The sequence below is a fragment of the Acinetobacter sp. YH12039 genome (assembly GCF_013420015.1).
In the GTDB taxonomy this organism is placed as follows: Bacteria; Pseudomonadota; Gammaproteobacteria; order Pseudomonadales; family Moraxellaceae; genus Acinetobacter; species Acinetobacter amyesii.
Genome location: NZ_VOZA01000006.1, coordinates 1 through 115,343, shown reverse-complemented (window position 1 = coordinate 115,343; position 115,343 = coordinate 1). Strand labels below are relative to the sequence as shown.

General features: G+C 40.9%; 108 protein-coding genes and 4 pseudogenes (1 of these 112 running past the window's edge). 59 read left to right on the top strand and 53 right to left on the bottom strand.

Annotated features, from left to right (window positions below):
- The 7 genes and pseudogenes from FTT98_RS04880 to FTT98_RS04850 all read right to left on the bottom strand — a co-directional run.
- A protein-coding gene (locus FTT98_RS04880) for a PP2C family serine/threonine-protein phosphatase (protein WP_180177073.1) crosses the window boundary here: on the bottom strand, positions 1 to 90 show its start. The gene continues 672 nt to the left of window position 1, outside the view; the window shows 90 of its 762 coding nt (coding positions 1-90); the start codon lies at positions 88 to 90; the stop codon falls past the left edge of the window.
- Between the two features lie 187 nt (positions 91 to 277).
- A complete protein-coding gene (locus FTT98_RS04875; protein WP_180177072.1) occupies positions 278 to 1,282 on the bottom strand; it encodes a Fic family protein in 1,005 nt (334 codons plus the stop codon).
- A 53-nt stretch (positions 1,283 to 1,335) separates the two neighbouring features.
- Entirely contained in the window at positions 1,336 to 2,028 is a 693-nt protein-coding gene (locus FTT98_RS04870; protein WP_180177071.1) for a hypothetical protein, read from the bottom strand.
- 11 nt (positions 2,029 to 2,039) lie between these two features.
- Positions 2,040 to 2,510 (bottom strand): hypothetical protein, encoded by a 471-nt coding sequence (locus FTT98_RS04865; RefSeq protein ID WP_180177070.1) that lies wholly within the window; start codon positions 2,508 to 2,510, stop codon positions 2,040 to 2,042.
- A gap of 3 nt (positions 2,511 to 2,513) precedes the next feature.
- Positions 2,514 to 3,587 (bottom strand): hypothetical protein, encoded by a 1,074-nt coding sequence (locus tag FTT98_RS04860; RefSeq protein ID WP_180177069.1) that lies wholly within the window; start codon positions 3,585 to 3,587, stop codon positions 2,514 to 2,516.
- A gap of 85 nt (positions 3,588 to 3,672) precedes the next feature.
- On the bottom strand, positions 3,673 to 6,474 hold the full coding sequence (locus tag FTT98_RS04855) for a DEAD/DEAH box helicase (protein ID WP_180177068.1): 2,802 nt from the start codon (positions 6,472 to 6,474) through the stop codon (positions 3,673 to 3,675).
- Positions 6,471 to 7,910 (bottom strand): annotated as a pseudogene (locus FTT98_RS04850) (site-specific DNA-methyltransferase); the annotation flags it as partial. The pseudogene FTT98_RS04850 and the gene FTT98_RS04855, both read right to left, overlap by 4 nt.
- Before the next feature lie 670 nt (positions 7,911 to 8,580).
- On the opposite strand from FTT98_RS04850, the pseudogene FTT98_RS04845 reads away from it, so the two are divergent.
- Positions 8,581 to 8,976 (top strand): annotated as a pseudogene (locus FTT98_RS04845) (hypothetical protein); the annotation flags it as partial.
- A gap of 57 nt (positions 8,977 to 9,033) precedes the next feature.
- Here FTT98_RS04845 and FTT98_RS04840 read toward each other — a convergent pair.
- Positions 9,034 to 9,924 carry a hypothetical protein gene (locus FTT98_RS04840; protein ID WP_180177067.1) on the bottom strand — a complete coding sequence of 297 codons (891 nt, stop codon included), beginning with the start codon at positions 9,922 to 9,924 and terminating at the stop codon, positions 9,034 to 9,036.
- Positions 9,925 to 10,138: 214 nt separating this feature from the next.
- On the opposite strand from FTT98_RS04840, the gene FTT98_RS04835 reads away from it, so the two are divergent.
- Positions 10,139 to 10,360 carry a hypothetical protein gene (locus tag FTT98_RS04835; protein ID WP_000541018.1) on the top strand — a complete coding sequence of 74 codons (222 nt, stop codon included), beginning with the start codon at positions 10,139 to 10,141 and terminating at the stop codon, positions 10,358 to 10,360.
- Here FTT98_RS04835 and FTT98_RS04830 read toward each other — a convergent pair.
- The 4 genes and pseudogenes from FTT98_RS04830 to FTT98_RS04820 form a co-directional block, all read right to left on the bottom strand.
- The gene (locus FTT98_RS04830; protein WP_180177066.1) at positions 10,353 to 11,552 is read right to left on the bottom strand and encodes an integrase arm-type DNA-binding domain-containing protein; all 1,200 of its coding nucleotides are present in this window, start codon (positions 11,550 to 11,552) and stop codon (positions 10,353 to 10,355) included. The two genes, FTT98_RS04835 and FTT98_RS04830, sit on opposite strands and share 8 nt — an antisense overlap.
- 219 nt (positions 11,553 to 11,771) lie before the next feature.
- Positions 11,772 to 11,843: pseudogene (locus FTT98_RS18335) on the bottom strand (hypothetical protein); the annotation flags it as partial.
- Positions 11,844 to 12,085: 242 nt separating this feature from the next.
- Positions 12,086 to 14,152: an EAL domain-containing protein gene (locus FTT98_RS04825; RefSeq protein WP_180177065.1), complete on the bottom strand. Its 2,067-nt coding sequence runs from the start codon at positions 14,150 to 14,152 to the stop codon at positions 12,086 to 12,088.
- Positions 14,153 to 14,589: 437 nt separating this feature from the next.
- Entirely contained in the window at positions 14,590 to 16,800 is a 2,211-nt protein-coding gene (locus FTT98_RS04820) for a carboxy terminal-processing peptidase (protein ID WP_180177064.1), read from the bottom strand.
- 199 nt (positions 16,801 to 16,999) lie between these two features.
- On the opposite strand from FTT98_RS04820, the gene nagZ reads away from it, so the two are divergent.
- Both nagZ and FTT98_RS04810 read left to right on the top strand, forming a co-directional pair.
- Positions 17,000 to 18,022, top strand: a complete 1,023-nt coding sequence (gene nagZ / locus FTT98_RS04815; protein WP_180177063.1) for a beta-N-acetylhexosaminidase — start codon at positions 17,000 to 17,002, stop codon at positions 18,020 to 18,022.
- 130 nt (positions 18,023 to 18,152) lie between these two features.
- Positions 18,153 to 19,022: a class I SAM-dependent methyltransferase gene (locus FTT98_RS04810; protein WP_180177062.1), complete on the top strand. Its 870-nt coding sequence runs from the start codon at positions 18,153 to 18,155 to the stop codon at positions 19,020 to 19,022.
- Between the two features lie 28 nt (positions 19,023 to 19,050).
- Here FTT98_RS04810 and FTT98_RS04805 read toward each other — a convergent pair whose 3' ends face one another.
- Entirely contained in the window at positions 19,051 to 20,379 is a 1,329-nt protein-coding gene (locus FTT98_RS04805; protein ID WP_180177061.1) for an alpha/beta fold hydrolase, read from the bottom strand.
- 303 nt (positions 20,380 to 20,682) lie between these two features.
- On the opposite strand from FTT98_RS04805, the gene FTT98_RS04800 reads away from it, so the two are divergent.
- From FTT98_RS04800 to FTT98_RS04775, 6 genes and pseudogenes are all read left to right on the top strand, one after another.
- Positions 20,683 to 21,948: a glutamate-5-semialdehyde dehydrogenase gene (locus tag FTT98_RS04800; RefSeq protein ID WP_180177060.1), complete on the top strand. Its 1,266-nt coding sequence runs from the start codon at positions 20,683 to 20,685 to the stop codon at positions 21,946 to 21,948.
- A gap of 494 nt (positions 21,949 to 22,442) precedes the next feature.
- A complete protein-coding gene (locus FTT98_RS04795) occupies positions 22,443 to 23,660 on the top strand; it encodes an acetate/propionate family kinase (protein WP_180010213.1) in 1,218 nt (405 codons plus the stop codon).
- 59 nt (positions 23,661 to 23,719) lie between these two features.
- Complete coding sequence (gene pta / locus FTT98_RS04790; protein ID WP_180004548.1) at positions 23,720 to 25,861, top strand: phosphate acetyltransferase; 2,142 nt, start codon at positions 23,720 to 23,722, stop codon at positions 25,859 to 25,861.
- A gap of 269 nt (positions 25,862 to 26,130) precedes the next feature.
- Positions 26,131 to 26,852: pseudogene (locus FTT98_RS04785) on the top strand (DUF2515 family protein).
- Positions 26,836 to 27,738 carry a hypothetical protein gene (locus tag FTT98_RS04780; RefSeq protein WP_180026010.1) on the top strand — a complete coding sequence of 301 codons (903 nt, stop codon included), beginning with the start codon at positions 26,836 to 26,838 and terminating at the stop codon, positions 27,736 to 27,738. The pseudogene FTT98_RS04785 and the gene FTT98_RS04780 overlap by 17 nt, the downstream one beginning before the upstream one ends.
- A 581-nt stretch (positions 27,739 to 28,319) precedes the next feature.
- Entirely contained in the window at positions 28,320 to 29,846 is a 1,527-nt protein-coding gene (locus FTT98_RS04775) for a fumarate hydratase (protein ID WP_078189659.1), read from the top strand.
- A 129-nt stretch (positions 29,847 to 29,975) separates the two neighbouring features.
- Here FTT98_RS04775 and FTT98_RS04770 read toward each other — a convergent pair whose 3' ends face one another.
- The 4 genes from FTT98_RS04770 to tig all read right to left on the bottom strand — a co-directional run bounded on the left by FTT98_RS04770 (position 29,976) and on the right by tig (position 34,324).
- Positions 29,976 to 30,689 carry a DUF2846 domain-containing protein gene (locus FTT98_RS04770; protein WP_180040532.1) on the bottom strand — a complete coding sequence of 238 codons (714 nt, stop codon included), beginning with the start codon at positions 30,687 to 30,689 and terminating at the stop codon, positions 29,976 to 29,978.
- A gap of 163 nt (positions 30,690 to 30,852) precedes the next feature.
- The gene (gene clpX / locus FTT98_RS04765; RefSeq protein WP_078189661.1) at positions 30,853 to 32,163 is read right to left on the bottom strand and encodes an ATP-dependent protease ATP-binding subunit ClpX; all 1,311 of its coding nucleotides are present in this window, start codon (positions 32,161 to 32,163) and stop codon (positions 30,853 to 30,855) included.
- Between the two features lie 29 nt (positions 32,164 to 32,192).
- Positions 32,193 to 32,798: an ATP-dependent Clp endopeptidase proteolytic subunit ClpP gene (gene clpP / locus FTT98_RS04760; RefSeq protein ID WP_078189662.1), complete on the bottom strand. Its 606-nt coding sequence runs from the start codon at positions 32,796 to 32,798 to the stop codon at positions 32,193 to 32,195.
- 194 nt (positions 32,799 to 32,992) lie between these two features.
- Positions 32,993 to 34,324, bottom strand: a complete 1,332-nt coding sequence (gene tig, locus FTT98_RS04755; RefSeq protein ID WP_180040534.1) for a trigger factor — start codon at positions 34,322 to 34,324, stop codon at positions 32,993 to 32,995.
- 274 nt (positions 34,325 to 34,598) lie between these two features.
- Here tig and FTT98_RS04750 point away from each other — a divergent pair, with 274 nt between their 5' ends.
- The 10 genes from FTT98_RS04750 (at position 34,599) to FTT98_RS04705 (ending at position 46,769) form a co-directional block, all read left to right on the top strand.
- Positions 34,599 to 36,809 (top strand): TonB-dependent receptor domain-containing protein, encoded by a 2,211-nt coding sequence (locus FTT98_RS04750; protein ID WP_180040536.1) that lies wholly within the window; start codon positions 34,599 to 34,601, stop codon positions 36,807 to 36,809.
- A 301-nt stretch (positions 36,810 to 37,110) separates the two neighbouring features.
- Positions 37,111 to 39,399, top strand: a complete 2,289-nt coding sequence (locus FTT98_RS04745; protein WP_180177059.1) for a catecholate siderophore receptor Fiu — start codon at positions 37,111 to 37,113, stop codon at positions 39,397 to 39,399.
- A gap of 97 nt (positions 39,400 to 39,496) precedes the next feature.
- Positions 39,497 to 40,180, top strand: a complete 684-nt coding sequence (locus tag FTT98_RS04740; RefSeq protein WP_180040541.1) for a Fe2+-dependent dioxygenase — start codon at positions 39,497 to 39,499, stop codon at positions 40,178 to 40,180.
- The gene (locus FTT98_RS04735) at positions 40,177 to 41,277 is read left to right on the top strand and encodes an alpha-hydroxy acid oxidase (RefSeq protein ID WP_180040543.1); all 1,101 of its coding nucleotides are present in this window, start codon (positions 40,177 to 40,179) and stop codon (positions 41,275 to 41,277) included. The genes FTT98_RS04740 and FTT98_RS04735 overlap by 4 nt, the downstream gene beginning before the upstream one ends.
- A gap of 263 nt (positions 41,278 to 41,540) precedes the next feature.
- Positions 41,541 to 43,238: a 2-isopropylmalate synthase gene (gene leuA / locus FTT98_RS04730; protein WP_111884051.1), complete on the top strand. Its 1,698-nt coding sequence runs from the start codon at positions 41,541 to 41,543 to the stop codon at positions 43,236 to 43,238.
- 104 nt (positions 43,239 to 43,342) lie between these two features.
- Positions 43,343 to 44,503: a homoserine O-acetyltransferase gene (locus FTT98_RS04725; protein ID WP_168377871.1), complete on the top strand. Its 1,161-nt coding sequence runs from the start codon at positions 43,343 to 43,345 to the stop codon at positions 44,501 to 44,503.
- Positions 44,503 to 45,096 carry a methionine biosynthesis protein MetW gene (metW, locus tag FTT98_RS04720; RefSeq protein ID WP_067763682.1) on the top strand — a complete coding sequence of 198 codons (594 nt, stop codon included), beginning with the start codon at positions 44,503 to 44,505 and terminating at the stop codon, positions 45,094 to 45,096. Before FTT98_RS04725 ends, metW begins: the two co-directional genes overlap by 1 nt.
- Complete coding sequence (locus tag FTT98_RS04715) at positions 45,093 to 45,683, top strand: tetratricopeptide repeat protein (protein WP_078189669.1); 591 nt, start codon at positions 45,093 to 45,095, stop codon at positions 45,681 to 45,683. Before metW ends, FTT98_RS04715 begins: the two co-directional genes overlap by 4 nt.
- A 103-nt stretch (positions 45,684 to 45,786) precedes the next feature.
- Entirely contained in the window at positions 45,787 to 46,410 is a 624-nt protein-coding gene (gene rdgB / locus FTT98_RS04710) for an RdgB/HAM1 family non-canonical purine NTP pyrophosphatase (RefSeq protein WP_078192870.1), read from the top strand.
- Positions 46,411 to 46,475: 65 nt separating this feature from the next.
- The gene (locus FTT98_RS04705; RefSeq protein ID WP_180040545.1) at positions 46,476 to 46,769 is read left to right on the top strand and encodes a hypothetical protein; all 294 of its coding nucleotides are present in this window, start codon (positions 46,476 to 46,478) and stop codon (positions 46,767 to 46,769) included.
- 36 nt (positions 46,770 to 46,805) lie between these two features.
- Here the strand turns inward: FTT98_RS04705 and FTT98_RS04700 are convergent, their stop codons facing one another.
- Positions 46,806 to 47,687: a permease gene (locus tag FTT98_RS04700; protein ID WP_180040587.1), complete on the bottom strand. Its 882-nt coding sequence runs from the start codon at positions 47,685 to 47,687 to the stop codon at positions 46,806 to 46,808.
- A gap of 141 nt (positions 47,688 to 47,828) precedes the next feature.
- Here FTT98_RS04700 and tatA point away from each other — a divergent pair, with 141 nt between their 5' ends.
- The 4 genes from tatA (at position 47,829) to FTT98_RS04680 (ending at position 51,744) form a co-directional block, all read left to right on the top strand.
- Positions 47,829 to 48,050, top strand: a complete 222-nt coding sequence (tatA, locus tag FTT98_RS04695; RefSeq protein WP_078189673.1) for a Sec-independent protein translocase subunit TatA — start codon at positions 47,829 to 47,831, stop codon at positions 48,048 to 48,050.
- A 12-nt stretch (positions 48,051 to 48,062) separates the two neighbouring features.
- On the top strand, positions 48,063 to 48,539 hold the full coding sequence (tatB, locus tag FTT98_RS04690) for a Sec-independent protein translocase protein TatB (RefSeq protein WP_180040547.1): 477 nt from the start codon (positions 48,063 to 48,065) through the stop codon (positions 48,537 to 48,539).
- Positions 48,536 to 49,306, top strand: a complete 771-nt coding sequence (gene tatC / locus FTT98_RS04685) for a twin-arginine translocase subunit TatC (RefSeq protein ID WP_180040549.1) — start codon at positions 48,536 to 48,538, stop codon at positions 49,304 to 49,306. The genes tatB and tatC overlap by 4 nt, the downstream gene beginning before the upstream one ends.
- 221 nt (positions 49,307 to 49,527) lie before the next feature.
- On the top strand, positions 49,528 to 51,744 hold the full coding sequence (locus FTT98_RS04680) for a PhoX family phosphatase (RefSeq protein WP_180040551.1): 2,217 nt from the start codon (positions 49,528 to 49,530) through the stop codon (positions 51,742 to 51,744).
- A 42-nt stretch (positions 51,745 to 51,786) separates the two neighbouring features.
- Here the strand turns inward: FTT98_RS04680 and FTT98_RS04675 are convergent, their stop codons facing one another.
- Positions 51,787 to 52,566, bottom strand: coding sequence for an NRDE family protein (locus tag FTT98_RS04675; protein WP_180040552.1), 780 nt, complete (start codon positions 52,564 to 52,566; stop codon positions 51,787 to 51,789).
- Positions 52,567 to 52,659: 93 nt separating this feature from the next.
- On the opposite strand from FTT98_RS04675, the gene lgt reads away from it, so the two are divergent.
- The 3 genes from lgt (at position 52,660) to FTT98_RS04660 (ending at position 54,390) form a co-directional block, all read left to right on the top strand.
- Positions 52,660 to 53,472 carry a prolipoprotein diacylglyceryl transferase gene (gene lgt, locus FTT98_RS04670; protein WP_078189677.1) on the top strand — a complete coding sequence of 271 codons (813 nt, stop codon included), beginning with the start codon at positions 52,660 to 52,662 and terminating at the stop codon, positions 53,470 to 53,472.
- A gap of 156 nt (positions 53,473 to 53,628) precedes the next feature.
- On the top strand, positions 53,629 to 54,021 hold the full coding sequence (locus tag FTT98_RS04665) for a hypothetical protein (RefSeq protein WP_180040554.1): 393 nt from the start codon (positions 53,629 to 53,631) through the stop codon (positions 54,019 to 54,021).
- The gene (locus FTT98_RS04660) at positions 54,022 to 54,390 is read left to right on the top strand and encodes a hypothetical protein (RefSeq protein ID WP_180040556.1); all 369 of its coding nucleotides are present in this window, start codon (positions 54,022 to 54,024) and stop codon (positions 54,388 to 54,390) included.
- Between the two features lie 21 nt (positions 54,391 to 54,411).
- Here the strand turns inward: FTT98_RS04660 and FTT98_RS04655 are convergent, their stop codons facing one another.
- Positions 54,412 to 54,924 (bottom strand): peptidoglycan amidohydrolase family protein, encoded by a 513-nt coding sequence (locus tag FTT98_RS04655; protein ID WP_180040557.1) that lies wholly within the window; start codon positions 54,922 to 54,924, stop codon positions 54,412 to 54,414.
- Between the two features lie 560 nt (positions 54,925 to 55,484).
- Here FTT98_RS04655 and thyA point away from each other — a divergent pair.
- The 5 genes from thyA to msrA all read left to right on the top strand — a co-directional run bounded on the left by thyA (position 55,485) and on the right by msrA (position 59,264).
- Positions 55,485 to 56,327, top strand: coding sequence for a thymidylate synthase (gene thyA, locus FTT98_RS04650; RefSeq protein WP_180040559.1), 843 nt, complete (start codon positions 55,485 to 55,487; stop codon positions 56,325 to 56,327).
- Positions 56,328 to 56,426: 99 nt separating this feature from the next.
- A complete protein-coding gene (locus tag FTT98_RS04645) occupies positions 56,427 to 56,939 on the top strand; it encodes a dihydrofolate reductase (RefSeq protein ID WP_180040560.1) in 513 nt (170 codons plus the stop codon).
- Positions 56,940 to 56,966: 27 nt separating this feature from the next.
- A complete protein-coding gene (locus FTT98_RS04640) occupies positions 56,967 to 58,037 on the top strand; it encodes a DUF4105 domain-containing protein (RefSeq protein ID WP_180040562.1) in 1,071 nt (356 codons plus the stop codon).
- An 84-nt stretch (positions 58,038 to 58,121) separates the two neighbouring features.
- Positions 58,122 to 58,580: an META domain-containing protein gene (locus FTT98_RS04635; RefSeq protein WP_180004564.1), complete on the top strand. Its 459-nt coding sequence runs from the start codon at positions 58,122 to 58,124 to the stop codon at positions 58,578 to 58,580.
- A 159-nt stretch (positions 58,581 to 58,739) separates the two neighbouring features.
- Complete coding sequence (msrA, locus tag FTT98_RS04630) at positions 58,740 to 59,264, top strand: peptide-methionine (S)-S-oxide reductase MsrA (RefSeq protein WP_180004565.1); 525 nt, start codon at positions 58,740 to 58,742, stop codon at positions 59,262 to 59,264.
- Between the two features lie 84 nt (positions 59,265 to 59,348).
- Here the strand turns inward: msrA and FTT98_RS04625 are convergent, their stop codons facing one another.
- From FTT98_RS04625 to FTT98_RS04605, 5 genes are all read right to left on the bottom strand, one after another.
- Positions 59,349 to 59,753, bottom strand: a complete 405-nt coding sequence (locus FTT98_RS04625) for a biopolymer transporter ExbD (protein ID WP_078192724.1) — start codon at positions 59,751 to 59,753, stop codon at positions 59,349 to 59,351.
- Positions 59,753 to 60,376: a MotA/TolQ/ExbB proton channel family protein gene (locus FTT98_RS04620; protein WP_078192725.1), complete on the bottom strand. Its 624-nt coding sequence runs from the start codon at positions 60,374 to 60,376 to the stop codon at positions 59,753 to 59,755. Before FTT98_RS04620 ends, FTT98_RS04625 begins: the two co-directional genes overlap by 1 nt.
- 30 nt (positions 60,377 to 60,406) lie before the next feature.
- A complete protein-coding gene (locus FTT98_RS04615) occupies positions 60,407 to 61,171 on the bottom strand; it encodes a TonB family protein (protein WP_180040564.1) in 765 nt (254 codons plus the stop codon).
- A gap of 210 nt (positions 61,172 to 61,381) precedes the next feature.
- A complete protein-coding gene (gene purU / locus FTT98_RS04610; RefSeq protein WP_078192727.1) occupies positions 61,382 to 62,248 on the bottom strand; it encodes a formyltetrahydrofolate deformylase in 867 nt (288 codons plus the stop codon).
- A 79-nt stretch (positions 62,249 to 62,327) separates the two neighbouring features.
- Entirely contained in the window at positions 62,328 to 63,029 is a 702-nt protein-coding gene (locus tag FTT98_RS04605; RefSeq protein ID WP_168377888.1) for a TetR/AcrR family transcriptional regulator, read from the bottom strand.
- A gap of 116 nt (positions 63,030 to 63,145) precedes the next feature.
- On the opposite strand from FTT98_RS04605, the gene FTT98_RS04600 reads away from it, so the two are divergent.
- The 5 genes from FTT98_RS04600 (at position 63,146) to FTT98_RS04580 (ending at position 67,452) form a co-directional block, all read left to right on the top strand.
- Positions 63,146 to 64,594: a coniferyl aldehyde dehydrogenase gene (locus FTT98_RS04600; RefSeq protein ID WP_180040566.1), complete on the top strand. Its 1,449-nt coding sequence runs from the start codon at positions 63,146 to 63,148 to the stop codon at positions 64,592 to 64,594.
- 162 nt (positions 64,595 to 64,756) lie between these two features.
- Entirely contained in the window at positions 64,757 to 64,993 is a 237-nt protein-coding gene (rpmB, locus tag FTT98_RS04595; RefSeq protein ID WP_000048256.1) for a 50S ribosomal protein L28, read from the top strand.
- Positions 64,994 to 65,005: 12 nt separating this feature from the next.
- Positions 65,006 to 65,161 carry a 50S ribosomal protein L33 gene (gene rpmG, locus FTT98_RS04590; protein WP_001205031.1) on the top strand — a complete coding sequence of 52 codons (156 nt, stop codon included), beginning with the start codon at positions 65,006 to 65,008 and terminating at the stop codon, positions 65,159 to 65,161.
- 142 nt (positions 65,162 to 65,303) lie between these two features.
- Positions 65,304 to 67,022, top strand: coding sequence for a cation:proton antiporter (locus tag FTT98_RS04585; RefSeq protein ID WP_180040568.1), 1,719 nt, complete (start codon positions 65,304 to 65,306; stop codon positions 67,020 to 67,022).
- Between the two features lie 187 nt (positions 67,023 to 67,209).
- The gene (locus FTT98_RS04580; RefSeq protein ID WP_180010191.1) at positions 67,210 to 67,452 is read left to right on the top strand and encodes a hypothetical protein; all 243 of its coding nucleotides are present in this window, start codon (positions 67,210 to 67,212) and stop codon (positions 67,450 to 67,452) included.
- A gap of 78 nt (positions 67,453 to 67,530) precedes the next feature.
- Here FTT98_RS04580 and FTT98_RS04575 read toward each other — a convergent pair whose 3' ends face one another.
- From FTT98_RS04575 to FTT98_RS04555, 5 genes are all read right to left on the bottom strand, one after another.
- Positions 67,531 to 67,809: a hypothetical protein gene (locus FTT98_RS04575; protein ID WP_078192732.1), complete on the bottom strand. Its 279-nt coding sequence runs from the start codon at positions 67,807 to 67,809 to the stop codon at positions 67,531 to 67,533.
- Positions 67,810 to 67,914: 105 nt separating this feature from the next.
- Positions 67,915 to 68,418 carry a DUF6586 family protein gene (locus FTT98_RS04570; protein WP_111884067.1) on the bottom strand — a complete coding sequence of 168 codons (504 nt, stop codon included), beginning with the start codon at positions 68,416 to 68,418 and terminating at the stop codon, positions 67,915 to 67,917.
- A gap of 75 nt (positions 68,419 to 68,493) precedes the next feature.
- Entirely contained in the window at positions 68,494 to 68,856 is a 363-nt protein-coding gene (locus FTT98_RS04565; RefSeq protein ID WP_180040570.1) for an ASCH domain-containing protein, read from the bottom strand.
- Positions 68,857 to 68,897: 41 nt separating this feature from the next.
- Positions 68,898 to 69,149, bottom strand: coding sequence for an RNA-binding protein (locus tag FTT98_RS04560; RefSeq protein WP_078189697.1), 252 nt, complete (start codon positions 69,147 to 69,149; stop codon positions 68,898 to 68,900).
- A gap of 86 nt (positions 69,150 to 69,235) precedes the next feature.
- The gene (locus FTT98_RS04555; protein WP_168377891.1) at positions 69,236 to 71,224 is read right to left on the bottom strand and encodes an ATP-dependent helicase; all 1,989 of its coding nucleotides are present in this window, start codon (positions 71,222 to 71,224) and stop codon (positions 69,236 to 69,238) included.
- Between the two features lie 251 nt (positions 71,225 to 71,475).
- On the opposite strand from FTT98_RS04555, the gene FTT98_RS04550 reads away from it, so the two are divergent.
- Complete coding sequence (locus tag FTT98_RS04550) at positions 71,476 to 72,588, top strand: S41 family peptidase (RefSeq protein WP_180040572.1); 1,113 nt, start codon at positions 71,476 to 71,478, stop codon at positions 72,586 to 72,588.
- A gap of 12 nt (positions 72,589 to 72,600) precedes the next feature.
- Here the strand turns inward: FTT98_RS04550 and FTT98_RS04545 are convergent, their stop codons facing one another.
- Positions 72,601 to 73,770, bottom strand: coding sequence for a glycerate kinase (locus FTT98_RS04545; protein ID WP_180040574.1), 1,170 nt, complete (start codon positions 73,768 to 73,770; stop codon positions 72,601 to 72,603).
- 83 nt (positions 73,771 to 73,853) lie between these two features.
- Between FTT98_RS04545 and FTT98_RS04540 the strand changes: the two genes are divergently transcribed.
- On the top strand, positions 73,854 to 74,303 hold the full coding sequence (locus FTT98_RS04540) for a carboxymuconolactone decarboxylase family protein (RefSeq protein ID WP_168377894.1): 450 nt from the start codon (positions 73,854 to 73,856) through the stop codon (positions 74,301 to 74,303).
- Between the two features lie 78 nt (positions 74,304 to 74,381).
- Here FTT98_RS04540 and FTT98_RS04535 read toward each other — a convergent pair whose 3' ends face one another.
- The 7 genes from FTT98_RS04535 to FTT98_RS04505 all read right to left on the bottom strand — a co-directional run bounded on the left by FTT98_RS04535 (position 74,382) and on the right by FTT98_RS04505 (position 81,315).
- On the bottom strand, positions 74,382 to 74,954 hold the full coding sequence (locus FTT98_RS04535; protein WP_180010185.1) for an HdeD family acid-resistance protein: 573 nt from the start codon (positions 74,952 to 74,954) through the stop codon (positions 74,382 to 74,384).
- 126 nt (positions 74,955 to 75,080) lie between these two features.
- Positions 75,081 to 75,839, bottom strand: a complete 759-nt coding sequence (locus FTT98_RS04530; RefSeq protein ID WP_180010184.1) for a hypothetical protein — start codon at positions 75,837 to 75,839, stop codon at positions 75,081 to 75,083.
- A 1-nt stretch (position 75,840) separates the two neighbouring features.
- Complete coding sequence (locus tag FTT98_RS04525) at positions 75,841 to 76,644, bottom strand: NYN domain-containing protein (protein WP_180010183.1); 804 nt, start codon at positions 76,642 to 76,644, stop codon at positions 75,841 to 75,843.
- Positions 76,645 to 76,734: 90 nt separating this feature from the next.
- Positions 76,735 to 79,377, bottom strand: a complete 2,643-nt coding sequence (gene topA, locus FTT98_RS04520) for a type I DNA topoisomerase (protein WP_078192741.1) — start codon at positions 79,375 to 79,377, stop codon at positions 76,735 to 76,737.
- 38 nt (positions 79,378 to 79,415) lie between these two features.
- Positions 79,416 to 79,865, bottom strand: coding sequence for an ammonium transporter (locus tag FTT98_RS04515; protein ID WP_180005286.1), 450 nt, complete (start codon positions 79,863 to 79,865; stop codon positions 79,416 to 79,418).
- 70 nt (positions 79,866 to 79,935) lie between these two features.
- Positions 79,936 to 80,937: a hypothetical protein gene (locus FTT98_RS04510; RefSeq protein WP_180040575.1), complete on the bottom strand. Its 1,002-nt coding sequence runs from the start codon at positions 80,935 to 80,937 to the stop codon at positions 79,936 to 79,938.
- A 132-nt stretch (positions 80,938 to 81,069) separates the two neighbouring features.
- On the bottom strand, positions 81,070 to 81,315 hold the full coding sequence (locus FTT98_RS04505) for a SlyX family protein (protein WP_078189840.1): 246 nt from the start codon (positions 81,313 to 81,315) through the stop codon (positions 81,070 to 81,072).
- 34 nt (positions 81,316 to 81,349) lie between these two features.
- Here FTT98_RS04505 and FTT98_RS04500 point away from each other — a divergent pair, with 34 nt between their 5' ends.
- From FTT98_RS04500 to FTT98_RS04485, 4 genes are all read left to right on the top strand, one after another.
- Entirely contained in the window at positions 81,350 to 83,254 is a 1,905-nt protein-coding gene (locus tag FTT98_RS04500) for an ATP-binding cassette domain-containing protein (protein ID WP_180040577.1), read from the top strand.
- Positions 83,255 to 83,440: 186 nt separating this feature from the next.
- The gene (locus tag FTT98_RS04495) at positions 83,441 to 84,202 is read left to right on the top strand and encodes a 3-oxoacyl-ACP reductase (RefSeq protein WP_180177058.1); all 762 of its coding nucleotides are present in this window, start codon (positions 83,441 to 83,443) and stop codon (positions 84,200 to 84,202) included.
- Positions 84,203 to 84,289: 87 nt separating this feature from the next.
- On the top strand, positions 84,290 to 85,225 hold the full coding sequence (gene lpxL, locus FTT98_RS04490; RefSeq protein ID WP_180040581.1) for an LpxL/LpxP family Kdo(2)-lipid IV(A) lauroyl/palmitoleoyl acyltransferase: 936 nt from the start codon (positions 84,290 to 84,292) through the stop codon (positions 85,223 to 85,225).
- Between the two features lie 32 nt (positions 85,226 to 85,257).
- Positions 85,258 to 86,370, top strand: coding sequence for a glycosyltransferase family 4 protein (locus tag FTT98_RS04485; protein WP_180040583.1), 1,113 nt, complete (start codon positions 85,258 to 85,260; stop codon positions 86,368 to 86,370).
- On the opposite strand, the gene FTT98_RS04480 is transcribed toward FTT98_RS04485, so the two are convergent.
- The 3 genes from FTT98_RS04480 to FTT98_RS04470 form a co-directional block, all read right to left on the bottom strand.
- Positions 86,362 to 86,523 (bottom strand): hypothetical protein, encoded by a 162-nt coding sequence (locus FTT98_RS04480; protein ID WP_180040585.1) that lies wholly within the window; start codon positions 86,521 to 86,523, stop codon positions 86,362 to 86,364. The genes FTT98_RS04485 and FTT98_RS04480 overlap by 9 nt on opposite strands.
- A gap of 26 nt (positions 86,524 to 86,549) precedes the next feature.
- Positions 86,550 to 86,855, bottom strand: coding sequence for a hypothetical protein (locus FTT98_RS04475; RefSeq protein ID WP_228144755.1), 306 nt, complete (start codon positions 86,853 to 86,855; stop codon positions 86,550 to 86,552).
- A gap of 371 nt (positions 86,856 to 87,226) precedes the next feature.
- A complete protein-coding gene (locus tag FTT98_RS04470; protein ID WP_180042097.1) occupies positions 87,227 to 88,354 on the bottom strand; it encodes an endonuclease/exonuclease/phosphatase family protein in 1,128 nt (375 codons plus the stop codon).
- Positions 88,355 to 88,538: 184 nt separating this feature from the next.
- Between FTT98_RS04470 and asd the strand changes: the two genes are divergently transcribed.
- From asd to truA, 5 genes are all read left to right on the top strand, one after another.
- Complete coding sequence (asd, locus tag FTT98_RS04465; RefSeq protein WP_180005293.1) at positions 88,539 to 89,657, top strand: aspartate-semialdehyde dehydrogenase; 1,119 nt, start codon at positions 88,539 to 88,541, stop codon at positions 89,655 to 89,657.
- A gap of 143 nt (positions 89,658 to 89,800) precedes the next feature.
- The gene (locus FTT98_RS04460; RefSeq protein ID WP_180042096.1) at positions 89,801 to 91,234 is read left to right on the top strand and encodes a hypothetical protein; all 1,434 of its coding nucleotides are present in this window, start codon (positions 89,801 to 89,803) and stop codon (positions 91,232 to 91,234) included.
- 75 nt (positions 91,235 to 91,309) lie between these two features.
- Positions 91,310 to 92,608, top strand: coding sequence for a fimbrial protein FimV (locus FTT98_RS04455; RefSeq protein ID WP_180042094.1), 1,299 nt, complete (start codon positions 91,310 to 91,312; stop codon positions 92,606 to 92,608).
- Positions 92,609 to 92,657: 49 nt separating this feature from the next.
- Positions 92,658 to 93,620 carry an asparaginase domain-containing protein gene (locus FTT98_RS04450; protein WP_180042099.1) on the top strand — a complete coding sequence of 321 codons (963 nt, stop codon included), beginning with the start codon at positions 92,658 to 92,660 and terminating at the stop codon, positions 93,618 to 93,620.
- A 16-nt stretch (positions 93,621 to 93,636) separates the two neighbouring features.
- A complete protein-coding gene (truA, locus tag FTT98_RS04445) occupies positions 93,637 to 94,434 on the top strand; it encodes a tRNA pseudouridine(38-40) synthase TruA (RefSeq protein ID WP_078189716.1) in 798 nt (265 codons plus the stop codon).
- Positions 94,435 to 94,563: 129 nt separating this feature from the next.
- On the opposite strand, the gene FTT98_RS04440 is transcribed toward truA, so the two are convergent.
- Positions 94,564 to 95,571 (bottom strand): AraC family transcriptional regulator, encoded by a 1,008-nt coding sequence (locus FTT98_RS04440; protein WP_078189717.1) that lies wholly within the window; start codon positions 95,569 to 95,571, stop codon positions 94,564 to 94,566.
- A gap of 231 nt (positions 95,572 to 95,802) precedes the next feature.
- On the opposite strand from FTT98_RS04440, the gene infA reads away from it, so the two are divergent.
- The 3 genes from infA to FTT98_RS04425 all read left to right on the top strand — a co-directional run bounded on the left by infA (position 95,803) and on the right by FTT98_RS04425 (position 97,115).
- Positions 95,803 to 96,024, top strand: coding sequence for a translation initiation factor IF-1 (infA, locus tag FTT98_RS04435; protein ID WP_001284370.1), 222 nt, complete (start codon positions 95,803 to 95,805; stop codon positions 96,022 to 96,024).
- A gap of 308 nt (positions 96,025 to 96,332) precedes the next feature.
- The gene (locus FTT98_RS18080; protein WP_257220825.1) at positions 96,333 to 96,554 is read left to right on the top strand and encodes a hypothetical protein; all 222 of its coding nucleotides are present in this window, start codon (positions 96,333 to 96,335) and stop codon (positions 96,552 to 96,554) included.
- 114 nt (positions 96,555 to 96,668) lie between these two features.
- On the top strand, positions 96,669 to 97,115 hold the full coding sequence (locus FTT98_RS04425; RefSeq protein WP_373683076.1) for a hypothetical protein: 447 nt from the start codon (positions 96,669 to 96,671) through the stop codon (positions 97,113 to 97,115).
- 75 nt (positions 97,116 to 97,190) lie between these two features.
- On the opposite strand, the gene leuB is transcribed toward FTT98_RS04425, so the two are convergent.
- From leuB to leuC, 4 genes are all read right to left on the bottom strand, one after another.
- Positions 97,191 to 98,270 carry a 3-isopropylmalate dehydrogenase gene (gene leuB, locus FTT98_RS04420; RefSeq protein ID WP_078192754.1) on the bottom strand — a complete coding sequence of 360 codons (1,080 nt, stop codon included), beginning with the start codon at positions 98,268 to 98,270 and terminating at the stop codon, positions 97,191 to 97,193.
- A 41-nt stretch (positions 98,271 to 98,311) separates the two neighbouring features.
- Positions 98,312 to 98,875, bottom strand: a complete 564-nt coding sequence (locus tag FTT98_RS04415; protein WP_168377913.1) for a hypothetical protein — start codon at positions 98,873 to 98,875, stop codon at positions 98,312 to 98,314.
- Positions 98,876 to 98,984: 109 nt separating this feature from the next.
- Positions 98,985 to 99,635 (bottom strand): 3-isopropylmalate dehydratase small subunit, encoded by a 651-nt coding sequence (gene leuD / locus FTT98_RS04410; RefSeq protein WP_180042065.1) that lies wholly within the window; start codon positions 99,633 to 99,635, stop codon positions 98,985 to 98,987.
- Positions 99,636 to 99,734: 99 nt separating this feature from the next.
- On the bottom strand, positions 99,735 to 101,183 hold the full coding sequence (gene leuC / locus FTT98_RS04405; RefSeq protein WP_180042066.1) for a 3-isopropylmalate dehydratase large subunit: 1,449 nt from the start codon (positions 101,181 to 101,183) through the stop codon (positions 99,735 to 99,737).
- Positions 101,184 to 101,539: 356 nt separating this feature from the next.
- Between leuC and FTT98_RS04400 the strand changes: the two genes are divergently transcribed.
- Positions 101,540 to 101,776: a DUF2061 domain-containing protein gene (locus FTT98_RS04400; protein WP_078189723.1), complete on the top strand. Its 237-nt coding sequence runs from the start codon at positions 101,540 to 101,542 to the stop codon at positions 101,774 to 101,776.
- A gap of 129 nt (positions 101,777 to 101,905) precedes the next feature.
- Here FTT98_RS04400 and FTT98_RS04395 read toward each other — a convergent pair whose 3' ends face one another.
- Positions 101,906 to 102,115, bottom strand: a complete 210-nt coding sequence (locus FTT98_RS04395; protein ID WP_168377916.1) for a hypothetical protein — start codon at positions 102,113 to 102,115, stop codon at positions 101,906 to 101,908.
- A gap of 469 nt (positions 102,116 to 102,584) precedes the next feature.
- Between FTT98_RS04395 and FTT98_RS04390 the strand changes: the two genes are divergently transcribed.
- On the top strand, positions 102,585 to 103,448 hold the full coding sequence (locus FTT98_RS04390; RefSeq protein ID WP_078189725.1) for a LysR family transcriptional regulator: 864 nt from the start codon (positions 102,585 to 102,587) through the stop codon (positions 103,446 to 103,448).
- Between the two features lie 196 nt (positions 103,449 to 103,644).
- Here FTT98_RS04390 and FTT98_RS04385 read toward each other — a convergent pair whose 3' ends face one another.
- The 3 genes from FTT98_RS04385 to FTT98_RS04375 form a co-directional block, all read right to left on the bottom strand.
- Complete coding sequence (locus tag FTT98_RS04385) at positions 103,645 to 103,887, bottom strand: DUF2789 family protein (protein ID WP_078189726.1); 243 nt, start codon at positions 103,885 to 103,887, stop codon at positions 103,645 to 103,647.
- A gap of 94 nt (positions 103,888 to 103,981) precedes the next feature.
- Complete coding sequence (locus FTT98_RS04380) at positions 103,982 to 104,455, bottom strand: DUF2628 domain-containing protein (RefSeq protein ID WP_168377917.1); 474 nt, start codon at positions 104,453 to 104,455, stop codon at positions 103,982 to 103,984.
- Positions 104,456 to 104,546: 91 nt separating this feature from the next.
- Positions 104,547 to 105,203 (bottom strand): HAD family phosphatase, encoded by a 657-nt coding sequence (locus FTT98_RS04375; protein WP_180106249.1) that lies wholly within the window; start codon positions 105,201 to 105,203, stop codon positions 104,547 to 104,549.
- Positions 105,204 to 105,375: 172 nt separating this feature from the next.
- Here FTT98_RS04375 and FTT98_RS04370 point away from each other — a divergent pair, with 172 nt between their 5' ends.
- From FTT98_RS04370 to FTT98_RS04355, 4 genes are all read left to right on the top strand, one after another.
- Complete coding sequence (locus tag FTT98_RS04370; protein ID WP_078189729.1) at positions 105,376 to 105,855, top strand: RNA pyrophosphohydrolase; 480 nt, start codon at positions 105,376 to 105,378, stop codon at positions 105,853 to 105,855.
- A 77-nt stretch (positions 105,856 to 105,932) separates the two neighbouring features.
- Positions 105,933 to 108,230, top strand: coding sequence for a phosphoenolpyruvate--protein phosphotransferase (gene ptsP, locus FTT98_RS04365; RefSeq protein WP_180005299.1), 2,298 nt, complete (start codon positions 105,933 to 105,935; stop codon positions 108,228 to 108,230).
- Between the two features lie 34 nt (positions 108,231 to 108,264).
- On the top strand, positions 108,265 to 108,738 hold the full coding sequence (locus FTT98_RS04360; protein WP_180006997.1) for a hypothetical protein: 474 nt from the start codon (positions 108,265 to 108,267) through the stop codon (positions 108,736 to 108,738).
- Between the two features lie 67 nt (positions 108,739 to 108,805).
- Positions 108,806 to 108,967, top strand: a complete 162-nt coding sequence (locus FTT98_RS04355) for a hypothetical protein (protein ID WP_180010167.1) — start codon at positions 108,806 to 108,808, stop codon at positions 108,965 to 108,967.
- 22 nt (positions 108,968 to 108,989) lie between these two features.
- Here FTT98_RS04355 and FTT98_RS04350 read toward each other — a convergent pair whose 3' ends face one another.
- Positions 108,990 to 109,190, bottom strand: coding sequence for a hypothetical protein (locus tag FTT98_RS04350; RefSeq protein WP_067764150.1), 201 nt, complete (start codon positions 109,188 to 109,190; stop codon positions 108,990 to 108,992).
- Between the two features lie 195 nt (positions 109,191 to 109,385).
- Positions 109,386 to 111,047, bottom strand: a complete 1,662-nt coding sequence (locus FTT98_RS04345; protein WP_180177057.1) for an acyl-CoA dehydrogenase family protein — start codon at positions 111,045 to 111,047, stop codon at positions 109,386 to 109,388.
- Between the two features lie 91 nt (positions 111,048 to 111,138).
- Between FTT98_RS04345 and FTT98_RS04340 the strand changes: the two genes are divergently transcribed.
- A complete protein-coding gene (locus FTT98_RS04340; RefSeq protein ID WP_180002945.1) occupies positions 111,139 to 111,747 on the top strand; it encodes a TetR/AcrR family transcriptional regulator in 609 nt (202 codons plus the stop codon).
- Positions 111,748 to 112,342: 595 nt separating this feature from the next.
- Here FTT98_RS04340 and FTT98_RS18330 read toward each other — a convergent pair.
- Positions 112,343 to 112,633 (bottom strand): hypothetical protein, encoded by a 291-nt coding sequence (locus tag FTT98_RS18330; RefSeq protein ID WP_180177056.1) that lies wholly within the window; start codon positions 112,631 to 112,633, stop codon positions 112,343 to 112,345.
- A 1,027-nt stretch (positions 112,634 to 113,660) separates the two neighbouring features.
- Here FTT98_RS18330 and FTT98_RS04330 point away from each other — a divergent pair.
- Positions 113,661 to 115,181 carry a catalase gene (locus tag FTT98_RS04330; RefSeq protein WP_111884100.1) on the top strand — a complete coding sequence of 507 codons (1,521 nt, stop codon included), beginning with the start codon at positions 113,661 to 113,663 and terminating at the stop codon, positions 115,179 to 115,181.
- The last annotated feature ends 162 nt before the right edge of the window (positions 115,182 to 115,343 follow it).

Genomic DNA, 115,343 nt, shown 5'->3' with positions numbered 1-115,343 from the left:
TTGAATAACCTTATTTTCAATCAATATGGCATCTTGTTGATACTTCGATCTTGCCTTCCATGTCAGACCTTGCATTTCAAAAGTACTCATCACACCGATCTCACACTTGGTAATGATTTTATTTTTACCAAACCCCAATAGCACAATCAAGGAAAACATTAAATAAATTATTGATTAATAATAAATTATTCATTTAAAAACTTACTTTACGCTTTTTGATTATCATTCATGTCTAACTACTTAAGCAAAGATGTAATAAAATATTTTTCAAGCTAAATCATGGTTTAAGACGATACTTTTGTTTCGGACTTTTCGGTTTATCTGGAATAGTACGCTCAATCAAGCCAGCTTCTATAGCAGGATTCAAGTAATTCTTTTGGAACGTTGCTCGATGAGTTAATCCAACCAATTGCATCAATTCAGCTAAAGTATAATCTTCTTGCTTCATTGCCGAAAGTAAACGTTGAACTTGGTCGCTCACTTGTACGTTAACTTGAGCGGTAACATGATCGCTATCTTGAGCGGTAGTAGTTGAACTAAGGATTGCATCTAAAATCATCTGTAAGATAAATTCTATAAATGGAGCTGAATCTGTTTGATCTGTACTTGCTTGCAAAGCCTCATAATAGGCTTTTTGGTTTTGGTAAATCAGGCTTTCAACTGGAATATTGGCAAAGATTGGATTCCATCGGCTAAGAATCAATGTTTGCCATAGTCTACCCATTCGACCGTTACCATCAGCAAATGGATGTATAAACTCAAATTCATAGTGGAATACTGAACTCTGGATCAATGGATGCTCTTCACTATCATTCAACCACTCCAGCAAATCAATCATTAAGCGTGGTACTTGATTAGCTGGAGGAGCCATATGCACTACTTGATCACCTGACATTACGCCCACACCACCATGACGATATTGACCGACTTCATCAATCAAGCCTGTCATTAAAATTTGATGTGCTTGTAATAAGTCTGATTCTTGGCTTGGTTGCCACTGCTGAAAGGCTTCATAAGCTTTAATCGCATTACGCACTTCCTGAACTTCTTTTGGAGGTGCAATTACGGTCTTACCATTAAGGATCGCCGTGATTTGCTCAGTACTTAATGTGTTTCCTTCAATCGCAAGTGAGCCTTGAATAGTACGGATACGATTGGCTTTACGGAGTTTTAGACTGTCTTGGATTTCCTCTAAAACAGTCAAGCGCCCTATATTCTCACTAATCTGTGCAATCAAATGAATGATTTTTGAAGTGATGCTATAAGGTGGCTGATACTTCATGTATTGTGTTACTCTAGAGAAATATTTACAATTTTTTGAGAAAAAATCATTATCTAAAAATCATCGTAAAAACCATCTGAATTAGAATCAAAGTTTTCAATTAATGGTTTGTACTTTTCTGCATCTCCATCCCGAGGAAGATGTAAAAAAGTGATTGGGATGTGTCTAACCCTATAATTGTATCCTGTACTTGAATGTGGTTGAACACTATAGGTACAACTTGACTTCATATTACATGGAGAAAGCTCAACTAATAAATTACCTAATTTACCAACCAAATAATTTTGCCATTTTTCCATAACATTCAGCTCTGAATGGTTTTTATTATTTGGTTTAATAAAAATTAACATTGCACCAGCTGTAGCCCCTATTTGAGCTTTACTATATCGTTCAGTTAATTGAGTATATCCCCCATACAAATATGTATTACCATATTTATTAGGACCACCCCAAATTTTAGCTTCCGCAATCCATGTAAAACTACCTAACGTAATTGATATATCGGCATTTCCATTATTATCACTATCTTTTTGGGCTGTTGGCCAATTTCTTTTTAACCCTAGCCAAATATTATGGGAAATCTGAACCTCGGTCATTCCCCAATAATATTCAACTGCTGTAAGCATATCATTCGTAATTTCATCAATTTCATTATATATGAGCTCAACAAAATCTTCGTATGTACCATCTGTAGCAACTAAATCCTGGTACATTCTTTTCTGCATTTGCTGAGAAGCTTTAGCCATTAAAGCGAAATTCAAAATATTGACCCCCAAATTTTGACAAAACAATCGGTTGGTACAAAATAAGGAAATACTATTTGATAATATTGTTCAGAAGTTAGTCGACGCCCTTCTTGTGGATGATAAAATTCATTTTCTTTCATTGCTAAAAAAACTTCACGTCTAGGTAACTCAACCCAATGATTTGTTACTTCATCTCTATAATGGAAGTATTGGATTAATATTTTAACTTCCTGACTACTTAATAAGTAAACAGCATCAATAAATTGTGCATGTTCCGAATCTTTAGCTTTTGAAGCATTAAATAAATAACTGAAATGCATATCAGTTTCAGTGTTTAAGTCATCATTACTTGCAATTTCTACAATCAAGTTTTTACAAAAAGCAAATAATAGTTGGTGATTTGGCATACCCTCAACCAACGTTATAATTAAAGGTTCAAAATATTCAAAAACCTTATTTGCTCTTTGTATACTAGTAATCATTTTTCATTCACTTTGTAAGTGCATTATAATTTTATCAACACAATATTGAAGCCCGTTATATGATTCTAAATAATCAAAAATTGCATAATGAACAGGGTTATTTGTAGAGTCTCTAAATTCAGCTTCAGTTAGTCCCAAACTAATGATAGGACTTTCATTTTCAGATACATTATACTCACGATCTATTCCAAAAAAATCTAGAACCTGATTTTTTGCTCCTTCTTGGAAGAATTTATCATCCCGCATGTTATTTGACTTTTTTCCACTTCTACCTAGATAAGTATACCCTCCTTTTCCTGTAGAAAAATCATGATTAACGACACGACCTGTCGCAGAACTTTCAACCTCCATCTTAGGTATGATTTTTCTCAAATTTAAACTATTTAATTGATCTAATAATGCAAAGCGCTTGATAAGTGTTTTATATTCCTCTATTTTTATATTAGATAATGCTCTATCAAAAACATTAATTAAATCAATACCTAAAACAACTACATTATGTTTATAATCAATCTTTATAAAATCAAAAGCATTCAAGTCGAATCGTAACTTTTTTGAAATACCAACAACAACTGCATCGGGGTATTCTAAAGAAAAATCATCGCCTTCACGAAGATTCTCTGGAACTGTCTTATAATAATTACGTTCACTTTTAAAGTAATAGATTGACCCACTATCCAACTCTTCAGCTTTCGCCAATACAGCTTTAGAATCCAAAGCTTGTGTATGATCGAACTGTCTTTCAAATACTTTCAGTTTAATAGATTCCTGTTTTAGCTGTTCATCAAGATTTTCGATGTTTGTGAAATCCAACTTAAACAAAAAAATCTTTTTATTTGCAAAGGAGACATGTTTATCTAGTACCTTTGTTAAGTTTACATTAATTTCCGTTAAATCTTTTACAAGATCCCCTTTATTTAAACCTTTTACAGCATTAATCAGCCCCGTACGCCCCCTACCTGTAATTTGAAAAGGTCTAAATATATCTGCAATGACATTTGCAGGAAATTTTCTCTTATTAAGTTGTTCTAATTTATTTACGATATTATTCTTTATATTTTCAATATCTTGGCTCATGAATCCCTTCTCTTACTAAAATTACTAATTCATCTGAAAAACAAAAAAATTTGCTTAAGAGTTAAATACTCTTAAGCATTTCAATTTATACATTCAATTTAAATCGCAAATAATCATCTAACCTTTTACTTTCGACTACTTCGTTATGTGGTATCAATAAATAATACCAAGGTTTAGTCGACACTGTTGAGGCGTTTTTGCACCACTCACTTCCAGCCTGAGCTTTTATAATCACCTCTTCTGAAGTCATTTCATTCTCTGCTTTTGTTTCTGCAAGCAAATAATACTTTTCCGTCTCGACTACGAAGTCTGGAATATATTCAGGCTGTGCCCCTTGAAAATTATAATAAATTTGGAATTGGCCTTTCGCAGGCTTAAACCATTTATTACTATCTCGCTCTAAAATAATTGCAAAGCGTCTTTCTGTATCTGAATCAAATTTTTGAAAGACCATAAGACATTTTGAGAAACCCGTAAAAAGTAGTTTTTTAATCGACATTCCTTTAGAAGGTGTCACGCGAATAGACTGAGGTGGAATTTCCTTTACTGCCGTAAAACTTGGCTGTTTTAGCTCAACAAAACTGCGGTTAATTACAACATTATAGTTTGATGCATTTTCCCAATGATGCTCTTGCATTTGACCATGAATATTATTGGCTATCGTTTGATAATTTTGTTCAACAACCTGTATTACCTCATCATCAGTTAAGTAGGTTTTGAAATAATCTACCATTTGATTCGACAAGTTATATAACAAATCAGCCTGAGTAAAATAATCAATATCATCAAAATCGATCAATGCATAAACAATACGGTCTTGAGGACTCTTTTCATTTAAGGCTTCATCCGCCTTAATACTGAAAATTTGGTTGTTACTTAAGTTTTGACCAATTAATTCGCGCTCTTGTGGCTGTAAATGCAATCCTTGAACATCAAGATCAAATGAATGATATCCAGTTGTTACATCATCAGAAGGTGTTACTGAAATACGTGGAATATCAATCGTATTTTGAATATGTACTTCTGTAACCTGCTGAACAATTTTTAGCACTTCTTCTTCGGATGGAAGTTTTTTGTTACTTTGCTCATCGCCAAAATCTAACTCTTGAACCATACTTGAGGCATTTTCCTGAATTGTCTTCAGTACATTTGCTGTCATTTGTGCTTGAACTTCATGACGAGTTAAATCTTCACTATGTTTTACAGTTTCAGTATTTTTAGCCTGTGCTTGAATCTCTTTCTTTACTTGCTGAATTGTCTGAATCACTGTTGAGTTTGTTAAATCCAAATCTACTTGTAGCTTTGTCTCATTGGCCTTTTCATCTTTCGACTCAACCTGATCTTCGATAGTAACAGTTTCTTGAGTATCAGTTAGCTGACTATGTCCCGTACCTAACAGCACATCTAAACGAGATGTACTTGTTACACTGATCACTTCTTGCTCTTCATTTTCAGGTTCAAGAATATAAGTCTTTAATTTAAGAATAGAATCTTCTCGATTCGCCTCATCTACAATATCTTGGAATCGATCATGAGCAACAATACTCAGGCGATCCACTTCCTCTACCCCTGTACGTTTCCCATAAGGCAAACGCAAACCACGCCCAATAGACTGCTCCACCAAAGTACGAGCATTTGCAGCACGTAAAGGGATGATCGTATAAAGGTTTGTTACGTCCCAACCCTCTTTTAGCATGTTGACATGAATGACGATTTCTGTTGGTTCATTTGGATCTTCGACTGACAGTAGCCGTTGTGTGATCTCTTCCTCTTTTGTACTACTATCAACCTGAATTACTTTATCTTTGTATTGACCTTTGAAAAATTCATCAGATTCAATACGCTCTTTTAATTGAGCTGCATGTGTCGTGTCACGTGCAATAATGAGGACAAAAGGTTTAACTTTTGACTGACCTGTATTTTGCGCATAGTTAATTAAATGCACCTTAGTCATTTCATGTAAGCGAATACCGTCTTTAAGCTTGATCTCTTCTATCTGTTCTGTGCTTAAACCTTTAGGATCAAAATTACGCTGAGTCACTACGGCAGGTTCTTTCACAAAGCCATCTTCCATTGCTCGCGCTAATGGATAATCCATCACTACATTTTTAAATGCAACTGGACCTCTATTGGTTTCAACAAACGGGGTAGCTGTTACTTCCAAGCCCATCAATGGATTAAGCTCATTAATCGCTTTAATCCCTGCACTTGCACGATAACGATGTGACTCATCCATTAAAAGTACTAAGTCATCTAAACCAGCTAAATGATTAAAATAGCTTTCCCCTAATACTTCACGCATACGCTTAATTCGGGGCTCTTTACCGCCACGAACTTCGCTATTAATTTTTGAGATGTTAAATACATTAATACGTATTTGCCCTAATAAACTTGCAGTTGCAGTATCGCGACTATCGTAGTTATCACCTGTGATAATCATAGGTGATTGGAAGTTAAACTGAGCTAAATTTGCAAAAACATACTTAGGTGTATTCGGGGTAAAATCTGTAATTAACTTTTCATAAATCGTTAAGTTTGGTGCTAAAACAAAGAAGTTATTGATACCATAGGCCAAATGCAAATAAGCAATAAAAGCACCCATCAGGCGTGTTTTACCCACACCTGTCGCCAAACTAAAACAAATACTTGGAAAGTCTCTGTCAAAGTCAGCTAATGTTGGAAATACTGTTTGTAACTTTATCAATGTTTGCGCATTAACATCAGTATCTCGTCCCTGCTTCGTTAATAACTCTTTGGCATTTTGAATTGCTAAATCGAGTTTTTCTAAGCTTTCAGCTTGTGGCGCACGCAAAGACAAGCGTGCTTTTAAGTCTTTAACAACTTGGGCAACAGGGTTACGCTGTGAATGTTGAATTGATGCTGTCATGTTTGATCCCCAAATAAGTCACCCGTTACCTGACTTTGTTCTTGCGTATTTTTAACTTTTTTTGCTTTTGGCTTTTCTTCAATATCTGGTTCTGACATTGGCAAATTTTGAACATTCAAACTGTAATCATCGTGCCCCCACTCACATGCTTTAATGATACTGTTTGGAATTTTCTTTAACGTTAGATTGATAAAACGATCAATATTTTTAGAACGCCAAGCACTCGCAATAATCAGCAAAGTACGTCCTTCACCTACTTCTTCAGAAATCGCTTGTAACTGTTGATCTGTCAATGTCTGTGTCGTGACATAAATAAAATCAGTTTCACTGCCTTTACCATGATTCCAGTATTCAGTTTCTGATGGCGTATAGGTGTAACCTTCTAGCTTACACATTGCTTCAACTAGCATTTCCTGATTATATTCAGGATTGATGACCCAATTATCCCATTGATCTTTTTTCATCAAGCTTGGAGCGAGTTTGTAATAACGGAAACCTCCACCACTTTGCCAACCAGTAGACTCCGTTACACCACCTTTGTCTTCGCCATCAATGACTTTTTGCAGACGTGGGATAATGTGGGTATGACAATGCTCACCTAGCTCCACCATGATCCACCGACGACCCATTTTATGGGCAACTGCGCCAGTAGTACCCGAACCAGCAAAAGAATCTAAAACTAAGTCTCCCTCATTTGTTGCAATTTGAAGGACTTGCTTTATAAGTCTTTCAGGTTTTGGTGTATCAAATGGAATTATTTCAGGAAATAGAGCCTGCACTTCTCTTTTAGCTTCTTGAGAGTGTCCAACATCTCCATGAGGCCACCAAGTTCTAGGGACGACCCCTGTCTGGACATCAGAAAGAAATAATTTTACTGCAGGATTGTTATCTCCATTTTCCCCAAATAAGATTCGACCGTCATTTACCATTTGCCAAAAGTTTTCTTCGGTCATACGCCAATGGCTACCTTTGGGTGGCGCAACTTTACGACCAGAAGGGATAGTAATTGTATACATCAATCCCTCGTGTCTTTCTCCGCTAGCAAAAATAGGGCCAGATCTCCATGGACCTCTTGGATCTTTATCAGGGTTTTTGTATTTGCTCAGGCTTTCTTCATTACGTGGTAAGAGATTTCGTACTTTTTTCCAATCTTGTCCCATTGGGGAATAGACTAAAATGTAGTTGTGCGCTGGAGAAACGGCAGCCGCATTACTTCTACCATAGAAATTTTCCCAAACCATCGAACAAATAAATGCATTTCTGCCAAATATTTCATCACACATTACTTTTAAGTAATGAACTTCATTATCATCAATTGCTATCCATAAGCTTCCATCAGACGCAAGTAACGTTTTTATTAGTTCTAAACGATCCCGCATTAGGCCTAGCCAGATAGAATGCTCTAAACCATCTTCATAATGAGTAAATGCACTACCAGTATTGTATGGTTATATACACTTGAAATCAATTAAACTCCACGTAACTAATTGTTTAATTTAAAAAATAAATGATATAAATTTACAATACATTAAGGTTTTGTAAATTTTAATCCAAATACTTTAAATAAAACACTATAAATTTACACTTTAAGCAACTGAGTCAATGGCATTCTAAAACTGCGGCCAACAACTGAAGATAAGTTTTACTGGAGCAGTTTAGAATTAGCCAAAAATTTAAATTTATAACACTTCAATGTATGGATACGCTGAATACAACTATGCGTATTCTTATTTAAATGAACAGGCTTTCTTATTTTAAGTTGGATGCCTGTTCTTATTTTACTTGGACAACAAGTATCTAAATCTGCTGCCAATCATCTGCTATCTCTTTCCAATCTACTTCACGAGTAACAGACTTTCCTTCATGATCTTGACCCGTCCATACATGCCAATAATCCGGATCGTCTGATCTTGGTCTCTGTTCCGCTGAGAGATAATTCATATGTACTAATACTGGTAATTCTGAAGCCCAACCAAGTAATATTGCATTTCGTGATGGTAATGATGGTAAATCTCGTAATAACCCACGGAGATTATCAGGCACCAACTTGTGTATCAGCTCTTGATCTCGTTCATTACTAATTCGATGAAGCAAAAAGCTATTACAGGGCTTACACAACAAATTTCAGTAATGATTGATAAATTTCATGATAAGTATCAATCTGAAATTTTAGATTTGTTTTTTCGCGTTCAACGTGATTTATCAAATAATTATGTACTAACTGTATATAGTGCTACAGAACGTGAATGTAAACCGCTTTCGATGAAAGATTTCATCCCTCTTAGAAATGAAAAGTATCTTATCATTGCACCAAATACAAATATCATATTAACCCCTCATGAAGTTGATTATCCAATGGATATTCAAGGTGTTGAGGGCACAAATGAAAAGACATGGAAAGCAATCTTCGGAGAAATACTTTTTAAATACAACTATTTTTATTACGAAACTGAATATGTATCACCCAAATTTATTTACAGAAAATGTGCCTCCAACCACTGAATTATATAAAGCTTAATTGACCATTATTTGAATCTGCATATTATATAAAAAATATATTTAATCTTTATTAAATAAAATTTCCTTTAATATTTCAGGCTGATTTCTTAACTCATGGATGATTGTTTCAGCAATGTATCCACCACTGTAAGGCATCTTATACCCAAACTTTTTCATCTCTTTAGAAGGATATTTTGCTTTCAGTATCTGATTAAGATTGTTAAGTTCGAGCTGTAATTTTTCTATTTTCTTCGCAATTGATGCTGGCTTTCTTCGCACGCCATCTGACTGAGCTTTAGCATACAACTGCTTACTCTCCTGCTCTAATTCACTGAGCATTTTTTGCTTAAGCACAAATTCAGACTGAAGCCACTCAATATCGTTAACCTCAAAAGCTTTGACCAGATCATCAAGCACAAAATGAACAGCTTGATTTAGATTCTTCCATTTACCATGACATGCCACTTGTTCCCTTAAAATACGATATATAATTTCACGTCTTGGGTATAACTGCTTGTCGTAACGAGCTTTGACTGCAATGATTGCCTTTGCACTTTTGGCAAGTGTACTATTCTGAATAAACTCCGCCCCACCAAGCATTTGCACATAAGCAATTAAAATATCTGAATATTGCCTTTGGAAAATTTTGGCAGGCAAGTTATTCACATCAGGTCTTAATGTATTTATCTGCATTAAAAGCTGTGCAATCTGGAATGGCTTGAAAGGGATTGAAACCACATCTCCCATCATTTCTAAATGAAAAGCTGACTGCTCACTCAATGGAAAATCATTCTGCTGCATTCTTTTTATGATTTTTTCTTTTTGATCAATATATGATTGATTCTCCGTTTCTATTAATTCATTATCCAATTCACACTGATAGTAGTAACCAAAGTTTAACCATATATCCTGCTCAAGCTGCTCTAACCTTGATAATTTTTTATCAATCATAATTTATTAAAATACAGATAATTGCATAGCATAATACTACTATATTTCTAGATATGCGTACTGCTCTATTTTAAACATTTTCTAAATTTTATAGTTACCCCATCAATGAACTGATCTAATAGTTTTAACATTATAGGTTGATTTCCAGCCAATATTTAAGGTTAAAAAATTAGTTCTTTTATCTAATTGCGATAATCACAAAAGGATCAAAGATATGGGCTACTTAACATCTAAAGAAATTCGCCACAAACTCAAAAATTGCTCTGCATCTACTTTATGGCGTTACCAACAACCTAATCAAAAAATGTTCGAGCAACCAATGCCTCAACCTATTAAGAAATGCGCTGGCTCTACTAGCCTTTGGGATGAAGAAACGTTTAACGAATGGTTAATCAAATATTTCAATAACAACCAAATGAGTAATCTGTCTAGCTAGACAGATTACTTAACTTTTTCCACCATTTTTTATAAGCCTTCGACATCTCTTTTTGATAATCATAATAGTCATATGTCCCCTGTTCCCCAGGCATCACATGACCAACCATCAATTCCGCAACATCCCTACTTGTAAACGCACTGAAATTTGTCCTTGCTGTACGCCGTAAATCATGCATAGACCAATGATCCATTTCAATTTTATAATTCTTCCTTGCAAATTGCATGAAGTTATAAGGGGTATCTGTTGGCCCACTACGCCCCATTGGCTCTTTGCCATTTTCATGTGGGAAAATGTATTCAGAATTACTCAAATCCATTGCAGATTGAAGCCACGGTTTGATCTCATCAATAATAGGTCGAACAATGTCCCCTTTACTTTCTCCTGTCTTATGATTTTCATACGGTACTGTCCATGTATTTTTACTAAAATCAAAATCTGATTTCCGTGCAAGCCTCAACTCACTATATCGATTACCATAAAACAAACATAACTTAAGAAATAAAACATTCCTTAATGATGTTCTAGACTCATCACAAATTTTAAAAATTAAAGACAACTCATCATATTGTAATACTCGAACAGTTTTATTTTTCTTAATATTCAGGTCACGCTTTCCAGTGATATGTCTTATGGGATTTTGCTCAATTAATTTTCGATTAATCCCCCAATCCAAACACTGCTTTGTATTCGTAAGAATGCGATCAGTTATCGATGGCGACTGTTTAAATTGCTCTTCTAGTAAATCTAACCACATATGTAATGTGATTTGCTCAGCAGGTATGCTACCTAACTTTGGGAAAACATAAAGTTCAAATGATCTCAAATATTGATCTGCATTCTTTTTATTAGGAATACTATATTTTGCATGCCACTCACGGAATAACGCTTCAAAAGTTATAGCCTCTGTGATCTTGTGAAGCTCTATTTTTTTATGAATACGCGGGTCATGTCCCTTTTCTAAAATTGCTTTCATTTTCTGCAATTCAATACGAGCCTCTTTAAGGCTCATATTTGGATAGGTTCCCAAGTCTAAACGAGCTTGCTTATCGTTATATCGAAAACGCATCTGAAAAGTGAGTTTTCCTTTTTGCGATACACGAACGCTCAATCCATCTTGATCAGACTCTGTATGTATAGCTGAACGTTCACGATCTAGATTCTTCTTAAGCCACGTATCTGTTAAAGGCACTTTACTCCACCTGTGTACATATTTTTTTCAAATAGAAAATTCTAGAAAATGTGTACACATATATGTACACAAACATACTGACTAGACTTGAAATCTATTGAATGGGGTTGAATGATATACCAGATAGAGAATATCAATATTTTTATATTTTTACAGCACTTACAATGCTTTTATTATTATATTTGAAATAGGTTGAATGGGCTTGAATAGATATCAAATATTTGGGTGGGAAATAATAGCGAAAGTACGTCGCTGAGCGACCTGTGTCGCTAATTCTTCTTTAAAACTCATGAAAGACACCTACTGCAAAACTCGCAGTGCAAAAGATCAGATCTGATCAATATGGAAAATTGGCGATATTGTATCAGATTGACCATTAAAAATAATCAACCACATCGGGTTGAGTCAAAATCTTAGCGTGGCGTGTCTTGATGTTTTACATTGGATGACGACCTGTTTTTATCGACGATATAACGTATTCCACTGTCTTTTCTTCTATACTCATTGGCAATGCGATAAGACCACAAATGACCTTATTCAACTTTCGCTTTCATGCTTTCTTCAAGCTGTGCCACTGGCATCGGCATTCCTAACAAATATCCTTGTAACTGTTGGCAACCTAAACGTTTTAAAATTTCTGCTTGTTGTTCTGTCTCTACACCTTCTGCAGTGACTGTTAGCCCCAGTCGAATTGCCAAGTGAATAATACTTTCTAAAATAATTTCTTCTTTAGAGCCAACGCTCAAATTGCGGATAAACTCACGGTCAATTTTCAGTTCATCTACAGGCAGTTCTTTTAAATATAAGAAACTTGAATGTCCCGTTCCAAAGTCATCAATCGCAACTTTAATCCCCATCTGTCTCAAATGTTCAAAAGTCACAATACTGGCATCGATATGATGCATCGCTGTTGACTCGGTAATTTCAATAATTAAATTTGACGGGTTAATTTCAAACCGTGCAAAAAGCGACTCTAAGGTACTAAATAAATGTTTATGTTCAAACTGAATGGCTGATAAGTTGACCGCAATCGGATACAGCGGCATGTTCAGCTTTTCCCAGTGCTGAATTTGCTTACAGGCTTCTTCAAGCGCCCAATAACCCATGGCAATAATTAGTCCTGTTTTTTCCGCGCCATTAATGAACTTATTTGGCGTCAGCATACCTAAGGTTGGATGATTCCAACGAATTAAGGCCTCAACCCCACAAATTTCACGATCAGTGGCATTAAATTTTGGCTGATAAAACAAGCTAAACTGCTGTTCTTCTACCGCTTTATATAAATCATTGATCAGTTTCGTCTGACTTTTTTCTTCAAATTGGTCGGCAGTATAATTAAAAAACGAATAGGTATTACGCCCCTGATACTTCGAACTCAGCATTGCAGTGTCTGCATTGATCAGCAGATCTTGCAAGTTCGCACCATGTTCAGGGTACATCGCAATACCAATACTGCCTGAAATATTGATTTCCTTGCCTGCAATCAAGAAGCTTTCTTGCATCAATTCCAATATTTTTTCAGACATTGCTGTGGCAGAGTCATTGCTTGCCGACTCGAGCACAATCAGAAATTCATCGCCACCGATTCGTAGCAATTTGGCTTGATCATCGATTAAACGGTGAATACGCGTAGCAATTTGAATCAGCAGTTGATCACCGACATGGTGTCCAAACACATCATTGACCGCTTTAAAACGGTCAATATCAATATAAATAAAAGCAATTTTATCTTGTCTTAAACGATGCTCTGTAAATAGGAAATGTGCATATTCAGCCAAAAACAGTCGATTAGGTAAACGAGTCAAATTGTCCTGTACCGCTTGATTGGCCAGTTCTCGATTTGCGCGCATCAACTGCAAACTGCGATGCTCTAAACGTTGCTCTAGTACTGCAACGCTAAAGGCTGCCATCAACAATAAACTGGTGACAAATAAGACAATAAACAGCAATAAATTGTGATTAATTTGAGCCGCGACCAATACATCCATCGAGTTTAGCGGTACAAAATCTACAGCCGCCATTCCTATATAATGCATAGCGACAATGCTAAAAGTCAGCATCACGGCAACAAAGGCATTCATGATGTTACGTTTAGACGAATACTTATTTTTAAATGTCAGCCAAAATGCTAAACCTGAACCACAAATCGCGACCAAAATTGAACAGATAACAATTAAAGGTTCGTATCGTTGCTCATAACCCTGAACGTCTAAACTCAGCATCCCCGTGTAATGCATTCCGGAAATGCCTAGCCCCATTAAAACTGAGCCTAAAATTAAACGAGGAAATGGTAGCGTCAGTCGTGTGGTTAACCACACGGCAAAAGTGGACGCAACAAAGGCGATAAAATAAGATGTTAGGGTCAGACTAGTATCAAAACTATGATTTGAAGGCAAATGGCTGGCCATCATACCTACAAAATGCATGCACCAAATCGCAGCACCTAAAATTGCACCGCTGAATAATAAAATGACATTTTCATATCTTGGTCGTGTTCCACGGAACAACATTTGTTCGAGTGAAACAGCTAAGTAACAACTTAATAATGCAACTACGATTGAACCAACGACTAGATTGTAATCATAATGAATATGGGTCATATCAAGCGTTCCGCTTAGGTTATCGTGGCACTTTCTTTAACCGAATTACCCAATCTATCTCTTCCCTTTAACTTGTTACATTTTCAATTACTTACTTATTTTCTCTTAGAATCTATTAGTCTACGGTAATGGTCAAGTCTTTCTTTCAAGATTTTAAGCAACTGATTAATTTAAAAAAATAAAGCTTGATGAAGTTCACTAAAACTTAAACTTTTGATAAAAATTGCATCAGGTGTTTATTATTTTAGAACAGTTTCTAATCATAATAAAATGAATAAGTTAGAATCATTTATAGATTGCTTTCTAGATTTAAATCGAACACCGCCCTACTCACAAAAAAAATAGCGAGCCGTAGCTCGCTATTTCTCAATGGATAAATTCATCTTTTCTGTCAAAAACTCAAGCAATCATCTCAATGTTATTTATGGATGAATTACTTACTTTTTGGCTGTTGTTGTATGCGTTTTGCCTTGTAATTTGGCATAGTCCATTAGCACGTTTGCTGCTTCCGTCACAAAGACTTCTTCTTCAGGCAGTGCTGGACGTTGGTTCGCCTTCATTTTTGCACGTGCCTCCACCAATGCATCCATAGACGCTTGGTAGCTTTCCCAGTTGGCATAAGGCTTTTGACCCACCACTTTACGACGCTGATTTTCAGCATCCAAAGACTTTTGCTCTAGTGCCAACAGCTCGGCTTTACGCTTCGCTAAGTCAAGCACCACACGCTTTTGCTCTTCTGTCTTTTTCGCAATCGCAGTACGTTGCTCTAAATATTTAAATTGCGGATCAATGCTGACACGTTGCTGAGATGACTTAATCAAATCGGGAACATAGGCTTGGATCGAGCCTTCACGTTTAAACGGTGCTGTAGGAATGGTATCCCACTGTAAAGCATTTTTCGCTTTACGTTCACCAAACTCTTCATTGTAAATATCAACCAACTTAATATCAGGCACGACTCCTTTATTCTGGGTACTGCCGCCAGTCACGCGGTAAAATTTACGTTGCGTTAAGGTTGCTTGACCATAGGCTAAAGAGTCAAGTTGTACCTGCGCTGTTCCTTTACCCGTTGTGGTGCTACCAATCACCACACCACGTTCATAGTCTTGAATCGCAGCAGAATAAATTTCACTCGCAGACGCCGAAGCCAAGTTAATCAATACTGCCAATGGACCTGCATAAGTTTGCGCGCCCCCATCATCATCTTCAAACACGCTGACATTGCCATTGCCATCACGGATTTGCACCACTGGACCTGATTTAATCACTTGACCAAGCATACGTGCCACTTCTTCAAGTGAGCCACCAGGGTTGTTACGCAAGTCAACGATGATACCTTCAACATTTTGAGCATCTAAAGTTTTTAAGGCTTTATTGGTATCTTCTGATACAGAGCGATAGTCTGTACCTGCACGACGTGCACGATAGTTCAAGTAAAACGATGGAATTTCAATTACACCGAACTTATGCTTTTTGCCATCACGCTCAATTTCAACGGTACGTGAACGCACGCCTGCATCTTCTTCTTGAATCACATCACGTACAATTGTGACATTTCGCGCTTGATTCATGGACGCACCAGCACCCAATAAACGTAGAGTCACTTTGGTGCCACGTTTACCACGAATCAGTCCGACAATTTCATTGCTCGGCCAACCGATCACATCCACCATTTTGTCGCCATCTTGGGCAACACCAACAATGCGATCACCTGACTTGACTTGTCCTGATTTGCTGGCTGGACCACCTTCTACAATCGTTTCAATTTTAGTGTAGTCTTCGTTGCCACGTTCAGGACGAATCGACACCCCAATCCCTTCCAATTGCAGCGTGGTTTGACGGTTCAATTCCATCGCATCTACAGGTGGGAAATAGTTACTGTGCGGATCATACGTCAGCATCATGGCATTCAGAGTTTTGTCGAGCACATCATCGCTTTTTAAACGACTAATCCGCTCTAACTGACGTGTATAACGCTTGGTTAAAGTCTGTTCAGGTGTTAAGTCTTCAGGACCTGTTAAGTCTTGACCATTTGCTAGGGCAGGATCATCTTTCAACGCTTTCTGTTTGGCTTTCTCTTCTTCTTTGCTGATGGTTAAATTGATCAGCTGAGAGACCAACATTTTATTCCAATGCGCACGCTGTTCTTCTGTCGACTTAAAGAATGGCGCTTTTTCACGATCGGTTTCGATGTAGCTATTCGGTTGATTTAAATTTTGTGGCTTTTTCAGCTCTTCCAACATATAGGTGTAGAACTGTTTTAAGCGCTCACGATATTGCGCATGAATGGCATACGGCCCTGTTAAATTGCCCGCTTTGAGATTTGCGCCAAAAGTTGGGCCATAACGTTTTTTATAATTTTCAATGTCCGGTGCCAAGAACAACGTATGTTCAGCGTCTAAACTATCAATATAAAAATCTAAAATACGGTTAGAGGTATTGGCATCTAAACGCTGATTTAAATAGTGTTGACGGTCTACCAATGTTGCAAGCTGACGTGAGACCAAGGCTTGTTCTTGAGTGGGTTGAATAGTACCCGCACTCACTGCTTCTGTATTATTGGCAGCAATTGCGTCATTCACCACATGAGTGAAAAAGAATCCACCTGTCGCAATCGCAACGGCACAAGCTAATGTTTGAAGTTTCATAAATAATTTGTACTTCCTTGGTATTAAGACCAATATTACCGTGTTGGTTTCGACCTGAATTGAATAGATTCAAAATCTTAAACAACTTAATATGTTTATGTCGTGTAGTTTTATCATATTCTCTGCTGACAAAGTGTAGCAAATCATTGCAGAATTCAGGTATTGTTTTTCCTTAAAAATTCCAACACGGACACCGAATATGATTGGCGCATTAATGCTCGACATTGCTGGCACAGAACTCACCCAAGAAGATATTGAACTATTACAGGCACCACAAGTTGGCGGCATGATTTTATTTGGTCGCAACATTGAATCTCCTGAACAAGTTCGTGCCCTGACCGACCATATGCGTCAAATTCGTCCTGATATTTTAATTGCCGTCGATCAGGAAGGTGGTCGTGTACAACGCTTAAAGCAAGGCTTCACACTCCTACCAGCTATGGGTAAGTTTGGAGAACTTTACTTAACTGAACCTGAAAAAGCAGTTGAACTGGCTGAACAATGTGGCTGGTTGATGGCGGCTGAAGTCCTTGCGGTCGGGATCGATTTCAGTTTTGCACCAGTGCTGGACCTAAATAATGTCAGTGATGTGATTGGTGACCGTGGTTTTGCCAAAAATATGCAAGACATCATTCCACTTGCAAGTGCCTTCTTAAAAGGTATGAAACGTGCGGGGATGGCATCTACAGGTAAGCATTTCCCAGGCCATGGCTCGGTGAAAGCAGATTCACATATCGCTGCTGCTATTGACCATCGTAGTTATGAAGAAATCTATCAAAAAGACATGCAAAGCTTTATTCAACTGCAACCACAGCTTGATGCCTTAATGCCTGCGCATGTGATTTATGAAAATATTGATCCTAATCCTGCTGGTTTCTCACCGTATTGGATTCAGAAGGTCTTACGTCAAGAGCTCCAATTTGATGGCGTTTTATTCTCCGATGATTTAAGCATGCAAGCCGCTTGTGTCGCTGGCGGTGCAGATGCTCGTATCCAAGCAGCATTAAATGCAGGTTGTGATATGGGCCTCGTGTGTAATAACCGTGAATCTGCATGCATTGCGCTTGATGGGATCCAAAACTTAGCTCTTCCAAATCAGGAACGCCTAGAACGTATGCGCGGAAAAATCCCACAAATTGAGATTGGACAAAACATTGAACTCGGGGCGGACTGGCAAAACGTGCGTAATCGTATTGTGGATTTTAAAAATCAATATTGCTAATCCAAGACTTTCAAAATTCTAGAAAATGGAGCACGACAAGGTGCTCCTTTTTGATTTATGATGAAGACAAAATAAATGCTTCGGCGCTATACAAAAATTGCCAATAAAAACAACATTAGGTCAGGACGACATGACACAAAGTTTATCGGAACATCGACATATTTCTTTTACTGCACATTACACTGGCTATATTTGGTACAGCATGGGGATTTCGCATCCCGTTTTTGCCACACGTAAAGGCAAATTTTTAGCACGTTTAGTCCATCCTTTAGAAAGCTGGGCAGAAAAAAATGTGGGCGGTAGCATGCGTTCGACGCTTAAACAGCGCCATGCCATGATCGATCAACATTTAGATCAACTCATTACCCAACACCCTCAGCTACAAGTACTCGAAATTGCCTGTGGCCTCTCCCCGCGCGGTTGGAATTTTCGTACCAAGCATCCTGAAATTGACTATCGTGAACTCGACTTGCCAGATATGGCAAAAATCAAAACACAGGCACTCAAACAGATTGACCCGCATGCCCCCGAGGTCTTAACTGGCGACATTTTCACTCAAGATTTTGAACGTATTTTTCAGAGTTTTGACCCTGAACGCCCTTTGGTGGTGATTAGCGAAGGTCTGATTAATTATTTTGATCAAACCCTACTGAATAAGTTATTGCAAGGGATCACCGAATATGGCGCCTCGTTTCAGGAATTACATTATCTGACCGACATCTATCCAGAACCCGTTAAAAACCGTTTAGCACGTTTTATTTGGGCCAGTAGTAAATTACTCAAAGTCATGTCTCGCAGCGCTTTTACTTTTCATTTTCAATCCCCTGCTGAATTACAGCAGTTTTTCACCCATACAGGATTTGAAGAAGTAAAAGTCGTTCAGCCGGCCTTATACTTTCCACAACAGCAACATGAACAAGTGATTCCTTTCCACGATGCAGAGCAGCACTGTGGCGATTTGGTTTGGATGGTCCATGCCAAAACAAAAAAACAGCGCTAAAGCGCTGTTTTTTTTAGTTTTTCATGTTTTAACTGACGGTTTCTAATAACAATACATCTTCTTTTTGGCGTTGTACAAAGCGTAATAAGCGCTCTGCCAACTCAAAACTACCATGCTTAAACAAAGCGCGAACCTGTGTATCCACAACGTCAAAGATGAGACATTCAATTTTAAACTCCCCTTCTTCGTCTTCTAGATGTAAAGCCAAATCTCGTGGATATGCGTGCATGGAGTCCAACATTTCAGCCTGCACATTCAACAACACACCAAAATAATTTAAATCCATAATTTGAGTATCAACCACAAGGTCTGAATGGCGATGAGATAAATGCGTGAATGGCTGTTGTACACTTACACGCGCTTCGCCACGGCGTTCAATATTTTGCATTTGCTCACGGCTCATTGGAATGATCCCGTCCAACTGCTGAATAGACTCACCGCGTAGATAAGTTGCAAACAAATTCATGGTTTCCTTACGGCGTTGCAACTGCGGTAAATGATCCGCATTGGCAATCATGGCAAATTGCATATTCGGACATTGCAAGGCAAAGCCCGCATTTTCATGTGGCAAAGTAAAACTGTCGTACTGCCCGCAAGACACCAATACATCACACTGTGGAATCGGCACGTCTTGCAAACGCAGCAAACGGTTACAGTTAATGTCATAACGCTCTTGTTCGGTATTGGTGAATTCAGCCATTTGTCTAAAGAACAAACGCTTTGCTGTCGGTGACATCCGCGTCACATCCAGTTTGGCATGATTGACCAAATACAAAATCACCGCTTGACCAAATTCATCCATGCGCTGTTCTTTCATTAAGTGCAAGGATTCTTCAAGCAACATGCGCCAGCTCTTGCGCGTTTTTTGCATCACGCCCATTAAAATCATGCGATCAATCAATTCAGGACGTTGATCGGCCAGACCTGCTGCCACCACTGAACCTAGTGACATCCCCATCACGGATACTTTTTCTAGCCCGACGATATCCAACCAAACGCCCAACATCTGCGCCAGATCACCCAACTCTAAAGTCCCTGCTGACACGGCTGTATCGACATTGGTAATTTGCTGGTTTGAGCCCATGGAGGGTAAATCAATTAAAATAATAGGGCCTGCCGCAAATAATTGTTCGACACAATATTTGTAGGAATTAAAGTTTTGAAATGCCCCACCAATAATAACAATCGGTGTGCGATGAATGGTTTCAGGTTGTGCAATGGCCATATATTCGACCTTCCAGCCATCAATCCATGTCGTTCTGGCAGGCTGTTTAAAGCTTTGCTTGTCATACAGATCGAAAAAACTGTAATGCGTACTTTCCTGTACGGTGGGATCCATTTGGATAATGGAATTCATATTCCTTTCCTCCATTCCTGCCTTATTTTTATTGTCAGGAATTCATTTAGAGACTCTGCTCGACTTAGCGTCCTGCTCTTTAATCGTTATTTGTACGACTTCAATGTCGCTATTGTTTCATTCTATACAGAGGTTCATTTTACAAGCAACTGATATCCCCGCCGCTTATCTACTTTTGTTCTAAAAACAATTTCAAAATGTTAATTCTGGTCAATATGAGTAACCGAATATGCACTTAAGTGCTTCATTGTTCAGTCACAGGCTGTTAATATCGAGTTGAAATTTCTAAGTGATCAAACCGCTATGCAAGAGTCTATTGAACAATATATGCAAACGGTAGGACAGCAAGCACGCACAGCATCACGTGTGCTCGCAGGGGCTTCTACCCAGACTAAAAATAATGCCTTATCAGCAATTTATACTGCTTTACAAAACAGTGAAACTGCAATTTTGGCAGCTAACCAAGTGGATATGACCAAAGCGCATAACAACAACTTGGATAGTGCTCTACTTGATCGCTTAGAACTTACCCCCACACGCTTTAAAGGCATGCTCCAAGGTCTAAAAGATGTGATCGCACTGACTGACCCGATTGGCGAAATAACCGATATGGCCTTTCGTCCGACAGGTATTCAGCTTGGCAAAATGCGCGTGCCGCTAGGCGTTGTCGGCATGATTTACGAATCTCGACCGAATGTAACGCTTGAAGCCGCATCTTTAGCACTTAAATCAGGCAACGCGATTATTTTACGTGGTGGTTCTGAAGCTTTGGAATCTAACCAAGCGATTGCGGCTGCGATTCAGCATGGCTTAACTACCGCAGGTGTGCCTGAACATGCCGTTCAAGTGATTAATACCCCAGATCGTGCCGCGGTTGGTCAATTAATTACTATGCCTGAATATGTCGATGTGATCGTACCTCGTGGTGGCAAAGGCTTAATTGAACGTATCACCAATGATGCACGTGTGCCGGTCATCAAACATCTTGATGGTAACTGCCATGTTTTTGTGGAAGCTCAGGCTGATTTGCAAAAAGCATTACCTATTGCGCTCAATGCCAAAACACACCGTTATGGCGTATGTAATGCCATGGAAACCTTACTTGTCGATGAAAATGTCGCTGAAGAGTTTTTACCACGCATTGCTGAACTTTATGCGGAGAAAAAAGTTGAACTTCGTGGCTGTGCTGAAACGCAGCGCATTTTGGGTGAGTCGATTGTTCCTGCAACTGAAGAAGATTGGTATACCGAATACTTAGGCCCGATTTTGGCAGTGAAAGTCGTTACTGGCTTAGATGAAGCGATTGAGCACATCAACAAATATGGCTCACACCATACCGACTCAATCATTACCGAAAACTTCAGTTTGGCGCGTCAGTTCTTAGCGCGTGTAGATTCGAGTTCAGTGATGATTAATGCCTCAACGCGCTTTGCAGATGGGTTTGAATATGGTCTTGGTGCTGAGATCGGTATTTCAACCGATAAAATCCATGCACGTGGTCCAGTCGGTCTTGAAGGTCTGACTTCTCAAAAATGGATTGTATTTGGTGATGGTCAAATTCGCCAATAACACCCAATAAGACAATGAAAGCTGTGCTTTTCTGATTAAAGGCACAGCTTTTTTTATGGCAATTTAAAAAACTAGACCCAAGGTTCACATATTGAAATATAAGCCTGCAAACACACAGGATCTAGAATCGAAAAACAGATATTTTGACAATTAAATGCTTCAGAAAAATAAGAGAAGTTCAAATTACCTGCTTTTTTGCAACAATTTTAGGATTACAGCGCAGCAACCGCATGTTATGTTCTATGTATATCTCTTAAATCGTATAAATTTTGAGGATTATTTTATTAATAAATGAAAACTATGAACTGATAAATTTTAATTATTATTGTGCTCAGGGTCGATAGTGCTTAAGTCTAATCTCCTAAAGTCTATCTAGGACGATAAAAAAACCCATGATAAAACATCATCACAGATCTAAATTGCATCAATCAATACAACTGCAATCAGATCAACATTATGGATAAGTATTTCAATTAGAATTCGGGTATTTAAACGTGTCTACATCAGTATTAGTAATTAACTGCGGATCTTCTTCTATCAAATATGCGTTAGTTTCTGAGCGCCGTGAAGATCGTATTTTTGGTCTGGCCGAGAACCTAGGTTCTGCTGATGCACGTATTAAAGGGGTCACTACGGGTGGTGCTGCGCTTGAGCTGTCTATTCCACATGCTGACCATGAAAAAGCCCTCGAAACTATTTTAGAGCGTTTGGCTCACCATAATCCTCAAGCGATTGGTCACCGCGTGGTACACGGCGGTACATTAACCAAAGCTGAGCTATTAACACCAGAAATAATTGAACGTATTCGTGAAGCAACTCCGCTTGCTCCATTGCATAACCCGGCTCACTTGGTAGGGATCGAAGCAACCATGCGTTTGTTCCCTGAACTTCCGCAAGTAGCCGTATTTGATACAGCATTCCACCAAACGATGCCGTCTCATGCATACCGTTATGCATTACCAAAATTTTTGTACACACAGCATAACGTGCGTCGTTATGGCTTCCACGGTACTAGCCATGCCTACGTATCTGAGCGTGGCTCAATGTTGGCAGGCAGCTTTAAACAAGGTGGCTGGTTAACTGCTCACTTAGGCAATGGTAGCTCGACTTGTGCGATTTGGAATGGTCAATCTGTAGATACGTCAATGGGTCTGACTCCACTTGAAGGTGTGGTCATGGGCACACGTAGTGGTGATGTTGACCCAAGTATTCACAGTTTCCTTGCGAGCAACTTAGGTTGGGATATCTACAAAATCGACAAAATGCTGAACAGCCAATCGGGCCTACTCGGTTTGTCTGATCTTTCAAATGACATGCGTACATTGATCGAAGCATCAGAACAAGGCAATGAAGATGCCGCGCTTGCCATTGAAGTATTCTGCTACCGTTTAGCAAAATCTTTGGCAGGTCTCAGCTGTGGTCTACCACGTATTGACGGTTTATTCTTCACAGGTGGTATTGGTGAAAACTCTGCCTACATTCGTGAAAAAACGGTTTCATACTTACCGCACTTTGGTTTCAACCTTAGTAAAGAATTAAATGACAACTTAAAACGCGGTACTGAAGGTCGTATTGACCACGGTACTGGCCCACAAATTTGGGTTGTTCCAACCGATGAAGAAGGCCGTATTGCCAAAGAAACTGAGCATGTTGTAGACGAGGTGACAGCGTCTGCTACAAAAAAGTCTGATGCTGAAGCTGCGATTGCATAAGCAATCGCATCAGCCCCTTCGCCTTCAATATTAATTTTTAGCTTTAATTTAGACACCGTATGAAAACAATTTTACTCGTGCCAACTGGGGAAGGTGTAGGTTTAACATCTGCATGCTTAGGTTTAATTTATGCTTTGGAATGCCAAGGGGTCAAAGCAGGTTTTCTGAAACCATTTTCACAGGAAAATGTCGCAGATACTGTAGACCGTACAACGGCTCTTTATCGTCATTTATTTAATAATGAAACGGTAGAACCCATTCATCATGCCACCATCGTGAAACAACTGAGTCATGATGAAAGTGATGAATTGCTCGAAGAAGCAGTTCGTTTGCACCGTGAAATTGCAAAAAAGCATGATCTGATTATTGTTGAAGGCTTGGTTCCAAACAGCCGAGATAACTTTGCCTCAGAACTGAATGCGACTTTAGCAAAAGCACTCGATGCTAAAGTGATTATTGTCAGCACTGCAGATATTCAAAATGCCACGAAAACGGCTGAGAAAATTGATAGTTCTCTACGCCAATTCGGTGGTGCTGCATCTGAACGTACTGCGGGTGTTTTGTTTATGCGCACACGTGGCTTGCCAGAAGAGTCTGCGCAAATTCCTGTCACACTTGATCCAAATCTGCGTTTAATTAGTGACACCAATAAATTTGTACTCGAATTACAACAAAGTAATCCGCAAATTGGTTCTACACAGCTACCTGTTATTGGCCTCGTTCCATTTAGTAATACGCTCAGCGTACCGCGCATGTCTGACTTGGCGACGCATATTCAAGCGGAATGGATCAACCAAGGCGATGCTGCTCATCGCCGTGTACTACATAGCAGCTTAGTTGCATCGAATATTGAACATGAACTTCACAAATTTGTGGCAGGTGAACTGATTATCAGCGCCTCTGACCGTATTGATGTGTTGTTGGCTTCTAGCCTTGCAAGTAGCAATGGTATTCCACTTGCCGGTTTGGTTTTGACTGAACATCATCAGCCGAACCCACAAGTTTTAGATTTCTGCCAAACCGCGATTAAGCAAGGCTTACCGATTTTACATACGCCTTTAAGCACTTTTGAAACGGCACAACAACTTTCAAATTTAGGCAATGAAATTCCTGTCGATGACGTAGAACGTGCAGAGCAAGTGACTCGCTTTGTTTCAAGCCACATTAATGCTGAGTGGATTACTGAAGTATTGAATGGTTCGTATCAACCACGCTTGTCCCCTTCTGCATTCCGTCATGAATTGGTACAAAAATCCATTGCTGCGAAAAAACGGATTGTTCTACCTGAAGGTGATGAACCACGGACCATCCAAGCGGCTGCCATTTGTCAATCTCGTGGCATTGCACACTGTATTTTATTGGCAAAACCTGAAGCCGTAATTGAAGTTGCAAAAGCACGTAACATCGAACTTCCACATGATTTGGAAATCATTGATCCAGATCTGATTCGTGAAAACTATGTGCCGAAAATGGTTGAGCTGCGCAAAGGCAAACTCAATGATCTACAAGCACGTGAACAGCTACAAGATACTGTGGTTTTAGGTACCATGATGCTTGCACTCGATCAGGTGGATGGCTTAGTCTCAGGCGCAGTACATACTACGGCGAATACTGTACGTCCTGCATTCCAATTGATTAAGACTGCACCTGATTATTCATTGGTTTCTTCTGTGTTCTTTATGCTGTTGCCTGATGAAGTCTATGTATATGGTGACTGTGCCATTAATCCAGATCCAAATGCAGAACAGCTTGCAGAGATTGCGATTCAATCTGCAGATTCAGCAAAAGCTTTTGGTATTGACCCACGTATCGCAATGATTTCGTATTCAACAGGTACTTCTGGTGCAGGTGCAGATGTCGAAAAAGTGGCTGAAGCAACACGTATTGCCAAAGAACGCCGCCCAGACTTACTGATTGATGGCCCGCTTCAATACGATGCTGCATCGGTGGAAAGTGTGGGACGCTCTAAAGCACCTGACTCTAAAGTGGCTGGTCGTGCCAATGTGTTTATTTTCCCTGACTTAAATACAGGTAATACAACCTATAAAGCAGTTCAACGTTCTGCAAATGTAGTCAGTGTTGGCCCAATGCTGCAAGGTTTAAACAAGCCTGTAAATGACTTGTCTCGTGGCGCATTGGTCGATGACATCGTGTTTACCATTGCATTAACGGCAATTCAGTCTGAACAGCAAGAAGCTTAATTTTAGTTTCGAGTTCTAAACCACCCTTTCGAAAGATTGGGTGGTTTTTTGTTTTATATAACTTCCATTATATTAAAAATGGCTCAGAATTAGTGGAAATTTCTTTTAAATTCTATGGCTGAATTTTGAGTATTTGGTACATGACCAATAATGTATTCATTCTTCGCTTAAAAAAAGAAATCAAAGCTCTGATACACATATCTAATTTAAAAAATAAAAGGAAAAATTTACATAAATTAGAGCCTGGATATGAAACTAGGGCGTGACGTATTGCTTCAGTTTATGCCAATATTTATCTAGAAAAAGAAAAACATCGAAACAAAGATTTAGTTGGCCGTTACTATTGGATGGGCTTAGGTGCATTTGTTTCAAAAAATCTTAGCTGCCATTTTAAACATGGTTTAACTGCATGGGAATATAAATGGATTCCACTAGGGGTAATTCGTGATCCTGTACATACTTTTGCAAAAGGTAACTTATGGCTATTTATGGATATTGCACCTTGGCATTATGCTTTGAGCATGTCTTCATCCTCTTTTAATCAATGCCGAACTCAACGTGATGTTTCCAAATTTACTCATATTAAAGAAGAAGTTATAAACGTTCCTTGGTCAAATTGTTTACCCATAATTAAAAACTTAAAAGCACTTTAGAAATTAAAAGTGCTTTTGAATATCTACCAAAATTGAAAAGTATTCTGCCGAGTTCTTATAATATCAAAAACATGGAAAGAGAATATCAGGGGCGACACGCCGGTGTACTCGATAAGGTACCAGAAACAGTATACAGCGAACCATTATCAAACACTAAAGTCGCCAATTATGATAGCCGTATGGAATGGATTAAAAAAGCAGCAGAAAAATATCATCGTTTAATGCAAAGTGATAAAGGAAGATACTTTTTAGAAGAAGAACTAAAAATTATTGCGAAATGGGGCGATAGCAAAGCTAATTTTACAGTTGGAAAGGATAGTAATGATGGAAAAATTTAATTACTGCATTGTTATTTTTATGGTGGGTTATCTCCTTTCAGCTTGTCAACCTAGTGCAAAAAATACAGAGAATAATAATGTCATGAATCAACAGCGTTTTAGTTTACATTTAGGCCAACAAGGGTTTAAAGATTTTTCTCAACATAATCTTGGGCGTCCCGATAGTCATCCATCTAGAGCAGGTTTTAGAGAGTTAGATTTTACACCACCCAACTTAGGTCAGATTAAAGTTGAAAATGGTGAGAATAGCTTAGTGATAGATCATGTATTTTCAGTTCTAGGAACATCGTTTAATAATGAGGATGGAATACAAGGGCTTGATATTAATGCAGGGCTAAACAAAGAGGAATTTGTACGTCCTGAACAAGCCCACCAAGCTTATGTTGACTTAATGAGACGTATAAATCAGGCCGAATGGAAAAATTATTTCTATCGTTTTTCTGCACGAATAGCAAAGGAAGATAATATTCGATATCTAATGAAATCAGGTGATGTCATTGACCCGACTTATATCTTTAATTATGAAGAATGGAAAAAGATAATAAATACAGTTGGAGGGAACACTATAGGCTACCGATTATATGCCAATGGTATTCTTTTGGATCTGAGTATAAAACAAACTCAAAAAACTGAAGATGGTAAAGAACAATATATGGTTCGTTATGCTTTCAATACGATTCGTTATGATGAAAGAAATTCAATGGATGATTCAGAGAATAATATTGATACATACAAAATGACCTCAAAAGAGTTAGAACAAGCATTTGTAAATGCGCTGATAAGAAATAAAAAATCAAGAGAAATTGATGAAGAAGAAGTTATAGTACAAGGCTACCATATCGATGAAAATTATGAAGATCCTGATGTTTGGCAATATGTTAAATAATCAAATGTTGTCGCGTTTAGACTCAATTTTAAAGCACTTTTAAACAAAATTGATCATTGAAACTAAAGATTTGAAGATTTGAAGATTTGAAGATTTGAAGATTTGAAGATTTGAAGAAGAATATTATTTTTATAAAATTTAAAGCAAAAAAAAAAAGAAGATAAAGCTTTAGGCTTGATCTTCTTGTTGACCGTAGAACCAAGTTGCTGCGATAAATAGAGAAAAACCAATAACTGACAACACTGGAGTAACCATATAATTCACACTCTAACTTTGATGACGTCATTATGTAAAAGTTATATGACAGTTATATGACAAATATAAAATTTTCAAAAATAATAAATATTGTTTATTTTCAATATCTTAAAAATTAAAACATATCTCCTCCTCTAGTTATGTGACAAATATTTCATGAAATATGACAGTTAAAATGTCATTTTCAGGCCATTTATGACAGTTAAATATGGCGCTGTTTAAGCCTATTAAACTTTCGGCCAAAGATTAAGCGAAATACCCACACAACTGTATTTTTGTCTTATAATTTAGCCCGCTAGCTATCAGCCCGCTCAAGAGATATTTGTATGACAACTATTATCAAGCAAGATGACTTGATCACATCGGTAAAAGATGCGCTTCAGTTCATTTCTTACTATCACCCACAGGACTTCATCCAAGCGATGAGCCGTGCGTATGACCGTGAAGAAAACAAAGCCGCAAAAGACGCGATTGCACAAATTTTAATTAACTCTCGTATGTGTGCAGAAGGCCATCGTCCTATCTGTCAAGATACGGGTATTGTGAACGTATTTCTTGAAGTGGGCTTAGACGTTAAATTTGATTTAACCATGAGCCTAGACGATGCAATTAACGAAGGTGTACGTCAAGGTTATCTTGAAAACTCAAACATTCTTCGTGCATCAGTATTAGCTGATCCTGCTTTTGGTCGTAAAAATACCAAAGACAACACCCCTGCTGTAATTCACTACAAACTCGTTCCGGGTAATAAAGTTGATATTACTGTTGCTGCTAAGGGTGGCGGTTCAGAAAACAAATCTAAACTTGCAATGCTTAACCCTTCTGACTCTATCGTAGATTGGGTACTTAAAACTGTTCCAACAATGGGTGCAGGTTGGTGTCCTCCTGGTATGCTCGGTATCGGTATTGGTGGTACTGCTGAAAAAGCCATGATGCTTGCAAAAGAAGCATTGATGGAAGAAATCAACATGGATGAACTCCTTCGTCGTGGCCCACAAAACCAAATCGAAGAACTTCGTATCGAAATCTTCGAAAAAGTAAATGCTTTAGGTATTGGTGCTCAAGGTCTTGGCGGTTTAACGACTGTTCTTGATATCAAAATCAAAGACTACCCATGTCACGCTGCGGGTAAACCAGTAGGTATGATTCCTAACTGTGCTGCAACTCGTCATGCGCATTTCCAATTAGACGGTTCAGGTGTAGCGCATATTCAAGCGCCTAGCCTTGAAGACTACCCTGCGGTAACTTGGGATTCATCAACGTCTAAACGTGTTGACTTAGATAACATCACTCAAGAAGAAATGAACTCTTGGCAACCTGGTGACACACTACTTCTTAACGGTACAATCTATACAGGTCGTGACGCTGCGCACAAACGTATGGTTGACATGTTAAACAAAGGTGAAGAACTTCCAGTTGACCTAAAAGGTAAATTTATTTACTACGTTGGCCCTGTTGATCCAGTCGGTGACGAAGTTGTTGGTCCAGCTGGCCCAACAACTGCAACACGTATGGATAAGTTCACACGTCAAGTGCTTGAAGCAACTGGCATGTTCGGTATGATTGGTAAAGCGGATCGTGGTCCTGCTGCTGTTGAAGCAATCAAAGACAACAAAGCAACTTACCTCATGGCTGTTGGTGGTGCTGCTTACTTAGTATCGAAAGCGATTCGTGAAGCTGAAGTTGTAGCATTTGCTGACTTAGGTATGGAAGCGATCTACAAATTTGTTGTAAAAGACATGCCGGTATCTGTAGCTGTTGACGTAAATGGTACTTCTGTTCACGCAACTGCACCAAAAATCTGGCAAGCAAAAATTGGTAAAATCCCAGTAGTTGATGCTGCTGCGAACTAATTTCGCCACGTTCAAGATCAAAAAAAAGCACCCCATCGGGTGCTTTTTTATTGTCAATATTTAGACTGTCTGTCGAATGACATTCGCTATTTAATGCTTTCACACACTCAAAAACACGAGCTAATTACATTACCAAGTTAATGGATTCCACAGTTTAAAAGGCTTGGTCAACTGCACATCTTCCGCAGGATCATAATGAGGTGCCTTCAACTTCTGCGCACTTTTCCGCACTTTTCCAGTGTTTTGATCTTTTGCCACAAAGTTAAAACTGTTGGATTTCAACTCTGTAAATGCGATTTCATTTCGACCAATTTTCTCAGGCATGAGCAGCAATGGACCTGAAACTGTTCGTTTACTGGATAAATTCTCTTCATCATATTTGATGAAGTAAGTTTGACCTGCTTCAACATCAAAGTCTAAATATTTAGGCTTTTGAAAATGATTCACACCCAAAGGGCGACTCGACGATAAGCGGTAATTCCCTGCTGGTAACTCCACCCAGTAATAATGATTATTCAATAAACTTGGGATACGCTCACTGTTGAGAAATAAGCTGCTGGCCACAATTTCTTGGCGGTTCCATTTACTGTCTGGACGATATAAATACACAATCGCTGCTTGATCATGCTGAGCTTTCACTTCTTGAAAATGTCGACCTTGTTTCTGATTGACCCAACCACCAATGGTAAACATACCCAATCGATATTGCTCAATATGGCCCGGTGTACTTTCAGGATCCACGGGCTTTAATGTTGAAGCCAATGACGTTTGCTCAACGGCTGATTTTCCATGACAACCTAGCAGCGCTAGACTGCTTAAAAGTAGAATTGCAACTCCACGCATGATTATCCCTCACTGCGTCTTTTTTTATTTTTACACTTTTGTTTTCAGTTTTTTACATTCAGGCATCCACGCCATCCTGCTGAGATTAACATTCTGCTTTTATTTTTGGAAATAAAAAACGTGTGCAAATCTTGGATTTACACACGTTTCAGACGAATAGCGCTTAAGCAGATTTAGAGTTTACAACTTTTAAATCTGACTTCGGTGCAGCTTCTTCAGTTTTCTTTGGTTGACGTTCTGATTTAAATTCAGGTTCCGCTTCACCATTAATCACCGCTTCATTGACGACAACCGTACCGACATCTGAACGACTTGGTAGGTCATACATCGTTTCAAGCAATGAATTTTCTAAAATCGAACGTAGACCACGTGCGCCCGTATTACGGTCGAGTGCTTTTTTAGCCACAGCACGCAATGCTGAGTCTTCAAATACGAGGTCAACATTTTCCATTTCAAATAAATATTGGTATTGACGTGTCAATGCATTTTTCGGTTCTGTCAGAATCTGCATCAATGCTTCTTCGTCGAGTTCTTCCAATGTAGCAATCACAGGTAAACGACCGATAAATTCAGGAATCAGACCAAATTTAACCAAATCTGTCGCTTCAACTTGGCGGAATAAGTCAGATAATTTTTTAGTTTCATCTTTCTTACGCACTTCAGCTGTAAAGCCAATACCGCCTTTTTCCTGACGCTGCTGTACGATTTTCTCTAAACCAGAGAATGCGCCACCACAGATAAACAGGATATTTGAAGTATCAATTTGAATAAATTCTTGCTGCGGATGCTTACGACCACCTTGAGGTGGAATCGACGCAACCGTACCCTCGATCATTTTCAATAACGCTTGCTGAACACCCTCACCCGATACATCACGAGTGATTGATGGGTTTTCAGACTTACGGGTAATTTTGTCGATTTCATCGATATAGATAATGCCCTTTTGCGCTTTTTCTACATCGTAATCGGCTTTTTGAAGGAGTTTTTGAACAATGTTCTCAACGTCTTCACCCACATAACCTGCTTCAGTTAAAGTCGTTGCATCTGCCATCGCAAATGGCACATCTAAAAGACGCGCAAGTGTCTGAGCAAGCAGTGTTTTACCTGAACCTGTTGGTCCAACCAACATGATGTTACTTTTAGAAATCTCTACACCGTCTTCTGGTTTTTTACCACTGGTGCCAACTTTTAGGCGTTTATAGTGGTTGTATACCGCAACAGAGAGGGTCTTTTTCGCAACATCTTGCCCAATCACATATTGGTCAAGCGCAGCACGGATTTCATGCGGTTTTGGTAAAGGACGAGTTGCCCAGTCATTTGATTCAACTTGCTGACTGGTCTGAACTAGGTCAAGACATACGTCCACACACTCATTACAGATGTACGCGTCCTCACCTGCAATCAGTTTCCCGACTTCAGACTGCGTTTTACCGCAAAATGAACAATGCTTTTGTCCTTGAGGATGTTCGGACATATTCACTCCAATAATTAATTCTTTAAAACTTATGGACGTTTAGATAAAACTTCGTCCACAAGACCGTATTCTTTTGCAGCTTGTGCTGTCATAAAGTTGTCACGGTCAGTATCTCGAGCAACAGTATCGTAGTCTTGACCACTATGCTCTGCCATTAAACGATTTAAACGTTCTTTAATGAATAGAATTTCACGTGCATGAATTTCAATGTCAGATGCCTGACCACGGAAACCACCAAGGGGTTGGTGAATCATGACACGGGCATTTTCAAGACAGTAACGTTTGCCTTTAGCACCGGCGTTAAGCAGGAATGCACCCATCGATGCTGCTTGCCCCATGCAGTAAGTCACAACATCAGGTTTAATAAATTGCATGGTATCGTAAATCGCCATACCTGCAGTAACCGAACCGCCTGGTGAGTTGATATATAAATGAATATCTTTATCTGGGTTTTCTGCTTCTAAGAACAACATTTGGGCAACAATCAAATTTGCCATGTTGTCTTCAACTTCACCGGTTAAAAAAATCACACGTTCACGCAAAAGGCGTGAATAAATATCAAAAGAACGCTCGCCACGAGATGACTGTTCTACCACCATTGGCACTAGTGCGTTTTCAATTGTTGGAACATACATACGTTATTTATTCCTAAATTTTTCTGACTCAACCCATAATTCACAATATGAGGGATATTTGTCGAAATTGCAAAAGATTCCCAATTAAATAACAGATATTTTTTTCATAAGCATTGTGAAATCAGGACAACTTATTTGGGGGCAAATTTCGATAAAAAAAGGCGCTTAATGCGCCTTTTTTTGAAAGCTAAAAATTAGCCTTGTTGACGAGCTTGTTGCTCTTTCAATAAGTCTTCATAGCTCACAGTTGTATCCGTTACTTTAGCAGAAGCTAAGATGTGATCTACAACTTGGTCTTCTAGAATAACAGCTTCGATTTGAGCACGTTGCTGTTTATCGTTGTTGAAGTATTCAATTACTTCTTTAGGATCTTCGTAAGAAGAAGCCATGTCTTCGATGTAAGCATCAACACGTGCAGCATCAACTTCAATTTTAGCATCAGCCAATACTTTGCTGACTAATACGCCAAGTTTAACTGATTTTTCAGCTTGCTCTTTGAATAGGTCATCTGGAAGCATGCTTGAATCAAACGCTTTAGCGCCTTGAGCACCAAACTGTTGAGTGAATTGTTGGATCATTTGTTGACGTTGACGGTCAATTTCTTGAGCAACCATTGCTTCTGGAAGTTCTACTTCGTTTGCAGCTACAAGCGCATCAAAAGTTGCACCTTTCACTTGGTTACGAAGACCGTTTTTCACTTCACGTTCCATGTTTTTACGCACGTCAGCTTTCAGCTTTTCAACGCCTTCTTCTTCAGTTAGACCGAAGATTTTTAAGAATTCAGCATCAACTTCTGGAAGTTTTTGTTTTTCAACAAGCTTAACAGTGATTTTGAATTGAGCAGCTTTACCAGCAAGGTTTTCAGCTTGGTAGTCTTCAGGGAAAGTTACATCGATAACTTTCTCTTCGCCTTTCTTCATACCAACGATACCGTCTTCGAAGCCAGGGATCATACGACCAGAACCAAGAACGAGTTTAAAGTCTTCAGCAGCGCCGCCTTCAAACTTCTCGCCATCAACAGTACCTTCAAAGTCGAAAGTTACTTGCATGTCTTTTTTAGCCATGCCTTTAGTTTCAACCCATGAAGCGCGTTGTTTTTGAAGATTTTCAATCATCTTCTCAACGTCTTTGTCGTCAACTGAAGTTGCTTTACGTTCAACTTCTAGGCCTTCGAACTTAACTTCAACTTCTGGATAAACTTCTACAGTTGCTTCATAAACTAAAGCATCATCTTTCATTTCAGTTTTTTCAATGTTTGGCATACCAACAGCATTGATTTTTTCTTGTTGGATCGCTTCGAATACTGTGTCACGAATGATGTCGTTTACAACTTCTTGATAGATACCAGCACCGTATTCACGACGAACAACGGTTACAGGTACTTTACCTGGACGGAAGCCGTTGATCTTCACAGTTTTGGCAGTGCGTTTCAAGCGAGCTTCAAACTGCTCGTTAATACGGCTCGTCGGTACAGATACATTTAAACGACGGGCAACGCCCGAAACCGCTTCAGAAGTTACTTGCATGGCTTCCTCGATAATTTGTTAGTTAAAACAGTTTTAAAAAAAAGTGCCACATTATATGACAACAATTAAAGATATACAAAAATGGATTATAACACTATAAATTCAGGCATGGATGCCCTTCTTATTTTTAGAATTTTTCAGCTTTTCTTGAATAAATATTGATTATTTTTTAATTCATCATTGCAAATGAGAAACTTTCTCACTATTATTCTTAATGCTACATTTTTTTAATTTATTTTCATATATTTATCTTGTCCATATTTGGTATTCTTTTATGAGTAAATTTAATCTCAACCCTCTTTCCGCTGCTTTATTTGGGGCAATTGTAACTACTACGAGTTTCGCACATGCTGAAACGACTGAATCTCAAGCTCAACAGATGGAAACCATTGTTGTTTCTGCAGCGGGCTTTGAACAAAAGATCAAGAATGCTCCTGCTTCAATTACCGTGATTACGGCTGAAGACTTAAAAAATAAACGAATTACATCCGTTGCAGATGCATTAAGTGATGTAGAAGGTGTCGATATTAGCCCTACAGCAGGGAAAACCGGCGGATTAAATATTCGTATTCGTGGTATGGACGCCGAATATACCTTGGTTTTAATTGATGGCCGCCGACAAAATAGTACAGGTGACATTGCCCCTAATGGATTTGGTGAGTCGAATAATAGTTTTATCCCCCCTGTTTCGGCTATCCAACGCATCGAAGTCATCCGCGGACCAGCTTCTACTTTATATGGTTCTGATGCAATTGGTGGTGTAGTCAATATCATTACCAAAAAAGTTTCACCAGAATGGACAGGTTCGGTCACGTTAGAAGGCACAGTACTGCCAAATCACTCAGACTTTGGTAACCAACGCGCTGTCGATGCATTTTTAACAGGGCCAATCATTCAAGATTTATTGGGCTTACAAATCCGTGCACGTAAAGCGGAACGTGATCAATCAGATTTAATACGTAGTGATGACGATGATACTGGTGCTGAACTTAGTGGCGGAAATAGCCCAACTAAATCTGATCTAGAAACTATCGGTGCTCGCTTAACCCTGACACCGCACAGCGACCATGATATTTCAGTTGAATATGAAAAAACTGAACAATGGTATGACAATAGCAAAGGTCAATTAGGGACGCTTGGCGCAAACGGTGGTTATGGTGATGCTCAAGAATATAACCGTGAGAAAATGATCCTCGCACATACTTGGAATAATGCTATTGGTAAACTTGAGTCAAGTATTATCAATACTCAAACAGAAACGGTTGGACGTTTAATTCCTGCACGTGCACAAGGGATGTCAACAGCCATCACTCCTCGTGTGTTAGAAAGTGAAGATACGATTTTTGATACTAAATTTACCACTCAACATTTTGAAGACCACCGTATTACTCTAGGCGGTCAATGGTGGGAAGCCAGTATCAGTGATGGTTTACGTGTAAAAAAAGAAGTTTCTTTTGAGCAATTGGGTCTATTTGCCGAAGATACTTGGTCGCTGAACGACAATCTAGCATTAACAATTGGTCTTCGTTATGACGACCACGATACGTTTGGTGATTTTTGGACGCCACGTGCATATTTGGTATGGAATGCACATGAAAACTGGACCTTCAAAGGCGGATATAGTGAGGGTTATAAAGCCCCACGTTTGGAACGCTTAACTGACGGTGTGGTCAATGTCAGTGGTCAGGGTCGTACACCAACTTTTGGTAACCCAAATCTAAAACCTGAAACCAGTAAAAACTTTGAATTTGGTACATATTTCTCAACCAATCATAATTTTGACTTCAACGTTACGGCTTTCTTTAGTCAAATCGAAGATAAGATTATGACGGGTAATAAGGAAATTAGCTGTAATACTGATAACACAACGACTTCGGGTATTAATTGGTCTAAAGCTGACTGTGAAGCTTTCATGGCATCGGTTGGAACGCCATGGGTGATGGATTATAACCGTGGCACACCAGACTCATGGAATGTGACTCGCCCTGTGAATGCCGAAGAAGCTGAAGTCTATGGTATTGAAGCTGGTTTAAACTGGGCATTTGCCGATAATTGGAAATTTGGACTGAACTACACGTGGACTGAAACTGAAATTAAAGATAGCAGTTTAGGCAATCCTGTACTTAATGACACACCAGAACACATAGTTAATGCGTCGCTTAAATGGCAAGCTGCTGACTTTATGAATTTATGGGCGCGTGGTGAGTATCGAAGTGAACGTGCACGTTTCACCTCAACCTATGACAATCTAACTGCAGCGAATCAACAGGTTTATGATGCCCTTGGTGACTACAAGGAATACGCATTATTACATGTCGGTTCAAACTTTAATGTCACGCCAAACTGGGATATTGGTGTTGCTCTGTACAATGTCTTTGATAAAGACTTTAACGATTATGAGAAAGTCGCAAATAGCTATTACAACCATTATAGCAATACTCAAGAAAGCCGCCGCGTACAATTAAGTACAACCTTTAAATTCTAAATAACACTTTATAAAAAAACCTGCTTCGGCAGGTTTTTTTGCATCAACAATTTACGATTTATTCTTATTTAATTCACAATCATGGCTATATTTGTAATCTCAATCAATTACAAACCAATAATATGTTTTATCAATACTTAATAAAAAACAGATACTTAATTAATACTTGTTATATCATTACATTAAATAGGGCTATCACGATACGATTATTTATCGTGAATAACAATTACATAAAGATGTAAGAACAAATAAGAATCATTATTATTCGCATACAAATTCACTACTCCGAATCGGGTTCGAAATGGCCTTCATTAAAACACGTAAGAAAATTGTTTCTACAGCGATTGCTTCATCACTTTCAATCATTGCAGGCAATGTAATGGCTGAAGAAAAAGCTGTCCAACTCGAGACGATTAATCAAACTGTAAATAAAGAGAATTATAAAGTAGAAAAAGCGTCTTCAGATAAGTTTACGCAATCTCAACTAAATACGACTCAGACTATGGCCATTATCCCTGAGAAAGTATTAAAAGAACAAAATGCAACGACCCTAACAGAAGCACTTCGAAACGTTCCTGGTGTCGGCACATTCTCCCTAGGTGAAAACGGACGAATGAATACTGGTGATGCTGTTACCATGCGTGGATTTGATACAGCAAATAGTATCTTCATCGATGGAGTACGTGACTTGGGTAACGTTACTCGAGACATGTTTAATTACGAACAAATTGAAGTATTTAAAGGCCCTGCTGGTACAGATAATGGTCGTACAGCTGCCTCAGGTTCAATTAATTTATCAACAAAAGAAGCAAAACTTCAAGACGCTAACAATGCAACTCTTGGTTTCGGCTCAGATGAATATTACCGAGCAACTGCGGATATTAATAAAGCAATAAACGATACAACGGCCATCCGTTTTAATGCCATGGGTGAAAACTCAGACGGTATTGGTCGTGACGGTGTTGAAAATGAAAAATGGGCTGCTGCACTTTCAGCAGGCTTTGGTTTAGGCACAGATCTTCGCTTTTTCTTAGACTATCTACATATTGAACAAGACAATGTCTTGGATGGTGGTATCCCAACTGTAGGTTTACCAGGGTTTGATGCAAATAAAAGTACGAATGCAAGTATTAAAAGTCTTGCGCCATATCTAAATAGCCATAAAGTTGATACTTCAAATTATTATGGTGCACCTGAAGATTTTGATGATGTCACTGCGGACATGGCAACTGCTCGTTTAGAGTATGATTTATCAGAAAATACGAAAATCAAAAATACTTCTCGTTGGGGCAAAACAGAGCATCAATATTTAACGACATTCTCAGGTAATGCCTTCACTACAACGTCAACTGACCTGAATGATCCTACTGCGATGCGCGTTTCAGGCAGTGCAAATAATAGTGATACTGAAAATGAAATTATAACTAACCAAACTAGCTTGGTTACAAGTTTCAATACAGGTCGCTTAAAACATGATGTCAGTACAGGGGTTGAATTTACACGTGAAGAAATGAAAACACGTGGTTGGACTGCTACGGTTACCGGTACAAGTTCATTGTATAACCCACAAGGCACTGTACATACCGCTTTAGTCAGAAATACCAATGGTAATGGTGATTCTGAAGCTCAAATGGATACCTACTCTATTTTTGCCTTCGATACTATTGAAATTTCACCACAATTTTCTGTGAATGGTGGCGTTCGTCTAGATCGTTATAAACTTGATGCCGATACATTTGTGAATACGGCTGTTTCAGGTCAACCGGCAAATTATGTTGCACAAAGCTTTAAAGATGACGGCAACCTATTCAACTGGAAAGTTGGGGCACTATATAAACCAACTGAAAACGGTAGCTTGTATGCTAACTACGCCATCCAACAACAAGCACCGGGTACTATTACAGGTGGTGACGGTATTGGTAATGCCAATGCATTTGCCCCATCTGGTTCAGCGAGCAGCAATAACAACTTAGATCTTGATCCTCAAGAAATTGAAACCATTGAAGTTGGTGCTAAATGGGAATTTTTTGACAACCGTTTACTCTTAACAGGTGCACTTTTCCAAACTGAACTCACAAATGAGTTGGAAAAAGATGGTGAAGAATACTACCAAACTGGTGAAAAATCAGTTAAAGGGGTTGAACTTGGCGTGATTGGTAACTTAAATGACAATTGGCAAGTTATTGCTGGTTATACACATCAAAAAACAGACATTAAAAATGTAACCCAAGCTGCGAGTAACCAGCAAGTTTCAGCAGATGGTTCAAGTAATATGCCATTTACGCCTTCTGATGCATTCACATTGTGGACGACCTACAATATGGATAAATGGAGCATTGGTAGCGGCGCGCGTTACAATGGTGAAATGACTAAAAACAAAGATGGCAATCAGGTCGGTCCTGCTGTCATCCCTGACTACTGGGTATTTGACTCAATGGTTAGTTACCAAGCAACACCAAATGTAGGGATTCAATTCAACATCAACAATTTATTTGATGAAGACTACATTAACAGCATTAACCGTGGTGGATTACGTTACATCGCAGGTGCTGAACGTAACTATCGCCTAACATTTAATTTTAAGTTCTAAATTAAATATTCTAAAAAAAGCCTTAATCTTGTATTAAGGCTTTTTTATTTATGCTTATCTTGTGTAAATTTGATTAAAATTAGATTAAGGTTAAATTATGCTTCTTCATGTCCCTCATGTCCTCTCAAAGCAACACGTTCAAAGCATCAGACAAGCGATGAACCAAGATAATCAGTGGGTTTCAGGAAAGAGTTCGGCCGGAGCACAAGCTCAAAACATCAAAAAAAATTTACAAATCAATTCAAACAGTGAGCTCTATCAGCAGTTAAGTCAGCAAGTATTACAGCAAATTAAAGAAAGTCTGCTCATTCAATCTTTTGCATTACCTAAAGAAATCTTACCTCCGCTATTCAATTGCTACCAAGATACGGGCCACTACGGTAATCATGTCGATAATGCAATCCATTACTTTAATGAAAAAAATATAACTGTACGTACTGATGTATCAATGACCATTTTTTTATCAGAACCCGATGAATATGAAGGTGGTGAACTGATCATTGAAGATACTTATGGTGAACATGAAGTAAAGTTAGATGCTGGCGATGCAATTGTTTATCCTGCGACCAGTCTACATCGTGTTGAGCCAGTGTCTTCAGGCTCCCGTATAGCAGCTTGTACTTGGGTACAAAGCATGGTCAAAGATGATTGGCAGAGAAGTATGCTCTTTAACTTAGATCAGACCATTATGCAATTACGACAAAATTTAGGTGATAGCAAAGAAATTTTACAACTGACGAATCACTACCATAATCTTTTACGTCAATGGGCAGTTCTATGAGTCAACATTCACCATTGCAACCACTGACTCAGATTCCTGCTCATTTACAAACCATTGCCGATTACGAAAAACAGGCTGAACTGCACCTGTCACACATGGTGTGGCAATACCTACAAGGTGGTTCTATGGATGAACACAGTGTACGTGGCAATTTGTCTCAGTTTGAACAGATACAACTTCTACCACGTATGCTCAGAGATCTGACCCAAGGTCATACCCAAATTGAGATATTAGGGCAACGTTTTCCGCATCCTATTTTTGTAGCACCCATTGGTCATCAACAACAATTTCATCCTGATGCTGAAGCTGCAACAGCCCTCGCCGCCGAAGTCCTTGGCAGCAATATGATCCTCAGTACGTTTACCAATACAGATATGCGTGAGTTAAAGCAGGACAATCCATTCAAATGGTTCCAATTGTATTGGCAAGGTGAGCGCGAAAAGTCATTATCACTGGTCAAAATGGCAGAAGCACATGGTTTTAAAGCGATTGTGGTGACCGTTGATTCTCCACATTCAGGAATTCGTGACCGAGAGAGACATGCGTTTTTTGAACTTCCTAAGCATGAACCGCAGCCTCATCACTCTATTCAACAACCTCAAACCAATAAAAATGAACATCCATTATTTCAAGGTCTAATGAAAATTGCACCGACATGGGCGGATATCCTTTGGCTCAGTCAAAATACATCTTTACCAATTATTTTAAAGGGCATTGTCAGTCCACATGATGCTGAACTTGCCCTGCAACACGGTGTACAAGGCATTATTGTGTCGAATCATGGTGGGCGCGTACTGGACGGTTGCATTTCCCCTCTCACCGCCTTAGAACTGATTAAAAAAGTTGTGCCTCTGGATTTCCCAGTTTTATATGATGGTGGTATTCGTCGTGGTTCAGATGTGTTTAAAGCGATAGCCTTGGGTGCATCTGCCGTATTAGTCGGCCGTCCCTGCATTTATGGTTTAGCTACAGCGGGCGCTTTAGGCGTTGCACATGTACTCAAAATACTGAAAGAAGAATTTGAGATTACAATGGCATTGATGGGAACAGCCACCGTCGATGAGATTAATAAAGATTATATTTTTCAAAAAAGCTAATTTTATAGAAAAATATTTTCCAGTAATGGCATCTTGACGCAAAAATAGGAAATTATTTCCGAAATATATGGACTAATATTTAGTTATACATTTACGAGCTTACGGTAAAGCTAAGTCATGTGAATCTTTACAGATTTATTTCGACTTTCGACTAAAGACTCCGAAATTAAACTTGTAAATTGCTAGAATAGACACAATCTATATAAGTAGTACCTTGCCGTTTATCCACGACATTTATCCACGGTGCTATAAGGAGTTTTCACATGATGTTGGCAGATCCAAGCAAAAAATACCGTCGCATGTACCAACGTGTAGACTTACCAGACCGTCAATGGCCAAATAACGAAATCAATAAAGCGCCGATCTGGATGAGTACCGACCTTCGTGACGGTAACCAAGCGATCTTCGAGCCAATGAACATTGAACAAAAGTTCAAAATGTTCCAAATGCTTGTGAAAATTGGTTTCAAACACATTGAAATCGGCTTCCCTTCTGCATCACAAATCGACTTTGATTTCACTCGTTTGTTGATCGAAGGCGGTCATATTCCTGATGATGTGTACATCGAAGTTTTGGTTCAAGCACGTGATCATTTGATTCAACGTACATTTGAATCATTACAAGGTGCAAAACGTGCCATCGTGCATATCTACAACTCAAATTCTCCAACCTTCCGCAATAAAGTGTTGAATGTTGATGTTGCTGGTGCAAAACAATTAGCGATTAACGCTGCAACGAAAGTCAAAGAATACGCTGCAAAACAGCCTGAAACTGAATTTGTATTCCAATACAGTCCAGAGTGTTTTACTGCAACAGAATTAGAAGTGGCTAAAGATGTCTGTGATGCGGTCACTGAAATTTGGGAAGCATCTCCAGAGAACAAAGTGATTTTAAATTTGCCTGCAACGGTTGAAGTTTCTGGTCCAAACGTCTATGCAGACCAAGTGGAATGGATGCACCGTAATATTCAGCGCCGTGACGGTGTGATTATTTCTGTGCACTGTCATAACGACCGTGGCTGTGGTATTGCCGCTTCTGAGTTGGCGATTATGGCTGGTGCTGACCGCGTCGAAGGTTGTGTGTTTGGTAATGGTGAACGTACAGGTAACGTAGACGTTGCAGCGATTGCATTGAACATGTATACCCAAGGTGTTGCGCCAAACTTAGATTTCTCAAACATTAACGAAATCATTTCAATCATTGAAGAATGCACAGGCTTGCCGGTACACCCTCGTCATCCGTATGCTGGTGATTTGGTCTTCACCGCGTTCTCTGGTTCACACCAAGATGCCATTAAAAAAGGTTTTGAGTTCCAAAAGAACGAAGAAATGTGGGATATGCCTTATTTGCCAATCGACCCGAAAGACTTGGGCCGCGACTATGATGCGGTGATTCGTGTCAATTCTCAGTCTGGTAAAGGCGGTATTGCGTACTTGTTAGAATCAAATTACAACGTGGTGTTGCCTCGTCGTATTCAAATTGAATTCTCGCAAATCGTACAGCAAAAAACAGATGAAGACGGTACTGAGATTTCTGCGCAAGCGATCTGGTCATTGTTTAAAGACACTTATGTGGCTGCCAAAGATACGCATTATGCGGCGAAAAACTACCGCTTACATGATGAAAATGGCAAACAAGTCATTGAGCTTGATGTCGAAGTGAACGGTGAGATCCAGCAATTACGCGGTGAAGGCAACGGCCCAATCTCTGCCATCTTAAATGCCTTGCAGTTACCGATTGATGTCTTGAACTATGAAGAACGTAGCATCAGTTCAGGCGCACATGCTAAAGCCTTGGCTTTAATTGAGCTTCAAGTGAAAGGTACAGGTAAGTCTGCATTCGGCGCAGGTGTGCATGACAACATCGTGACCGCATCTATCGAGGCGATTATTGCCAGCACTAACCGTTTAATTGAACAAGGTGTTTTGAGTACTGAACAAGTGATTGCTGCTGCAGTCTAATTCAATGCTATAAATATCAAATAGCAATAAAATGACTTTAGAAGGATACCCTCAAGTGGTATCCTTTTATTATTCATACTAAAGATTTAAGGCGAATTATTCCTGTGTCTTTTCCAGCTGACTCAGTGGGCTTAGTTACCCCACAAAAGTTTATTTTTGAAGAGCCGTTAGAGCTCGAATGCGATCGCATACTCCCACGTTTTGAGCTCATGGTTGAAACTTATGGCGAACTGAATGCAGACAAATCCAATGCAATTTTGATTTGTCATGCACTGTCAGGCCATCACCATGCTGCAGGTTATCATCATGAAGATGACCGTAAGCCGGGTTGGTGGGACGCATGTATTGGACCAGGCAAAGCCATTGATACGTCAAAATTCTTTGTCGTAGCACTAAATAATATCGGCGGCTGTAGCGGTTCTACTGGACCGACCTCTCCAAATCCTGAAAATGACAATCGCCCTTATGGTCCTGATTTCCCATTAGTGACTGTCCGTGACTGGGTCAAAACCCAAGCCATGTTATCTGATCGTTTAGAGATTCAGCAGTGGTATGCGGTGATTGGCGGCTCTTTAGGCGGTATGCAAGCTCTACAATGGTCTGTGGACTATCCAGATCGTTTACAAAAGTGCGTGATTATTGCCAGTACACCAAAACTGTCTGCGCAAAACATTGCCTTTAACGAAGTGGCGCGTCAGTCGATTTTGTCTGACCCTGATTTCCATGATGGTCGCTATTTAGAAAATGATAGTTATCCTAAGCGTGGTTTGATCTTGGCCCGTATGGTGGGTCATATCACTTACCTCTCTGAAGAGGCCATGAAACAGAAATTTGGCCGTGACTTAAAGTCAGGTAAATTTATGTATGGCTTTGACGTCGAATTCCAAGTCGAAAGTTATTTGCGTTATCAAGGTGAGCAATTTAGCCGTAACTTTGATGCCAATACCTATTTGATCATGACCAAGGCTTTAGATTATTTCGATCCATCACGTGAATATGAGCAATCATTAAAAACCGCGATGTCTAAAACCAAGTGTCAATTTTTAGTTGTTTCATTTACAACGGACTGGCGTTTTACCCCTGCTCGTTCGCAAGAAATTGTAGATGCATTAATTAGCAATCATAAGCCTGTGAGCTATGTGGATATTGATGCTGAACAAGGCCATGACTCTTTCTTGTTCCCGATTCCTTTATATGTGAAAAGCTTACGTGCATTCCTAGGCGGTGTAAAACACCTGCAAGAAACACCGAAGGAGACCAACTAATGCGTATTGATCATCAACTGGCTGAACGTTGGATTAAACCAGATTCAAGTGTACTCGATTTAGGGTGTGGTGACGGTGAACTGCTTGCACATATGAGCAAAAAGCACAATATTCGTGCATATGGCTTAGAAATTGATCAAGAAAAGATTGCAATTGCAGTCAGTCGCGGGTTAAATATCATCCAACAGGACTTGAACTTAGGTTTAAGTCGCTTTGCCGACCAGTCTTTTGACTATGTGGTTATGGCACAAGCCTTGCAAGCTGTAGATGCACCAGACGTTCTCTTAAGAGACATGGTGCGTGTGGGGAAACAGGCTATTATTACCTTTCCAAACTTTGCACATTGGAAGACTCGTTCTTTCCTTGCATTAAAAGGAATGATGCCCGTTTCAGACGCGTTACCCTATATGTGGTATAACACGCCCAATATTCATTTATGTACTTTCCGTGATTTTGAAGCGCTGTGTGCTGAAAATAACATCCGGATTATTAACCGACTTGCCGTGAATGGGGATCAACAAGACAGTTTACTCAGTAAACGTCTCCCAAATCTATTTGGTGAAGTCGCAATTTATCGAGTGAGCGCTCTATGAAAAAATTATTATTAAGCACGACGCTACTGATTGGACTTTTTAGCATACAAGCCCATGCGGATTATGTTGCTCCATCATCTTCAGTTTCTAGCCAAGCTGCTCAATATTCAATTATGGATATTCACAGCTTAAGTAAAGCTGCTAAAGCAGGTCAGCCCGGTGCTCAGTTTTACTTAGGCACTAAATATCAACAAGGTAAAGACGTTGCCAAAGATGAACGTCAAGCTTTTGCATGGTACAAGGCTGCTGCTGATCAAGGTTTATCTGCGGCACAGCTCAATGTAGGTCGTATGCTTGCAGATGGCATTGGGACTAAAAAAGATGAAGCGCTTGCTCGTCAATATTTCGAAAAAGCTGCTAGCCGTGGTGATAACCGTGCAAGCTTTAACTTAGCCATGATGGAAGAGCAAAAGAAAAACTACATGGGTGCATACCAATGGTATGAGCTGTCTACTCGTGATGGCATGCTCGACAACAAAGTGATTAGCTTATCTGAAGGTAAGAAAACGGCATTGGCAGCCAACTTAAGCCAAGACCAAATTCGTCAAGCACGTGACCGTGCAGACAAATGGATTCAAGCACAATAAGTTTTTGAATCTTAAATAGCACCTTCGGGTGCTTTTTTATTGCCTGTCAGCCACAGCATCTTGTTAAAATAGCCTCAAATCTTGTTTTATGGTGAATATTCACATGGCTTCAACTGATTGGTTATCTCAAGGCACTTTGGTGCTTGCAAGTAATAACAAAGGCAAAATTGCAGAATTTGAAAAAATGTTTGCCGAGCTTAATCTTCCTGTTGAAGTGATTCCTCAAGGTCAATTGAACATTGAAGATGCCATTGAAGACGGTCTAAGCTTTGTTGAAAATGCCATTATTAAAGCGCGTCACGCATCGAAAATTTCAGGCAAGCCAGCCATTGCAGATGATTCTGGCATTTGCGTTCCTGTACTCGGTGGCGCACCAGGGATTTACTCTGCGCGCTATGCAGGTGAACATGGCAATGATGCCGCTAACAATGCCAAGTTGCTTGCTGACCTCAAACCGCTCCGCAAAGAGGGTGAAGCCATCGAAGGGATGTTTGTATGTGTCTTGGCTTTGGTCCAACATGCAGAAGACCCACTCCCACAAATTTTCCAAGGGATTTGGCGCGGTGAAGTGATGGAAGCAGCACGTGGTGAAAATGGCTTTGGCTATGACCCACTGTTTTGGCTGCCAGAACTGAATGTTTCTAGTGCTGAATTATCAAAAGAAGAAAAAAATAAAATCAGCCATCGTGGTCAGGCGATGAAATTATTTAAAGCAAGTTTGAAATAATTTAAATTGGAGTTAATCTTAATGCCAAAGATTAACTCCAATCCCTGAATAAAAATAGAATAATTATGGCACTTCAACCGATACAGATCATATGCAACGCATGTCATCACACCTCAACTGAAATCCCGACACGCTCTTTTCTTGGTTTTCAAAAATTAAGCTGCCCTCATTGCCAGGCGCAACTGACCTACCCGCTCACCTCAGGCTTTCGTACCACTTACGCTATTTTTGCAGTGTTGATCATATTGTCGATCATGCTTAATCTGTCGCAAGGTCAGGTTGGATTTCCAGGGCTGATAGGTATCGCGATGATATATGCCCTCGTGCGTGATTGGCAGATTCGCAAACAGCTCAAGTAGTCACCCTTTGCTGGCATCTATAATTCACTTTTCATTTTAAAGCGAAAAAAGATGCAAAATTAACCCATAAAAACTGACGACGATACAGCTCATAATCGTGCCTGAAGCAATATAACGTGCCGAAGTGCCTGTTCCTTGATAATGCGTTTCTAAAGCCACAATATTCGCTGCAGGGGGTAAGCAGAACAGCATGAACATCACCCCAATATATTTCTCGATCTGGGGAATCGGAAGAAAGGCATAACTCAAACTACAGATCACCGCGCCAACGGTGAGTTTCATCGCATAAATACGACTACTGTTAATCAGATCACGCCACTGTATCTTAGTTTGGCGCAGCCACATGCCTAAGACGCACATCCCTGTGAAACTCATTCCTATTTTTGCAGCTTGATACAGCCAATCTAAGATCTGATGTTCTTCTAAATGTTGTAATCCAACTATTCGACAGACACCTGCAATCATCAGGGCAAATACAGGGGGAGACATCGCCACTTTTTGCATCACGCTCGACCATGGTAATTGGGCTGAACTGACGGCTGTCACGGCCCACATATTGCCAAAGATAGAACCACCGACATACAGAGCCACCATCGCTGCACTAATTTCAGGGCCAAACAGTGCTAAGGCAAAAGGAAAACCCAGCCAAGCCAAGTTCAAATAACTGACACACAAGGCACGTAAACTATCTTTTAACAGCCAGCGAAATAAATAAAACATCAGCACGGCAACACTAAAGCTAAAGAGCATGAGCGCTAAACTGCCTGCTTGATAGAACACCATGTTGTAGATGATTACGGCTGGAATAAAACAGCGTGCAAGTAAGCTAGAGAAAATCGATTTGAGCGATGATGTTCCTGATAATGATGCCAATCCGAGGCCACTTAAAAAACCCAATATCGGAAGAAGAAACGCCACTACACCACCCTCACTGCTCAATCCATGCATAGTAACACTGAACATAAGCTTCGCGGCTGTCTTTAAACTGCAACATCTTGGTCACTTCACTGTCATCTACAACTGCTGAAATGTTGTGCAGACCAACAAGAGGATAACAAGATGGCTGGACTATCGATTTGGCATGTACTGATTTTTGCAATTGTGGTGATTTTACTCTTTGGTACCTCTAAGCTAAAAAACTTGGGCAAAGATGTCGGCGGCGCGGTCAAAGATTTCAAAAAATCGATGCGTGATGAAGACGCAGCAAATACACAGCTTAATGAGCCTCGCACGCTAGAGCATGAAGCTCAAAATAAAACCAATTCCTCAGTTCAAAGCTAAGGAGTTGTCATAATGCTTAATATTGGTATTAGCGAATTACTGGTGTTCAGCATTATTGCGCTGATCGTACTTGGCCCAGAAAAACTGCCTGAAGGTATCCGCTTTGCAGGTAAATGGTACGGGAAAGTTAAACGACTGATCAGTAACGTGCAAACAGATATTGACCGTGAACTTCGCATGTCCGAACTTCGTGAAGAAATGCAAAAAGAAATGCAACGTATTCAACAGCTCGAAGCGCGTATGCAGGCTCAGATGAATGAATTGCAACAAACGCAACACCCCATAGAACAGACTGCGCAAAAACAACAAGAAGCAGTCCTACCTGACAATAAAAATTTATCCCCACGTTATCAGTACATCGAACGTGGTCAGAGCACGATATTTGCCGTGGTTACACCCCAAATGAAAATAAAGCACGAAATTAAAACAGATCAAGCTCCTGTATTAAGTTCGACCGATGCATTAGCAGAATATCAGGTGGCCGTATGACAGATCTTTCACTGAACAATTCACAGAACACTGTGCCTGATTTGGAAGAAATGCCAATCACCAAACATTTGGTGATTTTGCGTCGGCATTTGATCAAAATTACAGGACTCATTTTGATTCTGTTCTTTTGTTTATTGCCCTTTGCCAATCAAAGCTATCAATTGATGTCAGAGCCACTGCGTGCTCAACTGCCAATGACCTCATCCATGATCGCAACGGATGTGACCGCCACGTTTATGGCGCCGTTTAAGCTGAATTTCTTTGTCGCGCTAATGCTCGCGATGCCCTTCGTGATTTATCAACTTTGGGCCTTCATCAAACCTGCACTGTATGAAAAAGAGCGGCATTTGGCGATGCCCTTATTATTCGGCAGTATCGTCCTCTTCTATGCCGGTATTGCCTTTGCCTATTGGGTTGCCCTGCCATCCATCCTACATTTTTTTATGAGTGTTTCCCCTGAAACGGTCGCCCCAATGACGGACATCAATAGTTATTTAAGTTTCTGCTTAAAGCTTTTTTTGGTGTTTGGACTGACCTTTGAGATTCCGATCATCACATTAATTTTGATTTTGATCGGGGTGGTGTCTACTCAAACCTTGGTGGAGAAGCGTCGTTTTATTATCGTTGGCTGTTTTTTTGTCGCCATGTTTGCCACGCCACCCGATGCACTTTCGATGATCATGTTGGCCATACCCATGTGGATGCTGTTCGAGCTGGGTTTGTTCTTTGGCAAGCTGATTGAAAAACGACGTACATCTGCAACTTAAATAGACTGATGTTTCGACAATTTTGGTGAGTTTTACACCTAAGAGGCTGAGATAGCCTCTTTTTTTTATGCACCCATTTAATGTTTTGCAATTTACATGCAGCGAAATCTAAACGCCTATTTCATCAGTTTGCAACATTAGCTTCAAAGCATTGTCATATTTTATCGATAGTTTTATGTGATCAACTTTTACCCAGCACACCTTTGCCAGGATTTAAATTCATGACAAACATGCCATATAACGAAGATCAAGAACTTGATAACAACACTTCGGATAACCTTCATTTTCGTGACATTTTAGAACAGCGCATCAGCCGTCGTAGCTTGATTACCAAGACTGCGAGTGGTGCAGTCGCACTTGCATTGGCATCTTCATTAACGGGGTGTAATGATGACAATGACTCAGGTTCAAATAGCAATACCAAACCACCTGTAACCGATCCAAATCAAAAACCGACCAAGTTCAATTTCACACCGGTGAAAAAAAATTTAGACGATATTGTGACTGTTCCTGAAGGCTATCAAGCGCATGTGCTATATGCGATGGGTGACTCGATTAACCCTGCATACCCAGCGTGGGATGATAACAATGTTCCTTCTGGCCCGAGCTTCCAATTCCGCTCTGGTGACTGCCATGACGGTATGAGCTTCTTTGGTTTAAATACCACCTCTGGACGTTATGATGCCAAGCAGTCTGACCAAGGTTTGTTGGTGATGAACCATGAATACATCAATCCAACCTTCTTACACCCACAAGGCCCAACCAAAGTGGATGGTCGTCGCCCTGAAGATGAAGTCATCCGTGAAGTCAATGCACACGGTGTTTCTGTGATTCAAATTGAAAAAGACAGCAAGACTCAAGCCGTTAAACTGGTACAAAATTCTCCATTTAACCGTCGTATTACCGCATCGACCGTAATGGACTTTAAAGGCCCTGTAGCAGGCTCAAGCTTAGTTTGCACGAAATTTTCAACCAATAGCCAGCAAACCCGTGGTACACACAACAACTGCGGTAATGGCTATACCCCTTGGGGCACTTACCTGACGACAGAAGAAAACTTCATTGGTTACTTCGCTCGTGCAAAAAACGATGATGCCAAACGTAGTCATGCTGAAATTGTGGCACTCAACCGTTATGGCCTAAAAGCGGGTGCGAACTCGCGCTATGGCTGGGAAACAGCGATTGGAAGTAATGAGTCTCAAGATTTATATGACCGTTGGTCAGCGAATGTTACCGGTACTCAGGCAGCAGAAGATTATCGTAATGGTCCAAACACCTTTGGTTGGATTGTCGAAATCGATCCATTTGACCGCCGTGAAAACCCCGTAAAACGTACTGCACTTGGTCGCTTTGCACATGAAGACTGCCGTGCAAGTCGCTTACGTGAAGATGACAACCTCGCGTTTTACATGGGTGATGACTCACGCGGTGAATACATCTATAAATTTGTATCCGACCAAAAATGGAATAAAAAAGATGTCAACGGTGGCTATGCCGCGGGTGACAAATACATGAACAATGGTAAGTTATACGTTGCCAAATTTAACAATGATGGCAAAGGTCAATGGATTGAATTGAGCTATAACGTCAATGGTTTAAACCAAAGCAACAGCGTTTATCCGTTTAGCTCACAAGCAGATGTTCTGACCTTCGCACGTCTTGCCGCAGATGCTGTCGGTGCTACCAAAATGGACCGCCCTGAATGGGTCGCTGTGCATCCAGACAATGGTGAAGTCTATGTGACCCTCACCAATAACTCGAACCGTGGTACGACGCATGCACTAGATGCTGCCAACCCTCGTAACTACACCGACCCTGAAGGTGGTAAAGGCAACGTCAACGGTCATATTATCCGTTTCCGTGAAGATGGTGATACAACCACAGCACTCAGCTTTACTTGGGATATCTACCTGTTTGGTGCTGAAGCAAAAATGGCGAGCAACATTAACTTATCTGGTCTCAATGACAACAATGACTTGTCTTCACCCGATGGGATGTGGTTCGACCCACGTGGTGTGTTATGGATTCAAACCGATGACGGTGCTTATACCGATACCACCAACTGTATGATGCTTGCTGCACTTCCGGGTCAAGTCGGTGATGGTACAAAAGCCACGACATCATCGGGTCAAGAAACCATTGTGGGTGCAAAACTGAATGATGAAAACTTACGTCGCTTCCTGACTGGACCTAAAGAATGTGAAATCACAGGTGTGACGATGACACCTGACTACAAAGCGATTTTTATCAATGTGCAACATCCCGGCGAAGATTCAGCATCCTATTCTGAACCGACCAGCCACTGGCCTGCATCACAAACCAATGCAGCAGCCACCTCACGTCCACGTTCTGCAACCGTTGTCATCACCCGTAAAGATGGTGGTGTGATTGCTGGCGAAGCGGTAGAACAAGCTCAGCCAACACAAAAAACCGCATAAGACACCTCTAAAAAAATAAGCCGACGAATCGTCGGCTTTTTTTTATGGCTTTAAATGCACTTCTATCTGGGTGATCTGTCCTTGTTGCTCACCCTGCTGCTGTTTTTCCTGCCAATGCCACTGTGAATCCCGCATACATAATAAATTTGAACAGCGGGTGCCATACACTGGACTTTGAATAAAGGTCGAAGACAACAAATGTTCCATTTCCGCCTGAATCCCAGTATTGGGTAACAATGCTGGAATGATTTTACGTTCATCTTCCAAAATATCCCACGCAGCGGCGTCTATATCCGCCTGTGGTTGCTGGCTTTGTAGCATCGGCAAAAATTCTTGCGTGAAACGTTTGCGTAAATGTCGGGTCTTTTCCCAATGTTCAGTCATTAAACCATTAGATGTGACATACACCCCTTTGGCTAAGACTTGTGGCCCTTCACCGCGATTACTCATATAAACGGCTTGAGTGGCATCGCCAACGAATAAATTAAAGCCAGCATAATTACATTGGATTTGTTCCAGTGCTTGCGCAAACCGAATGGGCGTTTGCTCAGATTCTAAAAATTGCTGAATCAAAGCGCCACGTGAAGTGGGATATGTGGTCTGATCACGACCATCACGAAAATTGGTCACAATCGCCCAACGCCCTTGAGCGGTTATCCCCATCCATGTTCCACCAGACTGTAAGTCCTGCCCTGCAATAATCGGACTATCTACCCATTGCTTTAGGCCTGCCGTCGGTCGATGATAAAACTCATCACGATTCGAAATCAGGCAGAGTGGCATGTCATCCAAGACCTGCCAAGCAAAAGCCACAATGCACATATTCAACTCTCAATATCTTTACACATTGAATGTACAACATTTTTCAGCACATTCAGCTAAAATCTGTGCAAAACATAATGACAAGGAACAGCAATGCTGACATATCCAAATATCGACCCTGTGGCGATATCACTGGGGCCACTACAAGTTCACTGGTATGGTCTGATGTATTTATTGGCCTTTTTATTTGCATGGGGTTTGGCAACCTACCGTGCAAAACAACGTGACGGCTGGAACGCAGAAATGGTCTCTGACCTGATTTTCTACGGTGCATTGGGTGTCGTGATTGGTGGACGCTTTGGCTACGTCTTCTTTTATGGTTTCGATCAATTCCTTGCCAACCCACTGTGGCTATTCCAAGTTTGGACAGGTGGCATGAGCTTCCATGGCGGTTTCCTTGGGGTCATGATTGCCATGTTACTGTGGTGCAAGAAATATAAAATGACCTGGTTCCAGACCCTCGACTTTATTGCACCCTGCGTTCCGACAGGCTTGATGTTTGGTCGTATTGGTAACTTTATTGGTGGCGAACTGTATGGTCGTGCAGTGACCGATCCTAATTTTGCTTTCGGCATGATCTTCCCGACCGATCCACTTCAGTTGGTGCGCCATCCGTCGCAACTCTATCAAGCCCTCTGTGAAGGTTTAATTCTGTTTATCGTGCTGTGGTGGTTTAGTTCAAAACCTCGTCCACGTTATGCCGTTTCAGCCTTGTTCCTCATCGGATATGGAATCGCACGCTTCACCGTTGAATTCTTCCGTGAGCCGGACAATGGTCAACTGTTCATCGGATGGATGAGTAAAGGTCAGTTCCTGACAGTTCCGATGATTCTGATTGGACTATGGATGATGTGGTATGCCTACCAGAAAAAAATCTATGACTGGGGTCCACAAAAAAATCATTAATATTTTATAATTGTCTTTAAGCAAGCGAGGTCTAAGCCTCGCTTTTTTATGCGCTGAAATTTATCCCTTCATACGTATTTACTGCACATGAAGTGACTGAATTAGACAACTGATCTGTGCTAAAGTTTATTCAGCTTATTTTTAAACTATCGATCCATGCTTGAATTTTGGTTTAACCCCAGCGTTTCTGTACTTAAAAAAATCCTGTTTTTTATTGCGATGGTCGTACTGACCGGTGTTCTGTATTGGATGGAACCCCTAACACTTCAAGCCATTCTCATGTTCATGGGTACAGGCGTCATTTTCCTGATTTGTCGTTATTGCAAGATTCATTTCGCAGCAAAAAATCCAACAGGTTTGCTCTATCGTTTATTGACGTGGATACCGATTGCACTGCTGTTAGCATTGGTTTTTATCAACATGAATAAGGGTGAAATTCTGATTCCGGGTGCTCAAGGCATTGGCTTTATGGCTTTGGCGATCTGCCTGCTCTCCCCGATTTCACTGCTGAATAAAAACGAGAAAACTTCACCCCAAGGTAAAGTTTAAATGCTGACGTTTTGGTACTCTGAGCGCTGTAACCGACAAATCAAGCTCATCATTTGTATCAGTACCTGTGTACTTATTTTTCTATGCGCTGAACAAAAACAACTTGATCCCCGCTTTGCGGGCATAAGTTTAGCGATTGGTTTGATGATTGATCTGCTTTATAAGCTCAGACAAGACAAACTAAAAACACTGTCTCCGTCATTAAAATGCGGTTTGGCTAGTTTGCCCATTTTATGTTTAGTGTGCTTAATTTATTTTCTACCCAATGAGCACCGCTGGATTTTAGCGCTGCAATGTGTGGGCTTTGCTTCAATTGGATTATTTATCGTCTCGATCTACAGCCAACGTGCAAAAAGGTTTGAAGACTAACCTTTTTGCATCCACGGGCTGTTAATCCGCTAAGCGATAATAGCTATATTTCACATTTGGAGTTCGATAGACCGCATAACCCGCTTGACGATAATCAGACACCCACCCCTTGCCGGAATATGCTGCGATATGACCATAACGACTACTTTGATTGCGGTCGATAATATAGATATCGCCTTTCTTAGGTCGATCAAACGCTAAATTAATTTTTTGATAACCAATTTTTTGTAATGTACTGCCCCAGTCTGCTGCAGCAACAGGGTGACCGTTAAAACGTGCCCCTGCGGACTCAAGTGCTAAACGAACACTGCGGGCACATTTCTGAGTACTGCTTTGGCGGGTAATGCCTTGTAAAAATCCTGTCAAACGATCGATATCGATACGCTGACCATTACGGGATACCACATTTTTAGTCGCTGCTTTTTGAGTGGTATTGGACTTGCCCGTATTTTTACTCGCCTGAGAACGAATTATGATATTTGCCTGAACTGGAGCATGCACTTCACTCAAGTTTACATTGTGATCATAAGCCATTCTTTAACCCACACTCCCGCCTATATTTAGGCATTCAAAAATTTTAACGAGGGTGATAGTACCGCGTAAATCATGTTTTTTCATGTAAAAAATGTAAGATTTCTTAAACAAATCTTCACATTTAAATACGATCGTCTATTTTTAATTCAAATAGATTTATTTTTTATATCAAACTCTTAATCAAAAATAGTTGTTCAATATCACCTCTTCATAATGAGAAAAATCACGTTTATTTTTTAATCAAACTTATCTGTATTTTTTTTCAACACTGCGAAAGAAGCATCTCTCAATATGTAAAAAATAGAGCTTCGTTTTCTAAGCTCATGCTTGATTTAACAGACATATTGTCTCGTTAACACTTGATGTAGTTGTTATAAATAGACGTCTTCAGCTCAGGCAACTCAGCTCTTGTTGCCTGCAAAATTTGGTCATCACCCAATAAACACCGTATGTTTTGGATTTTTTAAACCTGACTATATTCAAGCGCCCATCACAGTTCCTTCCACACGCAAAACAAGCTAATATGTGCCACAAGAAATTTAGCAAATTATGAGAGAGACATGCGCCAGTATTTAGACCTTTTACAACACATTCTCGACAACGGCGGCGACAAGGGCGACCGTACGGGTACGGGAACACGTTCTGTATTTGGTCATCAAATGCGCTTCGATCTTTCTCAAGGTTTCCCTTTACTCACCACCAAGAAAGTTCATTTCCGCTCTATCGTGATTGAACTGTTGTGGTTCCTTAAAGGCGATACCAATGTTCAATATTTGCAAGACAATAAAGTCTCGATTTGGGATGAATGGTCTACAGCAGAACAAACTGCTCGTTTTGGTCGTCCTGCCGGTGAATTAGGTCCTGTTTATGGTCATCAATGGCGTAATTTCGGTGCAACCAAAAAAGCCGATGGCCTATATGAACAAGATGGTTTTGACCAAATTAAATGGTTGGTCAATGAAATCAAAACCAATCCTAACTCACGTCGTCTAATCGTGTCGGGTTGGAACCCAAATGAGGCAGGTAATGTTGCACTGCCACCATGCCACACCTTGTTCCAATTTTTTGTCCAAAATGGAAAATTATCCTGCCAATTATATCAACGCAGTGCTGACGTTTTCCTGGGTGTGCCGTTTAACATTGCCAGCTATGCCCTGTTAACACATATGATTGCGCAAGTTTGTGGACTAGGTGTAGGTGACTTCGTTTGGACCGGTGGGGATACACATTTATATGCCAACCATTTCGAACAAGCGCAGTTGCAATTGACACGTGAACCAATGGGTCTGTGCCAATTAAAACTCAATCCTGAAATTACCGATCTTTTCGATTTTAAATTTGAAGATATTGAAATCGTAGGTTATGAATCATATCCTGCGATTAAAGCGCCTGTTGCGGTTTAATTTTAGAAATCCCAAGTGAAAAGCAAAATCCCGCTTTACCTCAAGCGGGATTTTGCATTCTAATAGACGGCAAATATTTCGGCTATTTGAGTTCAAACTATGGCATTTCAAAATTTAGAAATCGTGCACGTTGTCGCTATGGATCAACAGCGCTGCATTGGTAAAGGTAATGATTTGCCGTGGCATATTTCTGCCGATTTACAGCACTTTAAAGCCATCACCCAAGGCGGCGTCGTGGTCATGGGACGCAAAACCTTAGAGTCTATGGGACGCACCCTACCAAAACGTATCAATTGGGTGATTACACGAGATAACAATTGGTCATTTGAAGGCACCAAAGTCGCATATAGTATCGACGAGGCGTTAACGCAAGCAGTTGCCGATGTCGCAAGTTCAGAAAAACCAACGAGTTTGTTTATTATTGGTGGTGGCGAAATTTTTAAGCAAACCATCGGCATCGCAGACCGTTTAGAACTCACGCATGTTGAACTCGATGTTCAAGGTGATGCGCATTATCCTGAAATTCCTGCGGACTTTCAAAAAATGGCGTCAGAACAACATATCGACGACAAAACTGGGATTGCTTTTGAGTTCGCAACTTACAGAAAATAAAGAAAAATCTTAAGCTAAAAGAAAAATATGCAACAGAGTGACCAACAAGCAATGTTCAAAAAAATAGGGCGAAGTATTCTTCATGCTCTATTTAGTGTGTTTGTCCTCTGTTCTTCGATTTGGCTCTGTGCCGCCCTGTGGATACAGCAACCGGCAGGCTGGTTAGGCAGCCGCATTATCATTGGGATCTGGATCGCTTTTGCCCTGAGCATTTTAGGCTTCTATATTACCCAACACTTTTTTAGCCGTCGTAAAGATGTCTTGATTTATATTGTGGGCTTTATCTGTGGTCTATTTTGGTATTTTGGCATGGAAGCACGCCAAGATCGTGAATGGAATCCTGAAGTAGCAGAAATTCTACATTATGAAAAGCAAGGCAATCTCGTCACCTTACACAATGTGCGTAATTTCGACTGGCATGCCGATGGCAGCTATACCCCGCGTTGGGAAACTCGCCAATATGACCTGAGTCAAATCAATGGCGTCAACATCATTACCTCGTATTGGATGGGGCCGCAAATTGCCCATACACTGGTCACTTTTGATTTTGCTGACCGACCACCGCTGACGTTTTCGATTGAAATTCGCAAAGAGAAAAATGAAGAATTCTCTGCGATTGGTGGTTTTTTCCGTAAATATGAACTGAGCCTCATTGCATCAGATGAAAAAGATATTATCTATACCCGCAGCAATACACGCGGAGAACAGGTCTATTTCTTCCCCGTAAACATGCCAAAATCTGAAATGCAGGCGCTGTTTATTGAATATCTACATAAAGCCGATGAACTGCAGACTCAACCCAAATGGTACAACACACTCACTAGTAATTGTACAACACTGGTGTTTGACATGATTCAAGCGGTTTCCAAACATCAACTTCCAACCGATTACCGCTTATTTGCATCCGGTTATTTGCCGAATTATTTGCACGACCTCCATGCCATAGACCAAAATTGGGATATGAAAACATGGTATCAAAAAGCCCATGTTAACCCCCGCGTCTCTCAAATTAAGCAACTGAGCAGTGAACAATATTCGAAGTTAATCCGACAAGGTTTGCCGCATTCACAGTCTAATCCAAGCGCCAATCAATTGTAATTCTTAAATATTGATACAAATATGGCTAGCTTATCTGTGCGATATTTGCTTAGATAATTGAAATGCTTCCACGGGGAAATTCCGATGCTAAAACAAATATTTGTTGCTGCAACTTTGGTTTCAACTTTAGTGGTGACAGGCTGTGAAAGCATGCCTGCACAAGACAACACCATAACTGAAAATTTAAACCTATTACAAAACCGTACTTGGATTGCCACTCAGATTGGCAACACCCCAATCAAAACAGCACCCAATGCGCATAATATTCCAAGCATTCAATTCGATGCGGCTTCAAAACGTGTCTCAGGTGCAGACGGCTGTAATCGTATAATGGGTGGCTATAATGCTGGCAAAGACACCATAACGTTTGGCCCGATTGCATCGACACAAATGGCTTGTCTCAATAACAATGGGCTAGAGCGACAGTACCATGCAGCACTCGAAAAGGTAACGCATTATCAAGTTTTTGGAAAAACCTTGAAATTGCTAGACCGTCACGGCAATTTATTAATTCAATATGAAAGCGCTGTTCAACCGCGTTAAATCATTTTAAAAGTCTGCTTCGGCAGACTTTTTTATTCACTGTTCAGTCATGCCAGAGACATTTAATGCACATAAACTAGTGATTAGTATACAGACGTACATTGCAGTTTTTAGCTATAACCCCATATTAAACATCAGGGAACAAAATAGGATTTCACTATGCAACAAGCGGTATTTGGTGGTGGGTGCTTTTGGTGTATAGAAGCAGTTTTTCTACAACTAAAGGGCGTGCAAACAGTCGTCAGTGGTTATGCAGGGGGAGTTACTCAGCATCCGAGCTATGAGCAAATTTGTGAGGGGAATACCCAACATGCAGAAGTCATTCAGATCAATTTTGATGACAGCCAAATCAGTTTTAGCCAATTGCTGGATGTATTTTTCGCAACCCACGATCCAACCACGCTGAATCGTCAAGGCAATGATGTCGGCACACAGTATCGCTCAGTGATTTTCTATCAGGACGATTCACAAAAGCAAATCGCTGAACACCGTATTGAAGAATTAAAAGCTGAAGGCATCAATATCGTGACTGAACTCAGTCCAATGCCGACCTTCTACCCTGCCGAAGAATATCATCAGAACTTCTTTGCGCGTAACCCAAACCAAGGCTACTGTAATTTTTCAATACCACCTAAACTCATGAAATTACGTAGCAAATTTCAAGAGCTACTCAAATCTGAATGATCTAATTGTACGACGTCTTTTCGAAATAGAGACATAAAAAAAGCGACATTTCAGTCGCTTTTTTTAGTTATCTTTGCTCAGTGCTTAGTTATCACTGGCAAAGGCGATATCGCTGAGTCCGGCTCCACTCGCACGCGACATCACTTGTGCAACTGTGTCATAACGTGATTCTTTATCGGCTTTTAATACCAATGCAGGCTTACGTTCTTGCTGACCAGCTGTATTTAGACGACTTTCTAAATCTTCGAGCGTGACAATATCACCATTCCAAGCAATATCACCCGCTGAGTTAATGCTGATGGTTACGCTTTCAGTTGGCAGATCAATCACTTCTGCAGTCGTTTGTGGCAAGGTTAATGGAATTGATGGGTTGGCAACAGTCGCAGTCACCAAGAAGATGATCATCAATACCAACATAATATCGATGAGCGGAATGAGGTTCATCTCATTCATGCCAGCATCGTTGTCTTCACCCAATTGAAAAGCCATTAAGCTTGACCTCCAGCTAAACTTTGCTGTGCAGTTTTCACGTCTTCTTTCTTCGCTGCAGATTCTTGTTGCAACATAGTATCAATCAATAAACCATGCGCTTGATCTTGCAATTCATTCGACAGTGTACGGTTAAAACGAACACAGATGTTATAAGCCAATACCGCAGGAATCGCCACAGCCAAACCAAGACCGGTCATGATCAAAGCTTCACCGACTGGAGTTGCCACTTGCGCTAAACCCGCTTGACCGCTTTTACCCACTGCTACAAGGGCATGAAAAATACCCCATACTGTACCGAACAAACCTACGAACGGTGCAATTGAAGCAATCGTACCCAATACAGATACGCCTTTTTCAGCATTAGCTTTTTCTACCGAAATTTGACGTAGTAATGCTTGTTCAGCCACAGCCTTACGTTGTTCAAAAGCCAAAGGAGCAAATTTCGCTTTCAGTTTGCTTAGTGCATCTGCAAGGTGGTTATACGCCACTTGTTTGAGCTGACGTGTGCCCATAATACGAAGAACGAAGATCGTCCAAGTCGCAATCGACATTGCAAGTAACACGAAATACAGTGTTTTGCTGACTGCATCTGCATGTTGCCAATAAACTGAAAAGTTCATATTCGAACTCCTAATGGGTTAGCCGGAATCTTAATTAAGTTTAAAGTTGAATGGTTGATCAACTCGCGTCGGAGTTGCCACACCATTATCAATATATTTGGATAAACGTGCACGCTTCACTGCATCAGTCACTTTACGGTTTACAGCAGCGCCACAAGTCGAGTTTTTAATCGTTGCTGATTCGACTTTACCTTCAGCACTTGCAGCAATCGCAACTTCAACTGTACACGACGCTTTTAATTCACCATTTTCAAATTGAACATTCGGTTTCTTAATCCAACTGACACCATTACCAATGCTCACAGTTTTAGGTGTCGGTGGCGCAGGTGGTGCTGGAGGCGCAGGTGGTGGTGCAACAGGTGCCGGAGGTGTTGGTTCAACACGAACGACTTTCGTTTCAGAAACCACAGTTGAAACAACAGGTGTTGGTGGTACGTTTTTGACCGCTTCAACAGTTGGTTTCGGCGCATCTTTCTTTTTCACCTGTTCCAGTTTTTCCACTTTCTTCGGTGGAGGTGGTAAAGGCTTATCTACAATTTTAACTTCTTTTGGCTTTGGTGGCTCTTTCTTCGGTTCTGGTTTTGGCTTCGGAGGTTCTGGTTTTTTCTCTTCAACAATCTTCACAAAGCGAACTTTAATCGGATCTTTTTCGATCGGTTTAAGTTCTGGTGCTTTCATATTGCTGACCGCCCACAATACCCCCATATGCCCTACCACAACAGCGAGAAGCGCAGTAATGATTTTCTTTTTCATCGGGTTAGGTGATTGCATCATTGGAGCGGGAGATTGACTCATTAAACTCAGTTACCTTGAAGAAGCGATTGCATTTATTTTGTCAAAAATACAATCATGCTCATCGGTTAGCACAATTAAAGTACGGCAATAATAAATGAGAAGTGTTTTCATTTGCAACTATTAATTCGTCAGTTTTAATGACTTTTTTTAATCATAATATAAAAAAGGCATACCTAAAGTATGCCCTTTTATTCAAAAATTTATCTCGTTTTATTGAAATACAACAGTTTTATTACCATCGACAATAATACGATCTTCAAGATGCCATTTGACTGCACGTGCGAGTACATTACGCTCTACGTCCTGACCTAACTCGCGCAATTGTTCAACGGTAAAGTCGTGACTTACACGCTCTACGTCTTGCTCAATAATCGGCCCTTGGTCAAGATCCGCAGTCACATAGTGTGCTGTCGCACCAATCAACTTCACACCTTTTTCATGCGCTTGTTTATATGGGTTCGCACCAACAAAGGCTGGGAGGAATGAATGGTGAATGTTAATCACTTTCATTTCCCATTTTTGAACAAATTCTTCGTCTAAAATTTGCATATAACGAGCAAGAACCAATAAATCATTGCCTTGCATCAATTGATCAATTTGCTCATAAGCTTCACGTTTGTTTTCTTTGTTCACAGGAACCACTTCAAACGGAATACCGAAATTTTCTACAGATTCACGTAAAGCATCGTGATTAGACACGACTTTGGTGATTTCACATGGTAAACCACCACGTGCATGACGCCATAACAGTTCAAGCAAAGCATGGTCAACTTTAGACACCAAGATACCGACTTTCTTCACATCACTGACTAAAGCTAAACGCCAGTGCATGTTGTAACGCTCAGCAACATTGCTCGCAAATGTTTGAGTTAGACTTTCTTTACGGCTTTGTAAATTGTCCAATTCGAACTCAACACGCATGAAGTATCGCCCCCCTTGAGCTTCAGTCGCGTATTGATCAAGTGCGGTAATATTTGCTCCCTGATGATACAAAAAGCTCGATACAGCTTGCACAATCCCCGGTTTATCTTCACAGGTAATGAGTAAGCGTGCTGTGTTAGCGGTCGACATATTCATGTTGGTTTATATCACTAATCAGTTAAATTGAAAAAAGAGCCGAGTATTCTAACGCTTTTTAAAGCCAGACTAAATAGTCTTATTCAGTAACCTGATGCTTTGCGTTTGAAAGACTTGCAAATAAGTCCGACGGCCCTAAAGTTTCGAGCAATCGCTCATAGGTTTCACGGCTTTCACCACGTAGATATGCACCTTCTAAGAACACCATTTGTCGTAGTGCTTGCCACACCCATTTTTCTTCCAAAGTGTTTGAGTCAGTAATATGGCCAGACATATAAAGGAAGTTGGTCCAGTTGGTCAGCACGATCCACAAGTTAATGGTTAAGGCCTCAATTTCAGAATCGGTCATCTGCATTAAGCCTGCGTCAACAAAGGCACGATAAATTTTCTGCCCTTGTTGCATGACTTGACCGGCAAAACGTGGATACATTTTGCGGAAATCTTCATTATTTTCGACCAAGTGATAAACATCACGATGTAAAAAGCGATAAGCCCATAATTGGCTACTTAACACTTGGAAATAGCGAATTTTATCATTGGCATCAAGCTGACGATCATCAGGAAGCGCTAACATTTCTAGCGTTTCATGCTGATATTGCTCCATTAATTCCTTAATAATTTCACTTTTATTTCGGAAATGGTAATACAAGTTACCTGGGCTCATTCCCAGTTCAGCAGCAATATGATTGGTTGTCACTGAACGCTCGCTACGCTCATTAAACAACTGCAAACTCAGCTGCAAAATACGTTCTTTCGTTTTTAAGGTTTTGGTGTGAGACATCCTAAAACAACCATTTATTTCAAAGCATTAGAACACTAACACATAAAGTAACTTGACTATTTAGAGTATTTACTCTAAAAATTAATTAATCGCTAATTTGGATATGGTCGTGCGACATGAATAGTCAGACAAAAACAACTTCAATGACACCACATTCTTTTGATCAGCAGCATCTCAACAATATGTTGGAACAGCAGAAACAAGCGTATTTACGTTACCCATTGCCTACAGCGAAGGAACGTATTGATCGTTTGGCTCGGCTTAAGCGTATCTTAGTTAAGTATCAAGATCAATTTGCTGATGCAATTAATCAAGACTATGGTAACCGTTCTATTGGTGAAACCAAGATTGGTGAGTTACTTACATGTCTTGAACACATTAAATATTATAGCAAGCATTTGACAGACTGGATGAAACCATCCAAACGCCATGTCGGAATTATTCACCAACCTGCAAAAGCATGGGTGCAATATCAACCGCTTGGTGTCGTCGGCATTATTACGCCATGGAACTACCCACTGCTTCTTTCTATAGGCCCACTGATTTGTGCTTTGGCTGCGGGCAACCATGCCATGATCAAAATTTCGAGTGCCTCTGCGGCATTTGGTGATGTGCTAGAAAAAGCTCTCGCAGAAGCATTTCCTCAAGAATTGGTCGCAGTCGTCAACGGTGGTGGCCCAATTTCAGATGCGTTTAGTCACCTTGCCTTCGACAAAATGATTTTTACTGGCTCGACCAATGTCGGTAAAACCGTCATGGCGGCAGCGTCTGAAAATTTAGTTCCGGTGATTTTAGAATTAGGCGGAAAGTCACCTGTATTGGTTCATCCGTCTATTGACCTAGCAGATGTCGCACAGCGTCTTGCTGTTGGTAAACTTTGGAATGCAGGTCAAACTTGTGTTGCACCTGACTATGTGTTCTTACCTCGTGGTAAAACGGCTGAATTTTTAGATCACTATAAAGTGTGCGTTGAAGCCATGTACTCAAGTATTGCCCATAATCAGGACTACACCTCGATTATTAATGACAAGCAGTACAACCGCCTACAAGGTTATTTAGAAGATGCGCGTGATCAAGGCGCACAAATCATCAGTTTTAACCCACAAAATGAAGATGTGGACGCTGTACGTAAAATTGCACCGACTGTTTTAACGGGTGTCACTCCAGACATGCAAATTATGCAGCATGAAATCTTCGGTCCGATCCTTCCGATCATGGAATATGATCAAATTGACGAGGTTATTGCTTTTATTAATAGCCGTCCTCGTCCACTTGCTTTATACTATTTCGACTTTGATCAGGCACGTGCCGACTATGTCGCAACACGTACCCATTCAGGACATTTCGGACAAAACACGGTATTAACCCATGTTGCTCAAGATGACCTGCCGTTTGGCGGTGTGGGGGCTTCGGGTATGGGGAAATATCATGGTCCAGAAGGTTTCTTCAGTTTGTCGCATGAACGCTCGGTGATGTCGAATCCAAAACTCTATAGTTTGAAATTCATTCTTCCACCGTTCAATAAGCCGATCCACAAACTGATTTCGAAGACACTTCTTCGATAAACGATCAAGGCATGAACGATCACACTAGGTGATCGTTCGTTTTATGCAAAATCGCTTGTCTTTTAAGCGCATTTTTGATATAAAACGCCCCTTGAATGAATTCAATGTTTTTTTTGACTGGCCATACAGATTTGCTGTTGGCTAAATCAATGGAGTTACACCATGTCTAAGGTTTGCCAAGTTACCGGCAAGCGTCCAGTCGTTGGTAACAACGTCTCACACGCCAACAACAAAACTAAACGCCGGTTCGAGCCGAACCTGCATCACCACCGTTTTTGGTTAGAAAGCGAAAAACGTTTCGTACGTCTTCGTCTAACTACTAAAGGTATGCGTATTATCGACAAATTGGGCATCGAAAAGGTTGTTGCTGACCTACGTGCTCAAGGTCAAAAGATCTAAGGAGCTACGAACATGCGTGATAAAATTCGCCTAGTTTCTTCTGCTGGTACAGGTTATTTCTACACTACCACTAAGAACAAACGTACTATGCCGGAAAAAATGGAAATCAAAAAATTTGATCCAAAAATCCGTCAACACGTAATCTTCAAAGAAGCTAAAATCAAATAATTTTAGTTTTTTGAAAAAAACGACCTACTTAGGTCGTTTTTTTTTGCATTTTTTTTATTCGAATTGCTAAACTTTTAAAATGCTTTTTGGCACTTTTTGTGCTTGTCTTTTTTACCCTTAACTTAGGCTTAAGGAGTTTTTAGTGCCTCATGATGTAGAACTCATAATATTACTTGCTGTTGGCTTTGGTTTTGCCTTAATTTTTGGCTATATTGCTGCACGCCTGCGACTTCCTCCCCTTATCGGCTATCTGATTGCCGGTATTATTATTAGCCCAAACACACCTGGGGTAGTTGGCGATATCCATCTCGCTAACCAGTTGGCCGAACTCGGTGTGATGTTTCTGATGTTTGGCGTGGGTATGCACTTTTCACTCAATGATTTGATGCAAGTACGTCGTATTGCCCTCCCGGGTGCCATTTTACAAATTGCAGTGGCGACCTTACTCGGTATGGGAATTTCCATGCTTTGGGGCTGGAGCATGGGCTCAGCCTTAGTGTTTGGCTTAAGTTTGTCGTGTGCAAGTACTGTCGTTCTACTCAAAGCCTTAGGTGATCGCGGCTTACTCAACTCCGTCAATGGTAAAATTGCCGTGGGTTGGCTCTTGGTTGAAGACTTGGTGATGGTTCTGGTCCTGGTCCTTCTACCTGCGACTGCCGTACTGCTTGGCGGTCAACCGCTCACATCAGGCAGTGCCGATGAAAATATTTGGCTGACCTTAGGTCTAACTTTACTCAAAGTTGCTGGCTTTATTGCCTTCATGCTGATCATTGGTAAACGCTTAGTGCCAATGATTATGCAAGTGGTTGCACGCTTAGGCTCACGTGAATTATTCACGCTTACCGTGGTTGCAGCAGCTGTGTCTATTGCCTTTGGTGCCTACAAGGTATTTGGTGTATCCATGGCACTGGGCGCATTTTTTGCCGGTATGGTGGTCAAAGAGTCTGACTTTAGTCACCGTGCAGAAGAAGAAACCCTTCCGCTACGTGAAATTTTTTCGATTTTGTTTTTCGTCTCCGTCGGCATGCTGTTTGATCCACGGATCTTGATTGAACAACCGCTTCACGTCTTAGCTGTGGTCGGCATTATCATGATTGGTAAGACCATCGCTGCAATGGCGTTGGTGTTGTTCTTCCGTTACCCCATCAATACCGCATTAACCGTTGGGGCAAGCTTGGCGCAAATTGGTGAGTTCTCATTTATTTTGGCGACCTTAGGTGTATCTCTAAACCTCCTTTCTATGGAAGGACAAAACCTGATACTGGCAGGTGCTTTAATCTCGATTACACTCAACTCATTTGTATTTTCAGCCATCGAGCCTATGCAGCGACTCATCCGTGAGCGCTCGAATTTGGCCCGATTACTGGAACGTAGTAGTGACCCATTAGCTATGTTGCCGGATGAGGTCTCACAGGATTATCTACGTGATCAGGTGGTACTAATTGGTCATGGTGAAGTCGGTCGTCGTATTACCCGTGAATTAATGAATGAAAACATTAAAGTGGTTATTGCTGAAGAAAACCGTGAAATCGTGGAAAACTTGCGGGAAAAAGGCATCGCTGCGGTATCCGGTGTAGCAACAGAACCGGGTGTTTTAATTCAGGCCCATATTCAACACGCACGCCTTTTGGTCATTTCACCTATGGATATTTTAGATATTCATAAAATTGTCGATATTGCCAAAATGCTGAATCCTTCTATCCAAGTATTGGTGTGTGCGGAAAGTAAAGAAGAAGCTGAAGTCATTCGTCGTGACAATATCGGTGAGGTTTATTATGCCAAAGAGGAAATGGCGAAAAATATGAGCAATCATATTTTAAATCAAATCCAAATTGCCCATCACCAAACTCCGACACACTAAACTAAGTGCCTAATTAAGTTCTTATGAGCAAAACCCAAAAGGCGATGCATTAAAGCATCGCCTTTTTTTAATTGATATAATTCAGTAATTTTAAAATTACAAATAATTGAATTTAAAAAACATATTGATAAAATGAGCATCAAACGAAGCATCATGTTAAATACTTCAAACAAGAAACGAGAAAAACATGTACATCCTCTATTTAGGCCTTGCCATTATTTTGATTGGCGGTCTGGGCTTTCTCATCGCTGCATTTAAAACCAGTATTTTATGGGGACTGGGCTGTCTATTGTTTTATCCCATTTCCATCGTCTTTCTGATTCTGTATTGGCAAGATGCCAAAAATCCTTTTTTCTTACAGCTCATCGGGGTCTTTATTGTATTTTTAGGTTCGATACTGATCTCACCTGCTGAACTGAGCAAAGTCTAAGTGCCATTTTGAGTATAAAAAAACGCACCAAAAGGTGCGTTTTCATCAACATGATCCACAAAATCAGCAGCTATATGATTAGCTCATATATTTTGGCTTTTCATCAACCACTTCGGCATGCCATTCATCCACTTGTTTTTCTAACAAACCAAACAATGCAGCCTGAATCATTTGCTGAGCGATCACACTCATTTGATCGCCCAAAATATTGCGTAATTCTTCATTGAATTGGATAGTCACCAAAGGCTCTTTTTCTGAGCCTGCATTACGCAATGCCAACTCACCACCTTCCAATTGAACCAGCTCTAAAATTGCTTCCTGGTTCCCAAAGAGTTCTTTCAACTGTTCTATAGACATATATCCCTCCATGCGCAACATGGTGATAAAGGCATCTGCACTTTGTATTACTTAGATAATCTTATATCGGGTTAAATAAATTTATTTCAAGTAGCAATAGTCCGATTAGAATTCCACCATCTCGTTACGAAATCCATCAATCAATTGGGTTAGATCACGATGCCATTCACGCAAAATAGCGGTATCTGGCAACCATGCTTGCGGTGTTTGAGTGACTTTAATAATTAAATTTGAAGACGTTTCATCTTCTGGCTCTGGTGCAGACGGTTCAGGTGCATACTGACACATACGATGTGCGCGTTTCAGCTCTGCAATAAAACCCTGCTTTGCCAATTGCTGCATAACAGTCACTTCAGGTGATACCTGACCTTTTTCAGCCATCAGCGTTTCAATCGACTTTAACGTGGGCGCAGGCTCATTTAAACGATAGTAACGCACCAACTCTTGTAAAAACGCAAGTACTGCACCATGCAAATGAAAAACCGCTGCTTCGCGATAAGCCTGAGCTTGTTGAACATGATCGGTCTGCTCGGCTTGCTGACATGCAAGACGGCTAAAATATAACTTTTGATTGGTACGATCAGCATGAAAGCGAGCAACACGAGACATGAACAATTCCCTAAATTTTGGCGTTTTTCTACATGAATAAGCTTAAACGGATTTTTAGGAAATTCACAATAAATATTATGGATGATCGATTTCAATTAAATAAATGTCACGCTTTGCAGGAACAGACATATCCCAATGGATCATCCTGATATTTTCCAAACGCCAAGCCCAGTACCCTGCTGTCCAATATGTCGCCTGCGCTAGCTCTACCTCATTTTCAGTCCATGCATGAACGTCATATACATCGACCATCGCCACCGCACGTCCAATATCTTCATCTCCACTTTCATGTAAGTAGCGTTGATTTTCCACAATCACTAAATCTTTTAAAGGCAAATGCTCAGGCTGCCATGAGCGGACTTCAAGCGTTTTACGTCCGCACGCAATGTTCGAACCAGATGGCGCAACAATCGACAAGGCCGAGTAGCATTTTTTCATAGATCACCGATAAAAAAGGAGCGTTACGCTCCTTTTTGAATTTATGCTTTAGGCTTATCTTCAGCCGCTTTTACGCGAATACCCGCACCTTTGACTTTCAAAGTATTCAGGCCTTTAATCGCTTTTACAGCTTCACGACCATTTGGCATTTCGACAAAACCAAACCCTTTCGATTTACCTGTGCTTGCATCCATAACAACAACAGCAGACTCTACTGCGCCAAATGGTTTAAACAGTTCAACCAATTCTGCTTCAGTAACTGAACGCTCTAAGTTACGTACTAAAATTTTCATTCAATCTTCCAAATAGACAGCATCATCAAAAAGCATTTGTCTATTTTGCTTTTTAACTTGCGTGTAAATCACGTCAAAAATCTATTTTAATCGAGATCGATACCAAAATCTAAATTAATCGATTTTCTTTCGATTAACGCACTTTTTACGGTTTGCTGACGGGTTTTATAGTGTGTTTCCAAACTACATAAATTTCGAGTTAAATCATTCATAAAGTAACTTTCTACTTTACGCCCTTGCTCATCGACAGTTTCACGCGCCCAGTGGTTCAAGTTTTGCTTAGTCAAAATCAATTCATTTTGCGCACGTGTCAGTGCCACATATAACACACGACGCTCTTCTTCCACTTCATCGAAATTACCTTGAGCACGTGCATGTGGATATTGCCCTGGTGTGACATTCGCCACATAACAGACTTTTTGCTCCGTTCCTTTTGCCGAATGAATGGTAATTAAGGTCACGACATCACTGTCAGATTGGCGTTCAATTTCAGAAATGGAAACTGGATCAAGGACATATTCTTCTAAGAATTCACTCAACTGCGTATGTTTGGATGCCAGTTGTTTCACCAGATCAAAATCCCCGACACGGCGGTTCCAATCTTTTTTATAGTTTTCTTCCAGCTGCTCAGAAATCGCTTGAACAGCCAAGCTTACGCATTCTTTGACCTGATCTTTCAACACCGACATTTGCTTCATCATCAGAATCGCTTGGTCAGGTACTTTGCCAAACTTTTCCAACTTGGTTGCAATGGCTTGCATTTCTGGCTCAAGTAAAATCTGCTGCGATAACTTACTCGCACCGACATCACCCACACCATTCCATAAGGTTAAAAAGCGCATCCACGCGATATCATCTAAAGGATTGGCCACTACACGCAGTACACTGAGCAAGTCTTTTACATGGGCTGTTTCAAGTAATTTCATGCCGCCAATAAAGCGATACGGCACGTTTGCGGCAATACAGGCTGCTTCAATATGACGAGCAGCAAAGCTTGAACGCACAAGCACCATATGATCCGACCATTTGCTGCCTTCGAGGTAATGACGTTCTTTAATGTCGATGGCAATCCATTTGGCTTCATCAAACTCATTCGGGAAAATATGCATTTTCGGCTTAATCCCTTCACCACGATAGGCATCTAGGCGTTTGTCATATTTAATTTCACTTTCATCCAACAACCAATTCGACAGATCTAAAATTTCTTGGGTTGAACGATAATTTTTTTCGAGTTTGAAAATCTGTGCGTCGGGTACACGCTCTTTGAAATGATGAATATTTTCAAAGTCTGCACCACGGAAGCCGTAAATGGACTGTGCATCATCGCCGACACAGAACAAGCTGACACGTTCTTTTAGTGGCTCAAGTAACGCCCATTGCAGCGGATTGGTATCCTGCATTTCATCAACCAACATGTGGCGACAAATTGAAGCGACATAATCGACCAGTCCATCTGATTCCGCCAAAGCTTTCGCCACAATCGCCAAGATATCGTCATAATCGAGAAAACTACGCGCACGTTTACGAGCTTCGTATTCTTTCATGATATCCGCGATTTGATCTTTTAAAGCAAAGTACTCAGGCATTTGCTTTTCCATGGCAATGCTAAGTTTTTGACGCGTATTCCGCGCAAAAGAATATAGGTCACAGAGTTCTTTTGGCTTGGGCAAGTGATTGGGGTTTTTCTTATCATCACGGCCACGAATCAGGCGGAACATCATGAGTTGATCATCACGATCAATAATCGAAAACTGTTCTAGACCAAAGGCTTTTGGAATACGGCGCAAGAGGTACATACAAAAGGTATGAAAGGTTGATGCACGTAACCCTTTGGCTTGCTCACCTAGAGCCAACTCCACACGAGCAACAATTTCACTCGCTGCACGACGAGTAAAAGTCAAAATTTGAATTTGATTAGCAGGCACGCCTTGATCAATTAAATAAGCTGCACGCGCTACGATAGTTTTGGTTTTACCACAACCTGCTCCCGCCAAAACCAAGCTATGCTGTGCTTCTGTTGTTGCGGCTTGTTTTTGTTGAGGATTTAATTCATCAATCAGGTTGGCTAAACTCATGGTGTCTCATCGTGCTATGTGAATTGGTAGTTTAACAGAGCTACCCTAAATTCACAGCGTAGACGACTACAAAGTGACTCAACTTGACGCGGAAACACACCGTTTTAACCATGACTATTCATTTAAAATTTTCATTGTTTATACAGTAAAAAATCAGTAGATTTACAATTCAATATCATTAGAAAAACAAAGACCTATTTAAATCCATAGGCTTATAACTTTAGAAAATAACCGTCTCTAGGAATCATGACATGTTCAATAAATGTTCACAGCTTTCATTGTTGGTACTGAGTGGTAGTTTTTTTCTAAGCCCAAGTATTCAAGCTGCAGATGGACTTAGTCCCATGACACCTAGTGAGTGCCAAAAAGATTTTAACTTTAGCTCTGAATTTATACTCAAAAATGATGCTGGTATTCGAGCAAAAAACTGGGACAACTATCCAGAAAATATTCAAAAGGTCATAAATGAGCAAAACACTAAAATTACACAAGTAAATTCGGTCGATGCCTGTAAAGAAATTACCAATCACTTTCTCAAATCTATTCGTAAAGGCCATCTGAGCTTAGGCCAAAAAACCATATCAGAAGCCATCACAGAGAGTTCAACAATACAATCAAGCAATCTCGTGACCACGCAAAAATTATCCGAGCAGACAACCTTAATTACCATCCCAACTTTTGATCTGTCTGTTCAAAATCAACTTGAAAAGATCATTCAAGACAATCAAAACCAAGTGTTAGACGCACGTTTTTTAATTCTTGATCTACGCAAAAACTCAGGCGGTTTTGATACATCAGCACAACCCCTTTATCCACTTTTGGGAGCAGCTGAGTATTGGTTTGAAATGCCCCAAATTTATGCATCTACAGATAATATTCAATCATGGAAAGAAACAGCCAAAACCTTACCTGATGGAGAAATCAAGGTAGAATTTAATCGTATGATTGCTAAACTTGAAAGCAACAAAAATAGCTGGGTTGGGATGACAAAGCAGAAAGAGGAAAAATATGTGATCGCCCATTCAGACGTAAAAGCTACGCCCCAAAAAGTTGTTATTCTGTCAGATGAAGAATGCGGTAGTTCGTGTGAAATGTTTATTTTAACCGCACGTCAAAATCCGAATGTTTTAGTCATGGGGCGTAACACTTATGGGGCTTTAGATGCTTCAAATATTCGAACCATCAAAACGCCATCTCAACAATTCACACTGTATTATGCAACCACATTTATCCACCGCCGTACCGGGCAGCAAATTGACGACATTGGTATTGCACCTAATATTCGTCTCCCTAAACCGCAAAATCTAACCGAGTACCAAGCAGAAGTTACATTTGCACAGCACTATTTAGAAAATCGCTTATAGAAATAACACTTTTCAGAACCGATCCATCTTAAGAGGAGTAGGTTCTGATCTTTTACATATAGAATTGATGAGATCTTTACAACTTTTTTCTAAGTATGTTTCTGCATTTTTTAATGTATCTTTCAACTTACAATCTGGTGGATTAATCCCAACAATCTGTGTGAAACCTAAATCATAGAGTTCTGCTATCCCCTCACCCACTAGACCAGTAAATGCGATCACAGGTTTATTATATTTTTTTGCAACTTGCGCCACACCAAATGGTGTTTTACCTAACTTGGTTTGATGATCAATTTTCCCCTCACCAGTCAGTACATAGTCTGCCTGTGCTATTTTTTCATTCAACTGACTTTGTTCAATGACCAATTCCACACCTGATCGCATTGATGCACCTGCAAAAGCCATCAACCCAAAACCTAATCCACCCGCAGCACCTGCACCTGCGAGAGCACGTAAAGTACAACCCAGTGTCGCTTCAACCACATCGGCATAATGACTGAGGTTCTGATCTAACTGACGTACCATCTCCTGCGTTGCGCCTTTTTGCGGGCCAAAGATATGGGATGCACCATTTTCACCACATAGTGGATTAATGACGTCGCTGGCAATGATAATTTCTGTATGCGCTAAACGTGAGTCGAGCTGCGTCAAATCAAGACTGTTAATTTGATCCAGATAACCACCACAAACTGCTATTTCGAAGCCATTTTCATCTAAAAATTGCGCCCCCAAGGCCTGCGCCATACCTGCACCGCCATCATTGGTCACACTCCCGCCCAAGCCAATGATAATTTTACTTACTCCAAAGTCTAGAGCAGCCTTGATCATTTCGCCCGTACCATAAGTTGACGTCAGTAATGGATTTCGCTGAGCCATATCGACAAGATGAATTCCATTGGCTTTTGCCATTTCAATCACCGCGGTTTTTCCTCCGTCAATCAAACCGAAATACGTCGTCACACGTTGATTGGGCAAAGGACCTGTAAGCGCTATCGGCACTTTTTGACCGTGGCAAGCACTGAGTAACGCATCCACAGTTCCCTCACCGCCATCTGCCATTGGCACAGCGATGACATTTGCATCAGGTATGAGTTTTAAAATTGCACGCCGCATCGCGTCACAGGCTTGTTGAGCACTCATACTTTCTTTAAATGAATCGGGCGCAAGAACAAAAGTGGTCATCTAAATGCTCAAAATAAAACTTGTCCTCAACCATAACGGTTTTAAAATAGCAGGTATATCTAAAAACATCAGAAAGGCTCGAAATGTCACGAATCAATCTAGGTCAGTCTGCACCTGAGCTATATAAAAAAGTCGCAGAACTTGATGCACTGGCAATGAAAAAAATAAATGAAGCTGGCCTAAGTGAAGGATTAGCTCATTTACTCAAATTACGTGCATCCCAAATCAACGAATGTGCGTTCTGTATTCGCATGCATGCGCAAGATGCACTTAAAACAGGTGAAAGCATTGAACGTATTAGCCTACTCAATGCATGGCGTGAAACTGCGTACTACGATGAAAAAGAACGTGCGGCTTTAAGCTTGATCGAAGCGATCACGTTAATTGCTGAAGGCCAAGTTCCCGATGCAGTTTATGAAGATGCTTTGCCCTTTTTAACAGATGAGCAAATCAGTGCCGTGGAATGGCTGGCTATTGTGATCAACACATGGAACCGAATTGCAATTAGTAGCCGCTATAGCGTTAAACCTTAACGGGTTGTACACATTAAAAGTGAATAAAAAAAAGAGTGCCTCAGCACTCTTTTTTTATTTATCAGATCCGCAAGCAGCTTACTGCTCTGCCGAGCTTTTCGGCACTTCACGTCGAATATAAGAAGCCAAAGTAAGGTAGTTGACCCCTTGGAATAAAATATCAACCGCCAAGAATAATCCTAATACCCAAAATGGCGCATCAGGCGACATCAAAATGATCACACCCGTAATCAAGGTCAATAGACCTGAAAATAGTGTCCATCCCCAACCTTGAAATGCTCGAAATAGCACAGCATTAAAGATACGAATGACCCCTGCAATGATCAAAATAATCGCCAATAAATTGGTCAGGACAATGGCCGTTTTGACAGGCGTTGAAAATGCATAATAGCCTGCGACCAAATACAGCACACCAAATAGTGCCCAGAACCAGCGGTAACCGCCTTCAAAAATTTTAAATGCTGCAATGAAATGGATTACGCCACCTAACATCATCAGCACACCAAAAATATAAATCACCGTAAGTGTCGCAAATGGCAAAGCTGCCAAAAGGACCAATCCGAAGACCACCAATAAAGCACCTAAACCGAGATACCACTTACGGTTTTCATGGAGCTGACTGCGAATTAAATCGTTGCCTACTGTTCTCATGTTTTTTCTCAAGTTATTCGTTATTCAATGGATTATGCAACTTCATGATGAAGAAAAATGAAAGAAAAGTCCAAATCTTATCCACACTGCCAATTGAAACTGTGGATAAAATACGCTTTATCCACATTATTTGTTCCATCCCACTTCAATCGCTGTGACGTCATTCACCACAGTATCAGCTAAATCTTCAGGCATTTTACTTTGCGTCTGTGAGGTAGGAATATGCCCTGCCATTAATTCAGCTTTGCTTTGTGGAAACAAAGGCTGCCGCTGGGGCTCTGCATAACCGACAGGGAAGATTGGCTGACCTGTGGCCAAATCATACTTATCCGTTGCACCAAAAGCGTGTAATAACTCATGGGCTAAAACGATTTTATTCTGCGCAGTCTGTTTATTCGATGCAAATAAATTCACCGATCCAATTCGACCATTTTCCAAAGCTGTGGAATGTTTAAGTTCTTTGGTTTGAGTCGGATCGTAATAATTTAAAAATAGCGTCACACTCGAAACACCATCTACATTTTCATGCTGCTGCCAAGCATAGTAGCGGAATTTCAAACTCCATAAGATAACGTCCAACATGCCAGCATCATTGGGTACTTTGGGAGGTAAAACTTTCAGCTCACGACCTAACTTAAAATACACATAAGTCGGTTGTCCTCGGTATTTCTGTGCCGTCGTTTGTAAATATTGTTGAACATCGTTTAAATCATTGACAGAAAGCTGCTGTATATAAGCTTGTGTGCTCTCTCGACCATCTGCATTAATTGGATGTAACAATACAAAGATCGGTTTACTCCAGTCTTGATTTTTGTCTTTATAGGCATTGACTGCGACAACCAATAAAATCAACAATAAGCACAGTACCCGAATTTTTTTCCACATTTTAAATCATACTCTGCTTTTTTATCTTTCTTAAATACATTTGACTCATTTCTATTTTTGTTTCAAACAAATTTAGCGTTTTAATCAGTCCAGATAATTTTGCTCGACCGTAGTTTCTAGAATCAAAGTCAGGTTTGACTGCGCTGATATATTGCCCAACCATACTTAAATTGGCCCATCCATTTTCATCCGCATTATCTTTCACAGCTTTATAAATCAAATTTAATGTGGGTTTATCAATGATTTCAGTGATTGTATTCTCTTTAATCTGCACAGATGGCTTTGGTTCACTTACTTTTGTATTTTCAATGACTTCTTTAATTGGTGAAACAATAAGATCTTCTTCAGTATTTTTTAGCTCATTATCTTGCAGTAAGTTTTCAACATAAATAAATTTATCACATGCTTTTTTAAATGCCTCTGGCGTCGACTTTTTTCCAAAACCGTAAACACTTAGCCCATTTTCACGAATTCTAGATGCTAAAGGGGTAAAATCACTGTCGCTTGAAACAATACAAAAGCCATCCAATGCACCTGCGTACAGCAAATCCATCGCATCAATGATCAAAATCATATCCGTTGCATCTTTGCCCTTTGTGTAAGCAAACTGCTGAACAGGTGTGATTGCATGAGGAAGTAAGACTTCACGCCAATTTTTTAAGGTTTCGCTGCTCCAATCTCCATAAACGCGTTTAACACTTGCGATTCCATATTTTGCAACTTCTTCCAACACAGATGGAATAGCATTGATTGATGAGTTATCCGCATCTATGAGTACAGCAAACTTTTTTGTTTGAATTTCCACTATTCCCCCAATCATTTTTATCATTTAAATTTTGATTAATTCTGACATAAAAAATGCCGACCGAAGTCAGCATTTTATTGATTTTAAAGCTTAAGCCTCAACCCACTTACCGTCTTGGTACACCAAAGACCATTTGGTTTGTTTGCCTTCAGCATTTTCAGAACCAATATATTGTGCTTGATTCTTACGGCTGAATTTCACCAATGTTGGGTTTCCTTCAGGATCGACATCCGGTGCTTGCAAGATAAACTGATATTTCGCATCCAACTGATCTGCGACAGAACGTAGTTCCGCGACTTTAGGCGCACGGGTTTCACGTACTTTCGGGAACTTACTCGCAGCTAAGAATAAACCTGCTGCGCCATCACGAAGGACAAAGAAGTCATCATGTTTGGTTGAACGTAAGTGTTCCATTTTAATTGGATCTACACGTGGAGGTGCAGGCTGACCGCTCTTCAACACTTTACGTGTATTGTCACAGCTATTACATGCAAAGTATGGACCGAAACGGCCTGTCTTCAATTGCATTTCGCCATCACATTTGTCGCAAGGAATAGTTGGGCCATCATAACCTTTGATTTTGAACTCACCTTCTTCAAGCTCAAAACCAGCGCAGTCTGGGTTATTACCACAGATATGCAACTTACGCCCACCATCAATCACATAGCTATCCATGGCTGTTTCACAGATTGGACAACGTTTTTTCGACATCAAATCTGCTGTTTCTGCCGAGTCATCGTCAGACAGTGCAGCCAATGATTCTACAGGTGTCAGGTTTAAAGTTCCCTTACAACGCTCTTTTGGCGGTAAGTTATAACCTGAACAACCCAAGAACACGCCTGTAGTCCCTGTACGAATCTGCATCGGACGATCACATTCTTTACAGTGCACCGCATCCACTTCTACAGGTAAATTACGGCGCATGCCATTTTCACCCTGAGCTGTGGTTAAACGTGTTTTAAAATCACCGTAGAAGCTATTGAGTAACTCTTTCCAGTTACGATCACCATCAGCGACTTTATCCAGCTGACCTTCAAGATCTGCCGTGAATGCATAGTTCATCAAGTTATTAAAGTTTTCATCGAGACGGTCTGTCACGATTTCACCCATTTTCTCGGCGAACAAACGACGGTTATCAAGCTTCACATAACCACGGTCTTGAATGGTTGAGATAATCGCAGCATACGTCGATGGACGACCAATCCCTTTTTTCTCAAGCTCTTTGACCAATGATGCTTCAGTGAAGCGCGCAGGTGGTTTAGTAAAGTGCTGCGATGGATCTAATTTTTCAAGTTTCAGTACTTCACCGACTTTTACAGCAGGTAACAGTACATCATCATCCGATTTGTTTTGGCCACGCACTTTAGTGAAACCATCAAAGACCAATGTACGGCCTTTGGCTTTGAGTTCGACGCCATTGGCATTGACTAAAATCGTTGATGATAAATATTCTGCAGGGGTCATTTGACATGCAACGAACTGACGCCAGATCAAGTCATAAAGACGCTGTGCATCACGCTCTACACCCACCAAACTATCGCCTTTTAGCGCGACATTTGATGGACGAATCGCTTCATGGGCTTCTTGCGCACCAGCTTTATTGCCGTAGCGATTTGGTTTAGCCGGTAAATATTTTTGACCAAACTCAGTTTCAATATGACCACGAACCATATTTACAGCGTCATCACTCAAGAATGTTGAGTCTGTACGCATGTAGGTAATAAAGCCGGCTTCATATAACCGCTGTGCCAACATCATGGTTTTCTTCACAGAAAAACCTAAACGTGTACTTGCTGCTTGTTGCAATGTAGACGTGATGTAAGGCGCGCTTGGATTAACCTTGGTGGGTTTGTCTTCACGTGCTGAAACTGTGTAGTCGGCATCTTTAATCAGGTTCAGTAAAGCATCCGTTTCAGCTTTATTGTGCAGTTTTAAAGTCTTGCCATTTTGCTTCACCGCTTCTAAGCGGATATCGTCTTTCTTCGACTTGGTATCTGCAAAAACTTGCCAAAATTCTTCTGGAACGAAGGCACGAATTTCACGTTCACGCTCAACCACAAGTTTAACAGCCACAGATTGCACACGACCTGCCGATAAACCACGGGCGATTTTTTCCCATAAGAGTGGCGAGATCATAAAGCCCACAATACGGTCGAGGAAACGACGGGCTTGCTGAGCATTGACTTTATCTGTATCCAGGCGAGAAGGATGTTTAAACGCTTCTTGGATGGCATTTTTGGTAATTTCGTTGAACACCACACGTTGATAACGTGAGTCGTCACCGCCAATGACTTCTTTTAAATGCCAAGCAATTGCTTCTCCTTCCCTATCCATATCCGTTGCGAGATAGACCTCGTCAACTTGCGATGCAAGCTTTTTCAGTTCCGCAACAACATGTTCTTTACCCGGTAGGACTTCGTACTGTGCCTTCCAGTCATTTTCAGGGTCTACACCCATACGATTAACCAAAGCTTTTTGTGCTTTTTTGGCTTTTTCAGCTTCAGTTAATTTCGCACGAGTTACTGGCTTTTTCTCTGCTGTTTTACTCGAGCCGCCTGTAGGCAAATCACGGACATGACCCACCGATGATTTTACGATGTAATCAGAGCCCAAATATTTATTGATTGTTTTCGCTTTTGCAGGCGATTCCACAATCACTAACGCACGCTTTTTCCCAGCATCGGCAGATTTTGCTGTGGTACTTTTAGATGTGGACCGAGGAGCGTTCGCCATAGTTAACCATCATTCCTGTTTAATAGGTTTTTTAAAATTTAAAGTTCAGCCAATGAATGTAAAAATGCTTTCATATCTTCAAGCTGTGTGGCTCTTAAGTCAGATTCTTCGTTCCAATAGAGTCCTACACAGTTTGCCTGCATATCAATAGCATAAATGCCCTTTAATGTAATGGCTAAATCCTTGAACTTGTCATCACCATGTACCAGTTCAAGTTTGTCATCGACCACTAAAGCACGCATTAAAGGCAAACGCGCATCTGGAATCAGCACACTGTAATACGCCACCATACTGGCACGTTTTTCAGAAGCCATTGGAATCTTGGTCCAAGCAGGTGCAGCCACTAAACGTGGGTGCAGCCCCATCTTACGCGCCTTCTCGCGCATAATGCCTAAGGCTTTTTCTCTAGGATTTACTCGAAGTCCAAAAATCGACCCAAGTACAAAGACCACAATAAAAACAGTAACCCAGATTCCAGTATTTTCCATAGCACAACCTTTATATTCCTTTATTAGAGTTGCATAAGCGCAATATAAAACGCAAGTTCACTCGATAAAATTAATTCAGGAACATCTCGTGGCTATATAGCACTTCGTGACCATTCCAATAGATATATCCTTTTTCGATCAACTCTTTAAGTAATAATCGAACATCAGATTGTGGGAACATTTGCTCCAATAAATCACGTAAGGCGTAGATATCTTTTGGTTTATCTGACTTTAATTCATGCAATTTTCGGATCACTTCCATTTGCACAGGATCAATTTTATTGAAATTTTTAAATAAGCCTTGTTGTGCAGCCTGAATCATCGATGCCGTATCATCAGTCTTTGAGGTTTGATCTTCGAGTGAAGCAGTAAATGCATTCAGGTCTGTTTTTATCGGCAATGCTGTTTCAGCAGTCGCATTTAAATCTAGCTGTACCCATTGTTTGAGTACTTTTTTTCGAATCGAAATTTGCTCATCAAAGCGTTTGACGATTTTTAGATTGATCAACATACCAACCAAATGCTGAGCTTTTTCGCTAGAGACTTGCAAAATATTCATCAGCGAGTTTTTCAGTTTATGCAAACTGTTGGGTTTGCCACTGAGTTTTTCCAGACCATCACAATAGTGTTTAATCAGTAATAAATCAGGTTTATTCCGAATGGTTTCAAGGTCAGGAATTTTATATTTCACTTTATGTGAAACTTCTTGTTCTGACTGAATTTGAATGAGATGTGCGCTGAGTCTAGAGCCGTCCAATTGTTCCATCAGTAATTCAATATCAGGCATCGCTGAAATCACTTCAATATGCGCATCTAGATCCATCAAGGCCATCAGTTGCCCCACAATCACCGCATATTCAAATTCTTTTTGCGGCGTTTCTGGAATATCCAAAACCACCAATTGGCCACTCACGATCCACCCTGCAATTTCAGTTAAATCTTCAAGTGCATATTCAAATTTTCCGCTGCAGCTAAACACATACAAAGTACTGTAATGTTCAATGATATTGCGCAATAGATTTGCTGTGGGCGGGTTATTTTCCAAATCTAGCAGGACAACTTTTTGACTCATGAGATGAAATAATGGGTTTCGATCAGCAGATGCGGTGCATTAGACCTGTCACGCTGCAAAAGGTCAAATAAATTTACACCAATCCACAGCTTTGGCGCTGATTCGTCATCTGCCTGTCATTCAATATCGACATTAATAATGCGGTGGGCGGTTGGTCATTGGGTCAAATGCTGCGATGCCTTCAGATAAATCTGCCGATTCAATACGACGATACAACATCTGCATTTGTTTCTTTAAATCAGCGATTTCGGCATTTTGACGGGCAACTTGATCATTCAATTGATCAACTAAATCATCTAAAAATGCAATTCGGACTTGCAAATCTTCAATGGGTGCGGAAAATGACGCCTGTTCATCAAGATTTTGTTGTGTAGTCAATTTACACTCCTCATATAAGATTTCAGGAAACATTATGGCCTATATTACCTTAAGGGACGTCCAGCTTGCGTTTGGCGGACCTTCCCTACTCGACGGCGCGAACTTCAGTTTAGAGCGTGGCGAACGAGTGTGTTTAATCGGTCGTAATGGTGAAGGTAAGTCTACTTTACTTAAACTGATTGAGGGAACTTTATTGCCAGACGGGGGTGAAGTTTCATTGCAAAATGGCATTACGATTTCAATGCTTGCTCAAGATGTACCCATGGATTCGGGCAAAGTTGCTGATATTGTTGCCGATGGTGCAGGTGAAGCTGCAACTGTATTACGTGCTTATCATGAAGCCAGCGAAGCCTGCGTACTCGGCGATATGGACGCCTGTGAGCGCATGGGTAACCTACAACATCAGATGGATCAAATGGATGGCTGGTCACTTGAAACCAAGGTGAATGCCATCCTCAGTAAAATGGGCCTAGACCCAGAAGCTGACCTTGCAGATTTGTCTGGTGGTCGTAAGCGTCGTGTTTTGTTAGCACGCGCCCTTTTAACGCAGCCCGATGTATTGCTACTCGACGAACCGACTAACCATTTGGACGTTGAAAGTATTGAATGGCTCGAAAAATTCTTACTCGATCAAAACAACTTAACTCTGTTGTTTATTTCGCATGACCGGTCATTTGTCGACAATATTGCGACTCGTATCGTGGAACTTGACCGCGGCATTTTGCGTAGCTATGAAGGCAACTATTCACGTTACCTCGAACTCAAAGCTCAGCAAATGGAAGCTGAAGAAAAGCAAAATGCGCTATTCGATAAAAAACTCGCTGAAGAAGAAGTATGGATTCGTCAGGGCATTAAAGCGCGTCGTACCCGTAACGAAGGTCGTGTTCGTGCCTTAAAAGCATTGCGTGAAGAGTCTAAAGCGCGCCGTTCACAACAAGGCAAAGTGAGCATGGCAACGCAAGATGCGCAGCGCTCAGGTAAAGTGGTCTTTGAAATTGAAAACTTAGCTGTGCAATTTGGCAACAGCGCGCCAATCATCAAAGATTTCTCGGCACTGGTATTACGTGGTGACCGTATCGGCTTAGTCGGTGACAACGGTGTGGGTAAAACCACTCTTATCAAAGCTATTTTGGGTGAGCAAGAACATACTGGTACAGTAAAAACAGGTACACAGCTTGAAGTTGCTTACTTTGATCAGCTTCGAAATGCACTTGATCTTGAAAAATCAGTGAAAGATAACGTCTCTGAAGGCTCAGACCATGTCGATGTAAATGGTAGCCGTCGTCACATCTACAGTTATTTACAAGACTTCTTATTCTCTCCAGAACGCGCACGTACACCGGTTAAAGCACTGTCTGGGGGTGAGCGTAACCGTATTCTGTTGGCGAAACTGCTACTGAAACCATCGAACCTTATCGTGATGGACGAACCGACCAACGACTTGGATATGGTAACTCTTGAACTGTTGGAAGAAATGCTCAGCGCTTACAAAGGCACACTGTTACTGATTTCGCATGACCGTGCCTTTATGGACAACGTGGTGACATCAACTTGGGTCTTTGATGGTAAAGGTCAAATCGATGAATACATCGGCGGTTACCAAGACTATTTGGAACAGCGTCCTGACCAAACTGTCGTGGATCAAAAAAGCGATGTGAAAAAAGCCATGGCTAAAGCCGAAGCAGCGGCTGCCGCTGCGGTGCCTAAAAAAGTCAAGCTCAGCTATAAAGACCAACGTGCCCTAGAACAACTGCCGACTGAAATTGAAGCATTGGAACAAGAGCAAGCTGAATTGTCTGAAAAATTAGCCGACGGTTCTTGGTTCATGACTGACGCAGATGCTGCAACCCAAGCATCACAACGTCTAGCTGAAATTGATGACGAAATGCTGGAAAAAATGGAACGTCTAGATGAGCTAGAAACGCTTGCTAAAGGCTAAGTCCACAAATATTCCACACAGAAAAAGCCGTATTTCGATACGGCTTTTTTTATCTCGTATGACTCGACTGAATTATTAGATCGGATGACTCAGTTTCAAATTGGAGCATACAGCGTCTGTAAAGACGATTCCGCTAATGTGAAAAGCTTGCTATGGTGACGCTCAATATTAGATTGAGTCACGAGCATGCAAATTTCAGATCAAATTGTCTTGGTTACAGGGGGCGCACGTGGCCTCGGTTTGGCGATTAGCCAAACGTTAATTGCTGAAGGCGCACGCGTGGTCGTGAACTATCTATCCAGTCAAACTGCAGCAGAACAATTGACTACCGAATTTCCTCAGCAAGTGTTTGCCTATCAAGCAGATGTCACCGATAAAGCTCAAGTAGAACAGCTCTTTGCTGCAGCAGAATCACATTTTGGGACCGCGATCACCTCTGTCGTGAATAATGCCCTTATCCATTTTCAATTTAATGGCGATGCCCGTCCTAAAATTGAAGAACTGACTGCACAGCACTTACAGCAACAGTTTGATGGCGCAGTCGTCGCTGCACTCAACACCACGCAAGCGGCGCTTCCCAAGATGAAAGCACAGGGTTTTGGTCGCATTGTGAATATTGGTACCAACCTGATACAAAACCCTGTCGTGCCTTACCACGACTACACTGCAGCAAAGGCAGCTCTGTTGGCCTTCACCCGCACAGCGGCGCATGAGCTAGGTGAGTTTGGGATTAACATCAATATGCTTTCAGGTGGCTTATTACAAAGCACCGATGCCAGTAAAGCCACACCCGATGCCGTGTTTGATTTAATTGCGGCATCGACACCTTTACGCACAGTGACCACGCCTGAAGAATTTGCTGCGGCCATCATGATATTCTTGTCCCCTTACTCACGTGCAGTCACCGGGCAGAATTTGATTGTCGATGGCGGTTTAGTCAAAGGTTAAGTCTAGCGCAGCATGAGTTTGAACTTTCTCTTTCAATTCAGCTTCATGCTAAACTGAACCCTATTTTTTAATCTTTGATTTAGCCCTATGAGTCAAAAGCCAACATATCAACCCGGAAAATTCCAATGGTCTTTCTTACTTCCTCAGTATTGGGGAATTTGGATAGGGATTGTATTTCTTATGATTTTGGCGATTCTTCCATGGGCAGTTCAATATCGCCTTGGGCAATTCCTCGGTTCTGTTGCATTTAATAATCTCAAATCACGTCGTAAAACCACGATTCGCAACATGGAAGTTTGCTTTCCTGAATGGACGGCAGAACAGGTTGAAGCCAATGCAAGACAGGTTTTTATCGACCAAATGATTGGTATTTTTGAAACCTTAAATGCATGGTACAGCCCGCAGTGGTTCAAAAATCGGGTGCAAATTGAAGGCTTAGAACATATTCAAAATGCACAAGCTGAAGGCAAAGGTATTTTACTCCTCGGCACACATTCTACCCTGCTCGATGCTGGTGGCTATTTATGCGCACAGTTCTTTGAGCCGGATGTGGTTTATCGTCCGCAAAATAATCCGCTGTTGGATATGTTGATTGTGCGTTGCCGTGCCACCATCTATGCCAACCAAATCGACCATGATGATATGCGTGGCTTAATTCGCAATCTGAAAAATGGCCATGCCATTTGGTACACTCCCGATCAAGACTTTGGTTTAAAACAAGGGGTCATGGCTCCGTTTTTTGGTACTCCCGCAGCCACTGTTACTGCGCATCGTCGCTTATTAAAAATTGCTAAAGCGGTAGCGATCCCATTGTATTTTTATCGAGACGGCGACATCAGCAACCCTCAATATCATGTGCTGATTGAACCTGCTTTAGACAATTTTCCGAGTGACGATGAAGTTTCGGATGCTATTCGAACCAATAAAATTATTGAAAATCAGCTGCGAATCGCACCGACACAATACATGTGGTTCCATCGCCGCTTTAAAACCCGCCCACAAGGCTATGACAAAATCTATTGAGTTCAACTCAGCACATAAAAAAGAGAAATGCTATGAAAGTGATGCAGCTTTTACCTGAATTGAACAGTGGTGGTGTCGAGCGAGGAACCTTAGAAATAGCTCGTGCTTTAGTGACCGCCGGTCATGAGTCCTTAGTGGTTTCAAATGGTGGCCGTATGGTGACTCAATTGGAAGCCGAAGGCTCAACTCATCTCACACTCGCAATCCATAAAAAAGCCTTATCAAGCTTATGGCAAATTCGTCCTCTACGTAAACTGATTGAGCAACATCAACCAGATATCGTGCATGTGCGCTCACGTGTCCCCGCGTGGCTCACGCATTTTGCCCTCAAAGGGATTCCAGCTAACAAGCGACCTCACCTGATTTCAACTGTACATGGTTTTTATTCGATTAATCGCTACAGCCAAATCATGACGCAAGCTGAAAAAGTCATTGCGGTCTCGGATAGTGTTGTCAAATACATCATGGACAACTACAAAAACTGTCCTACCAAGGACATTGTGCGTATTTATCGTGGCATTGACCCCGCTGCTTTTCCACATGGCTATCAACCCTCAGCACAGTGGCTCAATCAAACCCTAAAAGACTTCCCTGAACTAGAAAATAAGCGTCTGATTTGCTTACCAGGCCGTATCACCCGTTTGAAAGGTCATGAAACCCTGATCCATTTAATGGAACAGCTACAAACACAGTATCCCGACGTACATGCGGTGGTGGTCGGTGGTGCAGATCCGAAAAAAGCGGCTTATTTACAAGAAATGCAAGACAGTATTGCGGCTAAAGGGCTGAGTGATCGGATTACTTTTGTCGGTCATCGTTCAGATATCCGTGAATGGTTAGCTTTTAGCGATTTGGTTTTGTCTTTGTCGAGCCAAGCGGAAACCTTTGGACGGACTGTACTCGAAGCACTGTCTGTAGGTACACCTGTGATTGGTTGGAACCGTGGTGGTGTAGCTGAAATTTTATCCAATGTCTATCCGCAAGGTTTAGTCACTGTAGATGATGAAATACAATTACTCAATACCTTAAAGTTGCATTTAGACCAACCACAACACGTGCAGCCTATCAACATGTTTAGTTTAAAAGAGATGTGTGATCAGACTTTAGCGTTGTATACGCAAGTGGCCTCTCAGCATTCAGCTTGATTGACTACACGCCATAGATAATTGCTGTGCAGGATAACGCTCGGAAAATTTTTTTAATTCAGCAACTCGATCAACATCTAGAAAGGATATTGTGAAATGCACAATATCTTTTTTTCTATTAGGATTTTTTAACTGGCGATTTAATCCTTTCATTTAGCCCTTCAATTTCGAGCTTCCACTTAGCCCTTCCATACACGGTATCGGGCCATCAACCAAAGGATCAGCGGCAACAACATGACATTTAGAATATGTTTCAAACTTTGCCCTATACGCCAAAAGCCTCTATCTAAAATATCATGGCGTGCATTAAACAATTCCAATCCCACTGCGACGACCACAACCGTCCAAATCGCATAAGGTGATTTCAATTGGCGGTGATGGCAAAAGGCCACAAAAAAGAACAGGATTAAGCCAAGGTAAATGGAAAGTGCATCGGTGGATAAGTGTGTAATCTGCAATATTTTTTGGTGCCATTCGGACAGCATAGAACGTCTCATACCTATATTTTTATTGGAAATTCATCGTTTTTTTCTTGGCACACTGTATAAAGAAATTGATCAAAAGAAAAGCAAAAAATTCTATATCACAAAAGCAAAACCCGAGTTCTGCATCCTGCAAAACTCGGGTCTATGAGGTTGTGCTTTCACAAGTATTCTTTTTATTTTTTATTGGCTTTCCTTTCCTGCATCCGTTCCGTGATGCTTCCATCGGCTTCGTCTTCCTTAGTGGGATGTTCCGTTCCCAGTTCCATGTGCCGATGAACAAAGAATAAGTCAATACACTTGACCTGACCATTCGTCAGAAGCCGAAAGCTGTGTAAGCTATTTCTTACACTTTTCTCTTAAATCAAACAAAATCAAGGTGCCTTCGTACCATCCTTATAATCACGGGCGATTTCATCGGTCACCACTTTCTCCTCTTTCTCAGCTTTTTCTATGCCTTCCTGAATTGCCTCTTGCGCTTCTTGTTCATCTTCATCCGTTTGCTCCAATTCTTCTTGGATTTGCTCAAAGACCCTACCTGTTTGCAGCACCACATAGACTGGGAAATGGTCTGAACCGATATTGGGCAATCGTTCCATGTGTACTAAGGCAAAATCTGTACTATGAAAAATATGGTCGAGCGACCAGCGCAGCAGTGGATAATTGGCATGAAAGGTATTCACGAAATGCCGTCCAACTCGTGGGTCTAAAAGCCCACTGATCCGTTGAAAGAGTCGTGTGGTACGTGACCATGCCACATCATTCAGGTCCCCCATAACGATGCAACTTTCATCTAAATCTTTAATCTGATCGCCCACAATCAGCAATTCTGCATCGCGTAAGGTTGAATCTTTTGCTTCCGTTGGACTTGGCGGTTTGGGATGTAAACAATACAGTTGTACCTGATTTCCTGATGCTAAGGTGACTCGGGTATGGATCGAAGGAATTTCATCACTGAGAATAAATTTGACTTCAGTTTCACTAAGTTCTAACTTGCTATACAAATGCATGCCATACAAATTATCCAAAGGTACGGGTACGCGATAAGGATAATCAGCTTCAATCACTGCCAATTCATTTTGCCAAGTTTGATCTGTTTCTAGCGTGAGTACTAAGTCAGGTTGATGCTTTTGTATTTGTGCCAATAATAAGTGATATTGAGTATTCGGCGTAAGTACATTTGAGACAATGATTGAAATTTGTTTCTGTTTGTCTAACTGGTCTGATCGAACTTTTTTGACTTGTTTTTTCCAAAGAAAGGTATAAGGCAAAACCATTTTTAATTGATATGCCAAGGCAGCAATCAACCCAATTAAAATGATTTCACGCGCCAAGTCCCATTCAGCATTCCATAAAATTAAGCCTATGAAGGCAAATATGCCCAAAGCCAAGATTTGCAGACGCGGAAAATCTGCACCACGAAACCACCATTCATCTCGTGGTATGAGTGACCAAAATGTCAACCAAATGACGAAGCTTGCCAGTATTTCAATCCAAATCATTACGCCTCCCTTATATTCTTTATTTTTTATTGATTCATAAATTTATATCAGTTTTGCATGTAACATAAACAAGATATATTGCACAATATTATTGGTGTTTTCATTATGTAGCGCTTGCAGTTATGCGCCCTTTTGGTACACTCGAACCCCCTTTTTATTTTTTAACGCACCGAGGCAAAGTGACATGAAAGTAGGTCTGGTCGGTTGGCGCGGGATGGTTGGTTCCGTCCTTATGCAACGTATGGTTGAAGAAAACGATTTCGCTCATTTCGAACCGTTTTACTTTTCTACCAGTAATGCAGGTGGTGAAGCCCCTGCGTTTGGTGGTAAGACTGCCCCAGCACTTATGGATGCAACGGACATTGATAGTCTGAAGCAAATGGATGTCATTATCACCTGCCAAGGTGGCGATTATACGACTGAAGTTTTCCCTAAGCTTAAAGCTGAAAACTGGAATGGTTACTGGATCGATGCTGCATCGACTTTACGTATGGATGATGAAGCGATCATCGTACTTGACCCAGTAAACATGAACGTAATCAAAGACGGCTTAGTGAAAGGCACAAAAACATTCGTGGGCGGTAACTGTACCGTTTCATTGATGTTGATGGGTTTAGGTGGTCTATTCCAAAATAATTTAGTGGAATGGGCAACCTCAATGACGTATCAAGCGGCTTCTGGTGCAGGCGCGCAAAACATGCGTGAACTGATTTCAGGTATGGGCTACTTGTACAACAATACCAAAGATTTGCTAGATGACCCACGTTCACCAATTTTAGATATCGATTCTAAAATTGCACAGTTACAACGTGGCGAAGGTTTCCCATCTGCAAACTTCGGTGTGCCTTTAGCAGGTTCGCTCATTCCTTATATCGACAAACAGCTTGAAAGCGGTCAGTCGAAAGAAGAATGGAAAGGTCAAGTTGAAACCAACAAGATCTTAGGCAACCAGCAAATCGTTCCAATCGATGGACACTGTGTCCGTATTGGTGCGATGCGTTGTCACTCACAAGCATTGACTTTAAAACTTCGTAAAGATGTTCCACTGGATGAAATCGAAGATATCATCGCTAGTGCCAACGATTGGTCTAAAGTGGTGCCAAATACGCGTGAAGCTTCAATGACTGATCTGACTCCTGTTGCTGTAACTGGCACCTTGTCTGTTCCAGTTGGTCGTCTACGTAAGCTCAACATGGGTAAAGAATACCTAGGCGCATTCACTGTGGGTGACCAATTGCTTTGGGGTGCTGCTGAACCTTTACGTCGTATGCTAAGAATTCTCATTGATTATAAAAATGCTTAAGCATTTTTAAGTCTCTGAACAAGAAGCCGATCACAATTGATCGGCTTTTTTATGTAACTGTCGTGTAAATATTTTACAATTCTTTGACAACTCGCTAATCTATAATTTTCGCCATGCGACATATATTCGAGCTAAAGATTAAGATGACCGTATATAACAAATTAAAGATCGCCATTTTAGCCGTTATTGCATCTCAAAACATTCAAGCGATCAGCATTGATCCTGTACAAGTCCAGTCAGCACCCGGGGAATTGCTGTACGCTGAGATTCATTTTCGCCACTCAAATACATCTGTGCCGCTCAATGCAAGTTTAGCCACGGCAGAGGATTTGTTAAGTATGGGTACAGGGCATCAACCACCGGGACATTTAAACTTCTTTACACGTCGTGATGGTGCAGGCAATGGGGTAATTACCATTACCTCTTCGCGTCCAGTGACCGATGCTGAGCTTAATTTTATTGTCAATATTAAAGAAGGTAATGCTTCACGCCTGCAACAAATTCGCACACCATTAAAACGCAATCCAGCGCCGTCGAATGCGAATCAAACACGTGCCAATGAGCGTGCTTTAGCACCTGTCGTTATTGTAAATGAAAAAGATATTGCCTTAAATTTACCTGTCAGCACACTGTATACCGCAAAAGCACCCGTAGCTGCAGAACAACCCCTATTACTCAGTACCAAAGCACCGCCAAAATTAGCACAATTAGCAACTTCAACGCCTGTTGCGATTGAACCTGTCACGCATGTACAAAATTATAGCGTTGCACCTGCGGAGCAAAATAGCGCAAATACTTCATCTGGTTCTGAAACATCAATTTCGCAAGTTACAAAAACCAATTCGACCGGCTCTGTCAGTTCAGAAATGCAAGCCACACAAACTGCAACAGCATCAACTGCAAGATCTAAAGACCCATTGGCACAAAAATTTGCTGCGGAGCAGGCAGCACAAAAACGTGAAAATCCAACAACGACAGCTCAAAAAGCATCTACACCAAAACCAACAAGTACCGCGGCTTCATCGACAGCAACACCAGCGGCAAAATATGTGGTTCGCTCAAATGAAAGCCTTTGGGGGATTGCCTCACGTATCGCGACAGAACAAAACCGCCCTGTTTCTGAAGTCATGCAACAAATTAAAAACAGCAACGAACATGCATTCATTCAAGGCGATGTAAACCGTCTGCGCCGTGGTGCTGCCTTAAATCTGCATGGTATGCAGCAAGCAAAACAGCCTGTAAAAGTCTCTGCTGCAGAACTTGCCAAAGTGCCTTCGAAGCAGTCAGGCAAAACCAAATACCGCTTGAATCAAGCTGAAATGAGTCTGGTGGCAGAGAAAGCGCAAGATTCGGCACAATCTTCTGCCAACAGCGCAGCAGAAAAGAATAAAACTTCGAAAGAGTTGTCATTAAAAGTTATGACATCTCGTGAAAAAACCGTTAAATTACAGAGAAACGTAACTGAATTAGAATTGGCGCTAAATCAAAAGGATCACAGAATTCAATTATTAAATGCTCGTCTTGCTCAACTGCAACAACAGTTGAAAGCTCAACAAGCAGATAAAAGAAGCCAATAAACTAAAACGTTACCAATCAAGATTTTATAGGGATGAGTGCAACTTTATATCGCTCTATCTCCAAGGGGTTAAAACATGCTGATTTATGTGATTCCATTAGTGATCTTAGTGATCGTATTGGTTTTTTTAAACAAACGCCAAAAAGATCAAGAATCAGATAAAGCCAAACCAACATCCACTAAAACCAAGAAAACGGGTGTTTCGGCCAAAGCGACTCCGAAGAAAACTCAAGTAGTTGAAAGCAGTGTCATTGAAAAAAAATCAATGACGCCATTAACGACCGATGCTCGTGGCAAAATTGAAAAATTAATTGCAGAACGTAATTTCTTTTCTGCTGAAGCACAAATCAATCAATCGTTAAAACGTGACAACTCACAACATGAGTTATATCTATATCTATTAGATATTCACATTTTACAAAAAGACGAATTTGCCATCAGCCAATTGCTAAGCCATATTCGTTCACTTGAACTCGATGAAATTTTAGAACAAGCTGAAGCAAAAAAAGTAGAATTTGAAAATTCTCAAAATGTGAAAGATGATGCCATTAACTTTGTATCACCGATCACTGAAGAGGCTCCATCAAAAGCTCAAAATACCTCTGATTTTGATGCTTTAATGCAAAGTTCAACTGCTGCACCTGTTGAGCCAAAAGCAGCTGAAATTAAACCTCTAGATTTTAATTTCACCACTGAAACGCCTGCAAAAGCAGACATTTCAGCCCCTGTTGAAAGTGCGCCTGCTGAAAAAATACAGCCGCTTGAATTTGATACGCTTTCAATTTCACCAGAGCCTGTACTTGAAGCAGCACCGAAAACCGAAGAGATTGCTCAGCCATCTCCTGCTGTTGAAGAAATCAAACCGATTGATTTTGCCCCAAGTACAGAAGCTGCTGTCGAAACCAAAACAGAAACTGTAGAAGAAAAAATCGAGCCTTTAGATTTTTCATTTACAACAGAAACACCGGTTGTAGAAGAAAACAAAGTTGAAGCTCCAGCCTTAAACTTTGACTTAGGTGCTTTTGAAACAGCAAAAACAGAAGAAGCAGTTGTCGCTCCTGCAACAGAGTTTAACCTAGAGTCTACGCCTGAAGATAAACCTGCCGCACCTGCTTCAAGTGGTGTGAGTTTTGATATTAGTGGTTTAGGCACACCTTCAACCCCATCTGCTACAGACCAAAACGATCCATTGGTTCAATCTTTCCCTGAACTGGTTGAAGTCAATGAAATTGAATTGAATCTTGAATTGGCAGCGCAATACATCAAACTAGGTGCTTATGACGCTGCACGTGAAATTTTGACTGAAAAAGAAGCTGAGTTTTCTTCAGCTCAACGTCAACAAGCAGATCAGTTACTGAATCAAATCGCATCTTAAGCAAAAGCGATTTAAACTAAAGCAGTCTTTCAAGGCTGCTTTTTTTATGATGAAAAAAATTGCTCTTATTTATATGGGTGGTACCTTTGGTTGTATCGGTGAACCTTTAAGCCCCATGCCAGCGAATGCGTTTTTACCTAAATTACAGCATGTCCTGCCACTGCACCTTAACATTGAATGTTTTGTCGCACCTGTCATTCGTGACAGTAGTGCCTGTACCGCACCCGACTGGCTGGCACTGATCCAACAAATTCAAAGCTTACAATTACAACAATTTCAGCATTTCGTAATTATTCATGGCACAGACACGCTTAGCTATGCCAGCGCAGTGCTTGCACACTTTATGGGACAGTCTGCTCATATCGTGCTAACAGGCAGCCAATATCCGCTGTTTAATGTGGCTGGTGACAACACCCGTGAATTTACCGATGCCATCGACAATTTAAATTTTGCATTGGAATCGGTACACCAATCGAGTGTTGGGGTTTATTTGGCCTTTCACCATCAATTGATGCATGCTCAATCCGCACTGAAAGTGCATACAACCGATCTGAAAGCCTTTGATGGGCTGCCAGCCACACAGCCACTTTCAATGCTGACATCGCCTTATATTGTTCAGGCCAATGATTTAGACAAAGCGGCTCATTTCAATTGCCTGAATTGGATGTGGCAACCGATTGCAACCAAGCTACACAGTCAAAATTTAACGACTCTGCTTACACACACGCCAGACGTTTTGATTCTGCAAGGTTTTGGCACAGGCAACATTGCCGTTGATGCTGAATTACTCAATGTATTGAAAGCCATACAACAAAAAAATTGCAAAATTATCTTAAGTACACAGGTTGTTCATGGCGGTATAGATCAGCGCTATGCTGTGAGTGACTGGGTCAAAGACAGCGGAATTTTACTGAGTAATTGTTTGGGGCATGCAGATCTTTATGCCAAATGTTTGAAAATGTATTTACAATACGGCAGTGACGCAGACTGGACTGCGCATTGGAACGATTAAGTCATTTGAGGTAACTATGCAACGTTTTGCGATTGGGATTGAGTTTTGTGGCATGCAATACAAGGGCTGGCAAACTCAGCAACCGGGCGTACCAAGCGTGCAAGAAACCATTGAAACCGTCCTCAGTAAAGTGGCCAATGAGCCAATCATGTTGCACGGTGCTGGCCGAACAGATGCTGGTGTCCATGCAACCAATATGGTGGCACATTTCGATACTCAGGCGATTCGTCCCATTCGTGGATGGTTAATGGGCAGCAATAGCCAATTACCCCGTGATATTTCCATCCAATGGATTAAGGAAATGGATCAGGACTTCCATGCCCGCTTTAAAGCGCAAGCACGTCGTTATCGCTATGTGGTCTATAATAATCCACAACGTCCAGCTTTATTACATAAGCAAGTGACCCATGTTTATGCCAAGCTAGATGTGCTGAAAATGCAACGTGCCGCGGCCAAATTTGAAGGCACTCATAATTTCGAAAGCTTCCGTGCCGCAGCCTGTCAGTCCAATCAGCCAGTTCGTCATGTCAGCCATTGTCGCTTGATCCAACACGGATGTTACTTGGTCCTAGATATTCAGGCCGATGGTTTTTTACATCACATGGTGCGTAACATCATGGGCTGTTTATTGGAAATTGGGCAAGGTATGTATGACGTTGACCATATTGACGACATTTTTGCGGCTGAAGACCGAAAAGCAGCTGGTGTCACCGCACCGCCCGATGGGCTGTATTTTATCCATGCAGACTATCCAGCACAGTTTGAACTTCCTCAAGTTCCGCTGGGACCTCATTGGTTAAATATGCCTGAATAAAAAATTCCTCCCAACCTCCCTTTCACAGAGGGATGAGTGTCATTTTCGCCATTGCTAGGTTCTAAAAATGAAAGTACCCCTTTCAAAGGGGGGATTCTGTTTAGGGAAGGATTTTATCGAAGATCAACCTTAACGCTGCTTCCGCTTACGGTATTCCACGGGCGTTTCATTGGTCCAGCGTTTAAATGCGCGATAGAACGTACTTGGCTCAGAAAAACCCGTTAAGTAAACAATGCGCTCCACACTTTCATTGGTATTGGCCAATAATTTTTTAGCCAAACGACAGCGATAGTCTGACAAAATTTGCTGAAAACTGGTATTGGCTTCTGACAACTGAGTCCGTAAACGACGTGGGGTAATGTTGAGCTGTGCAGCGACCGTTTCGAGTGTGGTTTCACCACTTTCAAGCGTTGAACCAATAGCACGGCGAACTTCACCAACCAAATCATAACGCGCCAACTCCTGAAGTTTTTCAATCGCTAACTGCTCATGCAATTGTAATAACTCAGGTTCTGCCTGCCACAATTGATACTCTAAAATAGCCGGATCAAAATATAATCGGGTTTCTTTCTGCCCTAAACTCACAGGGCATTCATAGACACGGAAATACTCATCATCTGGCGCGCCCTGACTAAAGTTAAAGTCGATATAAATTGGCTGAAAACGCCCTTCAGTAATAAACTTAAAGAAACGCAAAACACCCGACATCGCGCATTCAGAAAAATGACGATTCACGATATTTTCTGCCCAAGGCTGATGACCATTGGTCAAATAGCAGCGGTCATCTTCAATCACCAATTGCGCATGAAAGGCATCGCTAATGAGGCGTTGATACGCCAAAGCCCGCTTTAAACCTTCACCGAAATTCTCAGATGAAATGAATAAGTGTTCAATCACCTGCCCTCGATATAAAGGCAAATGCTCACCCAGATGCAAACCAATGTCAGGATCCTTACTGACCTCTTCTGCAGCCACCCAGAATGCAAATTGTGCATTCAATGGGGTACGGTCATTGGTTTCAACCTGATTTAATGCCACACCCGCTTTTGTTAAAATTTCTTCTGTTGGCAATCCGGCACGACGAATCGCTTGATACCCTAAACGCAACACAACAGATGCATCAGTTAGCTGACCCACTCCAGAACCTTCCTTGTATGTACTTCATTTATACCTAAAAAGATTGATTTTAGATTAACTGCGATTGACCAAACTGACAACAGTTACTGCACATTTTTTGTTGAAAATATTTAACTGAATTGTTCGCTTATTTTACTGACAGTCGATCAGTTCAAAGCCTTTTACGGCTTGTATTCTGAAAAAAAATTGACTATAATTTGCGCCTTGCTAATTTATTCATTCAGGTAGGCTATGGCCAATAAAGAGGAACTCATCGAGTTCGAAGGCGTTGTCACCGAGACGCTTCCTAATACTATGTTCCGTGTACGTTTAGAAAACGGTCATGAAGTGATTGCTCACATCTCTGGCAAAATGCGTAAACACTATATCCGTATTTTGACTGGCGACAGTGTTAAAGTAGAAATGACACCTTATGATTTGACTAAGGGTCGTATCACTTACCGTGCGCGCTAAGTTTTAGCGAAGCGAAAAAGCCACTTTATAAGTGGCTTTTTTTTTGTATCTATTTCAATGCAATGATAAAAATTGACTGCAAATTTGCTTTCCTTTACAGTCTAAAAACATAAAAATTCGATTAAAAAATTTAAAATATAAGGATATAAAATCATATGAAACATCTAGGATTAGTCGGTGCTGTCTTTTGAGTTGCTTGTGCCACGACAGGCCAAAAGCAACTCAATCAATCCCTACAACACGATATTGGACAGCCAGCTGATCAAGTTCGTAAAGAGCTCAACTTAAGTCAATTGGGCTACAAAGTGATGGGAGCACCTGTACAAAGCAATGAAAAACTTAGCTATACGATTGTACGCTCGATGCCAATTCCGATAGGTACACCGAATATCGGCACCAGTATAGCCATGGGCGCCCCTATCCCAACGCCTTCTAAAGATGGTGTCACTGTCGATATGCAATGTAAAATCGAGTTCAAATTACGCAATCAAATAGTTGAATCTATTGACTATATTGGCAGAGCTTGTTGATCCTACGATAGAACACAAAAGGCTAATCCTGCTCGGAAGACCGTGTATCAAATGACTACAGTGTTATACAGACCAATCTGACTAAACTGAATTTATTTCGTGAGGAACTGACCCATGAAATTTATTTTGGAACATCAGGTTTACGAAGATCAGCGTTTTATTCACCCTATACTGAGCATGGGATGCGTTCTAAGCATTGTGTTATTGGCTGGCTGTACCACGACATCAACGATATCCTCCGTTGAACGTGAACGCCATTTAGCCTCATTTATTGGTCAATCGAGCCAAACGATTCAAGCAGAACTCGACCTCAGCAAACTGGGCTATCAAAGGACTTCTCCCGTGGAGGTCAGTTCGGACTACCTCCTTTATCGTGTCGCACGCCCGATTAGTATTCCTTTACCGATGGCGGAAAATCCTGCGATGGGCATGGGCAGCGGTGCTGCTGTGCCGATTCCTAGTGGAAATACACGCTATGAGGTGGAGTTAAACTGCCTTATTCAATTTCGCATAAAGCATAATATTGCAACTGATGTCCGATTAACTGGTCGCACCTGTTAGGGCATCAACTCTAGGGTTTATAATTTCTAGGCACAAAAAAACGCAGCATAAACGCTGCGTTTTTTTGATTCAACATTAGTTCAATGCAGAAACTACAGCTTGACCCATTTCAACTGTACCGACTTGAGTACTGCCTTCTGACATGATGTCACCTGTACGTAAGCCTTGATCTAGGACGTTACCTACTGCATCTTCAATTGCTTTTGCCGCCGCTTCTTCACGGAAGGTATAACGTAGCATCATAGCAACAGACAGAATTGTAGCTAATGGGTTCGCAATGTTTTGACCTGCGATATCTGGCGCTGAACCGTGGCAAGGTTCATACATGCCTTTACCATTTTCATCTAAAGAAGCCGATGGCAACATGCCGATAGAACCGGTTAACATCGCTGCTTCATCAGACAAGATATCGCCGAACAAGTTACCAGTCACGATCACATCAAATTGTTTTGGCGCACGAACCAATTGCATTGCAGCATTGTCAACATACATATGAGACAAGTTAATTTCAGGATACTGCTCTTCTTTTAACGCAGTTACAGTTTGTTTCCAAAGCTCAGTCACTTCTAGTACGTTGGCTTTATCCACTGAACACACTTTACCACCACGTAAGTTCGCCATTTCAAAAGCAACTTTGGCAATACGCTTGATTTCAGATTCTGCATATACGTCAGTATTGAAACCTTGTTTTTCGCCGTTTTCGAGTTCACGAATACCACGTGGTTGACCGAAATAGATCCCGCCAGTTAACTCACGTACGATCAAGATATCCAAACCTGCTACGATTTCAGGTTTTAAGCTCGACGCATCTGCAAGCTGCGGATAAAGAATGGCTGGACGTAAATTAGCAAATAAATTTAATTCTGAACGAATTTTTAATAGGCCACGTTCTGGACGAATTGAACGCTCAATGGTATCCCACTTAGGACCACCCACTGCACCCAATAAAATCGCATCAGCAGTCTTCGCTTGTGCTGCTGTTACTTCTGGATAAGGTGAACCGTGCGCATCGATCGCTGCACCACCTAAAAGACCTTGTTCCCAAGTCAAACCTAAGTTGAATTTCTCGTTTACACGTGTCAGCACTTGTTCAGCCGCTTTCACGATTTCAGGACCAATACCATCACCTGGTAAAATCAAAATATGTTTTGACATGAGTCTTTCCATTTATACGCTGGCTTGATTACCAGTCAGATTTAAAGTTTCTTTTCTACAAACTCACCAAGTCCTGTGAGGACATTGTAGGGTCGGCAGAAACGTCGAATCGTTTTTGCACCTTGCTTTAAGTCTACACAGAGCGGATCAGGCGCAGATTTATCCAGTAAACTGCCTGTGTTTTTTGAACGCTCTCGGTACATTTTAAAGGTGTACTCGTGTTTGGACCTAAAGTTGTGAATGACATGCAAGCGCTCTGCTTTTTCCTGAGAAATTGGATAATAGCGAATCACGACTTCATGCTGACCTGAAGGTACAGACAAATACAAAGGATTAGGCTCAGACAATGAACGACCATTCAACCGTACAATGCCTGCTTTAATCGCAGCACGTTGTACATGTTGATTATTTGGATCAACCACTTGTATTTGATCAAAACGCTCAAATTCACAATGCGCTGTACCTGCACAGTAAATCAGAGCATTATTTTTTGTACTTTCAGTTTCTTTCACATTTTTAATGCGTGCCGTGTCAAAGCTTTGACAGGCAGAGAGCGTTGCGAACAGCGCTCCCGTTACAACCAGCTGACCGAAGAACTTTTTCATTTTTCGAACCCAACCTGATAAATTCTGGCTAACGTATAAATTTTGTTTCGCCTGATATTAGCAAGACTTAAGCCGACTGACTACTAAGAAGTTCTACAGTGACACTGACTTAAGCTTTAATTTCTGCAAATACCCAAGGGCGAGATGCTTTGGTTTTTTCTTCATAAGCACGGATCTCATCGGCTGCTTGTAAGGTTAAACCGATATCATCCAAGCCATTCAATAGGCAGTGTTTACGGAATGGATCGACTTCAAATGTAAATGCTTCACCACTCGGTGTACGTACTTCTTGCGCAGCCAAATCAATGGTTAATTGATAGCCTTCAGATGCAGCACATTCTTTAAATAACTGATCTACGATCTCTTCAGACAAGATCACTGGCAACATGCCATTTTTAAAGCTGTTATTAAAGAAAATATCCGCATAGCTTGGTGCAATGACAGTACGGAAACCATATTCTTCTAATGCCCAAGGCGCATGCTCACGGCTCGAACCACAACCAAAGTTTGCACGAGAGATCAAAATCGACGCACCTTGATAACGCGGTTTGTTCAATTCGAAATCGGGGTTAATCGGACGTTTTGAAATGTCCTGACCTAAATAGCCTTCATCCAAATAGCGCAACTCATCAAATAAGTTGGCACCAAAGCCAGTACGCTTAATAGACTTCAAAAACTGTTTTGGAATAATTAAATCTGTATCCACATTGGCACGGTCTAATGGTGCAACGATACCTTGTTCAACGGTATATTTTTTCATGTTTATTTCTCACTGAATCCGTGACCTCTCCCTAACCCTCTCCTAAAAGGAGAGGGAACTCCTTCTCCCTCAGGGAGAAGGTTGGGATGAGGGCTTAAACTAGAATGTACGCACATCCACAAAGTGACCTGCAATTGCCGCAGCTGCTGCCATTGCTGGACTCACCAAATGCGTGCGACCACCATTACCTTGACGACCTTCGAAGTTACGGTTAGACGTTGATGCACAGTGCTCACCCGGTTGCAATTTGTCAGCATTCATTGCCAAACACATTGAGCAACCCGGCTCACGCCATTCAAAGCCTGCTTCAATTAAGATTTTATCTAAGCCTTCTGCTTCTGCTTGTGCTTTGACTAAACCTGAACCCGGTACCACCATGGCTTGCTTAATCGATGCCGCCACTTTTTTGCCTTTGGCCACTTCAGCCGCTGCACGAATATCTTCGATGCGTGAGTTGGTACATGAACCAATGAATACACGGTCTAATTGGATATCTGCCAAAGCTTGACCCGCTTCTAAGCCCATATAGTTGTATGCACGTGTCCAGTCATTACGCTGTACGTCATCTTTGGCTTGTTCTAAAGTTGGCACTGCTTGAGATACAGGAATCACCATCTCAGGAGAAGTCCCCCAAGACACTTGTGGCTCAATATCTTCACCTTGCAATACCACAACAGTATCAAAATGCGCACCTTCATCAGACACTAAAGTATTCCAATACTCTACTGCAGCGTCCCACTGTCCGCCCTTCGGTGCATACGGACGGTCTTTCACATAGGCAATGGTTTTGTCATCGACAGCCACCATACCCACGCGCGCGCCACCTTCGATCGCCATGTTACATACCGTCATACGACCTTCGATCGACATATCACGGAACACTTGACCACCAAATTCAATCGCGTGACCTGTACCACCCGCCGTACCGATTTTTCCGATAATCGCTAAAACCACGTCTTTAGGAGTTACGCCTTGACCCAATTGACCATCAACACGCACCAACATATTCTTCATTTTCTTTTGAACTAAGCATTGAGTCGCCAATACGTGTTCAACTTCCGATGTGCCGATACCATGAGCCAAGCAACCAAATGCACCATGCGTTGCAGTATGTGAGTCACCACATACCACGGTCATACCGGGCAAGGTTAAACCTTGTTCAGGCCCCACCACGTGCGCAATACCTTGACGTACATCGTTGATGTCAAACTGGGCAACATCAAAAGTTTTACAGTTGTCATCTAAAGTTTGCACTTGGATACGTGAGGTATCATCTTCAATACCTGCAATACCTTCAGCACGCTCCTTAGTAGACGTAGGTACGTTATGGTCTGGCGTTGCAACATTAGCGCTTAAACGCCACGGTTTACGACCTGCAAGTTGTAGCCCTTCAAAGGCTTGTGGAGAAGTCACTTCATGCAATAAATGACGGTCGATATACAATAATGAAGAGCCATCATCTCGCTGTTTTACTAGATGGTCATCCCACAATTTGTCATACAAGGTTTTTTTTATTTGGGTTTCCGCTTTTTGGGTTTCGCCTGCCATGTCGATTTGCTCCACTGGACTGGGTAAATTCTTTCGTTAAATCGATTATAACCACGTATTCACATAAATCTAATTTATCATTTTTATTAGTTTAAAAACTTATAGGAATGATATTTAACTGCTGATTTCCGTTGCATTTTAATCACCATTGATGCGTTCAAAACACACTCACTTCAATACTTTCAGCAGATGAAACTTTAGATTTTTCTCCGAGTTTTTGATCACTTTCTGCCATTTTTAAATGGTGATTTAGAAATTCAATGATCATAAATTGAATTTTCTCTTTTACATTGCAAATAAGAATCATTATTATTAACTCATTGCCAAGATTTATCAATTTAACAAGGAGCATTCTCATGGCACACATTAACAAGTTCGTCGAAAATAATCAGCGCATGTTCAAAAAAACCTTGAGCTATTACATCATGCATATCACGGTTGCGATGTTGGTTGGTTATTACGTGACTGGCAGTATTGCAATGGCCATTACCTTAAGTTTACTTGAACCAACTGTTCAAGCGGTTGCCTTTTTCTTCCACGAAAAAGCATGGGAAAAGAAAGATAAAGCAGCAGAGGAAAATATCCCCGCTTAATCCAACCCTGCTCCTTGTAAAAAAACCACCATCACGGTGGTTTTTTTAATGACCTTAAAACGTTCTTTTACTCTATCCACTTTAACTTTCTATTTTTTTCATCCTATAGATTCAATTGCAGACGGATCATCAAAGCTTGTTTTTTTGCTGTAAGGCCAACTGATCATGCGCCTCAACCAATTGTTCTATCGCAAGAATCAGTTTGTTTTTTGCCGCATTACACTCGGCAGCTGCACGGTTTTCGTCGTCTTCGTCATCTGCGATTTCATATATTGCACAGCGCTTTTCGACTGTCCCTTCAAAAATATCCAATAAATTTTTAATGTGTTTAATATCCATCGCCTTCTCCCTGTGAGGTACAACATTGCTAATCGATGCAGCCATGACTGTACCTGTTGCTATAATTATTCACTGAAAAGTATGTTCCCCAAGCCATCAAAACTTGAGTTCATTTTTTTGTTTTAGTTCAATACTGAATTAAAAAGAAACGTCATCGCTCCTCTTTAATTCAAACGGTTGAATTACTTTCCAGCCCTGTATTTTTTATATTATGCATAACTCTGGTTTCGGTTTAAAAAATAACTTTGTAACAGCGCATTTGAGCTGAAAATGTCACAGCCCAATCTTAAATCATGCAGTGACCAAGTACTCAAATAACACTATTGAACCCTGAAAATCCCCTCAGATTTAAAGCGTCATCTGGCTTGAACGCCTAGTTTTAAATCAAAAGATACAACTTTTCCTTTGATTTATTCTTAAAATATTATAACAATGAGACTACGCATAAAAATTCTTTATAGGAATGAAGATGAATCTCGCAGCCTTTGAAGCCTTTGTAAAAGTCATGGAAACTGGTTCGATCTCTTTGGCAGCAGATCAGCTCTTCATTACGCAACCTGCTGTGACCAAGCGTATTCACAGTTTAGAAGAATACTTCGGTGTCAAACTTTTTGAATCCGCGGGTCGTGGTGTTCAAGCGACGCATGCGGCAAACTCTCTCTTGCCAAAAGTAAAAAGCTGGCTGAATGAATTGGGTGATATTCACCATACGCTCAGCCATGAGCAAGGTCAGGTTCAAGGTAAACTGAAAATTGGCACTAGCCATCATATCGGCTTACACCATTTACCGGCGCATTTGCGTCAATATGTACAACAGTTTCCAGAAGTGACCTTAGATGTACACTTTGTTGATTCTGAACAAGCCCATGAGCAAGTTTTGGCAGGTGACTTAGAGTTGGCATTTTTGACTTTACCGCCACAAGGTGACAGCCGTTTAAAATACATCACGACATGGAATGATCCACTGGTATTCGTGGTTGCGCCTTTCCATCCTTTGGCGCAAGTCGAACATTTGACCTTAGAGGATTTGATCCAATACCCAAGTCTTTTACCTGCAGCGCAAACCTATACCAGTCAAATTACCTTGGCTGAGTTTGAAAAGTATGGACTCAAGCCAAAAGTTACCATGAGCAATAACTCACTTGAGTCGATTCGTATGTTGGTTTCCATTGGTCTCGGTTGGTCTGTCCTTCCTAAAACCTTATTGAACCAAGATTTAAAACAACTGAATTTACCTTCAAACATGAATCGTCAATTGGGCATGGTATGGCACCCAGGCCGTACTCAGTCACTTGCTGCACAAAAGCTGGTTGAATTGATGAAACACATCTAATTGAATTTTTACCTACAAAATTCAATTATTAATCAAGCCACCGTTATGGTGGCTTTTTTATTGATCTGTTTGAGCGTTTAGCAAAAGTGAATAATTTTCTATATGTTGAATGATCGCTTAAATTTCTTTTGCATTAAAAATGGGATCGCCTATTTCAGCCGATCCCATTAAAAAAACCAAGGAAGACCTGTGGGTTTTATTTCGTCAATGAATCTTCATGTAATGATTCATTCAATTGATCGACAATAATCGCCCACTCACCATCTGACTTAATTTTTTCGGCCAAGAACTGGCGCTGAGCATCTGTCCAATAATCTGCTTCGGTAATTTTAGTTTGGGCACTGAGTTGATGCGTCACGATAAATAAAGCAATCGCGTCTTCACTCGAATCTAAACCCAGTTGTTCAAATAGATGAGTCATGCGTGGACGTACACTCATTGTCATTCTCCGTGTTAAAACTTATTGTTTATGGATACAAAATTTCTGTTTTAAGGATATAACACGGAACGGACACGCACTCAATTACAGAATTCTACAGCGGTGAAAATTGAATAAAAGGCAAACTGAGCATAATCATCACGACAGATTGAATAAATACCAACAATAAAGGCAGCCCCCAGTTCACTCCGCCTTCTTCAGCAAACACCTGCTCACTATATTTCGGCTGCTGCATATAGGCTTTGGTCTTTTGCACAGCAAAATCGCTATAAAGCCGCTTTCCGATGCCAGCGAGTATGAGGTTAGGAATCAATGCTAGCCCCATCAAGACTTGATCAGGCACTCCGATGATGAGTGCCAACATGCTAATCAAAAAACCAACCGCAAAGAATAAGAAGAAATAGCGGTACATCTTTCGATAGAGTAACCAATAGGGCCCAAAAATTAACCCCGCCCAACTCAGGCCACTGTTCTGCCCACCTTGTTGTTCTATGAACTTTAAATAAGATTGAGCACGTGGCCCAATAAAGATTTGAATTAAATGTTTAAAAGAAGCTTCTGTCTGCATACGGAGCGATAGTTCAAATTAGTGAGTCGAGGGTTAATCAAAAGAACATCAAAAAAAAAGCATCTCAAGATGCTTTTTTTCATGTTCATCTTTAGGCTTGAATTGACCAGTCTTGAATGTCCCAACCTTGTTCTTTTGCTAGGACCTCTAAACGATCATCTGGATTAACTGCAATTGCATGATCCGCATATTCCAATAAGAATCGATCATTAATCGAATCTGAATAGGCCCAGGACTCTGTCACATCACGACCTTCTAACCATTGATTCAAACGGACTAATTTGCCCTTTTGGTAGCACGGAGTATTAATTACTTTACCTGTATATTTACCATTCACAACTTCGGCATTGGTCGCAATGATTTCAGTAATGCCGAATTCACGAAAAATCGGTGCGGTAATAAAATCAGACGTTGCGGTGATCCCGACCAATTGATGCCCTGCATCTTGATGGCGCTGAATGGCAGCAAAGCCCTCAGGACGCATTTGCGCACGAATAACTTTTTTCATAAACAACTGATGTAACTCAGTTAAGTAGGCATTATCATGTTGGGTTAAAAACTCAAATACAAATTCGTTATAGGCAATCGGGTCAAGCTGGCCTTTTTTATAATCATCATAAAATTTGTCATTCATAGCACGATGACGAATTGGATCAACCAAGCCTTCATTGACCAAAAACTCCCCCCAAGAATGGTCTGAGTCGGTATTTAATAAGGTGTGATCAAGGTCAAACAGTGCCAATTTCATGAAAATACTCGTAAAAGCTGAAATTTAAGAAAAAAATTGTAAATCTATCTCCGCTAGTCGATAGAAATTCGTTAAGATCATAACATTTTTACACTTTGCTTTTTCGAGATGGACACAGAAATAAACGTCCCCGTGAGCAAAGTCATAAATTACACAATATTTAGGTAGCCAAATGATCGATTCAGAAGGTTTCCGACCCAACGTCGGGATCATTTTGGCAAACGACATTGGACAAGTTTTATGGGCAAAGCGCATTGGTCACAATGCCTGGCAATTTCCACAAGGAGGTATCCAACATGGAGAAACCCCCGAACAGGCACTTTACCGTGAGCTGAGAGAAGAAGTTGGCTTACTGCCCGAACACGTCCAGGTGATAGCACAAACCCAAGGGTGGTTGCGCTATCGTTTGCCACATCGGTATATACGTACGGATTCAGACCCCGTTTGTATTGGTCAAAAACAAAAGTGGTTTTTATTAAAACTGACGGCTTCGGCACAGCATATTCAGCTGGATTTGTCAGACCCACCAGAGTTTGATCAATGGCAATGGGTCAGCTATTGGTACCCTTTGGGTCAAGTGGTGAATTTTAAACGCGATGTATATCGTAAAGCCATGGTGGAGCTGTGCAATCAGCTTCCGCAAAAACCGTAAAAATTTGCAGAATGGATGCAGATTTTTAGGATGAGTGTTGTTATAAATAAAGCAGAATAAATTTTGGAGCAGACACGATGTCGAACATGCAACTGGATACCTTAAGACGCATAGTCCAAGAGATTAATGCGTCGGCCAGTTTGCATGAATCTTTAGACATTATGGTCAATCAAGTGGCCGAAGCCATGCATGTGGATGTCTGCTCAATCTACTTGCTTGATGAACGAAATCATCGTTATTTACTAATGGCTTCTAAGGGTTTAAACCCTGAAGCCGTTGGGCATGTCTCTTTGCATACCAGTGAGGGTTTGGTCGGCTTAGTTGGACAACGTGAAGAAATCGTCAACTTAGACAATGCACCCAAACACGAACGCTTTATGTATCTGCCAGAAACGGGGGAAGAAATTTACAATTCCTTCCTCGGTGTTCCGGTGATGTATCGCCGTAAAGTGATGGGCGTCTTAGTGGTTCAAAACAAAGAACCTCAAGACTTTAGCGAAGCTGCCGAATCCTTCCTCGTGACCTTGTGCGCTCAACTTTCAGGGGTGATTGCCCATGCACATGCCGTCGGGAATATTGAAGTCTTTCGTAAACCAAACAACCTCCCTGCCTATAAAACTTTCCAAGGTATTTCAGGTTCAGGCGGTATTGCGCTAGGTCGTGCAGTCATCCTGTATCCACCTGCTGATTTGGCTTCAGTCCCCGATCGTGAAGCCGATGACATCAGTGAAGAACTCGAATTACTCGACAATGCCATAGACGCAGTTCGTCAAGAAATTTTGTCTCTCGATGAAAAGATGCAAGATGCCCTCATGGCCGAAGAGCGGGCATTATTTAGCGTGTTCTTGCGGATGCTCGATGCCAATGCCCTCCCCGCGGAAATCAAAAGTGAAATTCGTGACGGTAACTGGGCACAAGGTTCGGTACGCATTGTTATTGATAAACACATTGCGCTCTTTGCACAGATGGAAGATGACTATCTCCGCGAACGTGTTTCAGACTTAAAAGATCTAGGGCGTCGTATCTTGGCCTTTTTGCAAGAAGCAGATGCCAGTCACCGTGAAATCACCGATGAAAGCATTTTAATTGGTGAGGAAATTTCTACGGCTGCCTTGGTTGAACTCCCTGTCGATAAAATCGCGGCGATTGTGACCACCGAAGGTGCCATGAACTCACACATGGTGATTGTGGCACGTGCCCTCGGCATTCCAACTGTAGTCGGCGTGACTGAACTGCCAATTAATACCCTCGATGATGTCGAAATGATTGTCGATGCACATCAAGGTCGTGTATTCATCAATCCACCTCGTCGTTTACGCACACGCTATAAAGAGATTCAAAAAGAAGAAGAGCAAATTGCCAAAGATCTGAAGCAATACGAAACCAAAGATGCCATCACCCCTGATGGTGTTGCAGTTCGATTGTTTGTAAATACTGGCTTGATGATCGATGTGGTTCGCGGTGTACAACGTGGCGCCAAAGGTGTCGGTCTATACCGTTCTGAAATTCCGTTTATGCTGCGTGATCGCTTCCCTGGTGAAGAAGAACAGCGCGCTATTTATCGTCAACAGCTGAGTCATTTTGCCAATAAACCAGTGGTGATGCGTACCCTCGATATTGGTGCAGATAAAGACCTGCCTTATTTCTCGATTGAAGAAGAAAACTCAGCACTGGGTTGGCGTGGAATTCGCTTTACTCTCGATCATCCTGAGATTTTTTCAGCCCAAATTCGTGCCATGCTCAAAGCCAGTATTGGCCTGAACAACTTGCATATTTTGCTGCCGATGGTGACCAGTGTCAGCGAAGTCGAAGAAGCGTTGTATTTGCTTGATCGTGACTGGCAAGCGGTGCAAGAAGAAGAACAGGTGAAGATTACCAAGCCAAAAATCGGCATCATGGTCGAAGTGCCGAGTGTGCTGTTACAGATCGATGAGTTTGCTGAATTGGTTGACTTCTTCTCGGTCGGATCTAACGATTTAACTCAATATTTACTTGCGGTTGACCGTAATAACCCACGGGTTGCCAATGTCTATTCACACTCACACCCAGCCGTACTTCGTGCGCTGACTCGCTTGGTGCAAGAATGTCATAAATACGACAAGCCGATTAGTATTTGTGGAGAAATGGCCGGTGATCCACTCACAGCTATTTTACTGATGGCGATGGGCTTTAACACCCTATCGATGAGTTCGAGTAACATTCTCAAAGTCCGTAAAGCCATCTGCCATGTGCCGATGCCAGATGCAAAAGAGCTCTTGGATCGTGCTTTGAGCATGAATAATCCACTGATGGTGAAAAGCATGATGGAGTACTACTTCAAGACTCATGGTCTTGGTGATATGGTGAAATCGGCAACCCGAATCGTGAGTGCTTAAGAACACTCATGTAAAATAATAAAATGAGGTGATGATGGATTTTTTATTTTTTCTGGCTTTTGTCGCAATTGCCTTTTATATGACAAAGATCCATCCGCAACTCAAACAAAAAATGTTAGAGCTGCAACACGATACACCGATTGAAAAAGTATCCTCAACTCGACCTAGACCGTCCCAAGCACAACAAGTCAATATACGCCCAACCAAGCCAACAAAATCCAAAGCTCCGGTCAGCCGCTCTCGTATTCCCCCCTTACTCGGTATAGAAATTACTGCGTCACAGCAGCGCCGCTTAGGTAAAAATGATCCATCGGTGCTGGCTGCACAGCGCGCCAAACAGCTAAATCAGACGCAGCACAGCGACGCAACATGGTTTGAGCAATTGACCAGTCAGGTGGAACACGTACTTCAGCAACCTAATAACGCCGTAAAACATCAAAGCACAGCGTCTAGACCACAACAAAAATCCACATTCAACAAAATGTTTGAAGACTTATTTTCAAAATAAGCGGTGTTTTAATGTTCAATATTTCAACTCAAAACCAATGCTTTAAATCCTGCATGGAACCACCTAAATGAACGTTGGTATCTTATTATTCAACGAAGTTGAAGTCTTAGATGCTGCGGGGATTTCTTCGGGGATCCATGCATCGCTTTATATTGTGGCCAAATTGCATGGCTTAGAGATTGCGAAGCAAACAGCAAAACGTATGGAATATGATGTGGAATTTGTTTAAGCAGATGTTGAAGCCGAATCATTTAGTAGACTAAAAACTGAGAAAATACACTGAAATAAAAAGGGAGATAATCATTCGAATATCCCCCTTTTTTGTGCTTTGCATAGCCGCGTTTTGCATTTTTCTTTCGATCTACAAAAGTTTGGCTTTTGTTAAAATCGTTCATGTGTTTTGCCACAAAGTTGCGAACTTCAACTTCAGGCAGGACTTTTTTCTTTGCCATTTGCATTCACCTTTTTGCCTATACAGCACCCTCGTACTGTAGTGCATATATTGATCTATTTTTAGATTTTTTCAAGCACTTTCCTATGGCTTTTTGATACAGCGTAGTTAGCCCCAAGGCCATAAAAAAATTGCTTTGCCACATTATTTCCCTCTCCCTAACCCTCTCCCATTGAGAGAGGGAAATACGTTGTATTTAGCTAGCAAAAGCCCGTTCTAATACTCGCTCTACATCGACCTTTTTAGCATCCAGCATGCCCACCACTTGCCCATGTTTCGCACTATAGCGGCTTTGAATAAAACCATTTGCTACATAATCAGGCGCATAGCGTTTCAATAACACCGCTTGTGCAAGTACCGTTAAACGACTGACCAAACTGCGCCCCATAAATTGTAAATCTTCAGGTGATTGATGGAACAACCTGAACAAGTCCTGCAATTCTGTTTGCAAGCTTTCATCTGTACTTGCTGTACTCGCCAAATCTTTAAACAGCACTTCAATAGATTCAGGGTCACGCCCAATCGCACGCAGCACATCTAGGCACATGACATTGCCTGAACCTTCCCAAATGGTATTCACAGGTGCTTCTTTAAAGATGCGCGCCATGATGCCGTTATCGACATAGCCATTGCCGCCAAAGACTTCCATCATCTCACCAGTTAGTTCGACTGCACGTTTACAAATCCAAAACTTAGCTGCTGGGGTCATAATGCGTTTCCATGCCACAGACAAGGCATCATCTGATTCATAGCACTGCGCCAAATGAAAACTGAGCTGCGTCGCTGCTTCACTCTCTAAAGCCAAATCTGCCAAAACTGCACGCATTAAGGGTTGTTCAATCAAATGTTTACCAAAAGCCTGACGCTGACGAGTATAGGCAATGCATTGCACCAAAGCTTGACGCAGCATGGCGCTCGAACCGACCGAACAGGTCAGACGGGTATAATTCGCCATTTCAATAATGGTTGGAATGCCACGCCCTGCCTCACCAATCATAATGCCCCATGCATTTTTGAATTCGACTTCCGAGCTTGAATTACTGCGGTTACCGACTTTTTCTTTTAGGCGTTGCACCTGAATATTATTCTTCGTGCCATCTTCCAACCAACGCGGCACAAAGAAACAAGCCAAGCCATCTTGTTCGGTTTTTGCCACCACCAAATGCGCATCACACATCGGTGCAGAGAAAAACCATTTATGCCCCGTGAGTAAATAAGCTTTGCCTCGTCCTGTTTCTGCCACAGGCACAGCTATAGTTTCATTAGCACGTACATCTGAACCGCCCTGCTTTTCGGTCATGCCCATACCGAGCCAAATCGACTTTTTCTGCGCAATCGGTACATCGCGTTCATCATATTCAGTCGATAGTAGTTTCTCGCCAATTTTCGCCCATAGTTCAGGTTCGCGCTGAATGAGTGGAATACTGCCGAGCGTCATTGAATTTGGACATAAATTGCCGCACTCGACCTGACCTGCTAAATAAAAACGTGCTGCCCACTCCACCCATTTTGCCTTGGAATTTGGCTGATTAAATGGATGTGCATGGGTATCAAACTGGCGGTTGAGTCCCATCCATTTATGCCATGAAGGATGAAACTCGATAAAGTCAGTACGGCGGCCTCGCGCATCGAAGGCATGTAAAATTGGGGTATGTTTGTTGGCTAAAGCCCCATGCTGAAAGTATTCACTCGAACCTGCCACTTTGCCCATTTCGCATAAGATCGGCTGATCGTGGCTGCCATAGCGCTTTAAGATTTCATGTAAAACCGTATCGCTTGAAAATAGATTGTAGTTTTCCAGTTCATCAAATTGGTTGCTGATTTGATGCGTCATCCATGTCTGTTCTAATGTATTCATCGTCTATATTTTCCGCTTGTTCTTGTTGGCTTTTCATTTCAGTATAGAGAAAATTTAAAGCATAGACGTTCGGTTTTCCGCGCTTAAAAATATGAAGCATTCAGCCATTCAAATACGGCGTAAGCCACGTCAATCACGTGCCAAACTGACGCAAGAAGCCTTACAGGACAGTTTTGTTCGGCTTTTGCATGAGCGTCCTGCCAGCCAAATTACCATTCGGGAAATTACCGACCTTGCAGGCGTGGGCTTGGGAACGTTCTATGAATATTTTTCTAAAAAGGAAGATTTGATTGCGCTAACCATTCATTTACATGTGAAACACAATGCGGAAAGCTTAAAAAGTTATGCACATAGCTTGATCAAGTTATCCACAGATTTGAAGTTTCAGACTTATTTAGAGCGAATTATTCATTTTCAAATTGAGCAAATTCAAGCACAGCAGTTTTTATGGTCACAGGTGTTTTTGTTAGAACGGCAGATTTCAGATATTGAAAGTTACCGTAAGAGTTATGCCATGATGGTGCAAATGTGGCGCAGTATGCTTGAGCCATTTATACAGGATGATGAACAGCTCAAACAGATGGCTTTAAATATGCAGCGGGTGTGTTATGGCTTTGTGTCGCAAACTTTATTGATTGAGCCTGATTTTGGGGAGTGGGATGAATTAAAGCGAGATATAATTCATATGTTGCGCGATTAGACTTCGCGGACAAGTCTAATGATGTTTCAAATGCATCGGTGAATAAAATAAAGTCATGTTATTTACAAAAAATCGGCTCTTAAACCAGTTATTTTAGATATTTAGGAAATTCATTTTTACGGTAGAAGAAAATCATTCATCACTTGTTTCATCCGTCAATAAAAGTGCTTTAGAAGTTAAGCTTTTATTGCCAGCTTACTTGTCTCATTTATACGCCTTTGCAATGCTGGCCAGTTGTAAGCTCTTTAAAAATTCAGCCGTATATTTTGGACTATGGCCTAATGCACCACGATGATAGCCATTTGGGATCGCCTGATAGACTACTGGCAATTTTTATTTGCACACTTTCTGGTAATAACTTTGAGTACCAAGGTGATCGACAAATGGTCTGCGACGCCTTAAACAAACATCAGTGTTACGGTTAGGGTCATATATTCAATCGACTGCCGTTTTAAATAGCTTAGGGATGGCCTTAAGTCTGAATTTTTTAAAAAGATTGGCTGAGGTGCTTGTTTTAACTAATTTTTTAGTTCTGATAAACAGCGTTTACGGGCCTGATTTAGTAAAGACTTCATATCTGGACTAACCTGTTGATCTACATTGATCGATCTGCTTCGGCTGCTCCCAACAACACGATGGGGAAAAATGCCGCTACATTGGTATCTGGATTTGGATTGGTTTCTACGTATTCAGCAATACATTCATATTGATAACCACCCGGTGCCAAGGGTATTGCAGCTTTAAGATTCAATTCAAGCGCATCTTTTTGCCCCTGAGCTGCAACCGCAATAGCAGCTGCAGCACATTGACTATGCCCCATCACCATCCAGTCTTTATTAAATTGCTTCGGCTTGCAAGAATGCAGTGCATGTACAGAATCCACCAAATTATAAACTTAACTGACTACATTCATATAAGGGTGCAGTTTTGGCTTACCCAGTCCTTGATAATCTGTTGTAACCACTACATAGCCATGCCTCAAACAACTGTCGATTGCACCATCTATGACTAGTTGCAAACTATACACAGGCCCATTGTATAATCACTTGAAGGAGCACTTGTATCAGCCACACAGTCGTGCCATGTGCTCATGCCAATACGGTCCAGTCTTGTTTAAGTGCTTATCCTTTTGGGCGTAAAATATATCCCGAGGTCAAAATGGGTTCGTCATTAACCCCCTCAACTACGATATGCGATCACGTAAGGTTGCCTAGTATGTTGATATGATGTAGGAATCGATTCAAGCTGGAGTGACAACACCTGACCTGACAACAATAAAGATAGGTGTGCCAACCATCACCCCATAAAGAATTTATTTACAATTTTCTAAAACAACTTAGACCACTTGCCAATATTTCTTCAGCTGTATTTTTAGCTTATTTTAAGTATTAAATAATGTCTTTAATGTTGAAAAGCTCTGCAATATTAACAACATAAAAATGTCTTTCATTAACTAGAATCAGCTAAAAAACCTATATTAAGGCCAAAATCCATAATAAAAATATGGATTTAGATACTTCGTCCTGTTCTACCTTCATAGCTATATATTTGAGTTTAATTCATGGATAAAATATTAAAACAAAATATATAAATAAATAATATAAATTCAATAACTTAATCAATCGAATTAACCATTTATTCAAAACTATTTTTCCATTTGTCAAAAGCCACAGAAAGCTTTAGAGTCAATAAGTATATAAAGATTTTTAAGCTTTTAACGGCTACAGTTTTATGACTTCTCTTCGATTGATTGTTGCTTGAAAAATTTTAGAATGAGAGAAAAACTGTTGTCACATTGTCACTTTAAAATGAATTAACAAAACGGTTAATGTCATGTGCTATTGAGCGTGTTATCAATTGATAAGGTTATAACTCCCAACTTTAATACATGATTATAATAATGGAGATACTCAATGAGCGACGACGTTAAAAAATGTCCTGTCACCCACCTAACAACTGATGCTGGTGCTCCTGTTGTAGACAACCAGAACAGTATGACGGCAGGTGCACGTGGTCCTTTACTTGCCCAAGACCTATGGCTTAATGAAAAACTTGGTAATTTCGTTCGTGAAGTAATTCCAGAGCGTCGTATGCACGCCAAAGGTTCTGGTGCCTTCGGTACGTTTACCGTAACTAACGATATTACCCAATATACTCGTGCTAAAATTTTCTCAGAAGTTGGTAAAAAAACTGAACTTTTTGCTCGTTTCTCTACCGTAGCGGGTGAGCGTGGTGCTGCAGATGCAGAACGCGATATTCGTGGTTTTGCCCTTAAATTCTATACTGAAGAAGGTAACTGGGATTTAGTTGGTAATAACACACCTGTCTTCTTCCTACGTGATGCTCGTAAATTCCCTGACTTAAACAAAGCAGTAAAACGCGATCCTAAAACCAATAAGCGTAGTGCAACTAATAACTGGGATTTTTGGACTTTACTACCTGAAGCTCTACACCAAGTTACGATTGTGATGTCTGACCGCGGTATTCCAGATGGTTACCGTCATATGCATGGTTTTGGCAGTCATACTTTCAGTTTTATTAATGCCAATAATGAACGCTTCTGGGTTAAATTCCACATGCGCACTCAACAAGGCATTAAAAACTTAACCGATGCTGAAGCTGAAGCGATTATTGCCAAAGACCGTGAAAGCTCACAAACCGATCTGTTCAATGCAATTGAACGCGGCGATTTTCCAAAATGGAAAATGTACGTTCAAATTATGCCTGAACTTGATGCAGAAAAAGTACCTTATCACCCATTTGATTTAACCAAAGTATGGCCTAAAGGCGACTATCCGTTGATTGAAGTGGGTGAATTCGAACTCAATCGTAACCCTGAAAACTATTTCCAAGATGTTGAACAAGCCGCTTTTGCACCAAGTAACTTGGTGCCGGGCATTAGTTTTTCACCTGACCGTATGCTGCAAGCGCGTTTATTCAACTATGCTGATGCTGCACGTTATCGCGTGGGTGTAAACCATTACCAAATTCCTGTAAATGCACCACGTTGCCCTGTTCATTCCAACCGTCGTGATGGTCAAGGCCGTATGGATGGTAACTATGGTGCAACACCGCATTATGAACCAAACAGCTTCAGCCAATGGCAAGAGCAACCACAATACAAAGAACCACCATTGAAAATTACTGGTGATGCTGACTTGTGGGATTATCGTGAAGATGACAGCGACTATTTCAGTCAACCACGTGCATTATTCAACTTAATGAATGATGAACAAAAACAAGCATTGTTTAATAACACTGCTGGCGCAATGGGCGATGCACTCGACTTCATTAAATACCGTCATATCCGTAACTGTTACGCATGTGATCCAGCTTATGGTGAAGGTGTTGCAAAAGCATTAGGCTTAACTGTAGCGGATGCGCAAGCTGCTCGTGCAACTGATCCAGCTCAAGGTAATCCTGGCTTGCTTTAAGTTTTATCTTTGAATAAAAAAACCACCTTTTAAGGCACTGCTGTCCCATAGTTTGCTTTAAATAAAAAAACCTGAGTCCTAACAGTTAAAATATGAGTGCAAACAAACACTTTAACGACCAGGATTCAGGTTTTGTCACATCAGAATACCGTATTTCATGAG

Excerpts from the sequence above, each read along its gene's own strand:
- FTT98_RS04870 (WP_180177071.1), bottom strand. The coding sequence starts at position 2,028 with ATGGCTAAAGCTTCTCAGCAAATGCAGAAAAGAATGTACCAGGATTTA.
- ptsP (WP_180005299.1), top strand. The coding sequence starts at position 105,933 with ATGTCGAACATGCAACTGGATACCTTAAGACGCATAGTCCAAGAGATT.
- FTT98_RS04510 (WP_180040575.1), bottom strand. The coding sequence starts at position 80,937 with ATGAGTCAAAAAGTTGTCCTGCTAGATTTGGAAAATAACCCGCCCACA.
- FTT98_RS04385 (WP_078189726.1), bottom strand. The coding sequence starts at position 103,887 with ATGAGTGTACGTCCACGCATGACTCATCTATTTGAACAACTGGGTTTA.
- FTT98_RS04705 (WP_180040545.1), top strand. The coding sequence starts at position 46,476 with ATGGCACTTCAACCGATACAGATCATATGCAACGCATGTCATCACACC.
- FTT98_RS04400 (WP_078189723.1), top strand. The coding sequence starts at position 101,540 with ATGGCACACATTAACAAGTTCGTCGAAAATAATCAGCGCATGTTCAAA.
- FTT98_RS04475 (WP_228144755.1), bottom strand. The coding sequence starts at position 86,855 with ATGCTGTCCGAATGGCACCAAAAAATATTGCAGATTACACACTTATCC.
- FTT98_RS04615 (WP_180040564.1), bottom strand. The coding sequence starts at position 61,171 with ATGAGTCAATCTCCCGCTCCAATGATGCAATCACCTAACCCGATGAAA.
- FTT98_RS04530 (WP_180010184.1), bottom strand. The coding sequence starts at position 75,839 with ATGTGGAAAAAAATTCGGGTACTGTGCTTATTGTTGATTTTATTGGTT.
- FTT98_RS04805 (WP_180177061.1), bottom strand. The coding sequence starts at position 20,379 with ATGAATTCCATTATCCAAATGGATCCCACCGTACAGGAAAGTACGCAT.
- FTT98_RS04660 (WP_180040556.1), top strand. The coding sequence starts at position 54,022 with ATGCTGACGTTTTGGTACTCTGAGCGCTGTAACCGACAAATCAAGCTC.
- FTT98_RS04875 (WP_180177072.1), bottom strand. The coding sequence starts at position 1,282 with ATGAAGTATCAGCCACCTTATAGCATCACTTCAAAAATCATTCATTTG.
- FTT98_RS04625 (WP_078192724.1), bottom strand. The coding sequence starts at position 59,753 with ATGGCTTTTCAATTGGGTGAAGACAACGATGCTGGCATGAATGAGATG.
- thyA (WP_180040559.1), top strand. The coding sequence starts at position 55,485 with ATGCGCCAGTATTTAGACCTTTTACAACACATTCTCGACAACGGCGGC.
- FTT98_RS04415 (WP_168377913.1), bottom strand. The coding sequence starts at position 98,875 with ATGAAAAAGTTCTTCGGTCAGCTGGTTGTAACGGGAGCGCTGTTCGCA.
- truA (WP_078189716.1), top strand. The coding sequence starts at position 93,637 with ATGCAACGTTTTGCGATTGGGATTGAGTTTTGTGGCATGCAATACAAG.
- FTT98_RS04425 (WP_373683076.1), top strand. The coding sequence starts at position 96,669 with ATGAAATTTATTTTGGAACATCAGGTTTACGAAGATCAGCGTTTTATT.
- clpX (WP_078189661.1), bottom strand. The coding sequence starts at position 32,163 with ATGTCCGAACATCCTCAAGGACAAAAGCATTGTTCATTTTGCGGTAAA.
- FTT98_RS04395 (WP_168377916.1), bottom strand. The coding sequence starts at position 102,115 with ATGGATATTAAACACATTAAAAATTTATTGGATATTTTTGAAGGGACA.
- FTT98_RS04865 (WP_180177070.1), bottom strand. The coding sequence starts at position 2,510 with ATGATTACTAGTATACAAAGAGCAAATAAGGTTTTTGAATATTTTGAA.
- FTT98_RS04775 (WP_078189659.1), top strand. The coding sequence starts at position 28,320 with ATGACAACTATTATCAAGCAAGATGACTTGATCACATCGGTAAAAGAT.
- rdgB (WP_078192870.1), top strand. The coding sequence starts at position 45,787 with ATGGCTTCAACTGATTGGTTATCTCAAGGCACTTTGGTGCTTGCAAGT.
- nagZ (WP_180177063.1), top strand. The coding sequence starts at position 17,000 with ATGATTGGCGCATTAATGCTCGACATTGCTGGCACAGAACTCACCCAA.
- FTT98_RS04345 (WP_180177057.1), bottom strand. The coding sequence starts at position 111,047 with ATGAATACATTAGAACAGACATGGATGACGCATCAAATCAGCAACCAA.
- FTT98_RS04355 (WP_180010167.1), top strand. The coding sequence starts at position 108,806 with ATGAACGTTGGTATCTTATTATTCAACGAAGTTGAAGTCTTAGATGCT.
- FTT98_RS04380 (WP_168377917.1), bottom strand. The coding sequence starts at position 104,455 with ATGCAGACAGAAGCTTCTTTTAAACATTTAATTCAAATCTTTATTGGG.
- FTT98_RS04555 (WP_168377891.1), bottom strand. The coding sequence starts at position 71,224 with ATGAGTTTAGCCAACCTGATTGATGAATTAAATCCTCAACAAAAACAA.
- FTT98_RS04485 (WP_180040583.1), top strand. The coding sequence starts at position 85,258 with ATGAAAGTGATGCAGCTTTTACCTGAATTGAACAGTGGTGGTGTCGAG.
- FTT98_RS04655 (WP_180040557.1), bottom strand. The coding sequence starts at position 54,924 with ATGGCTTATGATCACAATGTAAACTTGAGTGAAGTGCATGCTCCAGTT.
- tatA (WP_078189673.1), top strand. The coding sequence starts at position 47,829 with ATGGCTGGACTATCGATTTGGCATGTACTGATTTTTGCAATTGTGGTG.
- FTT98_RS04825 (WP_180177065.1), bottom strand. The coding sequence starts at position 14,152 with ATGACCCATATTCATTATGATTACAATCTAGTCGTTGGTTCAATCGTA.
- FTT98_RS04550 (WP_180040572.1), top strand. The coding sequence starts at position 71,476 with ATGTTCAATAAATGTTCACAGCTTTCATTGTTGGTACTGAGTGGTAGT.
- rpmB (WP_000048256.1), top strand. The coding sequence starts at position 64,757 with ATGTCTAAGGTTTGCCAAGTTACCGGCAAGCGTCCAGTCGTTGGTAAC.
- FTT98_RS04770 (WP_180040532.1), bottom strand. The coding sequence starts at position 30,689 with ATGCGTGGAGTTGCAATTCTACTTTTAAGCAGTCTAGCGCTGCTAGGT.
- FTT98_RS04330 (WP_111884100.1), top strand. The coding sequence starts at position 113,661 with ATGAGCGACGACGTTAAAAAATGTCCTGTCACCCACCTAACAACTGAT.
- FTT98_RS04340 (WP_180002945.1), top strand. The coding sequence starts at position 111,139 with ATGAAGCATTCAGCCATTCAAATACGGCGTAAGCCACGTCAATCACGT.
- FTT98_RS04860 (WP_180177069.1), bottom strand. The coding sequence starts at position 3,587 with ATGAGCCAAGATATTGAAAATATAAAGAATAATATCGTAAATAAATTA.
- FTT98_RS04780 (WP_180026010.1), top strand. The coding sequence starts at position 26,836 with ATGATGGAAAAATTTAATTACTGCATTGTTATTTTTATGGTGGGTTAT.
- FTT98_RS04675 (WP_180040552.1), bottom strand. The coding sequence starts at position 52,566 with ATGTGCATTGTGGCTTTTGCTTGGCAGGTCTTGGATGACATGCCACTC.
- FTT98_RS04665 (WP_180040554.1), top strand. The coding sequence starts at position 53,629 with ATGCTTGAATTTTGGTTTAACCCCAGCGTTTCTGTACTTAAAAAAATC.
- FTT98_RS04350 (WP_067764150.1), bottom strand. The coding sequence starts at position 109,190 with ATGGCAAAGAAAAAAGTCCTGCCTGAAGTTGAAGTTCGCAACTTTGTG.
- leuC (WP_180042066.1), bottom strand. The coding sequence starts at position 101,183 with ATGGCAGGCGAAACCCAAAAAGCGGAAACCCAAATAAAAAAAACCTTG.
- topA (WP_078192741.1), bottom strand. The coding sequence starts at position 79,377 with ATGGCGAACGCTCCTCGGTCCACATCTAAAAGTACCACAGCAAAATCT.
- leuB (WP_078192754.1), bottom strand. The coding sequence starts at position 98,270 with ATGTCAAAACATATTTTGATTTTACCAGGTGATGGTATTGGTCCTGAA.
- asd (WP_180005293.1), top strand. The coding sequence starts at position 88,539 with ATGAAAGTAGGTCTGGTCGGTTGGCGCGGGATGGTTGGTTCCGTCCTT.
- FTT98_RS04835 (WP_000541018.1), top strand. The coding sequence starts at position 10,139 with ATGGGCTACTTAACATCTAAAGAAATTCGCCACAAACTCAAAAATTGC.
- FTT98_RS04360 (WP_180006997.1), top strand. The coding sequence starts at position 108,265 with ATGGATTTTTTATTTTTTCTGGCTTTTGTCGCAATTGCCTTTTATATG.
- FTT98_RS04390 (WP_078189725.1), top strand. The coding sequence starts at position 102,585 with ATGAATCTCGCAGCCTTTGAAGCCTTTGTAAAAGTCATGGAAACTGGT.
- FTT98_RS04545 (WP_180040574.1), bottom strand. The coding sequence starts at position 73,770 with ATGACCACTTTTGTTCTTGCGCCCGATTCATTTAAAGAAAGTATGAGT.
- FTT98_RS04450 (WP_180042099.1), top strand. The coding sequence starts at position 92,658 with ATGAAAAAAATTGCTCTTATTTATATGGGTGGTACCTTTGGTTGTATC.
- tig (WP_180040534.1), bottom strand. The coding sequence starts at position 34,324 with ATGCAAGTAACTTCTGAAGCGGTTTCGGGCGTTGCCCGTCGTTTAAAT.
- FTT98_RS04715 (WP_078189669.1), top strand. The coding sequence starts at position 45,093 with ATGAAAAAATTATTATTAAGCACGACGCTACTGATTGGACTTTTTAGC.
- metW (WP_067763682.1), top strand. The coding sequence starts at position 44,503 with ATGCGTATTGATCATCAACTGGCTGAACGTTGGATTAAACCAGATTCA.
- FTT98_RS04540 (WP_168377894.1), top strand. The coding sequence starts at position 73,854 with ATGTCACGAATCAATCTAGGTCAGTCTGCACCTGAGCTATATAAAAAA.
- FTT98_RS04495 (WP_180177058.1), top strand. The coding sequence starts at position 83,441 with ATGCAAATTTCAGATCAAATTGTCTTGGTTACAGGGGGCGCACGTGGC.
- FTT98_RS04855 (WP_180177068.1), bottom strand. The coding sequence starts at position 6,474 with ATGACAGCATCAATTCAACATTCACAGCGTAACCCTGTTGCCCAAGTT.
- FTT98_RS18080 (WP_257220825.1), top strand. The coding sequence starts at position 96,333 with ATGGGAGCACCTGTACAAAGCAATGAAAAACTTAGCTATACGATTGTA.
- FTT98_RS04645 (WP_180040560.1), top strand. The coding sequence starts at position 56,427 with ATGGCATTTCAAAATTTAGAAATCGTGCACGTTGTCGCTATGGATCAA.
- FTT98_RS04565 (WP_180040570.1), bottom strand. The coding sequence starts at position 68,856 with ATGAAAAAATGCTACTCGGCCTTGTCGATTGTTGCGCCATCTGGTTCG.
- FTT98_RS04370 (WP_078189729.1), top strand. The coding sequence starts at position 105,376 with ATGATCGATTCAGAAGGTTTCCGACCCAACGTCGGGATCATTTTGGCA.
- FTT98_RS04535 (WP_180010185.1), bottom strand. The coding sequence starts at position 74,954 with ATGAGAACAGTAGGCAACGATTTAATTCGCAGTCAGCTCCATGAAAAC.
- FTT98_RS04745 (WP_180177059.1), top strand. The coding sequence starts at position 37,111 with ATGGCCTTCATTAAAACACGTAAGAAAATTGTTTCTACAGCGATTGCT.
- FTT98_RS04800 (WP_180177060.1), top strand. The coding sequence starts at position 20,683 with ATGCAAGAGTCTATTGAACAATATATGCAAACGGTAGGACAGCAAGCA.
- FTT98_RS04640 (WP_180040562.1), top strand. The coding sequence starts at position 56,967 with ATGCAACAGAGTGACCAACAAGCAATGTTCAAAAAAATAGGGCGAAGT.
- FTT98_RS04680 (WP_180040551.1), top strand. The coding sequence starts at position 49,528 with ATGACAAACATGCCATATAACGAAGATCAAGAACTTGATAACAACACT.
- lgt (WP_078189677.1), top strand. The coding sequence starts at position 52,660 with ATGCTGACATATCCAAATATCGACCCTGTGGCGATATCACTGGGGCCA.
- tatB (WP_180040547.1), top strand. The coding sequence starts at position 48,063 with ATGCTTAATATTGGTATTAGCGAATTACTGGTGTTCAGCATTATTGCG.
- FTT98_RS04750 (WP_180040536.1), top strand. The coding sequence starts at position 34,599 with ATGAGTAAATTTAATCTCAACCCTCTTTCCGCTGCTTTATTTGGGGCA.
- pta (WP_180004548.1), top strand. The coding sequence starts at position 23,720 with ATGAAAACAATTTTACTCGTGCCAACTGGGGAAGGTGTAGGTTTAACA.
- FTT98_RS04455 (WP_180042094.1), top strand. The coding sequence starts at position 91,310 with ATGCTGATTTATGTGATTCCATTAGTGATCTTAGTGATCGTATTGGTT.
- infA (WP_001284370.1), top strand. The coding sequence starts at position 95,803 with ATGGCCAATAAAGAGGAACTCATCGAGTTCGAAGGCGTTGTCACCGAG.
- FTT98_RS04735 (WP_180040543.1), top strand. The coding sequence starts at position 40,177 with ATGAGTCAACATTCACCATTGCAACCACTGACTCAGATTCCTGCTCAT.
- tatC (WP_180040549.1), top strand. The coding sequence starts at position 48,536 with ATGACAGATCTTTCACTGAACAATTCACAGAACACTGTGCCTGATTTG.
- FTT98_RS04480 (WP_180040585.1), bottom strand. The coding sequence starts at position 86,523 with ATGAAAGGATTAAATCGCCAGTTAAAAAATCCTAATAGAAAAAAAGAT.
- FTT98_RS04600 (WP_180040566.1), top strand. The coding sequence starts at position 63,146 with ATGAATAGTCAGACAAAAACAACTTCAATGACACCACATTCTTTTGAT.
- lpxL (WP_180040581.1), top strand. The coding sequence starts at position 84,290 with ATGAGTCAAAAGCCAACATATCAACCCGGAAAATTCCAATGGTCTTTC.
- msrA (WP_180004565.1), top strand. The coding sequence starts at position 58,740 with ATGCAACAAGCGGTATTTGGTGGTGGGTGCTTTTGGTGTATAGAAGCA.
- purU (WP_078192727.1), bottom strand. The coding sequence starts at position 62,248 with ATGAATATGTCGACCGCTAACACAGCACGCTTACTCATTACCTGTGAA.
- FTT98_RS04375 (WP_180106249.1), bottom strand. The coding sequence starts at position 105,203 with ATGAAATTGGCACTGTTTGACCTTGATCACACCTTATTAAATACCGAC.
- FTT98_RS04840 (WP_180177067.1), bottom strand. The coding sequence starts at position 9,924 with ATGATTGATAAAAAATTATCAAGGTTAGAGCAGCTTGAGCAGGATATA.
- FTT98_RS04580 (WP_180010191.1), top strand. The coding sequence starts at position 67,210 with ATGTACATCCTCTATTTAGGCCTTGCCATTATTTTGATTGGCGGTCTG.
- rpmG (WP_001205031.1), top strand. The coding sequence starts at position 65,006 with ATGCGTGATAAAATTCGCCTAGTTTCTTCTGCTGGTACAGGTTATTTC.
- FTT98_RS04605 (WP_168377888.1), bottom strand. The coding sequence starts at position 63,029 with ATGTCTCACACCAAAACCTTAAAAACGAAAGAACGTATTTTGCAGCTG.
- clpP (WP_078189662.1), bottom strand. The coding sequence starts at position 32,798 with ATGTATGTTCCAACAATTGAAAACGCACTAGTGCCAATGGTGGTAGAA.
- FTT98_RS04570 (WP_111884067.1), bottom strand. The coding sequence starts at position 68,418 with ATGTCTCGTGTTGCTCGCTTTCATGCTGATCGTACCAATCAAAAGTTA.
- leuD (WP_180042065.1), bottom strand. The coding sequence starts at position 99,635 with ATGAAAAAATATACCGTTGAACAAGGTATCGTTGCACCATTAGACCGT.
- FTT98_RS04460 (WP_180042096.1), top strand. The coding sequence starts at position 89,801 with ATGACCGTATATAACAAATTAAAGATCGCCATTTTAGCCGTTATTGCA.
- FTT98_RS04635 (WP_180004564.1), top strand. The coding sequence starts at position 58,122 with ATGCTAAAACAAATATTTGTTGCTGCAACTTTGGTTTCAACTTTAGTG.
- FTT98_RS04620 (WP_078192725.1), bottom strand. The coding sequence starts at position 60,376 with ATGAACTTTTCAGTTTATTGGCAACATGCAGATGCAGTCAGCAAAACA.
- FTT98_RS04740 (WP_180040541.1), top strand. The coding sequence starts at position 39,497 with ATGCTTCTTCATGTCCCTCATGTCCTCTCAAAGCAACACGTTCAAAGC.
- leuA (WP_111884051.1), top strand. The coding sequence starts at position 41,541 with ATGATGTTGGCAGATCCAAGCAAAAAATACCGTCGCATGTACCAACGT.
- FTT98_RS04820 (WP_180177064.1), bottom strand. The coding sequence starts at position 16,800 with ATGAAACTTCAAACATTAGCTTGTGCCGTTGCGATTGCGACAGGTGGA.
- FTT98_RS04810 (WP_180177062.1), top strand. The coding sequence starts at position 18,153 with ATGACACAAAGTTTATCGGAACATCGACATATTTCTTTTACTGCACAT.
- FTT98_RS04560 (WP_078189697.1), bottom strand. The coding sequence starts at position 69,149 with ATGAAAATTTTAGTACGTAACTTAGAGCGTTCAGTTACTGAAGCAGAA.
- FTT98_RS04500 (WP_180040577.1), top strand. The coding sequence starts at position 81,350 with ATGGCCTATATTACCTTAAGGGACGTCCAGCTTGCGTTTGGCGGACCT.
- FTT98_RS04515 (WP_180005286.1), bottom strand. The coding sequence starts at position 79,865 with ATGGAAAATACTGGAATCTGGGTTACTGTTTTTATTGTGGTCTTTGTA.
- FTT98_RS04470 (WP_180042097.1), bottom strand. The coding sequence starts at position 88,354 with ATGATTTGGATTGAAATACTGGCAAGCTTCGTCATTTGGTTGACATTT.
- FTT98_RS04575 (WP_078192732.1), bottom strand. The coding sequence starts at position 67,809 with ATGTCTATAGAACAGTTGAAAGAACTCTTTGGGAACCAGGAAGCAATT.